General features: G+C 38.1%; 131 protein-coding genes, 1 pseudogene and 2 other annotated features (1 of these 134 running past the window's edge). Of the genes and pseudogenes, 108 read left to right on the top strand and 24 right to left on the bottom strand.

Annotated elements, in window-relative coordinates:
* Window positions 1-52: 52 nt before the first annotated feature.
* The 14 genes from FIU87_RS13185 to FIU87_RS13120 all read left to right on the top strand — a co-directional run bounded on the left by FIU87_RS13185 (window position 53) and on the right by FIU87_RS13120 (window position 13,275).
* Window positions 53-577 carry an RNA polymerase sigma factor gene (locus FIU87_RS13185; RefSeq protein WP_152445017.1) on the top strand — a complete coding sequence of 175 codons (525 nt, stop codon included), beginning with the start codon at window positions 53-55 and terminating at the stop codon, window positions 575-577.
* A complete protein-coding gene (locus FIU87_RS13180; RefSeq protein WP_152445016.1) occupies window positions 555-1,094 on the top strand; it encodes a hypothetical protein in 540 nt (179 codons plus the stop codon). Before FIU87_RS13185 ends, FIU87_RS13180 begins: the two co-directional genes overlap by 23 nt.
* Before the next feature lie 18 nt (window positions 1,095-1,112).
* A complete protein-coding gene (locus tag FIU87_RS13175; protein WP_152445015.1) occupies window positions 1,113-1,805 on the top strand; it encodes an ABC transporter ATP-binding protein in 693 nt (230 codons plus the stop codon).
* Window positions 1,802-5,026, top strand: a complete 3,225-nt coding sequence (locus FIU87_RS13170) for an ABC transporter permease (protein ID WP_152445014.1) — start codon at window positions 1,802-1,804, stop codon at window positions 5,024-5,026. The genes FIU87_RS13175 and FIU87_RS13170 overlap by 4 nt, the downstream gene beginning before the upstream one ends.
* Before the next feature lie 15 nt (window positions 5,027-5,041).
* Window positions 5,042-5,611 carry a GNAT family N-acetyltransferase gene (locus FIU87_RS13165; protein ID WP_152445013.1) on the top strand — a complete coding sequence of 190 codons (570 nt, stop codon included), beginning with the start codon at window positions 5,042-5,044 and terminating at the stop codon, window positions 5,609-5,611.
* Window positions 5,612-6,232 carry a kinase gene (locus tag FIU87_RS13160; protein ID WP_152445012.1) on the top strand — a complete coding sequence of 207 codons (621 nt, stop codon included), beginning with the start codon at window positions 5,612-5,614 and terminating at the stop codon, window positions 6,230-6,232. It abuts the gene before it with no gap.
* A 13-nt stretch (window positions 6,233-6,245) separates the two neighbouring features.
* Entirely contained in the window at window positions 6,246-6,734 is a 489-nt protein-coding gene (locus tag FIU87_RS13155) for a GNAT family N-acetyltransferase (protein WP_253905416.1), read from the top strand.
* Window positions 6,725-7,144, top strand: a complete 420-nt coding sequence (fosB, locus tag FIU87_RS13150; RefSeq protein WP_152445011.1) for a metallothiol transferase FosB — start codon at window positions 6,725-6,727, stop codon at window positions 7,142-7,144. The genes FIU87_RS13155 and fosB overlap by 10 nt, the downstream gene beginning before the upstream one ends.
* A gap of 303 nt (window positions 7,145-7,447) precedes the next feature.
* A complete protein-coding gene (locus tag FIU87_RS13145; RefSeq protein ID WP_152445010.1) occupies window positions 7,448-7,897 on the top strand; it encodes a hypothetical protein in 450 nt (149 codons plus the stop codon).
* A gap of 130 nt (window positions 7,898-8,027) precedes the next feature.
* The gene (locus FIU87_RS13140; RefSeq protein WP_152445009.1) at window positions 8,028-8,354 is read left to right on the top strand and encodes a hypothetical protein; all 327 of its coding nucleotides are present in this window, start codon (window positions 8,028-8,030) and stop codon (window positions 8,352-8,354) included.
* Between the two features lie 552 nt (window positions 8,355-8,906).
* Window positions 8,907-9,839: an L-lactate dehydrogenase gene (locus FIU87_RS13135; protein WP_152445008.1), complete on the top strand. Its 933-nt coding sequence runs from the start codon at window positions 8,907-8,909 to the stop codon at window positions 9,837-9,839.
* Between the two features lie 43 nt (window positions 9,840-9,882).
* Window positions 9,883-11,454, top strand: a complete 1,572-nt coding sequence (locus tag FIU87_RS13130) for an L-lactate permease (RefSeq protein WP_152445007.1) — start codon at window positions 9,883-9,885, stop codon at window positions 11,452-11,454.
* Between the two features lie 686 nt (window positions 11,455-12,140).
* Complete coding sequence (locus tag FIU87_RS13125) at window positions 12,141-12,518, top strand: iron chaperone (RefSeq protein WP_152445006.1); 378 nt, start codon at window positions 12,141-12,143, stop codon at window positions 12,516-12,518.
* Window positions 12,519-12,606: 88 nt separating this feature from the next.
* Complete coding sequence (locus FIU87_RS13120) at window positions 12,607-13,275, top strand: DNA alkylation repair protein (RefSeq protein WP_152445005.1); 669 nt, start codon at window positions 12,607-12,609, stop codon at window positions 13,273-13,275.
* 194 nt (window positions 13,276-13,469) lie between these two features.
* On the opposite strand, the gene FIU87_RS13115 is transcribed toward FIU87_RS13120, so the two are convergent.
* The 4 genes from FIU87_RS13115 to FIU87_RS13100 all read right to left on the bottom strand — a co-directional run bounded on the left by FIU87_RS13115 (window position 13,470) and on the right by FIU87_RS13100 (window position 19,341).
* The gene (locus FIU87_RS13115) at window positions 13,470-15,443 is read right to left on the bottom strand and encodes an alkyl/aryl-sulfatase (protein WP_253905415.1); all 1,974 of its coding nucleotides are present in this window, start codon (window positions 15,441-15,443) and stop codon (window positions 13,470-13,472) included.
* Window positions 15,444-15,638: 195 nt separating this feature from the next.
* Window positions 15,639-16,754: a Ger(x)C family spore germination protein gene (locus FIU87_RS13110; protein ID WP_152445004.1), complete on the bottom strand. Its 1,116-nt coding sequence runs from the start codon at window positions 16,752-16,754 to the stop codon at window positions 15,639-15,641.
* The gene (locus FIU87_RS13105) at window positions 16,755-17,831 is read right to left on the bottom strand and encodes a GerAB/ArcD/ProY family transporter (RefSeq protein ID WP_152445003.1); all 1,077 of its coding nucleotides are present in this window, start codon (window positions 17,829-17,831) and stop codon (window positions 16,755-16,757) included. It abuts the gene before it with no gap.
* A gap of 10 nt (window positions 17,832-17,841) precedes the next feature.
* Window positions 17,842-19,341, bottom strand: a complete 1,500-nt coding sequence (locus tag FIU87_RS13100) for a spore germination protein (protein WP_152445002.1) — start codon at window positions 19,339-19,341, stop codon at window positions 17,842-17,844.
* Window positions 19,342-19,632: 291 nt separating this feature from the next.
* Here FIU87_RS13100 and FIU87_RS13095 point away from each other — a divergent pair, with 291 nt between their 5' ends.
* The 9 genes from FIU87_RS13095 to FIU87_RS13055 all read left to right on the top strand — a co-directional run bounded on the left by FIU87_RS13095 (window position 19,633) and on the right by FIU87_RS13055 (window position 26,472).
* Entirely contained in the window at window positions 19,633-20,244 is a 612-nt protein-coding gene (locus tag FIU87_RS13095) for a hypothetical protein (protein WP_152445001.1), read from the top strand.
* 156 nt (window positions 20,245-20,400) lie between these two features.
* Window positions 20,401-20,760 (top strand): hypothetical protein, encoded by a 360-nt coding sequence (locus FIU87_RS13090; protein WP_253905414.1) that lies wholly within the window; start codon window positions 20,401-20,403, stop codon window positions 20,758-20,760.
* Between the two features lie 90 nt (window positions 20,761-20,850).
* Window positions 20,851-21,315 carry an NUDIX domain-containing protein gene (locus FIU87_RS13085; protein WP_152444999.1) on the top strand — a complete coding sequence of 155 codons (465 nt, stop codon included), beginning with the start codon at window positions 20,851-20,853 and terminating at the stop codon, window positions 21,313-21,315.
* Window positions 21,316-21,559: 244 nt separating this feature from the next.
* Window positions 21,560-21,988 carry a hypothetical protein gene (locus FIU87_RS13080; protein ID WP_152444998.1) on the top strand — a complete coding sequence of 143 codons (429 nt, stop codon included), beginning with the start codon at window positions 21,560-21,562 and terminating at the stop codon, window positions 21,986-21,988.
* A gap of 210 nt (window positions 21,989-22,198) precedes the next feature.
* Window positions 22,199-22,603 carry a hypothetical protein gene (locus FIU87_RS13075; protein WP_253905413.1) on the top strand — a complete coding sequence of 135 codons (405 nt, stop codon included), beginning with the start codon at window positions 22,199-22,201 and terminating at the stop codon, window positions 22,601-22,603.
* A 118-nt stretch (window positions 22,604-22,721) separates the two neighbouring features.
* Window positions 22,722-22,930: a binding site (T-box leader), on the top strand.
* Window positions 22,931-22,993: 63 nt separating this feature from the next.
* Window positions 22,994-24,700 (top strand): arginine--tRNA ligase, encoded by a 1,707-nt coding sequence (gene argS / locus FIU87_RS13070; protein WP_152444997.1) that lies wholly within the window; start codon window positions 22,994-22,996, stop codon window positions 24,698-24,700.
* A gap of 164 nt (window positions 24,701-24,864) precedes the next feature.
* Window positions 24,865-25,311: an NUDIX domain-containing protein gene (locus FIU87_RS13065; protein WP_152444996.1), complete on the top strand. Its 447-nt coding sequence runs from the start codon at window positions 24,865-24,867 to the stop codon at window positions 25,309-25,311.
* 47 nt (window positions 25,312-25,358) lie between these two features.
* Window positions 25,359-25,835, top strand: coding sequence for a hypothetical protein (locus FIU87_RS13060; RefSeq protein WP_152444995.1), 477 nt, complete (start codon window positions 25,359-25,361; stop codon window positions 25,833-25,835).
* 136 nt (window positions 25,836-25,971) lie between these two features.
* Window positions 25,972-26,472 (top strand): GNAT family N-acetyltransferase, encoded by a 501-nt coding sequence (locus tag FIU87_RS13055; RefSeq protein WP_152446560.1) that lies wholly within the window; start codon window positions 25,972-25,974, stop codon window positions 26,470-26,472.
* 205 nt (window positions 26,473-26,677) lie between these two features.
* Here FIU87_RS13055 and FIU87_RS21565 read toward each other — a convergent pair whose 3' ends face one another.
* Entirely contained in the window at window positions 26,678-27,166 is a 489-nt protein-coding gene (locus FIU87_RS21565; protein WP_301538628.1) for a CBO0543 family protein, read from the bottom strand.
* Window positions 27,167-27,408: 242 nt separating this feature from the next.
* Between FIU87_RS21565 and FIU87_RS13045 the strand changes: the two genes are divergently transcribed.
* A complete protein-coding gene (locus FIU87_RS13045) occupies window positions 27,409-28,029 on the top strand; it encodes an NAD(P)-dependent oxidoreductase (RefSeq protein WP_152444993.1) in 621 nt (206 codons plus the stop codon).
* Window positions 28,030-28,225: 196 nt separating this feature from the next.
* On the opposite strand, the gene FIU87_RS13040 is transcribed toward FIU87_RS13045, so the two are convergent.
* A complete protein-coding gene (locus FIU87_RS13040; protein ID WP_172971057.1) occupies window positions 28,226-29,119 on the bottom strand; it encodes a DUF4349 domain-containing protein in 894 nt (297 codons plus the stop codon).
* Between the two features lie 183 nt (window positions 29,120-29,302).
* Window positions 29,303-30,157 carry a glycerophosphodiester phosphodiesterase gene (locus FIU87_RS13035; protein WP_152444991.1) on the bottom strand — a complete coding sequence of 285 codons (855 nt, stop codon included), beginning with the start codon at window positions 30,155-30,157 and terminating at the stop codon, window positions 29,303-29,305.
* A gap of 211 nt (window positions 30,158-30,368) precedes the next feature.
* On the opposite strand from FIU87_RS13035, the gene FIU87_RS13030 reads away from it, so the two are divergent.
* The 3 genes from FIU87_RS13030 to FIU87_RS13020 all read left to right on the top strand — a co-directional run bounded on the left by FIU87_RS13030 (window position 30,369) and on the right by FIU87_RS13020 (window position 31,632).
* Window positions 30,369-30,872, top strand: a complete 504-nt coding sequence (locus FIU87_RS13030; protein WP_152444990.1) for an LURP-one-related/scramblase family protein — start codon at window positions 30,369-30,371, stop codon at window positions 30,870-30,872.
* 86 nt (window positions 30,873-30,958) lie between these two features.
* Window positions 30,959-31,159, top strand: a complete 201-nt coding sequence (locus tag FIU87_RS13025) for an ATPase (protein WP_152444989.1) — start codon at window positions 30,959-30,961, stop codon at window positions 31,157-31,159.
* Window positions 31,160-31,215: 56 nt separating this feature from the next.
* Entirely contained in the window at window positions 31,216-31,632 is a 417-nt protein-coding gene (locus FIU87_RS13020; RefSeq protein ID WP_152444988.1) for a hypothetical protein, read from the top strand.
* 46 nt (window positions 31,633-31,678) lie between these two features.
* On the opposite strand, the gene FIU87_RS13015 is transcribed toward FIU87_RS13020, so the two are convergent.
* A complete protein-coding gene (locus FIU87_RS13015) occupies window positions 31,679-31,993 on the bottom strand; it encodes a hypothetical protein (protein ID WP_152444987.1) in 315 nt (104 codons plus the stop codon).
* 124 nt (window positions 31,994-32,117) lie between these two features.
* Here FIU87_RS13015 and FIU87_RS13010 point away from each other — a divergent pair, with 124 nt between their 5' ends.
* Together FIU87_RS13010 and FIU87_RS13005 are read left to right on the top strand one after the other, a co-directional pair.
* Complete coding sequence (locus FIU87_RS13010; RefSeq protein ID WP_152444986.1) at window positions 32,118-33,059, top strand: hypothetical protein; 942 nt, start codon at window positions 32,118-32,120, stop codon at window positions 33,057-33,059.
* A 390-nt stretch (window positions 33,060-33,449) separates the two neighbouring features.
* Window positions 33,450-33,986: a hypothetical protein gene (locus FIU87_RS13005; RefSeq protein ID WP_152444985.1), complete on the top strand. Its 537-nt coding sequence runs from the start codon at window positions 33,450-33,452 to the stop codon at window positions 33,984-33,986.
* 43 nt (window positions 33,987-34,029) lie between these two features.
* Here the strand turns inward: FIU87_RS13005 and namA are convergent, their stop codons facing one another.
* Window positions 34,030-35,046, bottom strand: coding sequence for an NADPH dehydrogenase NamA (namA, locus tag FIU87_RS13000; RefSeq protein WP_152444984.1), 1,017 nt, complete (start codon window positions 35,044-35,046; stop codon window positions 34,030-34,032).
* 140 nt (window positions 35,047-35,186) lie between these two features.
* Here namA and FIU87_RS12995 point away from each other — a divergent pair, with 140 nt between their 5' ends.
* From FIU87_RS12995 to FIU87_RS12840, 33 genes and pseudogenes are all read left to right on the top strand, one after another.
* The gene (locus FIU87_RS12995) at window positions 35,187-36,788 is read left to right on the top strand and encodes a M20/M25/M40 family metallo-hydrolase (RefSeq protein ID WP_152444983.1); all 1,602 of its coding nucleotides are present in this window, start codon (window positions 35,187-35,189) and stop codon (window positions 36,786-36,788) included.
* Between the two features lie 321 nt (window positions 36,789-37,109).
* Window positions 37,110-37,610 carry a hypothetical protein gene (locus tag FIU87_RS12990; protein WP_152444982.1) on the top strand — a complete coding sequence of 167 codons (501 nt, stop codon included), beginning with the start codon at window positions 37,110-37,112 and terminating at the stop codon, window positions 37,608-37,610.
* A 52-nt stretch (window positions 37,611-37,662) separates the two neighbouring features.
* Complete coding sequence (locus tag FIU87_RS12985) at window positions 37,663-38,577, top strand: MBL fold metallo-hydrolase (RefSeq protein ID WP_152444981.1); 915 nt, start codon at window positions 37,663-37,665, stop codon at window positions 38,575-38,577.
* On the top strand, window positions 38,574-38,936 hold the full coding sequence (locus tag FIU87_RS12980; protein ID WP_172971056.1) for a hypothetical protein: 363 nt from the start codon (window positions 38,574-38,576) through the stop codon (window positions 38,934-38,936). The genes FIU87_RS12985 and FIU87_RS12980 overlap by 4 nt, the downstream gene beginning before the upstream one ends.
* A gap of 132 nt (window positions 38,937-39,068) precedes the next feature.
* Window positions 39,069-39,413 carry a hypothetical protein gene (locus tag FIU87_RS12975; RefSeq protein ID WP_253905412.1) on the top strand — a complete coding sequence of 115 codons (345 nt, stop codon included), beginning with the start codon at window positions 39,069-39,071 and terminating at the stop codon, window positions 39,411-39,413.
* Window positions 39,414-39,427: 14 nt separating this feature from the next.
* Complete coding sequence (locus FIU87_RS12970; RefSeq protein WP_152444979.1) at window positions 39,428-39,919, top strand: NUDIX hydrolase; 492 nt, start codon at window positions 39,428-39,430, stop codon at window positions 39,917-39,919.
* A 1-nt stretch (window position 39,920) separates the two neighbouring features.
* Window positions 39,921-40,382 (top strand): DIP1984 family protein, encoded by a 462-nt coding sequence (locus FIU87_RS12965; protein ID WP_152444978.1) that lies wholly within the window; start codon window positions 39,921-39,923, stop codon window positions 40,380-40,382.
* A 257-nt stretch (window positions 40,383-40,639) separates the two neighbouring features.
* The gene (locus FIU87_RS12960) at window positions 40,640-41,791 is read left to right on the top strand and encodes a substrate-binding domain-containing protein (protein WP_152444977.1); all 1,152 of its coding nucleotides are present in this window, start codon (window positions 40,640-40,642) and stop codon (window positions 41,789-41,791) included.
* Between the two features lie 32 nt (window positions 41,792-41,823).
* Window positions 41,824-42,345, top strand: coding sequence for a DinB family protein (locus tag FIU87_RS12955; RefSeq protein ID WP_152444976.1), 522 nt, complete (start codon window positions 41,824-41,826; stop codon window positions 42,343-42,345).
* 210 nt (window positions 42,346-42,555) lie between these two features.
* On the top strand, window positions 42,556-43,137 hold the full coding sequence (locus tag FIU87_RS12950; protein ID WP_152444975.1) for a glycerol-3-phosphate responsive antiterminator: 582 nt from the start codon (window positions 42,556-42,558) through the stop codon (window positions 43,135-43,137).
* A 194-nt stretch (window positions 43,138-43,331) separates the two neighbouring features.
* The gene (locus FIU87_RS12945; protein WP_152444974.1) at window positions 43,332-44,153 is read left to right on the top strand and encodes an MIP/aquaporin family protein; all 822 of its coding nucleotides are present in this window, start codon (window positions 43,332-43,334) and stop codon (window positions 44,151-44,153) included.
* Window positions 44,154-44,166: 13 nt separating this feature from the next.
* On the top strand, window positions 44,167-45,657 hold the full coding sequence (glpK, locus tag FIU87_RS12940; RefSeq protein ID WP_152444973.1) for a glycerol kinase GlpK: 1,491 nt from the start codon (window positions 44,167-44,169) through the stop codon (window positions 45,655-45,657).
* Window positions 45,658-45,789: 132 nt separating this feature from the next.
* Window positions 45,790-47,472, top strand: a complete 1,683-nt coding sequence (locus FIU87_RS12935) for a glycerol-3-phosphate dehydrogenase/oxidase (protein WP_152444972.1) — start codon at window positions 45,790-45,792, stop codon at window positions 47,470-47,472.
* A gap of 259 nt (window positions 47,473-47,731) precedes the next feature.
* Window positions 47,732-48,418, top strand: a complete 687-nt coding sequence (locus FIU87_RS12930; RefSeq protein ID WP_152444971.1) for a YdcF family protein — start codon at window positions 47,732-47,734, stop codon at window positions 48,416-48,418.
* The gene (locus FIU87_RS21260) at window positions 48,408-48,545 is read left to right on the top strand and encodes a hypothetical protein (RefSeq protein WP_216647472.1); all 138 of its coding nucleotides are present in this window, start codon (window positions 48,408-48,410) and stop codon (window positions 48,543-48,545) included. Before FIU87_RS12930 ends, FIU87_RS21260 begins: the two co-directional genes overlap by 11 nt.
* 101 nt (window positions 48,546-48,646) lie before the next feature.
* Window positions 48,647-48,903 (top strand) — a binding site (T-box leader).
* Between the two features lie 66 nt (window positions 48,904-48,969).
* Complete coding sequence (locus FIU87_RS12925; protein WP_152444970.1) at window positions 48,970-50,223, top strand: MFS transporter; 1,254 nt, start codon at window positions 48,970-48,972, stop codon at window positions 50,221-50,223.
* A gap of 158 nt (window positions 50,224-50,381) precedes the next feature.
* Entirely contained in the window at window positions 50,382-50,894 is a 513-nt protein-coding gene (locus FIU87_RS12920) for a TlpA disulfide reductase family protein (RefSeq protein WP_152444969.1), read from the top strand.
* Between the two features lie 19 nt (window positions 50,895-50,913).
* Window positions 50,914-51,615 carry a cytochrome c biogenesis CcdA family protein gene (locus FIU87_RS12915; RefSeq protein ID WP_152444968.1) on the top strand — a complete coding sequence of 234 codons (702 nt, stop codon included), beginning with the start codon at window positions 50,914-50,916 and terminating at the stop codon, window positions 51,613-51,615.
* A gap of 183 nt (window positions 51,616-51,798) precedes the next feature.
* A pseudogene (locus FIU87_RS12910) lies at window positions 51,799-51,936 on the top strand (class I SAM-dependent methyltransferase); the annotation flags it as partial.
* A gap of 291 nt (window positions 51,937-52,227) precedes the next feature.
* Window positions 52,228-53,082: an STAS domain-containing protein gene (locus FIU87_RS12905; RefSeq protein ID WP_152444967.1), complete on the top strand. Its 855-nt coding sequence runs from the start codon at window positions 52,228-52,230 to the stop codon at window positions 53,080-53,082.
* 206 nt (window positions 53,083-53,288) lie between these two features.
* Entirely contained in the window at window positions 53,289-54,227 is a 939-nt protein-coding gene (locus FIU87_RS12900) for a phosphotransferase enzyme family protein (RefSeq protein WP_152446558.1), read from the top strand.
* A 262-nt stretch (window positions 54,228-54,489) separates the two neighbouring features.
* Window positions 54,490-55,014, top strand: coding sequence for an RNA polymerase sigma factor (locus FIU87_RS12895; RefSeq protein ID WP_152444966.1), 525 nt, complete (start codon window positions 54,490-54,492; stop codon window positions 55,012-55,014).
* Window positions 55,004-55,924: a hypothetical protein gene (locus FIU87_RS12890; RefSeq protein WP_152444965.1), complete on the top strand. Its 921-nt coding sequence runs from the start codon at window positions 55,004-55,006 to the stop codon at window positions 55,922-55,924. Before FIU87_RS12895 ends, FIU87_RS12890 begins: the two co-directional genes overlap by 11 nt.
* A 360-nt stretch (window positions 55,925-56,284) precedes the next feature.
* Window positions 56,285-57,319 (top strand): zinc-binding dehydrogenase, encoded by a 1,035-nt coding sequence (locus FIU87_RS12885; protein WP_152444964.1) that lies wholly within the window; start codon window positions 56,285-56,287, stop codon window positions 57,317-57,319.
* A 70-nt stretch (window positions 57,320-57,389) separates the two neighbouring features.
* Entirely contained in the window at window positions 57,390-58,283 is an 894-nt protein-coding gene (locus tag FIU87_RS12880) for an alpha/beta hydrolase (RefSeq protein ID WP_253905411.1), read from the top strand.
* Between the two features lie 163 nt (window positions 58,284-58,446).
* Window positions 58,447-59,307, top strand: a complete 861-nt coding sequence (locus tag FIU87_RS12875) for a S16 family serine protease (protein ID WP_152444963.1) — start codon at window positions 58,447-58,449, stop codon at window positions 59,305-59,307.
* Between the two features lie 285 nt (window positions 59,308-59,592).
* Window positions 59,593-60,027: a YciI family protein gene (locus FIU87_RS12870; RefSeq protein WP_152444962.1), complete on the top strand. Its 435-nt coding sequence runs from the start codon at window positions 59,593-59,595 to the stop codon at window positions 60,025-60,027.
* Window positions 60,024-61,289 (top strand): RNA polymerase sigma factor, encoded by a 1,266-nt coding sequence (locus tag FIU87_RS12865; RefSeq protein WP_152444961.1) that lies wholly within the window; start codon window positions 60,024-60,026, stop codon window positions 61,287-61,289. Before FIU87_RS12870 ends, FIU87_RS12865 begins: the two co-directional genes overlap by 4 nt.
* Window positions 61,290-61,404: 115 nt before the next feature.
* The gene (locus FIU87_RS12860; protein WP_253905410.1) at window positions 61,405-61,830 is read left to right on the top strand and encodes a YciI family protein; all 426 of its coding nucleotides are present in this window, start codon (window positions 61,405-61,407) and stop codon (window positions 61,828-61,830) included.
* Between the two features lie 91 nt (window positions 61,831-61,921).
* Complete coding sequence (locus FIU87_RS12855; protein WP_152444959.1) at window positions 61,922-62,263, top strand: DUF1801 domain-containing protein; 342 nt, start codon at window positions 61,922-61,924, stop codon at window positions 62,261-62,263.
* Between the two features lie 214 nt (window positions 62,264-62,477).
* Window positions 62,478-63,122 carry a peroxiredoxin-like family protein gene (locus tag FIU87_RS12850; RefSeq protein WP_152444958.1) on the top strand — a complete coding sequence of 215 codons (645 nt, stop codon included), beginning with the start codon at window positions 62,478-62,480 and terminating at the stop codon, window positions 63,120-63,122.
* 530 nt (window positions 63,123-63,652) lie between these two features.
* On the top strand, window positions 63,653-64,636 hold the full coding sequence (locus tag FIU87_RS12845) for a phosphotransferase enzyme family protein (RefSeq protein ID WP_152444957.1): 984 nt from the start codon (window positions 63,653-63,655) through the stop codon (window positions 64,634-64,636).
* A 256-nt stretch (window positions 64,637-64,892) separates the two neighbouring features.
* Window positions 64,893-66,875 (top strand): phospholipase D-like domain-containing protein, encoded by a 1,983-nt coding sequence (locus tag FIU87_RS12840; RefSeq protein ID WP_152444956.1) that lies wholly within the window; start codon window positions 64,893-64,895, stop codon window positions 66,873-66,875.
* 68 nt (window positions 66,876-66,943) lie between these two features.
* Here FIU87_RS12840 and proC read toward each other — a convergent pair whose 3' ends face one another.
* Both proC and FIU87_RS21255 read right to left on the bottom strand, forming a co-directional pair.
* The gene (gene proC, locus FIU87_RS12835; protein WP_152444955.1) at window positions 66,944-67,783 is read right to left on the bottom strand and encodes a pyrroline-5-carboxylate reductase; all 840 of its coding nucleotides are present in this window, start codon (window positions 67,781-67,783) and stop codon (window positions 66,944-66,946) included.
* 141 nt (window positions 67,784-67,924) lie between these two features.
* Window positions 67,925-68,167: a hypothetical protein gene (locus tag FIU87_RS21255; protein ID WP_216647470.1), complete on the bottom strand. Its 243-nt coding sequence runs from the start codon at window positions 68,165-68,167 to the stop codon at window positions 67,925-67,927.
* A 130-nt stretch (window positions 68,168-68,297) separates the two neighbouring features.
* On the opposite strand from FIU87_RS21255, the gene FIU87_RS12830 reads away from it, so the two are divergent.
* The 4 genes from FIU87_RS12830 (at window position 68,298) to FIU87_RS12815 (ending at window position 71,097) form a co-directional block, all read left to right on the top strand.
* A complete protein-coding gene (locus tag FIU87_RS12830; protein ID WP_152444954.1) occupies window positions 68,298-68,486 on the top strand; it encodes a hypothetical protein in 189 nt (62 codons plus the stop codon).
* 187 nt (window positions 68,487-68,673) lie between these two features.
* The gene (locus tag FIU87_RS12825; RefSeq protein WP_152444953.1) at window positions 68,674-69,654 is read left to right on the top strand and encodes an MBL fold metallo-hydrolase; all 981 of its coding nucleotides are present in this window, start codon (window positions 68,674-68,676) and stop codon (window positions 69,652-69,654) included.
* Window positions 69,651-70,442: an SDR family NAD(P)-dependent oxidoreductase gene (locus FIU87_RS12820; RefSeq protein WP_152444952.1), complete on the top strand. Its 792-nt coding sequence runs from the start codon at window positions 69,651-69,653 to the stop codon at window positions 70,440-70,442. Before FIU87_RS12825 ends, FIU87_RS12820 begins: the two co-directional genes overlap by 4 nt.
* A gap of 58 nt (window positions 70,443-70,500) precedes the next feature.
* Entirely contained in the window at window positions 70,501-71,097 is a 597-nt protein-coding gene (locus FIU87_RS12815) for a DUF3221 domain-containing protein (RefSeq protein ID WP_152444951.1), read from the top strand.
* 327 nt (window positions 71,098-71,424) lie between these two features.
* On the opposite strand, the gene FIU87_RS12810 is transcribed toward FIU87_RS12815, so the two are convergent.
* Window positions 71,425-71,922, bottom strand: a complete 498-nt coding sequence (locus tag FIU87_RS12810) for a hypothetical protein (protein WP_152444950.1) — start codon at window positions 71,920-71,922, stop codon at window positions 71,425-71,427.
* A 57-nt stretch (window positions 71,923-71,979) separates the two neighbouring features.
* On the bottom strand, window positions 71,980-72,138 hold the full coding sequence (locus FIU87_RS12805; protein WP_301538627.1) for a YqzH family protein: 159 nt from the start codon (window positions 72,136-72,138) through the stop codon (window positions 71,980-71,982).
* 204 nt (window positions 72,139-72,342) lie between these two features.
* Here FIU87_RS12805 and FIU87_RS12800 point away from each other — a divergent pair, with 204 nt between their 5' ends.
* Window positions 72,343-73,584: a Y-family DNA polymerase gene (locus tag FIU87_RS12800; RefSeq protein ID WP_152446555.1), complete on the top strand. Its 1,242-nt coding sequence runs from the start codon at window positions 72,343-72,345 to the stop codon at window positions 73,582-73,584.
* A 13-nt stretch (window positions 73,585-73,597) separates the two neighbouring features.
* Window positions 73,598-73,921, top strand: a complete 324-nt coding sequence (locus FIU87_RS12795; RefSeq protein ID WP_152444949.1) for a YolD-like family protein — start codon at window positions 73,598-73,600, stop codon at window positions 73,919-73,921.
* A 9-nt stretch (window positions 73,922-73,930) separates the two neighbouring features.
* Here FIU87_RS12795 and FIU87_RS12790 read toward each other — a convergent pair whose 3' ends face one another.
* Window positions 73,931-74,704 carry a serine hydrolase gene (locus FIU87_RS12790; protein ID WP_152446554.1) on the bottom strand — a complete coding sequence of 258 codons (774 nt, stop codon included), beginning with the start codon at window positions 74,702-74,704 and terminating at the stop codon, window positions 73,931-73,933.
* A 93-nt stretch (window positions 74,705-74,797) separates the two neighbouring features.
* Here FIU87_RS12790 and FIU87_RS12785 point away from each other — a divergent pair, with 93 nt between their 5' ends.
* The 14 genes from FIU87_RS12785 to FIU87_RS12720 all read left to right on the top strand — a co-directional run bounded on the left by FIU87_RS12785 (window position 74,798) and on the right by FIU87_RS12720 (window position 82,953).
* Complete coding sequence (locus tag FIU87_RS12785) at window positions 74,798-75,313, top strand: GNAT family N-acetyltransferase (RefSeq protein ID WP_152444948.1); 516 nt, start codon at window positions 74,798-74,800, stop codon at window positions 75,311-75,313.
* A gap of 67 nt (window positions 75,314-75,380) precedes the next feature.
* Entirely contained in the window at window positions 75,381-75,749 is a 369-nt protein-coding gene (locus tag FIU87_RS12780; RefSeq protein WP_152444947.1) for a hypothetical protein, read from the top strand.
* A 3-nt stretch (window positions 75,750-75,752) separates the two neighbouring features.
* Window positions 75,753-76,475, top strand: coding sequence for a hypothetical protein (locus tag FIU87_RS12775; protein WP_152444946.1), 723 nt, complete (start codon window positions 75,753-75,755; stop codon window positions 76,473-76,475).
* 105 nt (window positions 76,476-76,580) lie between these two features.
* Complete coding sequence (locus tag FIU87_RS21250) at window positions 76,581-76,886, top strand: hypothetical protein (RefSeq protein ID WP_216647468.1); 306 nt, start codon at window positions 76,581-76,583, stop codon at window positions 76,884-76,886.
* Between the two features lie 96 nt (window positions 76,887-76,982).
* A complete protein-coding gene (locus FIU87_RS12765) occupies window positions 76,983-77,552 on the top strand; it encodes a Type 1 glutamine amidotransferase-like domain-containing protein (protein ID WP_216647466.1) in 570 nt (189 codons plus the stop codon).
* Between the two features lie 4 nt (window positions 77,553-77,556).
* Window positions 77,557-78,015: an NUDIX hydrolase gene (locus FIU87_RS12760; protein WP_152444944.1), complete on the top strand. Its 459-nt coding sequence runs from the start codon at window positions 77,557-77,559 to the stop codon at window positions 78,013-78,015.
* A 3-nt stretch (window positions 78,016-78,018) separates the two neighbouring features.
* A complete protein-coding gene (locus FIU87_RS12755) occupies window positions 78,019-78,423 on the top strand; it encodes a hypothetical protein (protein ID WP_152444943.1) in 405 nt (134 codons plus the stop codon).
* Window positions 78,424-78,507: 84 nt separating this feature from the next.
* A complete protein-coding gene (locus FIU87_RS12750; RefSeq protein ID WP_367643890.1) occupies window positions 78,508-78,810 on the top strand; it encodes a cupin in 303 nt (100 codons plus the stop codon).
* Between the two features lie 3 nt (window positions 78,811-78,813).
* Entirely contained in the window at window positions 78,814-79,701 is an 888-nt protein-coding gene (locus tag FIU87_RS12745) for a hypothetical protein (protein ID WP_152444941.1), read from the top strand.
* 3 nt (window positions 79,702-79,704) lie between these two features.
* On the top strand, window positions 79,705-80,166 hold the full coding sequence (locus FIU87_RS12740) for a GNAT family N-acetyltransferase (protein WP_152444940.1): 462 nt from the start codon (window positions 79,705-79,707) through the stop codon (window positions 80,164-80,166).
* 22 nt (window positions 80,167-80,188) lie between these two features.
* Entirely contained in the window at window positions 80,189-80,896 is a 708-nt protein-coding gene (locus tag FIU87_RS12735; RefSeq protein ID WP_152444939.1) for a class I SAM-dependent methyltransferase, read from the top strand.
* A gap of 3 nt (window positions 80,897-80,899) precedes the next feature.
* Window positions 80,900-81,361: a GNAT family N-acetyltransferase gene (locus tag FIU87_RS12730; protein ID WP_152444938.1), complete on the top strand. Its 462-nt coding sequence runs from the start codon at window positions 80,900-80,902 to the stop codon at window positions 81,359-81,361.
* Between the two features lie 32 nt (window positions 81,362-81,393).
* Entirely contained in the window at window positions 81,394-82,518 is a 1,125-nt protein-coding gene (locus FIU87_RS12725; RefSeq protein WP_152444937.1) for a DUF4085 family protein, read from the top strand.
* 24 nt (window positions 82,519-82,542) lie between these two features.
* Complete coding sequence (locus FIU87_RS12720; RefSeq protein ID WP_152446553.1) at window positions 82,543-82,953, top strand: DUF4275 family protein; 411 nt, start codon at window positions 82,543-82,545, stop codon at window positions 82,951-82,953.
* Between the two features lie 95 nt (window positions 82,954-83,048).
* Here FIU87_RS12720 and FIU87_RS12715 read toward each other — a convergent pair whose 3' ends face one another.
* On the bottom strand, window positions 83,049-83,606 hold the full coding sequence (locus tag FIU87_RS12715) for a sugar O-acetyltransferase (RefSeq protein ID WP_152444936.1): 558 nt from the start codon (window positions 83,604-83,606) through the stop codon (window positions 83,049-83,051).
* Window positions 83,607-83,754: 148 nt separating this feature from the next.
* Between FIU87_RS12715 and FIU87_RS12710 the strand changes: the two genes are divergently transcribed.
* The 4 genes from FIU87_RS12710 (at window position 83,755) to FIU87_RS12695 (ending at window position 85,658) form a co-directional block, all read left to right on the top strand.
* Window positions 83,755-84,159, top strand: a complete 405-nt coding sequence (locus FIU87_RS12710; protein ID WP_152444935.1) for a DUF4181 domain-containing protein — start codon at window positions 83,755-83,757, stop codon at window positions 84,157-84,159.
* A 9-nt stretch (window positions 84,160-84,168) separates the two neighbouring features.
* A complete protein-coding gene (locus FIU87_RS12705) occupies window positions 84,169-84,627 on the top strand; it encodes an NUDIX hydrolase (RefSeq protein WP_253905409.1) in 459 nt (152 codons plus the stop codon).
* A 129-nt stretch (window positions 84,628-84,756) separates the two neighbouring features.
* The gene (locus FIU87_RS12700) at window positions 84,757-85,227 is read left to right on the top strand and encodes a GyrI-like domain-containing protein (protein ID WP_253905587.1); all 471 of its coding nucleotides are present in this window, start codon (window positions 84,757-84,759) and stop codon (window positions 85,225-85,227) included.
* 20 nt (window positions 85,228-85,247) lie between these two features.
* On the top strand, window positions 85,248-85,658 hold the full coding sequence (locus FIU87_RS12695) for a VOC family protein (protein WP_152444933.1): 411 nt from the start codon (window positions 85,248-85,250) through the stop codon (window positions 85,656-85,658).
* A gap of 71 nt (window positions 85,659-85,729) precedes the next feature.
* Here FIU87_RS12695 and FIU87_RS12690 read toward each other — a convergent pair whose 3' ends face one another.
* Complete coding sequence (locus tag FIU87_RS12690; RefSeq protein WP_152444932.1) at window positions 85,730-85,972, bottom strand: HPr family phosphocarrier protein; 243 nt, start codon at window positions 85,970-85,972, stop codon at window positions 85,730-85,732.
* A gap of 104 nt (window positions 85,973-86,076) precedes the next feature.
* Between FIU87_RS12690 and FIU87_RS12685 the strand changes: the two genes are divergently transcribed.
* The gene (locus FIU87_RS12685; RefSeq protein WP_152444931.1) at window positions 86,077-86,910 is read left to right on the top strand and encodes an SPL family radical SAM protein; all 834 of its coding nucleotides are present in this window, start codon (window positions 86,077-86,079) and stop codon (window positions 86,908-86,910) included.
* Here the strand turns inward: FIU87_RS12685 and FIU87_RS12680 are convergent.
* Both FIU87_RS12680 and FIU87_RS12675 read right to left on the bottom strand, forming a co-directional pair.
* Window positions 86,895-87,437, bottom strand: a complete 543-nt coding sequence (locus tag FIU87_RS12680) for a hypothetical protein (protein ID WP_172971053.1) — start codon at window positions 87,435-87,437, stop codon at window positions 86,895-86,897. The genes FIU87_RS12685 and FIU87_RS12680 overlap by 16 nt on opposite strands.
* Complete coding sequence (locus FIU87_RS12675) at window positions 87,434-87,922, bottom strand: hypothetical protein (protein ID WP_172971052.1); 489 nt, start codon at window positions 87,920-87,922, stop codon at window positions 87,434-87,436. Before FIU87_RS12675 ends, FIU87_RS12680 begins: the two co-directional genes overlap by 4 nt.
* 171 nt (window positions 87,923-88,093) lie before the next feature.
* Here FIU87_RS12675 and FIU87_RS12670 point away from each other — a divergent pair, with 171 nt between their 5' ends.
* From FIU87_RS12670 to FIU87_RS12630, 9 genes are all read left to right on the top strand, one after another.
* Window positions 88,094-88,660, top strand: a complete 567-nt coding sequence (locus tag FIU87_RS12670) for a GNAT family N-acetyltransferase (protein ID WP_152444928.1) — start codon at window positions 88,094-88,096, stop codon at window positions 88,658-88,660.
* A 204-nt stretch (window positions 88,661-88,864) separates the two neighbouring features.
* Window positions 88,865-89,482 (top strand): HAD family hydrolase, encoded by a 618-nt coding sequence (locus FIU87_RS12665; protein ID WP_152444927.1) that lies wholly within the window; start codon window positions 88,865-88,867, stop codon window positions 89,480-89,482.
* Between the two features lie 199 nt (window positions 89,483-89,681).
* On the top strand, window positions 89,682-90,554 hold the full coding sequence (locus FIU87_RS12660) for a DMT family transporter (protein ID WP_152444926.1): 873 nt from the start codon (window positions 89,682-89,684) through the stop codon (window positions 90,552-90,554).
* 27 nt (window positions 90,555-90,581) lie between these two features.
* Window positions 90,582-92,108 carry a nickel ABC transporter substrate-binding protein gene (gene nikA / locus FIU87_RS12655; protein ID WP_152444925.1) on the top strand — a complete coding sequence of 509 codons (1,527 nt, stop codon included), beginning with the start codon at window positions 90,582-90,584 and terminating at the stop codon, window positions 92,106-92,108.
* Window positions 92,109-92,175: 67 nt separating this feature from the next.
* Window positions 92,176-93,129: a nickel ABC transporter permease gene (gene nikB, locus FIU87_RS12650; RefSeq protein WP_253905408.1), complete on the top strand. Its 954-nt coding sequence runs from the start codon at window positions 92,176-92,178 to the stop codon at window positions 93,127-93,129.
* Entirely contained in the window at window positions 93,129-93,983 is an 855-nt protein-coding gene (gene nikC / locus FIU87_RS12645; RefSeq protein ID WP_152444924.1) for a nickel transporter permease, read from the top strand. The genes nikB and nikC overlap by 1 nt, the downstream gene beginning before the upstream one ends.
* Complete coding sequence (locus FIU87_RS12640) at window positions 93,980-94,786, top strand: ATP-binding cassette domain-containing protein (protein ID WP_152444923.1); 807 nt, start codon at window positions 93,980-93,982, stop codon at window positions 94,784-94,786. The genes nikC and FIU87_RS12640 overlap by 4 nt, the downstream gene beginning before the upstream one ends.
* A complete protein-coding gene (locus FIU87_RS12635) occupies window positions 94,783-95,550 on the top strand; it encodes an ABC transporter ATP-binding protein (protein ID WP_152444922.1) in 768 nt (255 codons plus the stop codon). The genes FIU87_RS12640 and FIU87_RS12635 overlap by 4 nt, the downstream gene beginning before the upstream one ends.
* Window positions 95,551-95,574: 24 nt before the next feature.
* Window positions 95,575-96,924, top strand: a complete 1,350-nt coding sequence (locus FIU87_RS12630; protein ID WP_152444921.1) for an MATE family efflux transporter — start codon at window positions 95,575-95,577, stop codon at window positions 96,922-96,924.
* Between the two features lie 72 nt (window positions 96,925-96,996).
* Here FIU87_RS12630 and FIU87_RS12625 read toward each other — a convergent pair whose 3' ends face one another.
* Window positions 96,997-97,209 (bottom strand): CDGSH iron-sulfur domain-containing protein, encoded by a 213-nt coding sequence (locus FIU87_RS12625; RefSeq protein WP_152444920.1) that lies wholly within the window; start codon window positions 97,207-97,209, stop codon window positions 96,997-96,999.
* Between the two features lie 156 nt (window positions 97,210-97,365).
* On the opposite strand from FIU87_RS12625, the gene FIU87_RS12620 reads away from it, so the two are divergent.
* From FIU87_RS12620 to FIU87_RS12610, 3 genes are all read left to right on the top strand, one after another.
* Complete coding sequence (locus FIU87_RS12620; protein ID WP_152444919.1) at window positions 97,366-97,704, top strand: iron-sulfur cluster biosynthesis family protein; 339 nt, start codon at window positions 97,366-97,368, stop codon at window positions 97,702-97,704.
* A complete protein-coding gene (locus FIU87_RS12615) occupies window positions 97,701-97,940 on the top strand; it encodes a DUF2552 family protein (protein WP_152444918.1) in 240 nt (79 codons plus the stop codon). Before FIU87_RS12620 ends, FIU87_RS12615 begins: the two co-directional genes overlap by 4 nt.
* Before the next feature lie 841 nt (window positions 97,941-98,781).
* A complete protein-coding gene (locus FIU87_RS12610; RefSeq protein WP_152444917.1) occupies window positions 98,782-99,183 on the top strand; it encodes a DUF3221 domain-containing protein in 402 nt (133 codons plus the stop codon).
* A gap of 455 nt (window positions 99,184-99,638) precedes the next feature.
* Here FIU87_RS12610 and FIU87_RS12605 read toward each other — a convergent pair whose 3' ends face one another.
* Window positions 99,639-99,941, bottom strand: a complete 303-nt coding sequence (locus FIU87_RS12605) for a YolC/YozM family protein (protein ID WP_152444916.1) — start codon at window positions 99,939-99,941, stop codon at window positions 99,639-99,641.
* 690 nt (window positions 99,942-100,631) lie between these two features.
* Here FIU87_RS12605 and lepB point away from each other — a divergent pair.
* The 4 genes from lepB (at window position 100,632) to FIU87_RS21060 (ending at window position 104,642) form a co-directional block, all read left to right on the top strand.
* A complete protein-coding gene (gene lepB, locus FIU87_RS12600; RefSeq protein WP_152444915.1) occupies window positions 100,632-101,252 on the top strand; it encodes a signal peptidase I in 621 nt (206 codons plus the stop codon).
* 102 nt (window positions 101,253-101,354) lie between these two features.
* A complete protein-coding gene (locus FIU87_RS12595) occupies window positions 101,355-102,017 on the top strand; it encodes a DUF421 domain-containing protein (RefSeq protein WP_152444914.1) in 663 nt (220 codons plus the stop codon).
* A gap of 409 nt (window positions 102,018-102,426) precedes the next feature.
* Window positions 102,427-104,358 carry an endonuclease MutS2 gene (locus FIU87_RS12590; protein WP_152444913.1) on the top strand — a complete coding sequence of 644 codons (1,932 nt, stop codon included), beginning with the start codon at window positions 102,427-102,429 and terminating at the stop codon, window positions 104,356-104,358.
* 140 nt (window positions 104,359-104,498) lie between these two features.
* A complete protein-coding gene (locus FIU87_RS21060) occupies window positions 104,499-104,642 on the top strand; it encodes a hypothetical protein (RefSeq protein ID WP_172971051.1) in 144 nt (47 codons plus the stop codon).
* A gap of 66 nt (window positions 104,643-104,708) precedes the next feature.
* On the opposite strand, the gene FIU87_RS12585 is transcribed toward FIU87_RS21060, so the two are convergent.
* Complete coding sequence (locus FIU87_RS12585) at window positions 104,709-106,634, bottom strand: S8 family serine peptidase (RefSeq protein ID WP_152444912.1); 1,926 nt, start codon at window positions 106,632-106,634, stop codon at window positions 104,709-104,711.
* Between the two features lie 191 nt (window positions 106,635-106,825).
* On the opposite strand from FIU87_RS12585, the gene FIU87_RS12580 reads away from it, so the two are divergent.
* The 4 genes from FIU87_RS12580 (at window position 106,826) to FIU87_RS12565 (ending at window position 111,294) form a co-directional block, all read left to right on the top strand.
* Window positions 106,826-107,524, top strand: coding sequence for a response regulator transcription factor (locus tag FIU87_RS12580; protein WP_152444911.1), 699 nt, complete (start codon window positions 106,826-106,828; stop codon window positions 107,522-107,524).
* Window positions 107,517-108,521 (top strand): sensor histidine kinase, encoded by a 1,005-nt coding sequence (locus FIU87_RS12575; protein ID WP_152444910.1) that lies wholly within the window; start codon window positions 107,517-107,519, stop codon window positions 108,519-108,521. The genes FIU87_RS12580 and FIU87_RS12575 overlap by 8 nt, the downstream gene beginning before the upstream one ends.
* Window positions 108,522-108,602: 81 nt before the next feature.
* Complete coding sequence (locus FIU87_RS12570; RefSeq protein WP_152446550.1) at window positions 108,603-109,373, top strand: ABC transporter ATP-binding protein; 771 nt, start codon at window positions 108,603-108,605, stop codon at window positions 109,371-109,373.
* Window positions 109,363-111,294: an FtsX-like permease family protein gene (locus tag FIU87_RS12565; protein ID WP_172971050.1), complete on the top strand. Its 1,932-nt coding sequence runs from the start codon at window positions 109,363-109,365 to the stop codon at window positions 111,292-111,294. Before FIU87_RS12570 ends, FIU87_RS12565 begins: the two co-directional genes overlap by 11 nt.
* Before the next feature lie 39 nt (window positions 111,295-111,333).
* Here FIU87_RS12565 and FIU87_RS21245 read toward each other — a convergent pair whose 3' ends face one another.
* Both FIU87_RS21245 and FIU87_RS12555 read right to left on the bottom strand, forming a co-directional pair.
* A complete protein-coding gene (locus FIU87_RS21245; RefSeq protein WP_152444908.1) occupies window positions 111,334-111,525 on the bottom strand; it encodes a hypothetical protein in 192 nt (63 codons plus the stop codon).
* A 95-nt stretch (window positions 111,526-111,620) separates the two neighbouring features.
* Entirely contained in the window at window positions 111,621-112,322 is a 702-nt protein-coding gene (locus tag FIU87_RS12555; RefSeq protein ID WP_172971049.1) for a DUF459 domain-containing protein, read from the bottom strand.
* Window positions 112,323-112,436: 114 nt separating this feature from the next.
* Between FIU87_RS12555 and FIU87_RS12550 the strand changes: the two genes are divergently transcribed.
* The gene (locus FIU87_RS12550; protein ID WP_152444906.1) at window positions 112,437-112,898 is read left to right on the top strand and encodes a YjdJ family protein; all 462 of its coding nucleotides are present in this window, start codon (window positions 112,437-112,439) and stop codon (window positions 112,896-112,898) included.
* A gap of 1,060 nt (window positions 112,899-113,958) precedes the next feature.
* Here FIU87_RS12550 and FIU87_RS12545 read toward each other — a convergent pair.
* Window positions 113,959-115,343, bottom strand: partial view of a lipase family alpha/beta hydrolase gene (locus tag FIU87_RS12545; protein WP_152444905.1) — the 3' portion only. 97 nt of this gene lie beyond the right edge of the window; only the last 1,385 of its 1,482 coding nucleotides appear in the window; the start codon falls outside the window, past its right edge; it ends in the stop codon at window positions 113,959-113,961.

Raw genomic sequence — 115,343 nt, 5'->3', positions numbered from 1 at the left:
TTGGAAATCTTAATCGACTATTATGTGAAAATCCCAAGTAGGAGGTGCATGCATGACCTGGGAGAGTCTTTATACGGATTATAGTGATAAAATATATCGATTCATTTTATTAATGGTTGGTAACGAAGAAGTGGCGGAGGATCTAACGCATGATACCTTTATTAGGGTTGAAAATGCACTCCATAACTACAAGGGGAATGCAAGTCATTATACATGGCTTGTCTCGATTGCTAGAAATGTAACGTATGATTATTGGCGTCGAAAAAAGAAAATAAGGTTCTATTCGCTAACAAAAAGCCAGGAGGTACCATCAACTGATGTGCCAGAGGAGTTGTTGCTTAAAGAAGAAGCTGTTCAAGAGTTATATTACGCTATCAACAAACTCAAGCTGAATTATAGAGAAATTATTATTCTACGAAAAATTCAATTCCTTTCCATAGAGGAAACTTCCATTGTATTAGGGTGGTCAGAGAGTAAAGTCAAATCTACACTTCAAAGAGCGATAGAAGCACTGAGGAAAGAGTTAGAGAAACAAAGGAAAGGAGTTGTTGGTGATGAGCAGGAAGAAGCAAAATAATGACCATTTTACTGACGAGTATTTTGCTGAATTAGATAGTTGGACTAGAAATGAAGAAAGAAAAACAGCAACAAAAAAGAGAATAAGCAACTCGATTGGTAAAAAGCGTGCTTCATACCGTCCTTATCTAATTTCTTTTGCGACTGCGATAGTATTTACCATAATAAGTTTATCTGTATTAACAGACTTTTTTGTGGAAAAAGAGGAAACAACCATGAATAGTGAAACCATAGAAATGGATCGCAAAGATTTCTTTAGAACAAGCAAGCAGGATGAAAAGGTCTGGATAGCAACCATAAATAGTATCCCAACAATCATCCATTACGAAGATATGGAAGAAAAACAGTCTGGTGAGGTCACCATTTATTATGAAAAGATGGGTGAGGACTTATTAAGCATGGCTTTTCACCTTGATGGAACAACCTACACAATCATATACAATCTAAGCTACGAAAAGAACATAGAAGATGCACTTCGTTTCGCAGAAGATACAATTAATGAGTATAGAAAGAGATAAAATGGGGGGGAGAAAATTATGATAAAGAAGATAATCTGTAAAGACATTGAAAAGTCATTTAAAGGAGATGGAACAAAGACGTTAGCTTTACAAAGAACAAACTTAATACTTGAGAAGGGAGAATTTACGGCCATAATCGGGCCATCGGGTTCAGGGAAATCTACACTTCTAAGTTTAATAGGCACACTAGATAGACCGACATCAGGCACCATCTCTTACGATAAAGAGAACATCTATGCAAAAAGAAAAAATCACATAGCAGACTTGCGCTTTCAAGAAATCGGTTTTATATTTCAGCAATTTCAACTCCTTCCTACTTTAACCTCCTTAGAAAATGTTCTCACTCCAATGTTTGCAAGAAAAGTCCCATACAATAAAGTTCAACGTGCTAAAGAAGTTTTAGATCAAGTAGGCTTAAAAGACAAACTTCATTCCCTACCTTCACAATTATCAGGCGGACAACAGCAACGTGTAGCAATTGCTCGAGCTATTGTTCATAAACCGAGCTGGTTACTTGCGGATGAACCAACCGGCAATCTAGATTCGGAAACTGGAGAGAATATTTTTAATTTATTAAAAGCATTACATAAGGAGGAAAGCTGCGGTGTGCTATTTGTCACGCACGATCCTATCTTAGCTACAAAAGCAAATCGAATCATAACCATGAAAGATGGTGAAGTTATCTCTGACAAGGTAGGTTTACCTTTATGATTCGCTTTATTTGGCAAAACTGGTGGCGCCGAAAAGAGAGGTTCCTACTATTAATACTTGGGGCTTTTATTATTAGTGCGGGTCTTACGTACCTTATTGGATTATCCGACACGAATAAAGGGACTGTCGTAGAAACGTTGCAACAACGTTGGACTGCTTCCTATGATATTGTCGTGCGGCCTCAAGGGACAGAAAGTTTGACAGAAGAGAAAAAATTGCTGGAACCCAATTACTTAAGTGGACTAAGTGGAGGCATTAGCTTAGAGCAATATGAAACAATCAAGGGCATGGAAGGAATTGAAGTGGCTGCTCCCATTGCGATGATTGGTTATGCAGATTATCAGGTGAATTTCGGAAAAGTAGAACTGAATGAAGATGGTATTTATCGAAGGTCAACTATTACCACCATTGATAATGGATTAGAAAAAGAAACCTCTCTACATAACTACTATTTTCCTGTGAATGTTTGGGATATACATAACAAAGGGCCAGAATATGGCGTAGCGGCACCATATCAGGATTTAACTGTCTATTCCCATACGTTATTAGCTGGTATCGATCCGGAACAAGAAGCGAAATTAGTTGGATTAGATCATGCAATTATTGATTTAGGCAAAAGCAGATACTTTAAAAGTACAGATAAATATGCGTTCCATCAAAGTGGGGAATATCATGAATTTCCTATTATCGTAAATCGCCAAGCCTTTGTCGATAAAATGGAGAAAATAACGTTTGAGCGAATAGATATCGCCATCACAAGAGAAAATGCAGATGAAGTAATGGAAGATGTGAAAACAAATGGAGGGGTTAAATACCTAGATTCATTGACAGGACAAGCAGAACACTCCTTCACAGTTAGTGGTGAAGAAGCTTTTCATGAATTTGTTCGAAATATGACAGGTGTAGATTGGAATACAGGAAAGGTTTTTGAGGAAAGCAATAAAGTAAACACACTCTCTGGCATTGTTTTTAAGCCAACTTCCATAGAGTATCAAGAAATTGCAAGTCCTTCTAGCGACAGATGGCCATATGCTTATCAGGTAACACCAATAAAAAATGGGGAAGAGCAAGTTGGCGTTTATAAAAATCTAGAGACATATCGCAATCCCCAAGTAATGGCGGAAAACTTTCTTGATTTGCCAAAAATCAAGCCAAATTGGATTGGTTTTTACAATGCGAGCAAACTTTCTATTTCCAAGGACCCAACAAACGAGTTACCGATGGAAACGTATCGCCCTGCTACAGCTGAGTTTGTAATGGACTCAGATGGAATGCCAGTAAATCCACCAACACAGCTAAAGCCAAATGATGATCCCTATAGCTTTTTAACGAACCCACCTGGGATGTTGACGACAATAGAGGCGGCGGAAAAGTTACTTGGAGACAAGCCAATCTCTTCCATTCGTGTCAAAGTGGCTGGTGTTAATGATTTAAGTGAAGATAGTCAACAAATTTTAGAACATATAGCGGCGGAAATTGAATTAAAAACAGGTCTTAAAACAGATATAACCATGGGTTCTTCTCCTCAGCTAGCCTTAACCTTCATTCCAGGACTAAATGGAAAAGAAGATATTGGTTGGATTCAACAACCATGGGTGAATATTGGCTCCTCCATTTCAATATTCAGAGAAACCAAGATAGGTTATGTTGGCATTCTTGCTAGTGTTATTGCAGTAGCGGTTGTGTATGTATGGTCATCTGGGATTGTCCACCTTCTTGCGAGAAGAAAAGAATTTGCTGTATTACTTGCCATTGGCTGGAGGCCAAGTCAGTTACGATGGTTACTGCTTTCTGAATCTAGTATTATTGGAGCGTTTGTTGCATTCACTTCCTGGATGATGATGGGCATCATTTATTTGTCGAGCGACTCTGTGATTAACCTTAACAGGTTTGTTTTTACAGGAATATTCGGGCTCCTTGTCTATTTGCTAGGTGCAATCATTCCTATAGTACTTATTCAAGAAATATCGCCCTACGAAGCGATGCGTCAAGGGGAAATATCTATTGTAAGTAAACGCTTAGTCCAAGCAAAGGGAATATACGGAATGGCCTTCAATCATTTTGTAGGAAAGTGGAAGCGGAGTATTTTGTCTGTAATTTCCATTAGTTTACCCACAGCACTCTTAGCATTTTTTCTATATATCACTTTTAGACTAAGAGGAATCATGTACACTTCCATACTTGGTGAATATGTTGCTTTGGAAATTGGACCTATGCATTACACAGCAATCATTATTGCATTAATCATTGCCATTCTAACAACGTCTGAAATTATGTGGCAAAATGTATCGGAAAGACAAGAAGAAATTTCGTTATTACAAGCGCTAGGCTGGCGAAGGTGGAGTATACGAAAACTTATATTAGCGGAGGGTCTATTCAGTGGCATATTTGCGGCATGCTTGGGACTTTCTTTATCAATTGGATTAATCATTATTTTTTACGGAGAGCTTCCGTCCGAAAGCTTCAGCATCATTTTAGCAACAGGAATAATTCCGATAACTATAGGTTTGATGGGAACGATTCTGCCAGCGGAAAAAGCAGTAAACATTGTACCTAATCAAGGGATGCACGGAAGCATTTCGCATCGAAAAATGGTTGAAAAACGTTTGAAATGGACCTTAATTTTAACCTCAACTATCTTCTTTCTCACATTCGTGTTTATTATGATAAGGATCATCCCAAATATGGAGGTTGCTAGTAGTAGCGAAGAAATTAGCACGTCTTATAGTCCAACTTCCGGAACTATTATAAAGAAAGAATCTGTAAAAGATGTTCATGAAAAAACGTATGAAACTGAAGACGCCAATGAAGACCAAATAGAATACTCATTGGATTTTCATTCATCACAATCCTCCTTAGACACTACCATGAAAAAGGTCTTGGATTATTCTGCTTTAGAAGTAGAGAGCCAACGTCCTAATGATGCGGGAATGAAAAATATTGCCATTGAGTTTTCGTTTGAGATTTTAGAAGAACATACCTTATATGCAATGACATTAAAAAGAGACTTTTTGATTATAGCTGAAGGAGAAAAATATTGGCCAGTCGAAGTAACAGTATTAGAAGCAAAAGGTTGGGATGAGAAAGAGCTCTTATGGGGAAATAAAGATGGGAAAATCCGCGCAGTACTAGAATATTCAGTACCAGAGTCTATAGAAAACTTTAATTTTCTATTTAGAAATAATCATACAGGACCTGGTTTTATGATTAGGTTTGACTAACGGAAAGGACACACCATGCTAACATTTAAAGGATCACCTGACATAGAAACAGAACGATTGCTATTGAGAAAGTTTACTCTATCCGATACAGGGGCGGCCTTTCATCACTGGCTATCAGATACCAGGGTAGCAGACAACAGAGTGAGTGCGCCACATAAGAAATGGACAGAAACAGAAAATAGAATAGCAAAGATTGTTAAAAGTTATGAAACTACTTCTTTTTGCTATTGGGCGATCGAGCTAAAAGTAAGTGGAGAGCTTATCGGGGAAATTGACCTCTATGACTTTGAAGAGGATACTGGAAACTGTGAGGTCGGGTACTCGATTGGTCCCAGCTGGTGGAATCAGGGCTATGGGACAGAGGCGTTAAAGGCAGTAATGAAATTTGGGTTTATAGAAATGAATGTTCACAAAATATCCGCTGCACATAATACGGACAATCCTGCATCAGGGAGAATTATGCGAAAAGCAGGAATGGAAAAAGAGGGAACCATTAAACATATGATTCGTAACTATAAGGGTGAGTATAAGGATTGTGATGTTTATGGGTTGTTACAAGAATATTATAGTAGAAGAGGACTTTGAATGGGAGAATTTCAAATAAAAGAGATACTGTCAGAAAGATATTTTGCTAACCAAACTAGCGGAAGCCCATATATTGTGGCAATCGACGGATTAAGTGGGGCTGGAAAAACAACTTTTTCTAAAACACTTATCCAAGCACTTCAAAATAAAGGAATGAACACTTTTGTTTTGCATATCGATGACTATATTGTACCAAGAAGGAACAGGTACCAAACCGGTAAAGAGGAATGGTATGAGTATTACTTTTTGCAGTGGGATGTAGGTCAGCTTACTAAACAATTATTTGAGCCATTATACACTCAAAGCAACACAGTGACCCTCCCGTATTATGAATCTGCTACAGACAGCATTAAACCAATCAAAAGGTCCATCTCTCCCAAAAGTCTGGTAATTATTGAAGGTGTTTTCCTGCAAAGAAAAGAGTGGAGAGAGTTCTATGATTGTACTATTTATTTGGATATTCCAAGACAAGTAAGGTATCAAAGAGTCTTAGAAAGAGATTCTTATATAGGCGATTACCAAGCAAGATTAGATAAATACAATAGACGCTATTGGCCAGGAGAAGAATTTTACCTTCGAACAGAAAAACCGTTGAAACATGCGGATTACATAATCAACTAAAGTGGTGATAAAAGTGAAGCTTATTTTTAAGGAAATGACGAAAGAACACGCTGAAAACATATTGATGTGGAAATATGAAATACCATACGATTTTTATAATAATGATGTGACGGAAGAGAATATTTTTGAGATGATGAACGGGAATTATCGATGTTTTTTAAATGAAGAGGATGAAATAATAGGTTTTTTCTGCATAGGGGAAGCTGCAAGGGTACCGGCTGGGCATCCACTTGGAATCTATAAGGAAGTAGCCACAGATATCGGACTTGGAATGAATCCGAAACTCGTTGGAAAAGGACATGGAGTTTTGTTTTGTCAACATGTATTGGACCAGGTACAGAAAATTGAGCTTGGTTCTCCATTAAGATTAACGGTCGCTTCATTTAATAAAAGAGCTACCCACTTATATGAGGAATTAGGCTTTAAGAAGAAGGATACATTTCATAAAGGTACGGTTGAATTTATCACCATGGTGAAAACGGAGGAGGAACAATGCAAATAAAGGGGATAAACCATTTGTTATTCTCTGTCTCGAATCTTGAAACCTCTATCGCTTTCTATCAAAAGGTGTTCGGTGCAAAGCTTCTTGTGAAAGGAAAAACTACTGCATACTTTGACCTAAATGGAATGTGGCTAGCACTAAATGAAGAAAAAGAGATTCCTAGAAAAGAGATCCATGAATCCTACACTCATATCGCATTTAGTATAGACGAGTCCGATTTCAAAGGGATGTATGAACACTTGCTATCCTGTCGAGTAAATCTTTTAAACGGCCGGCCAAGAGATGAGAGAGACAAGCAGTCTATCTATTTTACCGATCCCGATGGCCATAAATTCGAGTTTCATACTGGGACCCTGCAGGATAGACTGGACTACTACAGGCAGAAAAGGCATATAGAGATTTTTGATTGACATATTAGTTTGTGAAATCTTGTTAAATTGTGAGGAACGTTAATTGATGAGAGTAACAAAAATCAAAAGAAGTCAGAAGTTACTGGGATAGTGTTTGGTTCAGCTTTTGATTTAGCGTTTGGGGCAATTTTTGGAGTATTAACTTACAATTATCAATGGTTATTGTGAAGGAAAAACTGTCCTAAATAGTAGTTATGTTAATAGCTCTCGTTTATGAAGTATTTTTGTGAAAGTAGTTATAATCGAACGTGCAGTATAACTGAATAGCGAGGAAATAATTGTTGTTAAAAAGGAAGTGGTACTTTGTCTGAAATTCAGTTTTTAGCCTCAACAAAGCCCTTTAATATTCCAAAGGAAATTGAAGAAAATAATGGCGGTTTTTTTGAAAATGGATTGAGCTTCTTTGTTCTTGATTTAGATTCATATTGGACTAAAATAGTTCAAGAAATTTTAACGTTGCCATATTTATATGAAGCAAGGGGATTGGGCAACAAGGACTTCTGGACTTATATAGATAAGTATATGGAGGTAGGAGATGTTCTTGAATTATATAGAATCCCTGTACAACAATGGTATCAGGAATCCATTCGAAATGTCTTAGAAAATCCAAAGCACATTAAAATCAATATTGGAAGCCGTACATATCAATATGAGTATGGAATAATGAAACTTAATGAAAAAAATTGGCTGGAAGAATTATCGCATCGGATATTAGTTACTGAGTATGGTGTTACAACAATTGAAAATTATTAGAGTTGAATTTTTATAGGTTTTTTTTAATCAATAATCTGGAGCGATTGTTAGGTAAGTCGTCACTCTTACTTTTATAAAAAATTTGGTAGTTAATCGATCAGCTTGAAAAATTGTAACGAGGTGAGCACTTATGGTAATAAAATTTATAGAATTAGAAGAACGAAAACTTTATGCTGCAATGTATTTTCTTTTTAAAGGAATATCTTTATTAGATGATGTAAATTCAACTGTTTTTGAAAGAATGGATTTTGAAAATGAAATAGAGAAAAAGAAATTATTAGAATTCACTGAAAAGATATTAAAAATCTCAGAAGCGAGGGCACGAATAGATGATGAATATAATTATACAGAAGATGAAAATGAAGCTAAACGTAGAGAAAAAACTGAGGACGAAATTTACGAATGGTTTGAAGAAAATGTCTTTAATGATAAGGTAAAATCATTTTTAAATTCCTAAACTAAACGGGCTTATCTAGAATATTTTACTCCGTGGATGTACCAGAGCGATCTTCAACAATCGGGGGCGTTTATTTAAAAATGCTTCCTTTTCGTTTATTTGGTCAATATTCTGGAGAATATAAAAGCACCGCTAATGCGGTGTAGATAATCGTACTAGAACTACAGAACTTTTAAAAACGTTCTCTGTAAATCTGAAAGTATAATTGACATCTCATTCATTTGACCATTCATTCAACTGCTCCTCAGATATTTCACCTTCAAAATAATTTTCAATTATTCCCTCTGAGTTAATTAAAAAGCTTGCAGGCAAGCGATTTCCAAAAAACTTTCAATTATAATCAAAAATTTTCCTGTAATAGGTTGCCTATTAGAAAAAAGTGGCTTATAATAAGTTTGTGAAACACTTCACAAACAACTTATTTTTTATTTTTTGAGCAATTTGCTTTTATCTTTATTTTTTTATTATTGTATGTGAAATATTTCACATACAAGTGAGTTATCATCGATGTGAAGTTTTTCGCAAATCTGATCAGCAACGGAGGTACGAACCATGAGTGTGACATTAGGAAACAAAATTGTATTGGTTGGAACAGGAGCGGTAGGGTCAAGTTATGCGTATTCTTTGATGAATCAGGGGTTGAGTGATGAATTGGTTCTGGTGGACTTGAATGAAGGGAAAGCGCGTGGGGATGTGATGGACCTCGATCATGGAGTGGTGTATGCACCGAGTTCCATGACGATCCGCTATGGAACGTATCAAGACTGTGAAGATGCAGCGATAGTGGTGATTTGTGCCGGCGCAGCCCAGAAGCCCGGTGAAACCCGTCTTGATCTTGTTAGTAAAAACGTGAAAATCTTTGAAAGCATAGTAGGGGAAATTATGAAATCAGGTTTCAATGGCATTTTCATAGTCGCTACGAATCCAGTTGATATATTGGCTTATGCAACATGGAAATTCTCCGGCCTGCCGAAAGAACGTGTGATAGGAAGCGGAACGGTGCTTGACACCGCAAGATTCCGTCATTTACTCGGGAAGGAGTTTGGGACAGCCCCAACGAGTGTGCACGGATACATCATCGGAGAGCACGGTGATTCCCAGCTTCCTGTTTGGAGTTCCGCCAATATTTCGGGCACACACATTGCTCCAAAGCTTTCTGAGGAAAGAAAACGTGAGATTGCCCAAGAGGTGCGAGATGCGGCTTACCGGATCATCGAAATGAAAGGCGCTACGTATTACGGAATTGCGATGGGATTGGCGAGAATTACCAAAGCGATTCTCAAGAATGAGCATGTAATCCTCCCAGTCGGAGCGATGCTCGATGGAGAGTATGGGATGGAGGATGTGTACATCGGGGTTCCAAGTGTCCTTCACCGTCAAGGAATTGAAAAAGTAATTGAACTGTCCCTGAATGAAGAGGAGAATGAGAGGTTTGCCGCGTCAGTTCAGACCTTGAAAAACATCAAGAATCAAGTTTGGAACTAAGTAAAACATCCATAGATTTTTCACAAAAAAGGAGTCTTTTACCATGCTTGCAGAAAGTTTTAACCCGTTTAATAATCTTGGTATGACAGCCTTAGTGGCGGCGATCCCAATCTTTTTATTCCTCCTGAGCCTTACGTTGTTTAAAATGAAAGGAATTTATGCCGCGCTTTTGAACCTGGGTGTGACGTTGCTTATTGCTCTCTTCATATTTAAGCTTCCTATCGGGGAATCCCTGGGAAGCATCGTACAAGGAGCGGTCCTTGGCGTATGGCCGATCGGCTATATCATTGTGATGGCAGTTTGGCTGTACAAAATTGCGGTGAAATCCGGTAAATTCGACGTACTGAGAGGAAGCATTGCCGGAATTTCACCCGATCAACGCCTGCAGCTCCTTCTCATCGGTTTCTGCTTTAATGCATTCCTAGAAGGTGCTGCCGGCTTCGGTGTACCGATTGCCATTTGTGCGGTCCTTCTTGTATCACTTGGCTTTAAGCCCCTGGAGGCAGCCATGCTCTGTCTGATTGCCAACGGGGCATCCGGTGCGTTCGGGGCAATCGGAATTCCGGTCGGGATCATCGATGCTTTTGAACTTGAGAATGTAACTTCCATGAAGGTATCAACGTTGACAGTTTTCACTCTACCAATCATCAATTTTACGATTCCCTTTTTATTGATCTGGCTGATGGACGGCATTAAGGGGATCAAGGAAATCTTACCTGCTATTCTGGTAACTTCTTCGACGTATACGGTCACACAAGCGCTAATCACGGTCACGATTGGACCGGAATTAGCCGATATCATCCCTTCATTACTCACAATGGGTGTACTAGCCTTATTCTTGAAAAAATGGCAGCCGAAAAACATTTTCCTCTTTGAAGGAAATGAAAGAAAAGTAGAAACATATTCAATCGGTGAAGTGGTGAAAGCCTGGTCTCCATTTTACTTACTTACACTCTTCATCATGATCTGGAGTCTGCCGATATTTAAAGGATTGTTTGCAGAGGAAGCGATCTTCCACTTTTCCCTTTTGAGTGGCGTGATCCCTGGCTCCTCAATCTCGGTGAGCATTGACATAATTGGAGCTACAGGAACAGCCATTTTATTGGCAGCCTTGACGACGATTCTCACGACCAAGACGATTGATGGAAAAGAAGGCTTTCAACTCCTTGGGAAGACCTTGAAGGAATTCAGTATACCGATTTTGATGATCTGTGCAATACTTGGAATTGCCAAGCTTATGACCTATGCTGGAATGACAACTGCTTTAGGGGAGGCGGTGGCGATGACAGGTCAAATTTTTCCATTACTATCACCAATTCTTGGTTGGATTGGGGTATTTATGACAGGTTCCGTGGTGAATAACAACACGCTGTTCGCACCAATCCAAGCAACGGCCGGCAACATTCTTGGAGGCAATTCCTCCCTTTTGGTTGCCGCGAATACAGCGGGCGGCGTCATGGCCAAGCTTGTCTCCCCTCAGTCCATTGCCATTGCGACTGCTGCGGTAGGGCAGACAGGAAATGAATCAGCACTAATGAAAATGACACTTAAATACAGCTTCGGTTTACTGGCCTTTGTATGTGTATGGACATTAGTATTGACATGGATTTTATAGAGATTTTTGTTCCAGTCTTACATCGTTTTTTTTAAAACACATCAAAATTAGAAAACTTTCTTGGATTTCCTGGTGATACTTGTTGCTACTATAATTCTAAATCCTTTTCATACGTAGTTGGTTGTAATATCTTATTCTCGATATAGGAGGTGGCCTTCAACCCCCACTGCCGCAACCGTTACAAGGTAAGCAGGGGGTATAGGTAATGATGGCCTTCCATATGCCGAAAGTTTACAGGTGGGAAGATACAAGATAATCATCTATAAGAGATGCAAACAAGTAAATATCAATGGAAAACGCGCTGTATTTCAAAAAGAAATTCTCAGTGCGTTTTTTGTTGTTATATCGACTGTTAAATGAGTATTCGTTTCTATATCTACTATGACAACACATTCCACTCTATCAGGTAGAAATAATTATTGCAGGGGTTGTTGTAGGAGTTTAAAGAAATCACTAGAAAAATATGTTAAAATATAGATGTTCATTATACTGAGCAGTTATCTCATCTTTATAGAGGAAGGCTTAGTAGGACAAGAGGAACAGATTTATGACTTATAAGTTTTAGATTATAACTCTGAAACAAGCTGAGGATATTGCTAATAAATGGCGTTATGATGGAGAAAATTCACTTAATGATAGGGAATTCAATGAAGAATATACAAATGATAGAAGGAGGGAGATTTAACATGCAATATGATGTTAAGAATGCTGAAGAATATTTAGAGATGCTTGAAGACGATTGGCGAAAAGAGAAACTTCTCGTTATTCGACAAATGATTTTTACATATGCACCAGAAATGGAAGAGGTGATTCGCTATAAGATGTTGAATTATGGTAAAGACGACAACTATGTGTTTGCGTTAAACGCGCAAAAACATTATGTCAGCCTCTATGTAGGTACAATAGATAAGATAGGAAATGCAGAAACGCTATTGAGGGGATATAGCTATGGAAAAGGCTGCATTCGCGTTAAAAAAACGATAAAGATTGAAGATACAGGACTGGAACAATTTATCCATAAAACCGTTGATATGTGGCGTGCAGGTGATGACACTTCTTGTTAAAACTGAATGACGTATAACGAATCTAGTTACTGTTACATCCCGAAAGTGACAAATGTTGAAACATTTCTTTAATAAGGAGTTGTGTTAAATGAATAAAAATAATAGCACAGAAATAAAACGCTCATCAAAAGCAGAAAACATTCTCACTCAGATCAATAGTGAAACTAAGCTAGGCGACTTACGAAAAATCGCGAAGGAAATTAAAAAAGATCACGAATTAGCTATGGAGCTTTGGGCATCCGGAGAGTTTTTGCCCAAACAATTGGCAATTTTAATTATGGACAAAAAACTTCTTTCTCAAGATGTACTAAATAAGCTTGATAGGGATATGCAGACTCACACCTGGGATGAACGAAACAAATTAATGGATTGGTTAATGGCTAATCAGCTCACGAAAGACAAGAAGAACATTGCGTTAATGGAATCATGGGAGAATAGTCCTTCTGCTCTTCAACGGCGGACTTTCTGGTATTTTCAAGGGCGATTAAGATGGACAGGACAGACTCCGCCTGAAAACACCGCAGACTTACTAACTGCAATTGAAGCTAATATCACGCAGGAAGAACCGGAAGTTCAATGGGCTATGAATTTCACCGCAGGCTGGATAGGCGTGCATGATGAAAAGTATCGAGATCGTTGTATTAAACTTGGCGAGAAAACGGGTCTTTACAAAGATGAAATGGTATCAAAAGGATGTACTCCCAATTATTTGCCGGAGTTCATTACGATTGAAGTAAACAAACGAGTTAATAGTTAGTTTCCTAGGAAAACGTAGTGGGAAGTCTAATCATTATAATAAAATCATATAAAAAAGGTTAACCAGAAATATATAGATTACTGGTTAACCTTATCCTACTAAGACATTTTAAAGGTTATTTCTTAAATGAAATAATTGTTTTGAGAGATGAGATGATCTGTATTTAGGCTCATGAAAAAATAAGGATCACGCTACTATTTCTTTTTATGTTTAAAAATCAGTGGTTCTTTTTTACTGAATGGCGTCATAATAGGGAAGTCTGTGTCTATTTGATCAAGAGCCCATAAAAATTGATGCCATTTTTGGATATCTCCTTTCACTATAATGGAAGAAGGAGAGGGTCGATTGTTTGAAGTGGCTAACTCATATAAGGTTTCTTTACTCATGATGACCATAACTTGATCCTCTATTAATTCATCCGATAAATAACGAAAGATTCCTCGTTTGATTTCTGTTAAGGCTCTTTCTTTCCGATCTGGAATAATGAAATTCAATTTGAAGTCATACTCCCCAGCGATCAATCCGTTTATTCGGATACTCAACATGTTCAATACTTGTTCAAGTGTCATGATATCCAAGACTTCTGTTGTGATGGTCGAGCGTTGTATTGGAATTATTCCGTAACGAAGTTCTTGAGCACCCATCAAGTACTCATTACGCCATGGACCGGATTCTGCGATGTAGCCAAGCTGCTCAAGTGCATCCGCACAAAGGTATTTGGCTTTCTTATTGGAAGGATTTGCAAAGATCACGTGTTTGGTGACTTCAGCGACCCATTGGTAATCACCTTCTCTAAAACATTCTTTTGCTTTTTTAATTACTTCATCTTCTCCTCCCATATAATTCACATATTTTTTGGATGACTCTTCCGGGAGAAGCTTGTTTAAGTCAACAGGGTTTCCGTTATACCATCCCATATATTTTTGGTACACCGCTTTAGAATTATGGTTGACAGTCCCATAAAAAGAACCATTAAACCACTCGTCTTTTAAACTGTCAGGAAAGTGTACCATTCTTCCAACTTGATCAATTGTGTACCCTTGATTGATTAACCTTAGTGTCTGATCATTGATATATTGGTACATGTCACGCTGTTTTTCCATATAATCGATGCAGTATTCTCTTCCGTGCCTTGGCCAATTATGCACTTCAAATACAGAGGTTAAATGTTCGCCAAATATCTCAATGGCCTGTTGGATATACTTGGCCCAGGCGACTGGATCCCTCACTTCAGCTCCGCGTAATGTATAGATATTATGAAGTGATGCTGTACAGTTCTCTGCAATACAAAGGCTTTTTTCTTCAGGAATAAACATATTCATTTCAGCCGGAGCTTCTGTATCTGGGGTGATTTGGAATTGCATTCTTACACCATCAATGACCTTCTCGACAAAGGATTCGTCACTGGAAGGTGAAATTTCTTCAGCAGAATTAATTAATGTCACAACACCAGTCGATACATACTTTCCAATACCACTGTCTACTTGCCCTTTTTCATCGCGAGGCAGCACCTCACCATACATGTAAAACCCTCTCCGCGACATGGCTACACCTGCGGTCACATTCTCTTCCAGGGCTGCACTTAAAAATCCGCTTGGTGCATAAATTTTCACATCATCCGTCGTTCCGCTATTAAGTACTCCATCAACACCACCATAATGATCGACATGGGAATGCGAAAAGATGATTGCACTAACGGGGAACTTGCCAAAATAGCTGTCTATTAATTGGAAAGCTGCTTCTGCGGTTTCTCTGCTTGTGAGACAGTCGATCACGATCCAGCCTGTCTTTCCACGGATAATACTCAAGTTAGCAAGATCAAATCCTCTGACCTGGTATATGTTTTCTGTCACTTGAAAAAGACCGGCCTTTAAATTTAGTTTGCCCTGATGCCATAGTTTTGGATTAATGGAAAAAGGTAGTTTGTCATCCAATAGGAATTCATAGCGTTTTAAATCCCAAACAGGAAAAAGCGAGTCATCTGCTTTGATAACGGGGAGAGAGACGCTTTTTAGCACATTATTCGTAGCCCACTCCTGTTCAATCTTAAGTCTTTCCAATGGCAGGTTCTCTTTTATTAATTGGTTTATCATTTGCGTTTTCTTTGTAGCGTCCTTGCGAAAAGGGGTAAATTCCGCCTCCATTCTCTTGTTATGGTTTTGCTCCATGTGATGTCACCTCCATGGAATATAGTATTCAGGTGAACTCTCCATCATACATAGGGGAGCGAACCTAACATGAGTTGGTTGCTTCTAGGTCCTAACAATGAAACCTTGTATGCCTTACGATACAGTCGGTTAATGTAGATGTTTAAAAAGGGGAAGAGTGGCTTTGACCACCTTCCCATCTATATTACAGGAGAATTATTTTGCCTGACCAATATCCATGAAATTCATTTCAATAGAGACATTAACTTCTACGTTTGGATAGACTTCTTCCCAACTCTTCTCTTTCCACTTCTGATAAGACATGGAATTACGTACATGACTGCCAATTCCAATAGGATCGACTTGTAGTTCTTTTGTCAAATTGATTAAATCGTTGGATTGTTTAATCAGTTTTTCATTAATCTTTTTTTCTAGCTCCTTTTGAATTTTGGCTGAGTCCAGCTTCTTCTCACCGGTATATTCCAGCACACTTCCTTCCATTTCAATTTGAATATCAACAGATAGGGGGCCATTTTTTTTGTTGTGCACATCCATTTTCTGTTTGGTTTTTCGGTAATTAAACATTAACTGTTCGGGAAAAACCCCTTGTTTATCTTCGGACTTTAGAATTTCAATACTAAGCGTACCTTTTGGAGTATCATCTCTCAACGCAAATAATATGGCGGACTGATGAGAAGGGAGATGGTGGATATATTTATCATCCTTAAACACCGCGTAGCCATCTATGCTGATATTTTGGTCGCTTATTTTAAAGTAAGGCAGAATAGGATCGATCCCATCATCGTAGAAATCTCTAATAAACTGATAGGTATTATAATTTATCCTATCATTTTGAGCGTTCAATTTTTCTACAAATGTTCGCAAATAGAGGGAGCTATTTGTTCCCTCTTTAGGCTGAAACATCAACAAATCCTTCGCTCTTCCTTCTGATACAGCAAAAAATACACGTGGTCCAAGGCTAGGGTCTCGCATAAACGTATCTAGGATTTCTTTAACCCCTGCCTGAGCCATTTCCTCTCCAAATAATGCTAGACTGATTTGTCCACTAACGAGCTTTAAATTAGACATATGATTAAATTTAATTCGGGAATCCTTACTTGATTTTGCATCGGTAGAAAGAAGCTTGTGTTGAAATTCGCCTTGTTTTGTAACACTTGGAAAATTGACGGTGACTGTAAACGGTTTTTCCCTATCCTCTGACAAATCATATCCAACCGCATCAAACATCCCTAATTTATCAATAATGTGTTTTTCGCAGCCTGTTAAGAGAAGAAAAGTGAAGATACATACGAATAGTTTAGGCTTTAACATTTACACCATTCCTTTTCTGAGTAGCTTGTTAACGGCTAATAGGAAGAGCAGCAAGATGGGCAGGAAAAAAACGACACCTGTTTCAATATAGGTAAACCATAATAACCACTGATCTACCTCGCGAATGACCTTTGGTATATAGGACACTAAGTATCCAAATGTAAGCATAGAAAGGACGATAAAATTAGGTTTTAATCTTGGAAATGAATGTTGTATCAATTCTTTCCCTGCCCACAGATACATGACGACCGTAATCAGAACTTTTAATGCAAAAAGTGAAAAGATTAGGTTTTCCACTCGTTCAATAAAAGGGAATTTTACATATTCAATTAATGTTATGACAGGGTATAAGTCTTTTACAATATATTCAAAGCTAAAGAAGCCAAAGCAAACAAAGCTGACTGACAAATAGATGAAGGTGGTTATACCATTGCCAATTAATAAGGCTTTCGTATATGGCTTTTCAACATAAGGAAAGAGGAAAAGACTCAATTCAAAACCAAGAAAAGCAGAGAAAATATTCAGCCCGCCTTTTAGAAGATCTTTGTCCCCTTGAAAGAAGAAAGAAGTCATACGAACAAAGCTGAACTCTGTTAAATGGGCGGTTAATAAAAGCATGGTCCATATGGTAAAGAAAAACAGAATGACCGTTGCCTTTCCTATTTGATAAATATCGCCTGATAACAGCAGATAGCTCAAAATGAAAAACATGAAAATAAAAACGAGGGAAGGGGTATCCTGGAAAAATAACATTTTCAATAATAATATGTATTTCTTCGTTACCAGGATTGCAAGAATGGTGAAATTACATGCTATCAATAGATACAAGGGGGTGAGTATCCACCTTGGTACAACTCCCTCAAGTATAGTGAAAATGGATTGACCCTTTCCCCATTTAAAAATCAGTCCAATTACTAGAATGATGATGGTTACTATCAAAGAAATAGGAAGTATGCCTAGCCAACCATTTGTTCCGAAGGCCTCGGCCGCAAGCCTTGGGACACTGAATAAAGTTACTCCGGATTGGATCATATAAATGAGTATGGCAATTTGAAAGGGATGCAGCTTTTCCTTCATTTGAAATCTCCTATTTTTTCATCTTATTAACTGTTTTATTGTAGGTTCTCACTTGTGTTGGACGTTCTTTAATGAACATGTATGGCGCTCGAATAATAGTGTCCAGCCAGTCCCTGAAAAAGGTCGGAGAGAACGGGATAAAGTAGGGAGCATTAATAGAGGTGAGCTTGGATAAATGTATCACGAGCAGACCTAAACCAAAAACAAGTCCCATATTCCCCAAAAAACCAGCTAGAAGGATAAAAGCAAAACGTACAATCCGGATGGATGCGCTCATCACATAGCTTGGAATAACAAAGGAGGAGATTGCCGAGACAGCGACCGCAATAATTAAAATGTTACTCGTAATTCCCGCTTCCACAGCAGCCTGTCCAATGACTATTCCTCCAACAATCCCGATTGTCTGCCCAATTTTGGTTGGTAGCCTCGCACCCGCTTCCCTTAACAGCTCAATGACCAACTCCAAAAATATTGCTTCAATAAGTGGAGGGAAAGGCACCCTGCTCCTTGACTCAATTAAGCTTGGTAACAGCTCCTGAGGGATCATTTCATAATGGAACGTAGTAACGGAAACATATACTCCAGTTAAAGCAACCGTAATGATGAGTGCAAAAAATCTTAGCAACCGGACAAAGGTCCCGGTAACCCAGCGCTGACTATAATCATCCACTGACTGAAAAAAATCAAAAAAACTTACAGGCGCACATAAAACATGGGGACTTCCATCAACAAGCCCAACAATTTTTCCAGCGATTAATTTTGATGCCACCACGTCTGGTCTTTCTGTTGTGTAAAATTGCGGAAAAGGGGAGAGAGGCTTGTCATCAATAAATTGCGTCAGCATGTTGGTATCAAGAATTCCACTATATTCGATGTTTTCAATTCTTTCTTTCAGCGTGTCTATTTCTCCACAAGGAGCGATGTCTTCTATGTACATTAACGTAACGTTTGTCTTGGTTATCTCTCCCACGCTTAATGTTTCCGCTTTTAGATGAGAACTTCTCACCCTCTTTCGGATTAAGGCAAGGTTTGTGTTCATGGATTCAATAAATGCTTCATGAGGTCCAAGAATAATGGATTCCGTCTCTGACTCTTCTATGCCTCGGTTATCCCCACCCTCTGCCTTTAACCGATACACTTTATCTTGAAAAGATAGAACAATATTCCCATTCAATACATCGACAACGGCTTCTTTATTGGTCGTGACTTCTTCAAGCTCCGACGAATCAATATGTCGTTGAACTTCATTTATGTCGCATACATTCAACCAATCCAATAATTCCTCTTTTAACGTAAGCTTATCTATTAGCTCCTTGAAATAGATGAATTCAACGTCAAGCTCTTTGAAAACACGGTGATGTAGATCCTCACAATTTTCAAATTGATGATGAATGTGAGCGAAATCCAACTCGTCTTCAACGATAGAAGATTCATGATAATGGGGATATTTAGTTGATTGTGAGGGATCCTCTGTCAATATCATCTGCTTCAGTTTAGTGAGATAGCCCATTTATTGACCTCTTTTACACGGTTTATATCTAGCTTGTACCAGTAAGTAACTTTTATTCTTTGCATGATGACCCTCCTTAAACCTTGGAAAAGGTTTAAGAATACACGGGTGAGCTTATTGATAAAGCAGTCTTTTTAGTTTCGTGCTATTTTTTGCTCTGAAAAAGGGAATGAGCGCTTTACCTAGAATTAGAATGTTATGTCGGTAAAGGCTGCGTTAGAAAGAATTCTGAACGTAGAACTAACGAACACATGGAATTTAAATGAAGTTTTTTGTAAAGGAGAATGATGATTGAACTTAGAAATAGGATTTATGCCTCATAAATGGATTTCTGACATTCCTGATGCCGGGGGTTATTTCCCTTTTGCAGTTGATGGCAAAAAAGAGTATATCGTTGATGTTACATTTAATGATGTTGATCCACTTGAATTTGTTTCTAATTGGATGAATGAAATCAATCAATTTCCTATATATGCCCTTGTTGAAGTATTTGATTTCGGACAAGAAGAATTTGAACAAGAATGCAAAACTAATACTATCGAGTTTGAAAAAACTAAAATCGAAAAAGAATATTATTATAAAGCAATCATTCAAAATTATAAACAGTTTAGAGTTATTTTCCCATACGCATATGGCAATGGAAGTATGAATAATTTGGCTTTATGGTCGTTAAAAAAGGATGTCTTTAGTTTTGGCGAAAGAGATTTTAAAACCCTTTTTCGAATGAAAAAAATAAATACTCCTATAGTTACTCTCCATGAAAATGACGGTGTATTTTGGGTTGGTTTTGATGGAATAAATGTTGTTGTAATAACAAATGATAGTCAATTTTCAACAATAGCGAATATCTCAAAAAAATTACCACCTACAACTGATTTTATTATCTCTGAATTTGAAGATTAGAAAATTTTATTGAACTAGGGCAGTTCTAATGGAAGAAGAAATAAGTCGATAAGGGTGATAACCTTGGAATGGAAAGAACTTAAAAATAGGAATGATATTGAGTATTTATTAGATACATTCGGGAGATTCCATGATAGTTGCTTAAAGGAATTATATATGTCGACTGAGAGCTATGTAGATGAGTATTTATCAATGGACATGTCAACAGATCTTGATACTAATGTCCGAATTCTATTCCAAAGACAGTGTGATAATCCTTCAGCAATTGAACTTCTTTTTGAAGGAGTAACTCAATTTCATATCGTTCCCAGTCCGATAAACGATGATTCAATCATTTATGAAGCGAAACTAATATTACACGAAGGTCTTTTTTATTGGGCTGCTGATGATGATTGGGAGCCAGATAAGTTTTTTCAAAGTGAAAATAGTTGGATTTCTTCAAAGTACCTTAAGTGGCGTGATGTAAGTTCGTGGATGGGTAAAAGAAGCAGATACGGCTTAATAACATCAGAATAATAGTAATTTCATATTCAATAATCGGTAGCGATTAATCAGAGTTTATATCTTATTGATGTATTAATAGTGTGTTTAGAAAGGAATTGAAAAATGTCTTACCACATAAGGGTTAGAGCAGGAGCGATTATAATTGAAAACGGGAGAATTTTATTAACGGAATATAACGATCCACGCAGAGGCGTGGTGTATGATTTTCCAGCTGGAGGGGTTGAACCAAAGGAGACCATTATGGAAACAGTAAAAAGAGAAGCAAAGGAAGAAGCGTGTGTGGATGTTGAAGTTGGGCCATTAGCCTTTGTTTATGAATATGAACCACAATTGAATGGTGAAAAATTTGGACCGACCCATACTTTAGTTATGATGTTTGATTGTACCTTACAAAATGGTACGGTTGCAAGAATGCCAGAAAAACCAGACCATAATCAAACTGCTGTAAAATGGTTACCACTAGAACAACTAAATGATATTCAACTATACGCAAATATCGGAAAGCAAATTCAGGATTATGCAATAAATAAAAGAAATATAGATTTAATAGAAGAATATAAACTTTAAGGCTCTAAACTAGTATTGCTTAATGAATTAGGTAAATATCGTAATTTTTAAAAGCAAAAAGGTTTTAGAACATTTTTGGTTTTGGAAAGACATTTAAAGAGAAATTGGAAGCTTTTTACTTTCTAATCGGACGCATTCCTTTCCCAAGGTATGCGGTTATTTTCATTTACTCGAAACTTTTTCATGAATTTAGCCGTAGAATTAATTAAATGATATTATTTACAACATGGGAATGAGGCGACACATGTATTATTTTATATTAATAATAGGTATCTTATTGTTATTCTTTAGTATTTTTTGGTTTGGTTTCATGTTCAAGGAAAATAAAATCACTATTTCAAATATATGTAAAGTACTATTTTCATTATTATTCGGTGGACTATTGCTAGCAATAACGCTTCCTAGCCTAAAGTATATGCTATTTAAAGAGTATGAAGTTGTAAAAGGGAATTGCACGATCGAAATAGATTCATCTGGGCGATCGAGTAGTGCAGCATTTAAAATGGTTGAAACGGACGATGTATTTTATTTTATAGATATCCCTGACTTGGATTCTTATGGAAGGGCAGTTCCTTACTATTGTGAGGTCACTGTGACAAAAGATCATGAGTTTGAAATAAGTTATAAAATTTATGATGCTAAATCGAAGAAGCTCATTCAAACAAGTGAATAGAGTTTATGTAGTTGATTACCTTGAAAAGGTAGTAATTTTCATCAATTGAAATTCGAAACTTAATTCTTTTCCTGAGTTAAAAGGCGCATTTCATAAATAAGGATTTGCGCCTCCTTTTGGAAAATTCAGAAAAGTACGAAGGGAAATATGATGGTTGGGAACGCTTGTTATTAAAGGGTAGGTTGATTTATTAAAAGAGGTGATATGGATTTGTACAAAAAATTAAGTAATATTGATTTTCGATATTTTATTGGGCAGAGGGTTATAGAAATTAACAAGGAAAAAAACGAACCATTTGGAATGGCTTTAGAAACGGGGGGATTGATTATTGAATGCCCTTGGCGGCTACGAATTGCGAATCAAATTGAGATTGGGTATTCTGACTGCATACATTCTCCAGGCGAATTCTCCCATAAAAATGTTGAAAAAGTACTACTTGATAAGAGAATAAAGAATATCTTTCTTTTTGAAGAAGTGTCAGATTTATTTGTAGAATTTGAAAACGGCATTTATCTTGAACTGTTTCACGACAGTAATTATTTTGAAGGATGGCAGTTAAGAGGTGACGATGGGTTTTACTTATTTTCTTTGCCAGGTGGATCCTATTCATATTAGACGAATGACATTGTAAAAATTAACTATGTAAAAAGATTGCAGTTGTAAAAAATGTGTTGAATATTAATGATTTAATGGTTAAATTTGGTGTATAATGTTTAGTAACAAGTAAATATGGGTGAATTCTAGGAAGAGGAGAGTAGTAATCGTGTCTTCGATGTAGAGAACCAGGGACGGTGGGAGCCTGGTACGAAAACGATTATGAAGCGCATCTCTGAGAAGGCTTATTGAAGTGAAGTAGGTAAGCCCGGTAATAACCGTTACATTTCAAGCTGGCTTATTAAAAGCAAGTAGAGTGGTACCGCGAGTCCAAACCTCGTCTCTAATTTTTAGAGACGAGGTTTTTTGTTTTTCTAATAATTAAAATGAGATATTTAAGGAGGCTTGTTGATGAAATACGAAGAATTAATTGTTTTATCCATTTATCATGCACTGATGAACAAGGGAGTTGACAAGATTACTAAAGAAGAAATTAATAAAAATTTGGAGGTACCACCGAAACAAGAAATGGGAGACTATGCTTTTCCATGCTTTTTGTTAGCAAAAGAATTAAAGAAGTCCCCCTTTCAAATTGCTCAAGAACTCCGTTTAAAGATTCATCATGAATATATTGAACATGTCGAGGCAGTTGGTCCTTACTTAAATTTCTTCTTTTCAAAACAAAAAACAGGGGAAGAAATTGTTTTAGAAGCGCTTCATCTTAAGGAGAAATACGGAAGTCTAGCTATTGGTAATTCTGAAAACATCACAATTGATTTATCATCCCCGAATATTGCAAAGCCTTTTTCAATGGGTCACTTACGGTCTACAGTGATAGGGAACGCTTTAGCAAATATAATGGAAAAATGCGGATTTACTCCTATTAAAATCAATCATATAGGAGACTGGGGTACACAATTTGGTAAGCTAATTACAGCTTATAAGCTGTGGGGAAGTGAAGAAAAGGTTAAAGCGGATCCCATTAAGGAATTGCTTGCTTTGTATGTGCGATTTCATGAAGAAGCTAAATTAACTACTGAACTCGAAGATAAAGGCCGCTTTTGGTTTAAAAGATTAGAGGACGGAGATCAAGAAGCACTTTCATTGTGGAGATGGTTCCGTGACGAGTCATTAAAAGAATTTGAACGAATTTATGAGCTCCTAGGAATGGAGTTTCATTCATATAATGGAGAAGCCTTTTACAATAACAAAATGGATGCAGTCGTAGAACAATTAGAAAAGAAAAAGCTACTGACAGAATCAGAAGGGGCGATGGTTGTTTCTCTAGAAGAATACGAAAGTCCTCCTTGCCTTATAAAAAAATCAGATGGTGCTACCTTGTACGCAACAAGAGATTTAGCTGCAGCATTTTATAGAAAAAGTGAATACGATTTTGCCAAAGCATTATACGTTGTTGGTGGTGAGCAATCTCTTCATTTTAAACAAGTGTTTCAGGTTTTGAAGAAAATGGGGTATGAATGGTCTAAAGATATGCATCACATTCCTTTTGGCATGATGTTAAAAGACGGAAAGAAAATGTCGACTCGGAAAGGAAAAGTTGTCCTTCTAGAAGAGGTGCTGCAAAAGGCAATTAAACTTGCAACGCATAATATCGAAGAAAGAAATCTAAATCTTGCAAAGAAAGATGAAGTAGCAAAGATGGTTGGGGTAGGATCGGTTATTTTTCATGACCTTAAAAATTATCGCTTAAATGACGTCGAGTTCTCTCTTGAGGCCATGCTTACTTTTGAAGGGGAAACAGGACCTTACGTACAATATACTTATGCACGAGGATGTTCCATATTAAGAAAAGGTCCAACAAAAGCCATGCCATCATCCTCTTACAAAGCCTTTGAAGATGATAAGGCCTGGGCAGTGTTATCCTTGTTAATGAAATTCGAAATTGTGATTGGTCAAGCCTACGAGCAGTTTGACCCTTCAAAAATTGCAAAATATATTATTGATCTAGCACAAGCATTTAACAAATACTATGGATCAGTACGAATTTTAGAGCAAGACGAACAACAACCAGCAAGATTACAGTTAGTAGAAGCCGTGACGATAGTCTTAAAAGAAGGATTACGGTTGTTAGGAATTAACGCACCGGAACAAATGTAAGTAGTTTATTGAAACACTACATCACTTCATAAACAAAATTGCGCTATCCTAGAACAAGGATTAGCCCAATTTTTTTATGAAAGGGTCATATTCTAGAATAAGGAAGGAATTAAAGCACTTATCTCGAATTGTAAATTATGCCAAAATGCAGGAGGATTGCAGGTTTGAATATAACTAAAAATCATGGATTAGAATTTCTAGATTTCATCAGTATTTCTGAAGAAGAGATGTATACATACCAACCATTAGCGGGTTCTTTTGCGGTTATTAAATGTAACGGCAAGTACCTTATGTGTTATAACGTGTGGAGAGAACAATGGGAAATCCCGGCTGGACGTAGAGAAGGGGATGAAACACCAAAGGAATGTGCGATCCGAGAGTTGTATGAGGAAACTGGTCAAGTAGTAAGTGATTTAGAGTTTAAGGGATTATTAATGTCAAAAGAAGCAAGTAGTGAGAAAGTGAAATTCAATCCAGTTTATTTTAAAGAGGTGGAAAACCTGCAGCCGTTTTTAGAAAATGAAGAAACCTCAGAAATAAAACTTTGGGACTTGAAAGAAGAATTAGGTTACGTAGACTCGGTGGATATTAGGATCTTTGAGTTTATATAATCATTCTTCTTTTTAGTTAGACAAAGGCAAGGAAGGGGAGCTATTTGATGATTTTATTAGGTGGAATAAGTGATTCAGGAGGAACAGATTCAATAGTAGATGGAGATACTTTTAAAAAGGCTTGTTACACGTCTGTAACTAGTCTTGGGGGAAGAGTGTTGTCATTTCAAGAACCTGTGGTTGCACAAAACTATTACTATGCAAAAGTAAGCTTCCCAAACGAGGAAAACCTTTATATTCTGTTAAACAGCATCTATCCTTTCATAGCCTATGCGACCTCTCACCGGGCTTACTCAATGACTTTTAAGGATCATAAAGAATTGACAACAACTATTCGCCACCTTTACAGTGATATGTACAGAGTACTTCAACAGGTGGAACTAAACGAAACCTTGCGACTAAAGGAAGCCAAGAGTGATATGGTTGTGTTAAACGAAAACACCCTCAACAAATGGGATATGGATAACATTAAATACTGGAAACCTAAAACGGTTGGTGAAGTTGTATTTAATTATTGGGATTGAGCAATGCATGGTTGAGTAAGTTAACTAAACGAAACGGTAGAGTGAGCAGTTATCCTTATTGTTGAAGATCCTGGTAAACGGACTAACTCTGGTAAAATAAATCATTAATAAGAAAGTAGAGTTGAAAACAATGGGAATGAAGGAAACCAAAGTTCCTGTCATACTAGAATATCTAAAAGAACATCAAGATGAAGTAGTGGAAATGATTACACATATTCAAATAAAGGAATACCATGTTGCGATTACAAAAGAGGATCAGCCAGACTTACTAAATGTAAAGAACTTTTATCAAACAGGTAATGGGAACTTTTGGGTTGCAGTGTGTGATGGGAAGGTTATTGGTTCGATTAGTCTGTTAGATATCGGAAATAAGCAATTAGCATTAAGAAAAATGTTTGTTAAGAAGGAGTTTAGAGGTCCTGCATATAAAGTAGGAAATCTTCTATTAAATCATGCTCTGCAGTGGGCTAATGAAAAATCAGTAAAAGCTATTTACCTTGGAACAACACCACAATTTGTAGCTGCACATCGATTTTATGAAAAGAATGGTTTTGTAAAAATAGATGTAGCTCAACTACCAGAGAGCTTTCCGGTATTAGAAGTAGACAAATTGTTTTATGAGTACCCAATTGTTTAAAAAACGTTAAAAGAATACATAAGCACTCCCGGTGATTATTTAGAAAATCCTTTTATATTTTTAAAATAAAAAAGTGATACAATTAACACATATTGGAGTTTCAAGAGGCTACTGTGAGGTAGTTTTTTTTCATTGTTAACAAAATAGTGTTGCTCAATCAATGGATCGTCAAAATTCAGGCGTATCACGCTTATTCTTAATATTGTTATACATAATCGAAGATAAATAAATAAAAAAGAGTACAGAATACTGATAAAATTAGTGCTAATAGTGGTTTAACAAAATGAATCCTTATCATTGGAAACATGACACAATTAAATAATATTGACCATCCCATATGCCAACCGTTATGGTGTGTAATTGTTCCTAACCTAACCCCAATCCATTCAAATAAGGTAAAAATAAGTATCCATTTTACTATATAGGTAATTTGTTTCTTAAAAGGATTAGGATAATTAGATAAAAAAACGAAGGAAATTAGAGTGTTTATGATGAGATTGTGAGCAAAATGAACATTCATTAGGCTAAAATGAGAATCTTCTTGCAGTTCCCATAAATGATAATGACTATGTGAGATAAATTCATACAGGAAAGTGGTTAAAGACATATATAGCATAGTGGGATAGTATCTTTCCCAATTTCTCCAATCAGCCTTTACTATAGAAAATATGATTACTAGGATTAAAAGGATCATATGCATCTTAATTTCATCACCTATTTTAGTTTAATCAAAGGTATACATGAAGCGAATGTAAAAATATGTAATAAACAGGGTTTAAAAGGTATTCAAAACGTACCACAGTGCGTAATATTCTCCCAAAAAAGTACATGTTTCATTCAATAAAAATTAAGTAACATTTTTAGTTGAAAAAAAGCAAAATAATAGCTTTCAAAGAATTTTGCAATATTCCTATTCGTAAAAGGAGGTTCGTTTTTATGAATATTTTAGTATTAGGAGCGACCGGACGTGTTGGAGGTCATCTCGTTACATATGCACTTAAAGACAAACATCATGTTACTGTGTTAGTTCGTACTCCAGAGAAGATTCAAATTAATAATGAACAATTAACGATCATTCAAGGTAATGTTTTAAAAAAGGATGATATTCTAAAAGCAATGCATGGGATGGATATAGTTCTTAGTGCGCTAAATACTGATGGAACCACCACTTTATCAAAAAGTATGCCACTCATTATCGAAGCAATGGAAAAGGAAGGTATCCATCGGCTTATTACTATAGGAACTGCAGGGATCCTCCAGAGTAGAATTACCCCAAATTTACTGCGATATCAATCAAGTGAATCCAAGCGTAAGTTAACACGTGCAGCGGAAGAACATCATAAAGTTTACGATTTGTTAATACAATCTTCACTCGATTGGACTATCGTCTGTCCTACGTATTTACCGGATGGAGAATATATAGGGAAATATCGGGTAGAACGTAGTTTTTTGCCTAAAGATGGAAATAAAATATCTGTGCCAGATACAGCAGAATTTACTTATAGCCAGATAAAAAGTAGGGAATATATAAAATCACGTGTTGGTATCGCCTACTAAAAATATTCTCTTATATAGCATGCTTATTGGATTCACTTTTTTAAATCTCATACCATTATTGGTGAGGGAGTGAGGGAGTGAGGGAGTGAGGGATAATAGTGAAGAACATGTTATTCAGACCTGTATAAAAAATGCATTAACTACTGTAGACATAAAAAAGGCAAGCAATGAGCCTGCCTTTTTATGTTCCACTTTATTACTCTTGGTATGTCTTACTTTTCCTAACCCTTTTGCGCCACACGAAAAATACAAGTATTCCAACTGTCGCAAGTAAGAATAGTATTGGAGAGTATCCAATTAGGAAGATTGCAAGCCATGAGAAGAAGGCCACGATGGAATTTATGGAGGCAGCGAAGGTCTGCTTAATTTTTTCACCTGTTTTAAGTTCTTCTTCGCCTTTCATTTCCGGTACATTGACAGAGACGTCGATAAATTCCATTTTTACCTCTGCATATTCCGTTTTATTATCTAAGTATTTCATGCGACCCATCACCTGTTCGATTTCTTCCTGTACGATGGATAAGTCATTTGATATCTTTAGGAGATCTTCTGTTTTTTCCGCACGGCTTAACAGGTCAAGTAGCCGTTCCTCAACCACTCTCTTAGCTTTCAACCTAGAGGTTAAATCCACATATTCTTCGGTTACATCCTGGCCGACTACTCTTTTTTCTTTCACCTTACCACTGTATTCTTCTACACCCTCCAAGAAGGATGTGAGAGATTCTGTGGGAATTCTAAGGGTAACCGATCCAAAATCTGATTTCTCATTTGATGAAAAGTTGACCTCCACCACGTACCCTTTTTCCTTGGTAACTGTTTTCTCGATCTCTTTGATGGAGCTGTCAATATCATCTACTTCCAAGGTGACAAAAGCGCTGTACATTACCTTCCGCTCATCGGGATTTTGTGTTGCTTTCTCTTCATCTCCTGCATCATCCATGGCAGTATTATTTTCTGTTTCGCCGATTCCTCCATAGGATTCTTCGGTTGCTCCATCATATTTACCTGATTCGCTCTTTTCATTGCCAGCACTGCATCCTGCAAGCAGCAAAATTACCAATGCAAGTCCGAATAATTTTCTCTTTATCATTTCATTCACCCCTTTGTAGCAATAGACGTGAATGATTAGAAAAAGTTCCAGTACATGGGTTTTTTTTGAAAATAGTAGACAAAAGGGAAGGGAAGCTAATGTTATCATTTGCATTAAAAAACCACACCTCCAATTGTTAGATGATTAGACTAACAATTGAGGTGTGGTTATTATTTCACTTCTTTAATCATTTTCCTTCTTCAGTTCATGCAAACGGTCTGGGAAGTTAGTGAAGATTCCAGTTACGCCCCAATCAATTAACTTTTTCATTTCATCCTTCTCATTGACGGTATACGGATGAATTTCAAGGCCGTGCTCCACGGTTTTTTGTACATATTCTTGGTCAATCATCGAGCTGTTCGGACCGATTCCGATAGCATATTTTTTAATAGCCTCTAGCTCTCCATCGGAAATTTCTGCTGGTGATGTATACCACATAAGCTGTACTAATTTTACAGATGGATCAATTTGGTTCATCTTTGTTAAGCTCTCTGGACTGAAAGATTGAACAAGCAACGTTTCTTTGTTAATTCCATATTTGTTTACTAATTCTATTAATTCTTCTTCCATACCTGGATACACTTCAGGTGATTTTGTTTCGATATAATAGTTTGCATTCTTTCCGAACTTTTTAAATACTTCTTCTAAAGTAGGAACCTTTAGTCCCTTATACGCTTTTTTAGCTTTGTCCGGATTTTCCTCATTGAACCAACTTCCTGCATCGAGTTTTTTGATTTCCTCAAGCGTGTGATCTTTTACTTGGCCAGTACCATTTGTTGTTCTGTCCAGTGTTTCGTCGTGCATGGCAATGAGGTGTCCGTCTTTTGTCATCTGAAGATCTATTTCAATATAGTCTCCATGCATTTTTTCACCCATTTTATAAGAAGTTATGGTGTGTTCTGGCGCATGTCCAGAAGCTCCACGGTGGGCAACATTCAAAATTTCCTTGCCTTTTTCAGAAGCATTTGCCACCCCTGCCCCCATAACGGATAAACTTAACGCTAGTGCACCAATTGTCATCTTAAAGCCTTTTTTCATGATGTTTCCACTCTCCTTTTGTTAGTAAACTACTCTCTCACTGTAACAAGGAAGAATGAACTTTCATTTACAGCACCGTAAATGGGGTGTAAATGTTTAATGACAAAAAAGCGATTTATCCATTTTTTTTGGAAATTAATGCACAAGGTTGAAACTAATCCCTTTTTTAATCGTAAATTATATAAAAGTAATGCGGTGAGGAGGCATTAATATGAGACAGCTTTTTATAAAACAGAAGGTATTCAGTCTAAGTGAGAAGTTCACAGTAAAGGATCAACAGGAGAAGGATGTTTATTACGTAAAGGGAAGTTTTATGGAAATTCCAAAGACATTCACTATTATGACTGCAGATAGTAAAGAAGTGGCACATATTACGAAAAAGGTGTTCAGTTGGTTGCCTCAGTTTAAAGTTGAGGTAGATGGTCAAGAGGTATTAACCATAAAAAAGGAGTTTTCCTTCTTAAAAGCACGTTATACCATTGATGCAGCAGGTATTGAAGTAAACGGAAATTGGTGGGATATGAATTTTGAAGTGTTGAAGCATGGTGACACCGTTGGGAAAGTAGGAAAAGAGTGGTTTACTTGGGGTGATAGCTACAAGGTTGAAGTTATCGAAGAAGAAATGGAAACCATCATTATTGCTCTCGTTGTTGCCATTGATTGTGTCAAGGCAGATCAATCGTCGGCTTCTTCTGTTAGCATTGGAGGAGATTAATAAAAATTTAGAGAAGAAACAATCCATTGAGCCAGGAAAATACCAGTTTCATAATGTCAGATTGAATAATGAGGAGAGGGAGCGGAATGAGAAAGTCAAAGCTACCAATCTATGCAGGAATCATCACTATCATTGTATTTTTCTTTATCGGATACATAACAAAAAGTGCTGTCCTTAAATTTAAGGTTTCCGTTTCTCATACAGAAATAGCTTTTTTACCGATTGTTCTTGGGCTCTTAGTCTGGTTTATTAGTGCTAGAGTAATGAAGTGGAATGCAGGAGGTTGAGAAAAGGTTGAAACCCTTCCTAGATAAATGCGTCTATTCTTTTGGAGGGGATTTGCTTGCATGGAAAAAAGATAGTTACTTTTCTGATTGTGCTGATGCTGTTAATGGTTATAGGCGTCACCATTACTTTACATGCCTTTTTGAAAGAAGAGCCAGAAATCCATACTGAACTGGAAGAGCATTTCGGACCGTTAGTGGATGATCAAATGCTTGGATTTATTATCAAGGTTGATCCGGATAAGAACCAACTTATCGTAGATATTTCTGAATGGAAAAAACGCCATGAGGATGGACCTACTGATAGTAAAGGTTATGAGTATGTAGCAAGTATTTCTGAAACTACTACTATTAAAACATCTGCTGGCGTGGATGTGGCTCTTGATCATTTAGAGAAGTTTCAAGTAGTAATCATTAATCCAGCTGCTCTAGATGAATACGAAGGAACACCACGTAAGATTATCGTGCTAAATTAAGTGAAGGGGCTGCTCAATACGCGAGCAGCCCCTTTGCTTGAACTTACTAATAGATAATATAATAGGTGATAAAGTAAATGATTAATGTAAGAAACGACCCTGAAAGGAGAGGCGTTAAGAAAAATGTAGGTTTTTCATGTTTGGGATTATAGCTCCCTAATAGACTATCAAAAACTGCCACCTCAGAATTTTTAGTTAATGCATCTCCAGATGAACTCATTATCATCGCTAAGATAATAAAGATACAAGAGCCTAAAAACATGGTATTCATTAAATCCTTATCAAAATACATAGATATGCCTACAAGTATCCCAATTTGGATAGCTGCTACAATCAAAACAAACAGTAAATACCGCTTCACAAGCATTCCCCCCTCTTTTTTTATTTATACGATTTAGTGGTAAAGGTAGTTTCAGGGAAATGGAAATAAATGAAACTTTTTTTCTGATTATTTCGTATATAGTAGTACAAAGGGGGAGTAGAAATTGTTTAATGACCTTAACCTAGAACTACTAACTGTAAAAGAGAATCTTCGGAAAAAAGCTAAGTACGAGGAACACATAAATCGGCTGCAGACCTATTTGCAAGAGGAAAAAAGAAAGAAAGCCCAACTAGAGTATCAACTACATAAGGAGGAAGAGGATGTTGCAAAGCTAGAAGGCTTTACCCTCGCGAATGTATTTTATACAATTACTGGGAAAAAGCTAGAAAAGCGAGATTCGGAGCAGCAAGAGGTGTTGGCTGCTAAATTGAAATTCACCGAGGCTGCCGAGACCATTGCAGATGTTGAACAAGAGCTTCAGGAATTTCAGGGTTTGTTGGAAGAAGTTGCGGATGCACAAAACAGATATCAAGAAATTCTCCTTGAAAAAGAAAGACTGATACATGATACGAATTCTGTTTGGAGTGACAAGCTTTATGCTCTAGCTGAAAAAGAAGCAGATTTAGAATCAAATAGTAATGAATATAAGGAAGCGATCGGAGCAGGCAGGATGGCGGAAGATTCCCTAAGACGGGCACTGTCCTCCCTAGACTCTGCAAAAAATTGGTCCACCTTTGATATGTTTGGTGGCGGGATGATTTCGACTCATATGAAACATAGCCGTTTGAATGAGGCAAAGTCCTATATCCATGATGCCCAGCGGAAATTGCGACTTTTTAAAGAAGAGCTGTTGGATATCAAGGAGCATTTTGACTCTACGATAGATGTTGGCGAAATGCTAACTTTTGCAGATTACTTCTTTGATGGTCTTATTGTTGATTGGATGGTGCACGGCAAAATCAATACAAGTCATGACCAAACGAGTGCAACGCTGAGTAGGGTGTCTAAGCTTGTTAGCAGGCTGCGGACGCAAAAAGAAAAGCTTGGGGAAGAGTGGCAAGCAGTTAGAGAAGAGCAACAGGCAATTTTGGAAGAGTCGAAGTAAGGAAAGTGAGAATTAAGAAGGTGGCCAAATTGGTGGTCGCCTTTTTTATTTTGCTTTATTGGTGGAGTGGGGAGCAGGTGATGCGCGTGCGGAAATAGTCGTAGTTTGTCGAATTAATTATAAATGAATGGAAAGCGCAAATATAATGAAATCAGCGCAAATAAAACAGAAACAGCGCAAATAAAACAGAAACAGCGCAAATAAAATCAGGAAGGCGCAAATAAAACAGAAACAGCGCAAATAAAATCAAAAAGGCGCAAATAAATTCATAAACGAACCTTTCAAGTTCATGCAAAATGTTGATATCGCTCTTCTAAATGTAATATTTTCAAAAAATACTGAAACTTCCTATTCCTTTTGCACGTAAAAGTGGGTAAGGGGGAGAGTTCTATGCAAATAAATTACGAGAAAAAGCACTTTTTCATCGTTGCAGCCATTGTTATGGCGCTCTTATCGCCGCTTGTCATTTGGTTTCTGCCATATTTGCTTCATAGAAACATATATGCAGACGGCACGGTGTGGGTAATCAAAACGCACGCAATCACGTATCGCTATTATGGTATAGCGGTCGTTTTATTAGTAGTTGCCGCAGTAATTTCGTACTTTTTAAAACCAACATTCCGTCTCATCATCTGCATTGCCTGTGCGGCATTAGCTGCATTCTTTATGTATGCGGGGCTAAAGCCTATCACAACAATTGGAGAAGCTGGAGTGACCTTAGTTACGAGTGAAAAAGTGGAATACAGCTGGAATGATGTGGACGAAATAGTCTTGACGTTGAATGATCAAACAAAAGAACAAACATTGGAAATTATATTTGATGATAATAATACACTACTCATTGATGAGGAAACGGAAAACCTACTCACACGATTCATGCAGTTAATAAAAGAGTATGACTTTCCATTAACCACAGTAATAGAATAAAGAAGAGAGCAATGAACTTCGAAAAGTTCATTGCTCTTTTTGATTACCACGCTCTGTCATATTGCTTCGGAGCTTCAATCTCCACCCCAAGCTCTTTAGCTGCTGTTTTTGGCCAGTAAGGATCTCGTAGCAGTTCGCGTGCCACAAAAATTAAGTCAGCACGGTTGTTGCGCAAAATTTCTTCTGCTTGAAGTCCTGACGTAATTAAGCCAACAGCACCTGTGTCGATGTTAGCGCCTGCTTTGATCGTTTCAGCGAAGGCTACTTGATAGCCAGGGAAAACATCAATGGCAGCTGGCACGACTGCACCAGAGCTAACATCTACTAAATCCACTCCCTGCTCCTTCATCCATTTAGCATAGGTCACATAGTCCTCAGCGGTAAGGCCTTCTGGATGATAATCATTCGCAGAAACACGCACAAATAATGGACCATCCCATACAGCGTTCACACCGTCAATAATCTCACGAAGGAAGCGGTAGCGGTTTTCTGCACTTCCACCATATTGATCCTCACGTCTATTTGTGAGAGGAGATAAGAATTCATTTATTAAGTAGCCGTGTGCGCCGTGCAGCTCGATAATGTCAAATCCAGCAGCCTTGGAGCGCTTAGCACCTTCCACGAATGCTGCCACCGTTTCTTGAATATCTTCTTGAGTCATTTCCACTGGTGTTCTCATTTTTTCGTTAAAAGCAAGTGCAGACGGAGCGTAAATATCCCCATCAACCATTGCTTTGCGGCCAGCATGTGCAAGCTGAATCGCTGTTTTTGCGCCGTGAGCGTTGATTTGTTTGTTTAGTTCATGGAAGCCTGCGACATGTTCATCACTCCAGATACCAAGGTCTTGAGCAGAAATTCGTCCTTGTGGCTGAACAGCCGTTGCTTCGACCATAATCAAGCCAACCTGCCCGACAGCTCGGGAAACATAGTGTGTAAAATGCCAATCCTCTACATGGCCATCCTCATTGTGACTCGAGTACATGCACATTGGTGACATCACAATGCGGTTTTTTAAGGTAACACCTTTTATCGTAAATGGGGAGAATAATGCTGTGTTCATTTTTCATTCCTCCTAAATTATTTCGAGTTCCTAAAATATTATAGCAAATGTTTTTCTTGCCACCAAAAGATGTGTTTTCAATTTTTGTACTTAGTAGTATGATAGGAGAAAAATAGATTGATAGAGAGGGTGGATGGGAGATGCATTGGCAAACAAAGGAGCAGCTGACAAATCTATTAGTATCCCTTGTCCAGCATGGCAGTGTCACCTTATCAGGAGAAGAGAAGCGACTGGCGTCTTTTATTTATTATCAGCTGAATCATCTGGATTATTTTCAGAATAATCCAGCAAATGCTGAACTGCACCGGATGGAGGATGGTCGTTCTTTTGTGACGGCGCTTGTCAAGCAATCAGAAGCGGCAGACACCATTGTGTTAGTCAGTCATTTTGACGTAGTTGGGGTGGAGGACTATGGTGTTTTAAAGGATCTAGCCTTTCAACCTCTAGAGCTGACTCGCGAGCTCGAGAACTACATTGATGTTCTTCCAAAAGAGGCGAAAGAGCATTTAGAGTCTGGAGATTGGCTGTTCGGCCGCGGTGTGATGGACATGAAAGCAGGACTTGCCCTGCAGATGTCTCTTTTAGAAAAGGCTATCGCAGAAGAGTGGGAAGTTAATTTGCTCCTTCTTGCGGTGCCTGATGAGGAGGTCAATTCACAGGGAATGCTACAGGCACTACCCGCACTAACAGAGCTTTCGAGGAAGCATGGTTTGACGTATAAAGCTTGCGTGAACTCAGAACCAATGTTTCAACGATACCCAGGGGACAATAATCTCTATTTATATACGGGAGCAATTGGAAAGCTTCTTCCAGGCTTCTTTTGTTACGGTAAAGAAACCCATGTAGGTGAACCGTTATCAGGGTTAAATGCAAACTTGATGATTTCTGAGATTCAGAGATTGATGGAGTGGAATACCGATTTATGTGAGCAAGTGGGAAAGGAGACGACTCCACCACCCACTAGCCTACTTACCAAGGATTTGAAAGAAGAATATTCCGTGCAAATTCCCCATACGGCAGTAACTCTTTACAATCTGCTATTTATGGAGAAGTCATTGCCTGAATGGGAGACGGAGCTTTTAACTATTGCCAAACAAGCAGCAACTAATATTGATCAGTTTTGCAAATTGAAAGCCCATGAATATAAACAATTCGCCTCGTTTAACGAGGTTCCGGTGAATGTTGCTGTTTATACGTTTGAAGAGTTGAAGAAAAAAGCAGAGGAATTATATGGAAAACATGAGCTTGAACTACGAATCGCGTCTGTGATCTTTGCTTATTCTCATTTGGATGAACGGGAACAGTCTATCAGAGTTGTAGAGGAAATCGCAGCTTTGTGTAAGGATTTAGGGCCAATGATTATCCTTTTCTTTGCTCCACCATACTATCCTGCGGTGGCAACAGAAGACGGAGCCCTTTTGGAGTCCGCTCGTTCCTTTATCAAACGCTGTCAAGAGGGAAGTGGCATTCATTTTTTGGAGCAACGCTATTTCTCAGGACTTTGTGACCTAAGCTTCATTGGAAAAGGCGATTTTTCTGCCAAAGACAGGCTACCATTTAACATTCCTGTCTACGGTGCAACCTACGCGCTACCTTTTGCAGATATGGAAGCTTTGCAAATGCCAGTATTTAACCTTGGTCCAGTAGGAAAAGATCCACACCAATGGACAGAAAGATTGAATGTCGCCTTTTCCTTTGACACCTTCCCACCGTTATTAGCTGATTTTGTAAAAAATTTATAGCAAGTAGAAGAAACTTATCTGAAATAGATAAGTTTCTTTTTGTAAGGCCATTTTCGTAAATTTTGTTGCGACTTCGTTTAGATAAGGCATCCGTAATCAATGTTGCTGTCGTGCTCTTTTCGTGTAAGAAGATTTAAACACGTGGCAGTTATTCTTAGCATGGAGATTAGAAAAAGTCTTAAAGCCGACATTTTTCTGGGTAAAAACAACAATCTTTTAGAAAAGAGCTTTTTGTGAAAAATATATTGAGTAATTGGTTAAAATTTGAAATAATTGGTATGAGCGTTATCTAGCTTTACTATTTAGTAAAGGGGAAGCGGGATGAAATTTAGTTTTTCTGTTTTAGTTTTGTTTCTATTAATACTAACAGCCTGTACCAGTACAAAAGTTGTGACAGAGTGGGAAACGGAAGTAATGAATATGCTGATTACGATCGCGTATGTTGGAGAAAGGCCTAACATAGATAAAGATGGTGTTACATTCGTGCCTTATTTAAAGTCGGAAAATTATGAATCCATCTGGATTAGTGATTCGAAATTTGAAGAGTACAGTTCTAAAGAAGCTCTAGTTAATATGAATGAAAATCTTAATCAAGGCAAGGTCATCGTCTATTTAACAGAAGAAAATGCATATGAAACCATTGCCCCTGCATTTGGAATAACAGGTTATGAAGAGTTAAAAGAAGGAGATTCTATCCAGCATGGTTTTTATCTTTGGAAGCAAAACGGAGAAGTGAGGATTGGCTTCGTTTTAGGGGAAAAAGGGAGTAAGGCTTGGAAGGTGTTTTTGGAGCATACCATTACGAATAGTCGAAATTTATAACGAAATGTCTACATTTATACAAAGAGGTAAATTTGGAATTGGATGTGAAAACATGCTAGAAATTAAAAACAAACACTTCGAACTTCAACAAGTTGCTAGCGGGATATATGCTGCGATTGCAAAGGACGGCGGTGGTGCTGCCAGTAATGCCGGATTCGTAGATTTAGGAGATCAGACATTAATTTTTGATACCTTTAATACGCAACAGGCTTCCAGTGAGTTAAAAAAGTATGCTGAAGAAATTTCTGGCTCCAAAATAAGTTGGGTGATTAATAGTCATTATCATGGTGATCATATTAGGGGTAATCAAGTGTTTCCTTCTTGTAACATTCTTTCTAGTAAAACAACATATACCAAGATGAAAGAAATACAACCCACACGAATATTGAGCCAAAAACAAGATCTTAAGGGTTTGAGAACTTATATATGTGCATTAGAAAAAACACTACATGAAACCCATGATCAAAAAATTGAATGTCAAATTAAATCGTTAATAGAACTTGAAAACTCATTGCCTACCTTAAACCTCACTTTACCCACCATTACCTTTCAAGAGTTTCATACGTTTAAAGGAAGCAATCTTTCTGCCATGTTGTATACGAAAGGAGCTGGCCATTCTCCTTGTGATTCTTTTCTTTACATCCCAGAAGAAAAAGTCATTTTCATGGGTGATTTGTTATTTGTTAACTCTCATCCTTCCTTATTTGAGGATTCAGATGTAGACAATTGGATTGCTACCCTTCAAGAATTATTAACATGGGATTTTAATACGGCAATCCCAGGGCATGGACCAGTTGGAACAAAAAATGACCTTGAACAAATTATTCAATATTTTACCGAATTAAAACATATCAGTTGTCGAGAAGATAATCCAAATCAACTTGAAATACCAGATCCATACAAGAACTGGTCACTTCCTGATCTATTCCTAAGAAACCTTAAGCAGTTGAGACAACTCTCAAAATGAAAAAAAGCAATCTGTTCATCCTAATAATCATGGTGGCTACCATCATGGAATTTGGTGTCATCATATGGATAGATTCCTATTTATATAAAGGGGTTTTTAACATCGGTATGATGCTACCAGTCTTGTCTATTCAACTGGTTGTTGCCTATAACTACTCAAAAGGAAAATTAAGAACCAAATGGCCAAAAGTAGCTGTTGGCTTGTTTTTTTGCGTAGGTATCGTTCTTTTTTTAGTAGGAAAACCATCCTACACGTTTGAGCAGGCAAAGCAATTGGTGTATGAAAAAGAAGAAGTCTCTCAAATTGTTGATTATAAAGAAGAGAGTTATCGAAATACGGTACCAATACATACGGACTAAACACGATTTTTCATTCTTAATCGAGACTATCATTTTGAAGCAGACGAGAGATTCTTTCTTGTAAATCCGCGTACAGGTGAAGTGATTGAAATGGAGCAGCCGTATTGGCACTAAATATAAGGGGGTATCATCATGTTTATTTTTATTTGTATCGTGGCAGTTATTGCTTCTGTCCTTCTCTTTCAGAAGCTATCGGTGAAAAATCCGTTTTCCAAAGGTGTAGGCATGGCGATTGCCCTATCTATTTTAGGCGTTGTTAGCCTTGCCCAAAACTACACACAAAGCCTTATTCCCGAAGCCAACGATGGCATGGGAATTTCTAATACAATGGCATATTGGATTATTGGTGACGTTCGCTGGACTCATGACATGTTTAAGTCAATGTACGAGCAGTCCATCTATCTTTCGTTAATTTTGATTGCCGCCTATCCGATTGTACTAGTCCTAGAGTCTAAGTTTAGAAGAAAAGTTATTTAGAAGGAGAAAGCATCATGACATCAACTGTTGTAAATTGGGGTCTATCTAAAGTGAAATTGACGTGGAAAGCTCAGCAAAGTCCTCCTCCAAGGGATCTCGTCACAAGTGTACATGGTTTTTGCTTTTTTGAAGGAAAGCTTTTACTCGTTAACTTGAATGATAGAGGCTGGGATTTTCCGGGAGGACATATAGAACAAGGAGAGTCGCCAGAAGCATGCTTTCAGCGTGAAGCCATGGAAGAAGCTTACGTTAGTGGAGAGTGTACCTTGCTCGGTTGTATCGAAGTTGATCATACTGAAAATCCGAATTGGAACAATCAAAGTCCTTATCCTATGGTAGGCTATCAAATGTTTTACTGTATGGATATTATTAGCTTCCATCCTTTTGAAGCTAAATTTGAATCCTTTGATAGAACCTTGATAGAACCTATGAAGCTAAAAGATTTTTATACAGGCTGGAATGCTGTTTATGAAGAAATATTAACGGAGGCCTGCAGGAGGTTATAAGATGAAATTAGCAGAAGCATTAATATTACGAGCAGATTATCAAAAAAGAGTCGAGCAACTGAAAAATAGGTTGCTGCAAAATGTCCGGATACAAGAAGGGGACGAGCCAAACGAAGATCCTAAGCTTTTGCTAAAGGAATTAACGGAGCTACTAGAGAAACTAAGACTACTTATTCAGCAAATAAATAAAACCAACCTTAAAACGAAATTTGATAAAACAGAATCTCTTTCTGACGCTTTAGCATCACGAGATTTAATTGGCCAAGAGCGCAAGATATACAGTGAGCTTCTGGAACAAGCAACAATGAAACTTGATCGCTACTCTCGTGCAGAAATTAAATTCATCACCACCATTAGCGTAAAAGAAATGCAAAAGCGCGTGGATGAATTATCTCAGAAATATCGTTTGTATGATGTGAAAATCCAAGAACTTAATTGGAGAACCGACTTGCTTTCTTCATAAGAGAAGCTGGTAACGAAAATGAAAAGGCGAATACCAAACCTTGCAGCAGGTCAAAGTTGCCACTAATGGTACGGGTTTCGGGGTGACCCCAAGAGGTTCAAGTCCTCCTTTAAAAATTTATACCCATTAATGTGACATCAGAACAATTTACATACAAAACTTACAACCTGGTATTGATTTTCGTTTTCGTGAGGGTGGAGTAGGGGAGTTTCTTATGAAATAGAAATAGATAAAATACGAACTACAAAGGGGATATCATGAGAGTTATTGCTTCGTTCATAATGTCTGTTGCCATTTTATTTGTTGGATTTTATGGAACAATCATTTTAATATTTGCCACGGGTAATGACGTATATGGTCTTGTTTCAGCAGCATTTGTAATGACATTGCTCATCTTTGCAAACCTATTAGTGTGGCAGCAGTTTTCTAAAAAAGCCGTAAAATATTCTTTTATGGGTTTACTTAGTATCTTTGTTCTTTTTGCTGCAGTGGAAGGCGGAAAAGCCTGGTACCAAAAATCCTTGAAAATTATGAGTGCCCAGGATGTCGACCTCACCCAATATGAACCTTTTCAAAATAATTCTATGGTTGCCGATTTAGGGGAAGAAGCATCTTTCCAGCTAGAAGAACCGCTACTGAAGTTAGATGGCTCAACGGCCCTATATCCTGTGTTTGCCGCTTTCGCTCAGGCTGTTTATCCAGAAGGAACGTATGAGTCTACTAGGAGTGAAGTACAATCCACTCAAACCTCAGGAGCTTGGGCTGGGCTTCTGAAAGAAGAAAGAGAGCTCATTTTTGTTCCAGAACCCCCAAGTACAATCCAGAGTCAAGCAGAGGCGAAAGATGTAGAGCTGATGCTAACGCCTGTTGGAAAAGAAGCCTTTGTTTTCTTTGTGCATAAAGACAACCCCGTAAACAATCTTACGGTGGAGGATATTCAAAGAATTTATACAGGTGAAATAACTAATTGGGAAGAACTTGGCGGAAACGATGAGCCTATCCTAGCATTCCAACGCCCAGAAGACAGTGGAAGCCAGCAAATGCTTCGTAAAGTAATGGGAGACAAACGCTTAATGGACCCACCAAGCGAGCAGAGAGTAGCTGGTATGGGTGGAATCATTGAAGAAACACTAGACTATGAAAATAGGAAAAACGCCATCGGTTTCTCGTTTCGTTTTTTCTCAGAAACAATGGTGAAAAACAACAAGATTAAGCACTTAAAGGTGAACGGAGTCGCGCCATCCATTGAATCTATTCAAAAAGACACCTATCCGTTTGTCAGCCCTTTCTATGCTGTGCATCTCTCAAATGCCACCAATCCTAATCTTGAATCATTTTTAGATTGGATTAAATCGGAAGAAGGGCAAGTGCTCGTCGAAAAGTCTGGTTATGTTCCTTACCATAGATAATTTGAAAAAAATTAGTGAACGGGGAGCTGTAAATGGAAACTAAAAAAATTCTACAAGTCACAGCACTACCAGGTTTTGAGCCAGAAATCGGCCGTCTTGTCTGGTGTATGGAAGATGTACGTCACATTTTATTGAAAAAGCTTTCTGGGATTAGCCAAGCTGCTCTTAATTATAAAGGCGACCATACTCATTCCATCGGAACACTGTTGTATCACATTGCATATGTGGAAGCCGGGTGGTTATACGGAGAAGTCATAGAAAAAGAATGGGACCCTGAAATTTCCGCATTGTTCCCAATCGCGAGCTGGTCAGAGGGAACGTTAAATCACTTTGAAGGCGAGAGCTTTACTCAGCATGCAGTACGCCTATCAAAGGTCAGGGCAGTTTTCCTTGCACACTTTCGCTCGATGAATTTGGAGGATTGGCGAAGAATGCGATCATTTGAGGACTATGATGTCACACCAGAATGGGTGGTCTACCACCTCATTGAACATGAAGCCAACCACCGTGGACAGATTTTTCAGATGATTAGGGAATTAGAAGTGACTAGTTAAGCAAGTGAAAGAGCAGGTTAATTCTATTTTGAATTAGACCTGCTTTTATTAATTACGTTAGCAATGTGTATAACCAAAAAGGAAAGATTTATGAAATAATGGGTAAATGGAAATGATATTTTTTATAGGACTAAAGAACGTCCTTCGCTCTATTCTTTTCCTTAGAAATGTGTAGTATTATAGGATGAAAACGAAGGAAGGGAATATTCTATGGAATTTCATGAACAACAAATATTGCCAGCAGTTCGGCAAATGAAAGATTTAGAGAAATTATTATTTAGCCCCTTTGAATACCTCATTGTATTAGACATACATTTGGCACAGTTAAAAAGCGTGCTTGCTCTTGCGAAAAATCATTCTAAAAAGGTATTTTTACATATTGATTTAATTCATGGGCTGCAAAGTGATGGGTATGCAGTAGAGTATGTTTGCCAGGAGTTTCGTCCTTACGGCGTGTTGTCGACGAAATCGAGCGTAATTATGAAGGCGAAGCAAAAAGGCATTGTTGCGATTCAGCGTATTTTTTTAATTGACTCAAGTGCAATGGAGAAAAGTTGTGCTTTATTAGAAAAGACGAAACCAGACTATATTGAAGTGCTTCCGGGTGCTTTAACGGAGATTATTACAGAAATGAATACGAGGACAGGTATTCCCATTTTAGCGGGTGGTTTTATCCGTACAGTAGAGGATGTGGAAAAAGCGTTAGAAGCAGGGGCAACTGCAATTACTACTTCAAAGAAAGAACTTTGGAAATATTATGGGAAAAATTATTCTGATATAAAAAATGATTGACACCGCTTTCACGAACGGTTAAGATGTTAGTTAAGTTAATAAACGTGACGGAGAAAAGCAGAGATCCACATTTCATTGTTTCTATTTTTTAAGGAAACGTATGCCGTGTGGATCTTTTTCTTTTAAAGGTGAATAGTCATTCATTTTTACTCCGTCATAATGAAAGCGATGAATCTGATTATGGAGGGATATATATGTCAGCATTTTTAGGAGAATTGATTGGTACCGCAATACTAATAATTCTTGGCGGAGGCGTTTGTGCAGGCGTAAGTTTAAAGAAATCGTTTGCCCAAAACTCAGGCTGGATCGTTATCACAATGGGATGGGGTTTAGCGGTTTCAATTGCAGTTTATGCAGTAAGTTCCATAAGCGGGGCACACTTGAACCCGGCAGTAACAATGGGACTTGCATTTAAGGGAGCATTCCCATGGAGCGATGTACCAGGTTATATTGTAGCACAAATGCTTGGAGCTATGATTGGAGCACTTATCGTATTCTTACATTATTTACCTCATTGGAAAGAGACAGAGGATCCTGGAACGAAGTTAGGTGTATTTGCAACAGGACCAGCAATTCCAAATACTTTCGCAAACCTATTAAGTGAAATGATTGGAACGTTTATTTTAGTACTTGGTATTTTAGCAATTGGTGCAAACAAATTTGCAGACGGTTTAAACCCATTTGTCGTAGGTTTCTTGATTGTAAGTATTGGTTTATCCTTAGGAGGGACAACAGGGTACGCGATTAACCCTGCACGAGACTTAGGACCTCGAATTGCACACTTCTTACTGCCGATCCCAGGAAAAGGGGGATCAAACTGGAAATATGCATGGATTCCGGTAGTTGGACCAATTTTAGGTGGTTCACTAGCAGGTTTATTCCATCAAGTTGTATTCGAAGGCAAAGAAAACGCAGCACTTTTATATGTAGCGATTGCAGCAGTAATTGTTCTAGCAATCCCTTATATGGTAAGCAAGAAAGATAAACAATATACAAATAATAGAAAAGCAGCATAAGGGGGAAGGAAACATGGAAAAATTTATTCTTTCATTAGACCAAGGTACGACCAGTTCACGTGCCATCCTTTTTAATAAGGAAGGAAAAATTGTTCATACTGCGCAAAAAGAGTTTACACAGCATTTTCCGCAGCCGGGTTGGGTGGAGCATAACCCACAAGAAATTTGGGGATCTGTTTTAGCGGTCATTGCAAGTTGTTTAAGCGAGGCGAATGTAAAGCCTGAACAAATCGCAAGCATCGGTATTACGAACCAACGTGAAACAACTGTTGTATGGGAAAAAGAAACAGGAAAACCAGTATATAATGCAATTGTATGGCAATCTCGTCAAACATCAGAAATTTGTGAAGAGCTAAAAGGACAAGGCTATGACGAAATGGTTCGTTCCAAAACAGGTCTATTAATCGATGCGTACTTCTCTGGTACGAAAGTAAAATGGATTTTAGACAACGTGGATGGCGCAAGAGAAAAGGCTGAGAACGACGAATTATTATTCGGAACCATCGATACGTGGCTTGTATGGAAGTTAACAGGCGGTAAAGTACACGTAACAGATTACTCTAACGCATCTCGTACATTAATGTACAACATTTATGAATTAAAGTGGGATGAGGAACTTCTAGAGATGTTAACAGTGCCAATGAGCATGCTTCCAGAAGTACGTCCATCATCTGAAGTATACGGTCATACAGTAGACTATCATTTCTTTGGTCAAAACATTCCAATTGCTGGTGTTGCAGGTGACCAACAAGCCGCGTTATTCGGACAAGCATGCTTTAGCAAAGGTATGGCGAAGAATACGTACGGAACAGGTTGTTTCATGTTAATGAATACAGGTGAAAAAGCTGTTGCCTCTGAGCATGGACTATTAACAACGATTGCCTGGGGCTTAAATGGAAAAGTAGAATACGCATTAGAAGGTAGTATCTTCGTAGCTGGTTCTGCCATTCAGTGGCTTCGGGATGGATTGCGTATGTTTAAAGATGCACATGAGAGTGAAGAATATGCATCTCGCGTTGCGTCAACAGATGGCGTATATGTTGTTCCTGCATTCGTAGGCCTTGGAACACCATACTGGGATAGTGAAGTACGTGGCGCAGTATTTGGTTTAACGCGTGGTACCTCGAAAGAGCATTTCGTACGTGCAACACTTGAATCATTAGCCTATCAAACAAAAGATGTTTTATGCGCAATGGAAGCAGATTCTGGAATTGAACTGAAAACATTACGTGTTGATGGCGGCGCAGTCAAAAATAACTTCTTAATGCAGTTCCAATCAGATATTTTAGGTGTACCAGTAGAGCGTCCTGTTGTAAACGAAACGACAGCTTTAGGTGCAGCGTACTTAGCTGGTTTAGCAGTTGGTTTTTGGAAAGATCAAAGTGAAATCGCGGCGCAGTGGAATATGGATCATAGTTTCTCACCAGCGATGGATGCGAATACAAGCGAAAAGCTATATGCGGGCTGGAAAAAAGCAATTGAGGCAACAAAAGCTTTTAAATAATTTTGTTTAGTGCTAAAATGAACGTAAGTTAATAATTCGGTAGGAGATTTGGAGAGACCACAACGCACTATGGAAGTAATTCCGTAGTGGTGTTTGTGGTCTCTTTTTTTGTACTTAAAAGGAGGAAATAACATGAAATTTTCAATTAGCGAGCGCAAAGATATATTATGTGGAGTGCATAAAAAGGAGTTAGATGTTATCATCATCGGCGGAGGAATTACAGGAGCAGGCATTGCGTTTGACGCTGCAAAACGTGGATTATCTACCATTGTATTTGAAATGCAAGACTTTGCGGCAGGGACATCAAGCCGTTCTACAAAGCTAGTACATGGTGGTTTACGTTATTTAAAGCAATTTGAAGTGAAAATGGTAGCAGAAGTTGGTAAAGAACGTGCGATTGTATACGAAAACGGTCCCCATGTTACAACGCCAGAATGGATGCTGCTTCCATTCCATAAAGGAGGCACATTTGGTTCATTTAGTACATCCATCGGTTTACGTGTATATGATTTCTTAGCAGGTGTTAAGAAAAGCGAGCGCAGAAAGATGTTCAGTTGCCAAGAAACGATGAAGAGAGAACCGCTTTTAAAACAAAAAGGCTTAAAGGGTGGCGGTTACTACGTAGAGTATCGTACAGACGATGCTCGTTTAACAATTGAAGTAATGAAAGAAGCAATTGTACAAGGTGCAAAAGCAGTCAACTACGCAAAGGTAGATAGCTTTTTATATAAAGATGGGAAAGTATGCGGCGTACGTGTAGTTGATTTATTAGAAGGTGATGTTTATGAAGTGTACGGCAAAAAAATTATAAACGCCGCTGGACCTTGGGTAGATACACTTCGTGAAAAAGATAACTCGAAAATAGGAAAAGTTCTTCAGTTATCAAAAGGTGTTCACCTTGTTATCGATCAAGAGCGTTTCCCACTAGGGCAAGCTGTTTACTTTGATACACCAGATGGACGTATGGTGTTTGCGATTCCGCGCGATAATAAAACCTATGTAGGAACAACAGATACGTTCTATGATAAAGATGCAGCGATTCCTAAAATGACGACAGAGGACCGTGCATATATCATCAATGCGATAAACTACATGTTCCCATCTGTGAAGATTACAGAGAAAGATGTAGAGTCAAGCTGGGCTGGTGTTCGTCCGCTTATTTATGAAGAAGGAAAGAATGCATCTGAAATTTCGCGTAAAGACGAAATTTGGACGTCCGATTCAGGTTTAATTACAATTGCGGGTGGTAAGTTAACAGGCTACCGTAAAATGGCAGAAATGGTTGTAAACTACGTCACCGCTTTATTAGAAAAAGAAGGCCACGGCTCTTACCCGCATAGCACAACGAAAAACATGCCAATCTCTGGCGGTCATGTTGGCGGCTCGAAAAAACTTTCAGCGTTTATTATGAAGAAAACAGAAGAAGGAATGGCATATGGTTTAACGAAAGAGGAATCAGAACACTTTGCGAAGTTCTATGGTTCAAACGTTGATATTTTATTCCAATTAGCTAAAGAATACAAAGAAGTAGCAGTGCGCTATAATTTGCCTCTAGATGTCCTTCTGAAACTTGTATACAGTATGGAATACGAAATGGCTGCCAAACCAATTGACTTCTTTATGCGCCGAACAGGAGCTCTCCTATTCAATATTGATTGGGTATACAAATGGAAAGACGCAATAATTGCTTACATGGCAGACACCTTAAGCTGGAGTAAAGAAGAAAAAAAGAAATATGCAGCAGAAGTAGAAGCAGCTTTAACAGATGCAGTTGTTCCTGTTGACCAGAAAGAACACAAAGCCGCATTAGCTTAAAACAGAACCACCTGTAGGAGAGCCTTCAGGTGGTTTTGCTATGTGTTGAAAAGCTATGTAATATGATTCGAAGATGTCATACTCCTCCCCGAGGGCGTAAATATCGGTAGAAACAATTCGTGCGGGCGCAATCTTGTAACAAGGATCAGCGCTCGTTTTTTATTTTGACGTCTAGTTTACCTAAATTAACTTATTGTGGAAATAATGGGAATTTGAGATGATGAAGTAAAATTGTAATTATGTAAAAAGGGGGTACGTTGTGGGAATACCTAAATATCCTGAAGTTCCAAAGCTTACAGATAAACAAATTGACGAGATAACAGAAATAGTGTTTTGGAAAGAGATTGAGCCTAGAAAATGCGATGCAATATTTGTATTTGGAGGTTCACACCCTGGTAATTGGAAGAAACCTTTAGAAGCTTATCAAAAAGGTTTAGGTGACTGTATTATTGCAACTGGTGGAAGTAGTTTATCAAATCTGCGACATCCTGAATGGGATAATATAGGTTTCTCAGAAGCTGAGGTCATTGTTAAGAACTTACTTGAAAATGGTGTTCCTAAAGAAGTAATTACCTATGAAACTTCATCTATGCACTCAATTGCAAATGTAACGGAAGCCAAGAAAATATTTGATTTCACATCAATAAATAGCTTGTTATTTGTTTGTAAAAGTATCGCTACTGGTAGGCAGTACCGTACTTTAGTAAAATATCTCCCGCCGACTATTAAATTTATACCGTATCCTTTTGATACAAGTTTTGATGGCCAAACGACTATAAAGAGAGATAACTGGATGCTAAATGAGAGGAACAAGTCCCTAGTGTTTGGTGAGTATTTAAGAAATATTATTTATGGAATGGAAGGGATGATAAATGCTCCTAGAAAACACGTTGCAGGACTGGAAGACATTGTTTTACATCACTATAAATCATTAGATGAAAGCTGATGAAGAAGATTTAGCTGAATTTTTAGACCCAGAATCAAAAGGTAACTCTATGTTTCCAGTTTTGAAATGGAAAAAATTATTGGTTTCTTCAGTGTTAGCAAAGCAAATGCTAGTATTTATGATATAGGTTTAGGAATGAGACCATATCAGTTTTTGTTTGCAATTGTTTAATTAATTTTAATAAACCATTTACTTAATTGTTTGAATATTGGATAATGTTAAATAATATTAAACGCGATGAAGAGAAGAGTAGGTAATGGTAATCATTCAAAGAGAGCTCCGTTTGGTGAGAAGGAGTAAGGATTTAATTACTGAAGCAAGCCTCTGAGCAGCACATTGGATCCATCTAAGTGATAGTGTGACAGGAGCTCCTGTTATAGAGCGAGGGTATATGTATGGTATTCATACTGTACCTAAAGAGGGTAATATGGAAACATTTTACCAAACTGGGGTGGCACCACGACGCGCAATAACTCGTCCTCAAGACAATCGTCTTGGGGGTGAGTTTTTTTATTGTCCAAGTTTAAATTCTATAAGGAGTGAGAATAAAAATGCGTAAAAAAATGATTTTAAAGTCGTGGAAATACCCTTCTATTTTATTGACTATTATTGGTATTTCTAGTATTGGGGAATGGGTGTATTTTTTAGCACTAAACTTAATTGTTCTTGATAAGATGGGGGTTCTTGCTGTCTCAGGTCTATATATACTAAGAGCTTTATCTACTTTATTTACTAACATTTGGTCTGGTAGTTTGATTGATCGAATGAATAAAAAGCATCTTTTAATGTGGCTTACTATATTCCAAGCAGTGTTTATTTCCCTTTTACCTATATTTTCATCTATTTGGACAATATACGGTCTTGTCTTTTTAATAGGTATAGCTAGTTCCATGGCTGGTCCAACAACTATGACTTACATAACTAAGTTAATTCCTCAAGCTCAAAGGAAACGATTTAACTCTCTCGTAAGCTTAATAGATTCTGGAGCGTTTGTTACCGGACCTGCCATTGCGGGCATCATATTTATGAGTGGTTCCCCTACTAATGCGATATATATTAATGCTATAGCTCTTTTTTTAGCAGCACTAATTACCATGTTCATACCTAATATTGAAAAAAATGATTTTATAGAAACAAAAGGCGAAAAACTAAGCTTAAAGGTATTGGAAAATGATTGGAAATTAGTTATTGATTTTAGTCGTAAACAAGTGTATATAATGGTGATTTATTTACTATTTAGTGCGGTAATGGTTTTAGCAACGGTTGTAGATTCACTGGAGGCAGCATTTGCTATAGAAGTGCTTTCTTTATCAAAGGGAGATTATGGATTCCTTGTAAGCATCGCTGGTGTTGGAATAGTTGCGGGCTCCTTTGTAAACATAATCATAGTTAAAAAAGTAGCTACCTCTTGGTTAATTGGTCTTGGATCCTTGATGGTATCAAGTGGTTATATGATCTATGCTTTGTCGGGTGAATTTTTGATAGCAGCCATTGGTTTTTTCATTCTATCATTTTCCATGGCTTTTATTAACACAGGATTTTACACGTTTTATCAAAACAATGTTCCTGTCGAGGTAATGGGGCGGGTGGGCAGTATTTATAGTTTCATCGGAGCTTTTTTCACCATTATTGGAACCATAATTTTTGGAATTATGGCTGAATTGATATCTATTCAGTTTGTTGTCATATTAGGAACGTTAATTATGTTTGGAGTAACGATTATATTATTTATCTTTAATACTCACCCCTCTAAAGCAGGTTTTTATACTGAAGAAACACAGAATCAAGCTTCTGAAACTGTTTAGGAATTTGGTATGCACTGGATGGAGAATTGCTTATTGAAGGAATTTATAGATTATGAAATAATTGGTATAAAGTGTTAAGTTCCTGTTATTTAGTTGAATAACACATAGTAGGAAAAATAGAAATTGGCTATATCCAGAGGAAGATGGGATAGAAAAAAATGAAAAAAACATTTGGTATTTTGATAATTGTTTCATTGGTTGTAACGGCCTTCTTTCTGCATTTTACCGAACAACAAAGTAATGTAGTTGATCATAGCCCTGGTGAATCTGCAATAGATTTTAAATTACAAACATTAGATAGTACTCCAACAAGACTTTCAAGTTATAAAGGAAAACCGATTATCCTTAATTTTTGGGCTTCTTGGTGTGAGCCTTGTGAAAATGAAATGCCGGAATTGGATAAATTTCATAAAAAATATACTGAAGACGTTGTTGTATTGGGTGTTAATATTACCAGTAAAGAAATTAGCGAGCAAAGTGTTCAGAATTTTGTTAATGAACTTGATGTATCATTTCCGATTTTACTAGATACAGAAGGTGTTTTTAGGCATTATCAAGTTATGAATTTACCTACCACCTACTTTATTGATTCAAATGGAAAGATTGTAGACAGTTATTACGGGGAATTAACGTTCGAGATGTTAGAACAATTTAAAGCGAAACTTAATTAAGTTTCTAAAAGGGGTTAGTATGGAAGAAATTACAATATGGTTAGCTTTCACTGGTGGATTGATCTCCTTTTTTTCGCCGTGTTGTTTACCTCTTTACCCAACATTCATATCTTATATTACTGGTATTTCAGTTTCAGATCTTAAGAAAAATGAACAAAAAATTAGAAGTGTAGCATTAAAGCATTCAGTTGCCTTTGTGTTAGGTTTTTCAATCGTTTTTTATCTAGTAGGGTTTTCAGCTAGTTATTTTGGAAAGGCATTTGTCCAGTACAATGAACTTTTAAGAATGCTAGGAGCTATTTTTATTATTACAATGGGATTATTTATGATAGGAATTTTTTCGCCGGAGTTTTTATTAAAAGAGAAAAGACTGCCCTTTGTAAAAAAGAGTGGAAATCTACTAAATTCATTTCTAGTAGGATTGATTTTTGCTGCAGGGTGGACACCATGCATCGGACCGATTTTTGGAGCAATAATATATGCTAATGTTCTATATCCAAGTGAAACATTTATAAACATAACAGCTTTCTCCTTGGGCTTTGGCATCCCATTTATCATAATGGCATTATTTATTTCTAAAGTGAAACTGCTAACAAAGTATTCTTCAGGTTTCTTGAAACTAGGTGGAATATTAATGATAGCGATTGGGTTAATTCTCTTTTTTAATAAAATGTTCTATTTGACAATTTGGATGAATAGAATAATAGAATTGTTTAAATAAGAAAAATTGGAGTAGTTTGGGTATCTTCCTATCGGGCGCGATCCTGTAACAAGGATCAGCGCTCTTATTATCTTTGGGCCAAATTGTTGAATAAAACTGAGTAAGGTGCAATTTATTTAAAGAAGGTAATAGGTTACTCAATAAAGAATAAATGTAGAAAATAAATATTTTGGGTGATGAATATTGTTTAGACTTGATTTTATCCGTAAAGAAGAAAAGAAGTATCATGATTTTTGTTATGAGAACTATAAATTATTTGAAGAAGGTTCTTGGTTATATAAACCAGTAAAAACAGTAATGGAATTGCTGCCCTTATTTGAAATTTTTGTTACCTATGAAAATGGCACAAGAGTTGAATAATTGCTTTTGTGGTGACGTTTTGATTGAATAAAGACGATATAGCAAGTGATTTTCTAATTTCTTAGAAGAAACAAATAAGCAAAATACTTAAATAAGAATGACTCAACTAACTGGAGCTTTTGAGGAAGACTTTTAAAGCCTTTCACTTAATCAACGATATTAAGTAAAAGGTATAAAGGATGTTCTTTCTGGCAAGAAGCGTTATAATACAGAGTGTTAACGGTAAAAAATAAATAATTTAAGGGGCTTTTTATGGAAAAGAACGTAGCTTTACATGATTTTATTGTAAATAATACGGATGCATTGACCGCTGCATGGTTTCAGTCGAAAAAAGCGAAGGAAGGCAGTATTTATTCTAGTACTATACCTACCATTGGAGAGAAGCTGCGTCAGCAAAATAAGAAATTTATTATAACTATAGCCCAAATTTTTATCAATCCTGATACGGATTCAATCTATGATGCTATTAAACAGTGGGCTTCTGATGTTGCGAAAGATAGAGTTTCCACCAATACGGAATTGAACGAAATTCTTCCCCAGTTTAAAGTATTCCGCCAGATTTACTGGAATAAAATTAATGAATTCGCTTCAGAACCTACCAACTCCATTACTTCTGAGAAGCTTTTAACATGGTCTAACCGTTTCCATTATGCGTTTGATCACGTTATTGAGGTATTTGTAGCAACCTATACCGCTTATCATAAATCAACACTCTTGGCTCATCAAGAAATGATATCAGAGTTAAGCTCCCCTATTATTAAACTGACGAATGACATCGGTGTTCTGCCATTGATAGGAAGCATAGATACACAAAGAGCAGTAGTCATTATGGAATCAAGCCTCAAACAGTGTCAGCAAAAGAATGTCGAGTGTCTAGTGATCGATTTATCCGGTGTACCTATTGTGGATACAATGGTAGCGAATCAGCTGTTCACCGTCGTCACCGCTTTAGAGCTAATTGGGGTGAAAAGTATTATGACAGGCGTTCGTCCTGAAGTGGCTCAGACGGCCATTCATCTTGGTCTTGATTTCTCCCATATCACTATATACTCTACGCTTGAAAAAGCTCTGGAGAAGTGGGAGTTTCGCAAAAGTACATCTGTATAATGAAAAATAACGAATGATAAATCTGACAAGCGCAATCCTAGATTAAGGATTGGCGCTTTTTTTTGGTCAAATATTAGAATTAGTCTTTCAACCAATATTGGATATTTATGTTAGTATTGTACATGAGTGAGTCCGAAAAAATTGCATACACCTTCTTAGTCAAAGGTTATATATAAAGGATTTATACAGACGGGGGAAATAGAATGATGGAACAAAAAATACTAGAATTACTTAACAACATCTATCCAATAGAGTTTACTAATATTGAACCAGTAACAAATGAAATGTATCGGTGTTTGGCAGTTCAAGGTATCTTCTTTGCTAGAATAACGAACTATAAAACATATGAGGAACAGTTAGAAGAAGTTACTTATACTAATTTCTTATATAATGAAGGATTTGGCGTATCACCGACGATATCTTCCTTGAACGGTAAACTAGTAGAAAGTATAAGACTTGACCAGGAATACTTAACTGTATTATACAAAGCTGCTCCTGGTAAACATTTACCAAGAACTCAATGGAATGCCAATGTGTTAAAAGAATTAGGTCGGCAAATTGGTAGATTACATCGTTTATCAAAAAACTATGAAAATGATGCGACGATTAGATATATCAAGGATTGGCATGAAAATGAGGAGTATGATTTTCTTAAATATATCCCTAAAGAAGAAAGCACGATTAGAGAAATTGCGCAGGAGATTTTATCTACTATAAAAAATCTGCCCCAAAGTCAATCAACCTATGGCTTGTTACACGGTGATTTATGGTTAGAAAATGTGTTGGTAGATAGTGACTTTAAATTTACTATGGTTGATTTTCAAGATTGTGAGAAACATTTTTATATATTTGATTTAGCTGTACCAATCTATAGTGCGATGGAGTATTCGTTTGTAGGCAACGGCAACATTGATGACTATGGCCGTTCTATTATTAAAGCAATTGTCGAGGGGTATCAAGAGGAAAATGATATATCTCCAGAGATGCTAGACAAACTTCCGCTATTCATAAAATTAAAGGAAGTATTTGAATACAGCCTCATGCATATGTACTGGAATAAAGAGAAGTTAACGGAGGAACAAATGAGAATAATGAATCATTTTAGATTAAGGATTGAACATAATCACTCTATAATACGTAATTAACAAAACAAATGGTTCTTGCTAGGTTTTCCATTCGAGCGCTAATCTGTAATAAGATCAGCGCTCTTTTTGAGTTTATTAAAGTTGTGACACCTATAGATAGGGTTATCTAAATGGTGATTTTTAAATGAAAAGAAAAAATATCAGTTGAAGATAAAAGTGATTCAAATAAAACACTAATGAAAAATAATAAAGTAAAAGATGTCACAATTTTGCTTTGCGTTCGACTGATTAGTTAGAAAGAGGGAAGTAGGTGAGGTAGAGGTTGGAGAAGGATAGGGAACTTCTCGTAATGGAGTGGTACGAACTGTATTATGATGACATTTATCGTTTTATTTTGTTTATGATTGGTGACAAGCAATGCTGTGAGGATTTGGTTCATGACACTTTTGTCCGTGCGCATATTGCGTATGATCGATTTGATAACCGTTCTAACGTAAAAACGTGGCTGTTCAGTATTGGAAAACATCTGGTGATAGATGAAATTCGTAAAAGAAAGCGCAGAAGATTGTTTTCGGTAATTACGTTTGATAAGGAGATTCCATCGTCCTTCAATATAGAACAGCATATCGTAAACAAAGAAACGGTAGCTCAACTATGGAAAGATATTCAACAATTAAAGCCTAACTATCGATTAATTATTATTTTGAAAAAGGTGGAGGAATGCACAACAAAGGAAATTGCAGAGATTCTTGACTGGTCCGAGGTAAAGGTTCGCAAAACATTATCAAGAGCAATGCAGTCGCTAAAAAAGATTAATAGGTTAAAAGGAGGTGTTCATGTTGAGTGAAAATTATCATGATGATCAGTGGAAACTTCTTAAACAAATAAAGTCAACCAGTTATCAAAAAGAAACAATAAGAACTAGAATATTAGATTCCATCCAAAATTCTACCAGCAATACTTCTAGCAAAAGTTATTTTCTATGGAAAAGCATGTTGGCTACTTGTTTGCTCTTTGTTATTTTCGGAGGCTTCCTATTGTTGACACTGTCAGAAAGCGGTCAACGAAATTCCTCAAAAGAAACGTTAAGTGAAGAGATCCAATTTAGTTGGGATTTAAAAGATGTATACAATAAAGAATCACACAATGGCTTGTCATTATATCGTGAAGATAATCCGATGCAGGTTGGAACTGTTCAGCAAGTTACAAATGAAGAGATGAATAATATTATTAAAAGCATACCAATGTATACAAATGAAAAGCTAGAACATTTTCCTTATCAGATCTCTATGTATATTGAGCATGTAAAAACAATGGATGTTGCCATACGATACCACTTCTTTATTTCACTCTCGGACCAAAATACGATTCATTTTACTTTTGATTATCCTAAGCTTGAGTATGCAGAAATTTTTACCGCCATTTCTACCTTGAAATTCAATGGAAAAGATCCATATAGATATAACCAACAACTCTATGTTACTCATGGTTATGGAAACTTGTTGTTTCCTGTCGGCTTGGAGCCCATTTCTATATCTCCAGGCAAGGAAGTGTATCACTGGGAAGGTGCTACTTTCGAGTCTTTTAATGCATATTTAGGAAAACTTGAAGAGGATCAAGGGAATTGGAAGAAAGAAGCTACTTCAAAAGAATCTGATACCTTTGTCTCAAGAGATGGAAATGAGGTAGTCACCATAACAAGAGACGAAAAAACAATAACTTATGAGTTTTTCTACCCTAATCGAGGAAACCAATAATGTGAGGAACCTATATAAACTAAAAGGGCACTATCCTGCAACATGGATGAGTGCTCATTTTTTTATATGCCATTTAATGGAGTACAAGGCAGGAGGATTTTGAGGGGAAGTCGAAGTTATTTTTAAGGTATGATTTTATCAGAATGTAACAAAAAAAATTTGTTAAGGATATAAGATTATGTCAAAAAACAAATTGGTTCTCAGTCCGTAGAGTATGTTGGATATGGTATAGTGGTGGTTCCTAAATGGGTAACATAATTGTAAAAGTGAAAAGTGATTTTACAACGGAATTTGGTAGTTGTAAAATCACTTTTCTTATAATCTGGTAATAAGATTTCCATTACGAGAGGTGAAGAATGTATGAAAGCTGTAGAAGTAACAGGTTATGGAGATGTAGATAAATTAGAGCTTGTACATAGAGACACTCCAGAACCGAAAGAAAATGAAGTGCTAATTAAAGTAAAGGCTTGCGCGATAAATAATACTGAAATATGGATGAGGGAAGGAGCTTACGGCACGGATTCTAAGTCAGGTTGGCGACCAGAGGGTGTACAATTTCCACGGATTCCAGGTTCTGATATTACGGGTATCGTTGAAAAAGTAGGGAGGGGCGTGGATGCGTCTATGCTTCAAAAGGATGTTGTTCTGTTTCCTTTTAAATCAAGTGGAGAAGAAGGATTCGAACATATTTCCGAGGATATGTCTTTTATTGGGTCAGAATTTGATGGTGGGTATGCGGAATATGTGGTGTGGCCGGCTCACCTATGTTATGAAATGCCACTTAGTGACTATGTAGAAAGTGCTGTTTTTTCTGTAAGTGGATTGACCGCTTGGCACATGGTAGAACAGATTAGAGTAAAAGCTGGGGAAACTATTATGGTAACGGGGGCAAATGGTGGTGTTGGATCACTAAATGTTCAAATTGCTGCTAAGGTCTTTGGAGCCAAGGTCATTGCGATAGTTGGTGACTTAGAGTTGGAAGAGAAATTAAAGGAATTAGGAGCAGCACATGTATTGTCTTATAAATCCAGTAATCTTGCTGCAGAAATAATAGAAGTGAATGGTGGTCCTGTTGACTCTGTTCTAGATGTTGTAGGGGACGCATTGTTCTCAACCTCCTTAGAAGTGCTAAAAAAGGGAGGGAAATTCTGTATATCCGGATCAGCTGGTGGACAGAAGACAGAACTCGATTTTAGAACCTTGTACTTAAAACATATTACCTTCTATGGCTCTGTTTTAGGCACAAGGGAAGAATTTAAACGGATGCTTCAAGCCATTTCTGAAGGGAAAATCAAGCCAGTAATCGATTGCACTTTTCCACTAGAAGAAGCGAGAGAAGCTCAAACGTATTTTAAAAAAGCAGGGAAATTAGGCAAGGTAGTTTTAATCCCTTAAAGTAAAGGGGATTAACTTAACTAGTCTCTTTTTTCCTCTACTCCAATCTTTAAAAAGTGAGGTGAAATTTATGGTGCGATTCAAGACCATGATTGCTAAATTACTGCGTCTCTTGCCTAATAAAGCAAAAAAAACACCCATGATACCTCTGCAGCAAGTAAAAATGAAAAAAGATATGATAGTGGAAACTACCATTCAACGAACAAAAATATCATTATATTATCCTTTGGAGGCAAAAACGAAAAAGTTCCCTGTCTACATCAATTTCCATGGTGGAGCATTTATTATGAACGAAAAGGAGATGGATGATCCTTATTGCCGCTTCCTTGCCAATCAAGCAGAATGTGTGGTTGTAAATGTCGATTATGGAAAAGCACCGGAGTATCCTTTTCCAAAACCAATTGAACAGGGCTATGAAGTTCTTCAATGGTTAAAAAATAGAGCGGATGAATTGAGTATTGATAAGGAGAAAATCATGGTCGGCGGGCAAAGTTCAGGTGCCAATATTGCAGCGGCCTTATGTCTTTACCTTGAAGAAAAAGGGGAAAACCAACCACTACTCCAAGTGCTATCCTGCCCTATGCTAGATTTTGTGACCTCGCATGCAGATAAGCCAGAGCCGGATAAATGGCGTGCACGTTATCCGCAAGTCGCAAATTTTATTAACATGTGTTATGTACCTGAAAAAGAACAGGCCGAGCATCCATTAGCATCGCCTGTTCATGCTGAGATATTTGGCCATTTAGCTCCTGCTCTCATTCTCATCGCGGAGTATGACGCTTTTAAACCAGAAGCAGAACGATATGCAGAAAAATTAAATGCAGCAGGGGTAAATGTTCAAGTTAAGTTATTCCAAGACTGTTATCATGCGTTTACACATCTCGGTCCAAAGGAAAGTGCGAATGAGGCATGGGGGTTAATAGCTAGAGAAATAAGAGCAGTTGTTGAATCCAATGAAAATTGAAACAAGAATAGTGCTTCACTAACCATAAAGCGCAATCCTCGAATAAGGATTAGCGCTTATTTTGCGATTGTTAAAATTAAACAATAATTTATTGTAGAAATTTATATATTATGAAATAATTGGAATTAAGGGTCTGGTTGAAATGTAGTGGGGAGATGGGGAAATGGAAGATGGGAAAAACCTTTTTTTAGTGCCTTTCCTAGGTACATGTTATTTATTTCTTAGCTTTTTATATTTGTATCTGTTTGATTTTCTAAGTGGCATCACATATGTACTACTTCTTATCATTCTATTATTTTTAAATGTTATTTTCATGGGTTTGGCAACGATTGTTCGACCTGTTTTTCGAGTATTCATGATTTCTAGTGTTTTTATGTTTTTATTATTTTTGTATGAATCCCCCCTATTTTTTTTGGATAGAACGAAGACAGTAAACTTTTTGTACGTTCCGACAGAAGAAGCTGTTAAGAATTCAGGTATCTATGTTATTAGTGTTCTAGAGGTGCAGTTAAATGAAAATGGGAAAATCTTTATGAAAAATGAATCAGACTTATTCCAGGTCCTTACCATTGATAACTTTAATCGTTACATCACTAAAAACAATTCCATCTTTGAGTTTCTTCATATCGTGAAAAATCAAAATGTGAAGATGGGGGAAAATTTAAAGATTTTAATAAAAGGATCTAATTCAGAAATCAATGATTATTTAGCTAGAGATGACATTAGGGGAGCAAGTTCTGGATTAGCATTAGTCCTTTCTTCTTTGGCAAAAGATCACGGATGGGATAATTCCCACCCTATTGCAGTAACAGGTGCAATTGATAAAAAAGGAAATGTTTTAAGGGTTGGGCTAGTACGAGAAAAGGTAATTACCGCAGCCAAAGACGGTCATTCCCATGTCATTGTCCCTGAAGTTAATTTAGAGGAGGCTCTTAAAGCAAAAAAGGAATATAACCTTCCTATCGTAATAGCAGGGGTAACAAGTGTAGAGGATGCTGTTAGAGTGATAGAAAAATGGAAATGAAAAAATAAATATTATTACAAACCTAAAATGCGCAAACCTAGAACAAGGATTAGCGCTTTTTTTATTGTGGCCAATAAGGATGAATTTTAGTAGTCTATTGACCTACTATTCGCGTGACACACCACTTACGACCTAAAGGAATTTTCATGACTGCCGCCGAAAGTTAATAGGGAGAAAAATGATGTTGCTGTCGATTTAGTCTTGTTTCATTCGTTGTATGTATAGAAGCGGACTTACACTCTGTCTTCAGGTTTAAAATTCTCTAAAATATAGGAGGTATGCAATATGAGATTTATGATGATTGTCAAAGCTACAACTGATTCAGAGGCAGGGGTATTACCAAGTCAAGAGCAATTTGATGCTATGCAGAAGTATAATGAGGAATTGGTAAAGGCAGGGGTATTGCTAGCAGCTGATGGACTAATGTCTAGCTCAAATGGAATCAGGATTTCTTATCCAGAACCTGGTGGAAAGCCTAAGATATTGGATGGTCCTTTTACAGAAGCAAAAGAATTGATTGCTGGATATACATTGATAGAAGTCAAATCAAGAGAAGAAGCCATGGAATGGGCACTTCGTATGCCAGACCCTCATGGTTTTGGCCAGGGCGAAATTGAGTTGAGACAGGTTTTTGAGATGGAAGAATTAACGAATAATGACGAATTGTTGGCGAAAGAGACAGCTCTTCGCAAACAAGTTAAGGAGCAGAAGCAAGGGTGAGTATGTCAAATACACATCGAACCATCAATGCAATATGGCGAATAGAGTCTGCAAAGCTTATCGCTGGGTTAACTAGAATAGTACGGGATGTTGGTGTCGCAGAGGATATTGCCCACGATGCTTTCGTCATTGCCCTTGAAAAATGGCCACAAATCGGAATTCCTGACAATCCAGGGGCTTGGCTTATGACTACGGCGAAGCGACGTGCCATTGATCTTATTCGCAGGACTAAGCTGCGTGATCAGAAGTATTCAGAAGTAGCTTGCAATACAGATTTATATACAGAGGATAACTTAGAGCTTTCTTTAGACGAGGAGATTGGTGATGATCTCCTTCGTCTGATTTTTATGACCTGCCATCCGGTGTTAACTCAGGAAGCGAGAGTAGCTCTTACGCTTCGTTTATTATGTGGGCTTACAACCGATGAAATTGCCCGTTCCTTTCTTACTGCTGAAACAACAATTGCCCAGCGAATAGTCCGCGCCAAGAGAACCCTTAGGGAAAAAGAGGTACCTTTTGAAGTTCCGACAGGAGAAGAACTCAAAGCTCGCCTTTTTGCTGTACTAGAGGTGATCTACCTTATGTTCAACGAAGGATATTCGGCAACCTCTGGGTATCAATGGGTCCGGCCGTTACTTTGTCAGGAAGCGTTAAGACTCGGGCGTGTACTCGCCGAGATTGCCCCTTATGAGCCTGAGGTGCACGGACTAGTCGCCCTTATGGAGATTCAATCTTCGCGTTTTAAATCTCGGGTTAACTCAAAGGGAGAACCGGTTCTTCTGATGGATCAGAACCGAGCCAAATGGGATTATTTGTTAATTCGTCGTGGATTAACGGCACTCGAGAGAAGCAAGAAGCTTGGGCGACCTCTCGGGCCTTACTCCCTGCAAGCTGCTATTTCTGCCTGCCATGCCCAGGCGCCTTCCGCTAAAGAGACCGATTGGATCCGTATTGCAGCCCTATATGAAGCGCTAGCGAGAGTTACTCCATCCCCAATTGTCGAATTAAATCGGGCAGTTGCTGTATCCATGGCTTTTGGTCCGTCCATTGGGCTTGAGATTATAGACGAGCTCTGTGCTGAATCTTCCTTAAAGGGATATCATCTTTTACCAAGTGTTCGTGGGGATCTTCTTATGAAGCTGGGAAGAATGGAAGAAGCACGTATAGAATTTGAACGTGCTGCGTCTATGACTCGGAATGAGCGTGAACGGGAACTTTTACTAAATAGGGTGGCTGAATGTGAATCTAGCACATCGGAATAATTTTTTTACCCAATTGTCGATAACATGGTTGCTCAATCGTTGTTATGGTGAGAGGAAAAATTAGTAGCTACAATTGCCCTCTATTGATAAAGGAGGTAAAAAAATAGTGCGATGTATGTTTATTGTCAAGGCAACAGAGTATTCGGAATCAGGAGTAAGCAACAGCAGGGAACACCTCGATGCCATGTTTGCCTACAAGAAAGCTTTGGCCAGCGAAGGAGTTCTCATTTCTGCAGAGGAGCTCCTTCCAAGCTCAACGGGGATAAGGATAATGTATTCATCAGATAGTGAAAAGCCGGAAATACTGGTCGGTCCCTTTCCATTTGTACATGAGATGGTAGCGGAATTTATCCTGGTAGATGTCCACTCATTAGATGAAGCGTTCCATTTGGCTCTACGAATGCCGGTTCCAAAGGGCCGAGTCGATTGTAAAATCGAGATTCGAATGCTCTCAGAAGATGATGGTTTTCTACATGACTCGAAAACTCTGGTCATGGAGGCCGATTTAGTGGACCATCTCCACATGTTAAAAAATATCTAAAAAAATTTCTACTCTGTCAATTTTATCAATGTCTATTCGTCGTAATGATACACTTAAAAAATGAAGATATACTAAAAGGAGAGTATGTAAAATGAATCAGGAAGTAACTGATTTTATTGAAGCCTTAAAAGAGCCATGGCAGGAAGAGCTTTCTTCCACCTTACGTGAGGTCGTTCACCAAGCTATACCAGATGTCCAAGAACGAATTCAGTATAAAAAACCTCATTTTTTGAAAAACGGAAAATACGCAGCTGTTATTTCCACATCGAAAAATGCAGTTAGTTTTACGATCTTTAATGCCACCGAGCTGAATCTTCCTGAGGGTAAGTTTGATGGTCCGCCTGAGAGAAAAACACTAAAGCTGTATGCAGGAGATAAAGTTGATTCCCAGCACCTAGTGTCCTTGGTCAGCCAAGCTTCAGGCTCACTTTAATGTTTATTTCAAAGCTAGGTTTATAGATGTTAATAAAAAATCATCAACACCAAGGCGCTTTCCTAATACGGATAAGCGTCATTTTTTTATTTTGAATCCCAAAAATTGCAGTAGCCAGGGGTCTTTAATTGTGATGGAGGGATAAAAGCAAAATAGAAGCATATTGAGAAATTTTTTGTTAAGGTATACTTTATAAAGAATTAGGAGGTATTGGATGTCAACATTACTTGAAGAAATTAAAACCTATAAGGATGTATTTAAACAAAAGGCTCCCGAGGAAAAGCAGAAGTTGATGGCGCAAGCAACAAAGGAATTAGAGGAATCAGGACTTGCCCAGGGACTAAAAGAGGGAGACAAGGTACCAGAGTTTAATCTTCCTGACGCATCAGGAAAAATGGTGTCCATTACTGAAGAGCTTTCAAAAGGACCGGTAATTCTGACATTTTACCGAGGTGGCTGGTGCCCTTACTGTAACCTTGAGTTAAAAGCCTATCAAAAAGAATTAGATTCCATCAAAAACGCTGGTGGGGAATTGATTGCCATCAGCCCTCAAACACCTGATGCCAGCTTATCTACCAAGGAAAAAAATGAGTTGGAATTCACTGTTCTTAGTGATGAAAGCAATAATGTTGCTGAACAATTTAATTTGGTATTTAAAATGCCCGATTATTTAATTGAAACATATAAGGAGTTTGGTTTAAGCGTTCCTGGACATAATGGAAACGATGATTGGGAACTACCTAAGCCGGCTACATTTGTCATTGATCAGACAGGTAAAATCATCTTTGCAGAGGTTGACTCTGACTACACAAAACGTGTGGAGCCGAGAAGAGTAGTGGATGTTTTAAAAAACATCTAACTCATCCATACAATTGATATTAGATATTTTCAGCTTGTAGACTACGTCTAGTTACTAGGCAGGTCTACAAGCTTTTTTCAAATAGGCATGTTAAAAAGTAAATTAATAGATTGAATGTTTGGATTTTTATTGGTATAATTTTCTTATTATTACGGAAGGGAGTGAGATTACGCAATGACAAATTTCATGAAGATAACCTTGGGAATTAATTTTATTGCCTCTCACTCATGCGGATTAAATTAATCAATATTAGTTGATTTGACATTTGTAGAGTTTCGGCAATGAAAAGCACAGGCTTTTTGTTAAAAATGAAACAATTGGAGCCACAGGGTTTTAGTATAACCCTGTGGTTTTTTGTTTGGTTTTTTTCAATAATTTCTTTTCAGTTGTTATTTTCCAATTCTAGGGGAGGTAAACAGAAGAATTTACTTTAGTAGATTAATTGGTTTAGGGGAACATGCAACAACGAGTGTTGACCTTTGGTGCAACACCCAAAATTTCTGTAATTGTATAGAAGGAGTGGTCTGTGTTTGTTGAAATTGAAACATCTATTTGATAATGCAGCGTTGGCTGAAATGTTAATGGAGAACTGGGAGTATGATCAAGAATCTTTTGAGTTATTTAAGTACTATAGAATATCTTCTAATGCCATTTACCCTTTTAAAGCGCAGGGTAAAGTACAAATATTAAGGTTCTCTCCTAAATCAGAAAAGACGAAAGAGAATATTTTAGCAGAGCTTGAGTTTATATCTTACCTTAATTCTCATCGGTATGGAGTACTAGAAACGGTTGTCTCACAAAATGGAGAGGAACTTGTTGAAGCACAGACTCCGTGGGGCGAATACTATGCTTCAGCCTTTAAGCGTGTAGCAGGTGTGCAACTAAACCAAACAGATTTATCGGATAACATCATCTTTATATATGGGAAAGCATTAGGGAAACTTCACCAGCTATCTAGTGAGTATGAACCTGTGACATACAAGCGTTGGTCGTACCAGGATGTGTTAAGTTGGATTCAACATGTTTTAAGTGATTTCCCAAATGAAACAGAGGCGTTAAAGGAAACAAAATTACTTCAACGTTATTTTGCCTCTATTCCTATCACAAAAAGGAATTTTGGTTTGATCCATTATGACTTTGAATTTGACAATGTGTTCTATGATGAACATTCTCAATCTTGTAACGTCATTGATCTTGACGATGCTATGTATCATTGGTATGTAATGGATATCGAGCAAGCACTAGATAGTTTGCAAGATTGTATTCCAGCTGAAGTGTTTCAGAAGAAAAAACAATGCTTTATGGACGGATATCGTACGGAATATGAAATTTCAGATGATATGCTCTCTTTATTACCAGCTTGTAGACGTTTTGCCAACTTATATGGGTATATTCGTATTTTAAGGTCTGTAGCAGAAAAGTGGGAAAATGAACCGGAATGGTTAGTAACTTTAAGAGAGAAATTAACAAACGCGATGAAAAATGAATCTTCTCTTTTTGGAACGGAAATATAATTTTTTGAGTATTTTCTTCCATATGGAAAAGGCAGTCTGACATACAGGCTGCCTTTTCTCTGTATTAATTTTCAAGTATATCCAGAAGTTGATAGGTGGTTTTTATTTTGCCTCCATACTACTCGTCAATATTCAACTGAATTTAGCGATTTTATTAAATTTACAGATAAATAATAATAAGTTAACAAAAAAATCTTTTAAACTCCGATATACTAGTATAGTAATTTTGATTAAATTCTAGTCAGGAGATGGAAGAATGAAAAAGTATGTAAATCTATCATTGGTGTTTGCTCTTGTACTCTCTATTTTTGTTCCTGTTAATGAAACGGAAGAGAAAGTGCATGCGACCACCAACAATAGTGTGGTAATTAACGAAGTTGCTTGGATGGGAACGTCATACAGTTACACAGATGAATGGATAGAGCTACATAACAACACAACAAAAAGCATGGACATAACAGGATGGTCATTAAACGCTCAAGATGGTTCACCCTCTATTGTATTAAACGGGCAAATTCCTGCTAATGGATTCTTTCTATTAGAAAAGACAGATGATCATTCTGTAGCAGGGGTAGCTGCTGATATTATTTACAGCGGTTCACTTGGAAATGAAGGTGAAAGTCTGGAGTTGCGGGATGCTAATGGTGTTTTAGTTGATTCAGTTGATGCTTGGTATGGTGGTGATAATACTTCCAAGGCTACGATGGAAAGAGTAGACGCGAATGGTTCAGGAACAGTTGCTGGAAGTTGGAAAACAGCTACTGACACTTATGACGGTGGATATGGTACGCCTGCAAATAGCTATACTAGTGGTGGTTCTAATGGTGGGACAACCGGCGGTAACATTTGTGGGGATACTACTGAACATTTAAACAATGTATCAAGTGAATTATTTGCTATCAATGTTTATTTTAATAAATGTGCTTTGACTGATTATGCGACAACGGGAAATCAGGCTAACTATAACGTTAATCTTGAAGACCGTTTAATTGAAAGATTAAATCAAGCCACTACAAGTATTGACTTTGCTACTTATGAAATTAACTTACCTCGAGTGGTTGATACTTTAATCAATAAAGCAGCAGAGGGAATTGATGTGCGTGTGATTGCGGATGCGAAGGATGCTACAGACCCTCATTATGCAGAGCGCTTTACCACCATGAGATTATATATAGAGGAAATGGTGCGAGGAAAAGATAGTATTGTTGGTACGAATGACGATATTCACGTTTTTTCTGATTCCCCCATGTTAGCTGTGGAGGATACGACATTAAGAGCAGAGCACGGATTGCCTTCTACTCCAGATGATTTTAAATATGGAACTTACACAATCGGAAGCACAGACTATACCGGATATTTGTTTGTTGATGGCGAACAAAAGACTGATGGGAATTATTACTCTCCTGGTGTACAAATGCACAATAAGTTTGCGGTAGTAGATGATAAGTGGGTATTCACTGGTAGTTGGAATTTCACCATCACTGGTCTTTATGGATCAGAAGAAAACATGGCAAATGGTGTGTTAGGTGGAAATCAGCAGCATGTAGTAGAACTTCATGCACCTGAAGTTGCAACTGCATATGAAACAGAGTTCAATGAAATGTGGGGAAGTAACACATTGATACCGGATCCTATCGTCTCGAATTTTGGAACAGGAAAGACAGACAACACACAACACTTATTTAATGTTGGTGGAAAAACAGTAGAAGTTTATTTTTCTACTGGAGACGATGCATTAGGCCGGATGAGAGCGTTAGTGAAAAATGAAGCGGACATGAACGCCTTCTTCACCATCTTTGCTTGGAGTGACCAAGGACTTGTGGATGAGTTAAAAAACAAATATGAAGGCTCTTACAATGACTTAGAAGGAACGCTTACCGGATTTGATGTGAAAGGATTGTTTGACCCTGGCTTCTGGAATCAATGGTGGAGTGCTAGTATAGATATGACAGGAAGAACAGCTAGTCAGACAAGTACAGATAATCCTAACACGCGTTGGGCAAACCCAGCACCAGTGTATCAAGGTAATGAGGACCGAAAGCTTCACAGCAAAACCATGATTATTGACGCAGATACAACAAGCGATCCAACTGTAGTAGTAGGGTCAACCAACTGGAGTAACAATGGAAATGACGTGAACGATGAAAACATGTTAATCATTCACGATGCAGCAATAACCAATCAATTTGTTCAAGAATTTAATGCTCGCTACCTGAATGCTGGTGGGAGTTTAAATTAATTCACAACAGCACTTGGTCATAGGTTCATGTTCCAAGTGCTGTTTTATTTTGGCTGATGTTTGACACGTTATTTAGAAGTCTTTTCCTTTAACCTCTCCGCCATTTCTTCGCCCATTTCGCGGGAGCGTTCCGTTGCGCCGGCGATGCAGGTTTCAAACGCTTCAGAAACGTGAAGCTCTTTTAGGACGCCAATCCCACGATGCGTGGTGCCACCAGGGCTAGTAACCTCTTTTCGCAAAACGTCAGCGTTTTTGTTGGATTCCTGCAGCATATGAGCCGCTCCAATCAGCGTTTGACTTACCAGCTGCTTAGCAACCTCTCGATCAAGTCCTTGAGCAAGCGCTGCTCTCTCCATTGCTTCTGCCACGAAATATACATAAGCAGGACCGCTTCCAGATACTCCGGTTACTGCATGAAGCTGGTTCTCTTCCACAATCGTGCAAAGTCCAATCGCAGAAAAAAGGGATTGCACGAGGGTGAGATCCTCCTCGTTTGCATAGCGTCCTTTAGCTATCGCGGTTGCAGAAAGCCCGATGGCTGCTGATGTGTTTGGCATCGAGCGGATCACTCGCAAGTTTTTTTCAAACAAATCCTCAATCACACTGCTTGAAATGCCTGCGAGCACCGAAACAATCAATTGATCCTCTTGTACATATTCTTTGATCGCCTGGATTCCGTCCTTAGCATCTTTTGGTTTCATTGCGAGAAAAATGACATCTGCCTTTTTTGTCGTTTCTTGTTTATTTTCGGTTGTTTGAATTCCATATTTCTCTTTTAATTGCTTGAGGCGTGCCTGGTCTTGTTTATTGGTTACAACGATGCTACCTGGTGTACAAATTTCTTTCTTTAATAATCCGCTCATAATTGCCTCTGCCATCGATCCTGCGCCAATAAATGCTATTTTCATTTTTGTGCACGCTCCTTTTTTAAAATAATAAGCTGTTTTTGAAAACTTTGGTGCTACTGCGTATAGTTAAGCCGCACGTAATTTACGTTGCTGTCATGCTTTTTTTCTTAGAGGGAGTTTTATACATGTGGCAACTTTTCTTCATAATGATTGGAAAAATAACAATCTTTTAGAAAAGAGCCAAATAAAAAGACCTATCTGTCCTATATGTAAGGACGGATAGGTCTTAATCCGCGGTACCACCTTGGTTGGTTGAAAATTCAACCCAGCTCTCAATCCCGTATCGTGGGAGAGACGATCAGGTTTTCCTGATTGTTCCTGGGTAGGTTCAAAAGTGCAGGGGATGAGGAAGCCTTCCAGCCGGTGAGCTTCCATCTCTTTCATTCTAACGCTTTTTACTGGTCCCATTCGTCACGTTCTCATTTTTAATTTTTATCATTATGCAACGGAAAGGATGAGAAAGTCAAGGGGAAAAATGTCATAGTGTAAAAATGGGCGGATTAATGGAAATTAGATGGTAGAGATGGAAGATGATGAATGGAGGTATCTAGTTGGTGATGGTAGCATGGTGGAGACTCTCGCGGGAATAAAGCGACAAGGTGGAGACCCAACAAGTGAAGCCGAGGAGGCTCCACATCGCCCCTCAGGACGCATAGCCATTGGAGAAAATCAACAGCGGTGTTGGACAAAGCCATTAACATAAAAGCTTTTTTGATAAGACGTTATTTCACTAAAATACAACTGGATAAATTTTATAGTTATTGAGGAATAAGGGTTTCTTTTTTTCTTTAATTAGTGCATTCTAATAGTAGATGGAGTTACATATAATTTTAATATCTATTATTTCGTTATAATTTTATTGCACATTTCTTACATAAAAGGGGATTACGATGAACGAGGTTTCTTGTAAGCAAGAGATAAAGCAAATTACTATCCCGACGCCATTTGCGGTTGGGGACGTACATACGTATATCATTATTACCGACAAAATAACACTGGTGGATGCTGGTGTGAAAACACATCATGCATGGGAAGTGTTCCAACAGGAGCTGCAAAAGCACGGGTTGAAGGTCTTGGATATTGATCAAGTTGTTATTACGCATCATCACCCAGATCATGTTGGGCTTTTGGACTACTTACCAGTCAACATTCCTGTTTATGGACATAAACGTGCACACCTTTGGATGACGCAAGATCAGCGATATTTTTCCGCACACGAGTCGTATTACAAAAAGCTCTTTAAAGAAATCGGTGTGGAGGAGCGTTTCTATCCTCTATTGAATTCCATAGATAAACCACTACGCTTTGCCTGTCACCGTGGATTAACTGCGTTTATTGGGGAGGGAGACCGAATAGAGGGTCTTCCGAATTGGCGTATTATTGAAACCCCTGGTCACGCCAGCAGCCATATCGTGCTTTTTGATGAAAAAAGCGGCATACTGATCGGCGGAGATTTAATTCTTGCCGATATCTCGCCAAATCCGCTCGTAGAACCACCTTATCCTGGTGAGGCAGAACGAAAGAAGGCGATGCTTGAGTACGTCCAATCCATTGAAAAAATGATGGAGTTACCGATTACTCGAGTGCTTCCAGGGCACGGAGAAATCGTGGGGGATGTCCCAGCACTTCTTTCAACACGCATGCTCCAGCAAGAAAAGAGAGCACGTAAAGTGGTGGAGTTTGTGTCAAAACAGCCAAGCACTGCCTATGAAATTTGTCAGTTCCTTTTCAAGTCCGTCTATGAAAAGCAACTCCTTTTAACACTGTCTGAAACCATCGGACAGCTAGACTACCTTTTAGACAAAGGCTTAATTACAGAGGATAATGACACTACACCTTTTGTCTATCAAGCAGGGGTGAGAGAAGAATGACTAAGTTAAATGGTAAACATATTGTGATTACAGGCGCGTCTGGCGGTATTGGAAAAGCGCTTGCTTTTGAGGTGGCCAAACGCGGCGCAATACCAATACTTTTAGCTCGCTCTTTAGATAAATTAGCACAGGTTGCCTCTGATATTGAAAAAGAATACGGAATAAAGGTGCGGTTTTATCAGCTGGACGTCCGCAATAATGCTGACATTGAACGGACCTTCCAATTGCTGTTGAAGGAAATTCCAACTGTCGATGTGCTCGTGAATAACGCCGGCTATGGAAAATTTGATGATGTTATTGATTTATCATTAGATGACATGAGTGGCATGTTTGAGGTAAATGTGTACGGCCTAATCTCGTGCACGAAAATGGTACTACCTGCGATGCTAAAGCAAAACAGCGGTCATATCATCAATGTCGCGTCTCAGGCTGGAAAAATTGCCACACCAAAATCCAGTGTGTATGCCGCCACCAAGCATGCCGTTCTAGGCTTTACAAACAGTATGCGCATGGAGCTTCATGATTCGAATATCCAGGTAACCTCCATAAACCCTGGACCAATCCGGACAGAGTTTTTCCAAATTGCAGACTCCACTGGTAGCTATCAGAAAAAGGTAGATAAATGGATGCTGGAGCCGGAATTCGTTGCTTCCAAAATTGCCGATGCCATGTTTACGAAAAAACGTGAGATTAACCTGCCCGGCTGGATGAACATGGCGAGCACGCTGTATCAGCTGTTTCCTGGTGTTATCGAAAAGGTTGGCGGAAAAGCTTTTCGACAAAAATAAGGCTAGGTGTGTAACCTTTTTTAGGACTTCTCGTCAAATCTGACAAGAGGTGAGAAAAATGAAAAAAATTAAGCTTGTTAGTGTGTTAGCCTGCTTCCTTCTTTTGTTCGGCTGCGGAACAGCTGGCGGAAATAACAACAATGGAAGCACAGGATCGAACGGACCGAACAACGAGCAGCCTGATGATGAGCCAGTAAATGACGACGTAGAAGCAGTAGAGGATTTAACAGGTTACATTGTATCTATAGCAAACGAAGGTAATGTTCGCATTCTTGTGACAGGACAACTCCCTAACAACGGAGGCTCCGGCCAGTCCGCAACCATGTACACATTAGAAGAAAGCACCACGGTAGAAAATTCTAATGGTGACGCGATGGAGGCTGGTGACCTAACAGTTGGGATGAAAGTGACAGTCTGGAATTCCGGAGTCGTCGCAGAATCCTTCCCAGCACAATCCGGTGCCATCAAGGTCGTGGTGGACGCAAAACAAGACGAGCATGAACAACAAGCTGTCGCCAAAGCCCTAGAGGAAGTAGAAAGCGGCATGCCGTGGCATGTAGAGGATGTATCTGCAGAACAAGACCACAAATACAAGGTAACCCTTAAGAATCTGCTGGATGATAGTGAACCAGTAGAGATAGAAGTGCAACTATAAAAGTACCGTATGTCCCCACAACTATCTTGTGGGGATTTTTGTGTTTTTGGGGATGCTTAAGATAGTCTTTGGAGGGAACAGAAAAACCTTAGATGCATTTTTGAAAAGCTTTTGAGCAAATTGGGGGAGGTTGCGAGGTTATTGTGATACCTTTCGAGCTAAATGCGGAACCTTTGGAGATATTGGACCTTTGGATGGCTCTATTCATCAAAAAAACCTCTCAAGATCCAAAAGTGATGAATAGAGAGGGTTCATACATCAACTAACCCAGCCCAAGAGCTGCATTGTAACCCGCGCCGAGGCTGCTCTGACTCGTTCGTCAGCAAATTATATCTCGTACTCCCCAGCCGTATCCTCTAGACCGCGACGGTTCTTAACCTTTTCCCAGCCCCACTGAAACACATACATCAAAATAGATTTTGCCATGAAAGTCATATAAAACTGATAGCGTTTCATTTTTTTCATCGCAGCTATGCCCATATACTCTATGAAGGACACTAAAGGATAAACAAAGATAGCATCAATAACAGCATTCAATAAAATGTATTGATGGAACTTCCCATAGGTAAGACGCAAAATCCATAGGGAACCTGCGAAAAAAGGACCGATAATAAAAGCGAAATTGCTAATAAAGTAAGGAGGGATTTTTTTGTAAACCGCCCACCAATTATATTTTTTCGCAAACAATCCTTCAATGGCAATAAAAATAGAAATGAATAAGGTTGAAGGTAAAAAGCGTTTTATTTGCTTCCAGCCCAAGAATGGAAGCGTTAGAATGGACATGAACACCATGATCCATAAAAGTAATTCAGAATGTTTTTTCATAGGAATTCCCCCACGCAGTTTGCTTTTTATGTTTAGGTTGCGTAGTGAGGTCCTTTTTTATAAGGAGTATTTTAAATGCACATCTGTTGCGTCTTCCTCTGCCATCACACGCTCCACATCCTCAACCAGTTTGTCATACTCTTCCTCACTCAAGGGAATAGATTCCAAGTCGTGCTGGTACTGTATAAAGCAATTACGAATCATTTTTTTTACCAAGCTTTTTTTCCACTTTGCTCACCTCATTCTGCCTCTCATTATAAAGCTTTTTCACACACAAAAAAGAAGATTGTCGAAAAATGTAGTGAAAATTACCATTGAAACCGAACGTATATTCGCTTATCATTAGGTATATACTACTAATGCGAACATATATTCTGTTTTAGAGAGGTGTAATGGTTCGTGGATATAGACTACAGCAAGATGCCTAACAACAAGATTTTATGTGTAGATATGAAAAGCTTTTACGCCAGCTGCTCGGCTGTCATGATGGGGCTGGACCCGCTTACCTGTTACCTTGCGGTGGTGGGGAACACGGAGCGGCAGGGGAGTGTCGTGCTTGCAGCGTCTCCGATGCTAAAGAAGGACTTTGGCATTAAAACAGGATCGCGCTGCTTTGAAATCCCAAAGGACGAACGCATTCATATTGTGAACCCTAAGATGGCAACATATCTACGCATTTCCACTGAAATTACCCGACTTTTTAATCGTTATGTACCGAAGAGTGCCATCCATACCTACAGTGTAGACGAGAGCTTTTTACAAGTGGACGGGGTGGAGACGCTTTGGGGAGATGCCACTACGATTGCTTACAAAATTAAAGAGGACATGGAGCGTGAATTTCAGCTTCCATGTGCGATTGGAATTGGCCCGAACATGCTGATGTCAAAGCTTTGTCTTGATTTAGAGGCAAAAAAGAAGGGCGTGGCGGAGTGGACCTATGAAGATGTGAAAAGAAAGCTTTGGCCGCTTTCCCCGTTAAGTGAAATGTGGGGAATTGGCTCCAGAGTAGAAAAAACCTTAAATAGAATGGGAATTTTTAATGTCGGCCAGCTCGCGAGCTACCCATTGGAGCTTTTAGAAAAAAAATTCGGCATAATGGGCAATCAGCTCTATCACCATGCTTGGGGAGTTGATTTATCGGAGCTTGGTGCACCCATCATCCAAGGGCAAATCAGCTTTGGAAAAAGCCAGATTTTATTGCGTGACTACCCAGATCCAAAAGAGGTGAAGCACGTTATTTTAGAAATTTGCGAGGAGGTTGCCAGAAGAACTCGTCATCATCGTAAGGCCGGACGCACCGTCAGCCTAGGTATTGGCTATAGCCGTGACGAGCTTGGCGGCGGCTTTTATCGCTCCCGAACAATGGAGCGGGCTACTAATATCACGATGGATTTGTACCGCACATGTCTCGAGCTTTTTGAAGAAAACTATCAGGGAAAAACAGTTCGGAAAATTGCTATTTCTCTCTCCAACATTGTGGAGGACGATGAAATGCAACTCAATCTCTTTGAGTTAGAGCAACCGAAAAAGCGTGACCTTGGCTATGTGATGGACACCATCCGCGGAAAATACGGCTCCAATGCGCTATTGCGTGCCGTCTCCTACACAAATGCCGGCACAGCTGTCTACAGAAGCAGGCTAGTCGGTGGACATAAAGCATAAAGGAGTGTCAAAAATGATACGAGACCGAGGAACCATTAAATGGACGTCCATGATGCTGCCAGAGCACGTCAAGCTCTTGCGCGACTGGACGAAAGAAGATACGTATGAAACCAAACCAGAGCTTGATGAGCAGCGCCTAGAAGAATTAAACGACCTATTTTGTGATGCGATGGAAACAGGACGGGAAGTCACCATCACCTATTTTGAAAAACGAAGATACCACCTCTTTGTAGGGGCAGTGCACCACCTTGATCCCCTCAACGAGCGCCTGCACGTTGTCGACAAATTCGGCGATGCCGGGTGGCTACGAGTAAAGGACATTTTGGATATTTCCTAGCATAGGCTATTACGGACGGGAGGTGCACCCGTCCAAACTTTCAAGATACAGCAGCTTCATTGCCTCGCAAATTTTATGATCAGCCTCTTGATTGTGAGTGCGGTTTGGCAAATCAATCGCTCCTAATGCATAAACAAAGGGATTCTCATGAAACTCTCCAATAATCCCAATATTTACTATCACATTCTCCAATCCACCTGTCATATGATTCAAATGAAAAGCCACAATACCCTCCACACTGCCTTGCTGGCGAACAAGTCCATTCATCAGAGGCAACCATAAAAACGGCCGATTTTGATAGGCTTTGAAGAGAGAAACCATTAATTCAAGTAATTCATTCAACTGTCCTTGATTTCGTTCATCTCTGGGATTAACAGTAACGAAAATACTAGGAAAAAATGATTGAATGGTGTGATTGACCTTATCCCAACCACCACAAAAATCGACTAACCTGCTAGCAACGAGACTGTCATGACAAGCAATCATCACTTCTACCGCATCGCGTAAAGCTAGAGTACTTCGATGCTGAAAATGGGGGTAAAGCTCCTTGCTATCTTCATTAGGATTGAAACTTATATTTTCCACCGCATCATCCCAAGAAAAAAGCTTTTCCTCTACCCACTTTGTAATACAAAATCCGATTGCCACCTTTGCTGATGACGCTAAAGGAACGACCATTTCCCGATTTAACGACAGAATCTTAGTTTGAGCTTGGTTTGAAAAGACTTCCATACCTACTTTGCCCTCTTTAATTTCCTGCAGTTTTTCTAATACATTATTCATCATGCTCACCTACATTTTTTTATAGAACAAGAAAATTTATGCTAAAATAGTAGAATATTGTAAAAATTTTAACATATACAAGAGGAGATAGATATGGAAATTTCCTTAAAACTTGCATCCTATGAAGACAAACCAATCCTTCAAAACCTCCTGCAACTCTACCGCTATGACAGCAGTGAATTTGACGGGCATGTGCTAAATCGTCATGGCCTGTATAACTACAAATACTTAGATCATCAATGGACAGAGGACTACCGCCGTCCGTACATAGTCAAAGTTAATGGAGAGATTGCTGGATTTGCTTTACTAATCTTAGGTGTGCCAAAAGAATTCACAAAACTTAGCACCTACGAGAATACAAATGTCATCAGTGATTTTTTTATCATGAAAAAATACCGTCATAAAGGTGTGGGCAAGACAGTGGCAGTTTCTCTTTTTGAACAGTTTCCAGGAGTATGGGAGATCAAACAAACATGTGAAAATAAGGCTGCCTATCAGTTCTGGAAGAAGGTAATATCGGACTATACAGAAGATGCAATCATACATGACGAGCTTTTGGAAAATAAGAAGTGGAATGGGCCAGTGATTGTTTTTAGAAGTGGGGAATAGCTTATTCCTATATTATTGGTAATAATGTTTTTGTTTTATATCGACGGCAATAGGTTTACAGCGAAAAGTGCTTTATAAAAGTAGTATCGCGACTTATTATCCATTTAATTCAGATGATCTTCAACTGATAGGTGGTTTGAGTTTTAAATCTGATAATAATGCAGGGACCACCGTCTTTAGTGTGGTTTCCAATACAGAAAAAGTAGGATACATAGAACTTAGTTTAGATGAAAAGTTTCAAAGAAAAGAGATAAACAAGGGGGAGAGAGTTACGTTCATATTCCCCTATAGTGAGCAAATTGACTTTCTAAATCCAACGGCATTTGATGAGGAAGGAAATGCGCTTTATTATTTTGGATATCCAAAGGGAGAAACTGTATTAAAACATGAAGATTTTAGGTGGCACAAAATTGAAGATGATAACTCAGGAGGATAAAACATGCCACAAACCGCACTAATTACCGTTACACACGACCCGTATGGTAGAAACATAAAGCTATTTCAAGAACTTCAAAGAACACTAGAGGATCTGTACTCGGAACTTTTCATCACCATAAGTGACCAATCCTCACAAGAACTAACGACCGCTTTGGAAGACAGTAAGTTTCAAACAAAACAGATTCCTAAATCAGGAGCTGCGAACGCACGGAGAGAAGCAGTGAAATTTGGACTAACCGGCCACAGTCCGCACTTTCATTATTGTGATTTTGATAGATTGCTAACATGGATAAAGCATCATAAGGAAGAATTAAAAAATTTGCTACATACAGAATCCCCCTATCACTATGTAATCTTAGGAAGAACAGCTAGGGCATTCGCAGCTCATCCCATTGAATGGATTGAGACAGAAAGAATCACCAATAAAATTTGTTCTTTAGAGCTAGGAAAAGAAGTGGATATTACCGCTGGTTCTGCGCTGTTTTCAAAAGAAGCGGCACAATTGATTAATACATATTCCTCTGAAAAAATGACAGATGCAGAGTGGGCAATGATTGTACATAGAATAGCGAAGAAGGAAATAGGATATCAGGCTGTAGAGGGATTGGAATACCAAGAAGAGCTAAACAGTCCGAATAGAAAAATGAGTGATTCTGAAGCATGGTTAACGCGATTGAAGTTGAGTGTGCTTATTAGTGAAACGGCGATCAGGACGGGTAAATAAAGAGCAGGAGCTTTTTCCTTTTGAGAACTTGAAACTTTTGTAAAGTAAAACCGTAAATAAAATAACCCAATTCATTATTTTGGCTTGTAGCAAGGAGGTAGTCCAATGGCGGAAACAATTCTGTACTTCATACTAATGATTCCAGTATATGGGATTCTAATATGGACCTATTTTTGTCCAGAAGATAGCATGTCATGGGGACAGAGATGGATGTATCGTGAAGAACCGGAGTTTTCTGAAACGGCCATTGGCTACACAAAACTATTGTCGGTTATAGGCATTTTCTTTATTACATTTATTCTCGTAAGCCCATACCTTCACCACACCATTCGTTTAGTTTTGATTTTGGGGATGCTGGGCTATATCATATTCAGATTATTAAAATATCGAAAAAAAGTATTAGATGAATAACACAGGGGGATTTCAAGTGGGAAGATTATTTTTTTATTCAGATCAAATAATGGAGTCTCCAGGGAATAAAGGCTAGATGAAATTTTGTTTTCTAGTGTGACCACAGAAACATTGAAAATCGGCTACATCCCGTCAACAGAGGATAAAGACAAAAGTTATTTTCAAACGAAAGTCCAATATTATCGGAAATATGGGGTTAAAGACATAATTTTCTTTGACCTGTATCAGGAATTTCATAGTGAAAAAATAGAAGAGTTGTTGAGCTGTGATATTATTCACCTTTCTGCTGGAAATCCCATTGCATTTAGACAGGCATTAAGGGCGCGGCAAATGGAGCCAGTGCTAAAAAAATATTTCGAGCAAGGCGGAACCATTGTTGGAGTAAGTGGTGGTGCTGTCCAGCTTGGAAAATCAGCGCATTTATTTCAACTATTTTCAGAAGGTTCGGTGAAAGTGGAACTCAATACGCTTGGTCTCGTAGACTTCGAGTTTCTTCCTCACTATAATCGTTGGGATGATCAGTTTAAAGAGGCAGTGAAGACATTTTCAAAAACAACCAACACAAAGATTTATGCTGGTAACGATGGGGATGGACTGATAGTGGAGGATGGAAAAGTAACATTCATAGGTGATATTCGGGTTGTAAATAGTTCTCCAAGGGGATGAAAAAGTGAGTTATGTGATGGAATTAAGAAAAATGGTCGGTACAAGACCACTGCTTTTATCGGGAGCAGTTGTATTAATTTTAAACAGTAAGAATCAAGTGCTATTACAGCAAAGAGGAAATGGGAGTTGGACATTACCCGGCGGATTATTGGAAGTCGGTGAGAGTTTAGAAGAAACAGCAAGAAGAGAAATAAAAGAAGAAACTGGATTGGAAATAGAGAAATTGGAGCTATTAGACATATGCTCTGGACCGGATTATTATATGAAACTTAATAACGGGGATGAGTTTTATTCCGTCACCGCCGTTTATTTAGCTTATCAAGCAACAGGTTCGTTAGAAATCGACTATAGTGAATCAAAGGACATGAGATACTTTCATTTGAACGAATTACCAGCGGAGATGAATGAAGCGAACCGTCGATATCTAGATACATATTTCAGAAAACTAGAGAGAGGGAGATGAAAAATGAAGCGATTTCTATTTTATTTCTTATCTACTATAGTGATAGGGTTCATCTTTTTTCTAGGATATGAATACCTAGGTACAGTAAGTGAGGAAGCAAAAAGAACCTACAATATGACGCCATTAGTCATTCTATCTACTATTTTTCCAATTCTTATGGGGATGCTGCTTCGCTTACCAAAGCTAATCATGGAGATCAAAGAAAATAAGCAATGGACATTTGATTGGATAAAGCTTACCGCCATTGGAATTCCAGCGCTTTACATTGCAGTCATTCCTCTCGTGTATATAACGTTTGAAATAAATATGTGGCTGGCATCAGAAATTATGTTCACAAGTAATACCACATTGATAACCATGGCTGGAGTTGTATTTGGATACTTGCTATTGGATAGTTTAAAAAAATAGGAAGGTAAGGGAAACGACTTGCAAATATACAATTTTAATAAAGAATCAGTAAAAAATATAACGAAATTCAACTCTGACTTTGTAATGTCACATCTTGCGAATACCATGAAGAAAACACAAATTGGGTGTATGCATCTAGGCCAAAATGGAATAGTTGGCTATCATCAAGCAACTGTTCCACAATTACTCATTGTTGTTCAAGGGGAAGGCTGGGTAAGAGGAGAAGAGGATAAATACCGAAGGGTGACACAAGGAAACGCAGTATTATGGGCAAAGGATGAATGGCACGAAACCAAAACCGAACAAGGACTTACTGCAATTGTAATAGAAAGCGAGGAGCTTAATATCTCATCATTATTGTCACTTCGGGATAACTTAAATGAATAAAAAATGATAGAACCAACAATCATCCATTTAGAAAAGTGGATGCATACATATGTACCTGAAAAGGATTTGTTTTTCTTGAAGGATGAGGATTTAATTATTCTGAAAAAGCACTTAGAAACGGTGTTAATTGTGCCTAAAGAAGAATTTTTTGCACACGCTTCCTACAAACAAATTCAGCTTGTCAATAGTTATGAATACTGGAGAATTGCAAAAGAGGTGCAACAAGTGGTCGTTGCCCATCCAAGCTGGTATCCATCACTGCCAAAGCCAATAAAAAACAGTCTAAATTGTAGCCAGTTAGAAGTTAATAGAGGATTAATCCTCCCCCTATCCCTCATTATAAATAAGGAATACATACCAAAAGAAAATATTTTAGAAAGAAATAAAAAACCATTCATAGTCCTTCAAAGACAAATGTGGGAAGAACTTTCATATTCCATGAAAATTAACATAGTAGAAAAGCTTGCAGCCGAAAAGGATAGCTGGGAATGTTACGAGCTTCCAGCAGGAGCACCAGCACATCTCCGAAAGTATGCAAATACATTCCCTTTAGAGTCAGGTAGTAATTGCTTATCTGCGACACTGTTTGCGATCTCAGCTCAAGAATGGTTGATTCATGAATGGGTGCATCCGCAAACGTTTTTAGAAGGCTTAAAAAATGCTAACTATGTGATGCAAAATGACGTTGAAGAAGTATATGTAGGAGATGTTGTGGTTTGGAAGGATAGTAGCGAAAATATTCAGCATGCCTCCTACCATATAGGAGACCAGATGTACTTTAATAAAGATGGGCAAACATTCTTTAATCCATGGAAGATAGTGTCGTCTAGAGAAGTTAATGAAGAATGGAAAGATTTTAATAGAAGTATTTATAGAAAGATGGGTACTTAATATATGCAAATAAGACTAGCAAAAACTAAGGACATCTCACAGCTAATCAAAATGAGATGGGACTTTACGATTGAACATGATGAAAGCAAAAGAAGTGCGAGTTTTGCAGATTTTGAAAAGGAATGCCAAGCTTTTTTAGAGAAAGCAATCATTGGGAAGCAATGGTTTATCTGGGTGGTGGAGGCTGATGAGAAGATTGTTTCACACATTTATATCGAGCTCATTCAAAAAGTACCTCGACCAGGCAGGATAACATACCCGTTTGCTTATATGACGAACGTATACACCATTCCGGACTATAGAAACAAAGGTTTAGGAAGTCAGTTGCTTGAACGGATCCATCAATGGGTTAAAGAGAACAACTATGAGTTTGTTATTGTCTGGCCAAGTGAGGAATCTATAAATTACTATGTGAAAAACGGCTATATTCGTTGTTCTGAGCCGATGGAATATTATCCGTCCTAAACACATGTGAACAAAGGGGATTATGATGAAGACAATTTCGACTAATGAAGACCTGTTAGAATTGCTAGATGAACTTTTAAAGGAGAACACTAGTTTTGACTGGGATAGTTTTTATATAGATAGGGAGAAGAAGGTTCCCTTTTTTGCCAATCATCCTGATGAAAATGTAGTGGCATATTTTGAACAGGGTTATTTTCTAGAAAGACAAAAAGTTCTGGAGTTAGGCTGTGGTCCAGGAAGAAATGCCATCTACTTTGCTGAAAAAGGCTGTGAGGTTGATGCGGTAGATGCATCCGCTGAAGCGTTAAAATGGGCAATGGAACGGGCAGATGAAAACAATGTGAACGTAAATTTTATTATGGAAAATCTGTTCAAGCTATCAATTGCTGAAGGAAGCTATGATGTTGTGTACGATTCAGGCTGCTTTCATCATATCGCGCCACATAGAAGGGGAAATTACATTAACCTAATAAAGCGAGCATTAAAGCCAAACGGATACTTTGCACTAAATTGCTTTGCAGTGGGCGGGAAATATGGAGGAGCAGATTTAACAGATTTAGAGGTATATAGGCAGCGAAGCCTTCATGGTGGATTGGGCTTTACTGAGGAAAAATTAAGAACAATTTTCCATCAGTTTCAAGAGCTCGAAATCAGGAAAATGAGACTAACCGAAAACAAGGATATTTTTGCGTTAGATGGATTGTTGACAGCATTGTTCAAGAAGAGGTGAAAAATGAGTCTCCTAGTGAATGAGTTTACGATTGAAAAATTATCCATCATTTATGAAGAACAAGCGAAAGCTTTGATTCTAAATGGGTTTCTAGACTACTTTAACGAGATTGATCATTCGTTAAATCCTGATGTGTACAGGTTGATGGATACATACTCTAAGCCGAAGCATGTGTTTTTAGTAGGTATGGTTAATGGCAGTGTTGTTAGTACAGGTGGCTTGCTAAAAGAAGGTCATAACTGTGGCCGTATTGTAAGAATGTCAGTTGCTCGTCATGTTCGACGCGCTGGATATGCATCAAAAATGCTGACAGCCCTTGAATTAGAAGCAAAGCGTTTTGAGATGAACATGCTATTGATTGAAACAAATGCGGAATGGGTAGGGCCAATCCGTCTCTATGAAAGATTTGGCTATGCCATTAAAGGATATGAAAATGGGCTAGTGCACTTTATAAAGCATTTATAAAATTGAATGAAATTTAACATGCAGGTGATCTTATGTGGAATATAACAAAAGAAGCAAAAGAAAGATTTGAAAAATGCACTCTACTCCCAATTCGAGAGTCTGCCGAAGAATGGGAACGCGCCTTGGAGGATGCAAAAGAAGAAGGGGAAGACCTATTAGCTGACTTAAAAGAAGAACTAGAAGAAGCAAGGGAGGAATTGTTGCAAAATCTCCCGTCGCAGTTTATATCATATGTAGAAGATGGTACTTTAAATCAACCAACACTGCCAAAGCAAGTCAGAGAAAATTATTTGCATTGGGTAGGAGAAGAAACAAAAAAATTTGAGCGGGTATTAGATGCTGCTGCAGAGCAAACCCAACACGCACTTACCAATCTAGAAACTTCTGTGCAAGAAGTTTTTGAAGAAAGCCTGCACGATGCAACGATTCAATGCTTGAAGCGAAAGGATAATTCGCTTCAAATTGATATCAATACAGATGGTGGTTTCTCCTCAAAAGCACTCATTCAGTTTACTTTTGAGGATATCATAAAGGAAGAGTTTGATGAGCCACTGCAAGTCGATCAATGGTTTATTTATTATGAGTTGCAAAAGGTAAGAGAGGGTTTTGCATTTCGTGTATTATTTGAATGTCCGAAAGCAGAATGGACCATTGTAGCAAAGAATATAAAAGCGGAGTATTTTTATCGTCCTGCCACCTACCAAAAGTTAAAAGATGAAAACAAGTTAGAAGAGACAACTCTTGAAGAATATCTGAAAACATTAAATCCAGACTTTGACTATTGGCTGATAACGCCTGATGTGAAATTGCCAATCCAATTAAATGATATTAAACAACTTAATAGAGAGAGCAATCCTTTTCATTTTATCTACACAAATGTATATGAAGACCCTTATGCCTATTTAGCAGAACCAATTGCTAAGGAAGATTTGGAGGCGACAGCTCTTAGTAGCGAGTTAGAGTTGCAGGTTAGGGCATGGAATACCATGTATGAAAATCCGATAGAACATGCTGACATTATTAACAGAGTTTTATCTAAAATAGTAAAAACAGAACAAAATGAGATGCTGTTATACGTGTATGTTAACCATTTTTATAAAGAAGGAATATTAATTGAAGCGGTAATTGAAAAATATCAAGATGATCTCAATTGCTAAAGGGTAAGAAGTGAAATGAAAATTATGAGAAACAGACAAATAAAGAAAATTGAAATACCTAAATGGGGAAATTATTTACGTGCTAGATGGCGTGAATGTTTTGCAAGCCATCTTTCAATTGAAGAGCAAAAAGCGATTTGGATGGATAATTTTCTGTGGCACTTATGTAGTTGGAAAAAGGTAAAATGCCTTGAGAAAGAAGAAGCAGTAAAAGCATTTCTAAATCAACCCAAGCATAAATGCACAATTTTTTATCAATTCATTGACGATGCGTACCTTCTTGAAAATGCTGATACTCTTTCAATCGAGGAACTACCATTTATCGAAAGCCACATGCACTTTAGTGATATGTATGTAATGGATTGGAATAATAAATGGACATTTATTATGACGCATGAAAAAGAATGTGGCCCATATTTTATTCGGAGGGATTAATTTTTTTAAACAAACACTCGCTTTCCAAAGAGGATAGGCGAGTGTTTGTTTAAACCAATATAACAACAACCATAGCGTAGTTCATACAGGATTTTTTACTCTATTACTTTAATTATTCTTGCTGGATTTCCACCAACAACCACGTTTTCAGGAACATCTTTAGTGACAACTGCACCTGAGGCAATAACCGCATTGTCCCCAATCGTTACACCGGGATTAATAATGGCACCGCCACCAATCCAAACATTATTGCCAATCGTAACTGGAATCGCATATTCTCTGCCTGAATTTCGCTCATTTGGATTCAATGGGTGGGTGGCAGTATAGATATGAACACCTGGTGCAAGCATACAGTTGTCCCCAAACCGGACCTCACAAACGTCTAAAATCGTACAATCGAAGTTAGCGAAAAAATTCTCACCAACATGGGTGTTATAGCCATAATCAAAGCGGATGTTAGGCTCCATTTTCACGATGTCACCTGTAGAACCTAATAATTCCTTTAAAAGCTGCAACCGTTTTTCTCCTTCTTCATCAGCGGTTTGATTAAAAGTTCTTACTAGGTTTCGAGCATGCTGCCTATCTCTCACTAACTCCAAATCTTCCGGACTATACATTTCCCCAGCGAGCATTTTTTCTTTTTCACTTTTCATATCAACTACACCTCAACACTTGTGATTGTTTGTCTAATGCTAACTCTATCCTAAAACAAATAAAAAATAAAATTTTCAAAATATTGAAACATTCATTAGGATGTTCCGTATACCTATAGAGGTGATATTTTCAAGGGGGTGCCCGTAGATGCTATTAAAGTTTGGCCTGTTTGTAATGACGGTTATGGTAATAATTTATCTTTCAAGATTCATCTTAAGTAAAACACTAAACATAAGGAAAGAGAAAAAAGGCCCTATCTTCTCCTATAATCACATAAACAAACTTCATGGCAAAATTGACTGGGGTATGAGGATTGCTTTTATCATTATTTATCCCTTCCTTTCTTACCATTTTATTTACGATAATCTGTCCTTAGGAAGATTCATCTTAGTATTGGTAATCTATATTGTACTGGACTATTCGGTACGCGCGTTTTTTGAATGGAAGTACTCTGAAAATCCAAAGCAATCTATCATCACAGTCGTAGAAATGCTAATTATCGTATTTTCTACCGCTATTGTGTTTCAATTTTACATAGTAAATATTTCTTAATAGAAGGTCGTGAACAGCTTGATTCGAAAGGCAGTAGGAGCCATTGTTACTTATAGAGACAAATTTCTAGTGGTCCATAAGAAGAAGATAAATGCCGGCGCTAAAAAAGAATCAATCAAGAGTGAATGTGATTTTGTCAAAGGGGGAGTCGAACCAACAGATTCTAGTCTGGAACAGGCAATGTTAAGAGAATTAGCGGAGGAAACAGGATCGTCTAATTTTCGACTTATCAAGAGATTCAACGAGAAAATCTGTTTTGATTTCCCCGTACATATCCAACAAAAAATCGGTTTTACCAATCAAGAAACCACGATGTTTCACTTTGCATACATTGGGGAGATCGCCACCCTAAAACCAATGGATGAAGAAATTAGCGACATTACGTTTTTAAATGAAGAAGAATTGCTGAAAACTCTCACCCATGAAGATACACGAGAGTTCTTTATCAATAATTTTGACTTTTGTTAGATTTTCAGTTCCAGATGCATCTCTATAAATGGAGGTGCTGAAAGGAGTACATATCTATGTCAGGTTCTTCAGTTAATCTAAGAGAAAATCCTTTACTAATAGGTGAGGTTGGAGGGAATCAAGTTGACAGTGAAATTGATACAAGACGAGAACGTTATAAATCTTGAAGAGCTTAAGTTAGTAGGCTTCAGAGTGTTATGTGCAGAAGATCAATACGCAAAAGAAATTCCTAAAACATCGATGATATTAACGAACCGTCAGAATGAAATTAAAAACGTGATCAATAAAGAAATCCAATATGGTGCATTTATAGTAGATACCCACGCAGAAAGCGAAGATGGATACTGGGTAGCTGTTGCAGTGGATAAGTTTGAGAATATTCCAGATGGAATGGTAACACTCAGGATTCCTCCACAGAGATACGCAACTGCAACGTACCACGGCTCTAATAAAGGTATTTTTGAGGCTTATGAACAACTACATAAATGGACTTTCGAGCAAGGTTTTAATAGATTAAGAGATAAATGGCATCTTGAGATGTACAAATCTTGGCAGGACCAGGCTAACCTTGAAGTAGAATTATTGGATACGATTGAATAAGAAAGTGGGGAAACAGTCTAATGGAGGAAAAATTATGGAGAGTAGGTACAACTTATATACCCGTCAACAATGTAGAAAAGTCAACAGAGTGGTATGTAAAGAAACTGGGTGCTGAGTTGAGTTTTCAAAATAAGGATAAAGCAATAGTAAATATAGCAGATCAAAGTATTTTTCTCGTAAGGGCTGCTGAAAACCAAAGCTCTAACTTTATAGACATTCATGGGTATGAGCACTTTGCTCTAACTTTTGAAGTGAATGGATTAAATGCCTTAGAAAAAATCCATGATGAGTTTATACAGAAGGGTATTAGAGTCGGTGAGATTGAAGACAGAGGTCATACTGGAAGTAACTTCGTATTTGAAGATCTTGACGGAAATAAATTTGATGTGTGGAGTGAGCTGAGTCCAGCTTTTAAGGAGAAACACTTCTAAAAATTTTCACACTAATTTGCTGAAGTTAAAATGAAAAATCCTGAAGAATTCTTCAGGACTTTTCGTTATGGCTATTCTTTTTTCTCAAAATATCCAAGTGCAAGAATCGCCTCAAATACTTCCTCTCCATCATCAGATGTCACTTCCACTACCTGTCCAGGCTGTAGAGCTAGGGCTAATACGCCTAGTAAACTTTTCGCATCCACTACCCAGTGTTCTTTTTTGAACAAAACTGTACCAGAATATGAACTAATAGTGTTCACAAGATTGCTCGCTGATTCAGCAAAGATAGGCTTTAAAACCGTAAGTACCATATGTACCATCTCCCTTGATAAATGTGATACTTTAAGTATAGAGAAAAAGGGGAAATCAACAAGGGGAAAATATTGATATCAATTGGAGAGAGGAGGCAAGCAAGTTGGATATTAACGAAAAAACACCACAAAGGCTGCTAACAAAAGCAAGTGGTTTTCTTGAAGGCTATACCCACACACTAAATCCATACATTGGCTGTGCCTTTGGCTGCTCCTATTGTTATGTCAGACAAAGTCCAGTTGGCTTGTTTCGGAAGCAGGAATGGGGAACCTGGGTGGATATTAAAAGAAACGCGCAGGACAAACTTGCAAAAGAATTGAAGCTTCTAAGAAAAAAAGGTCAGCAAATTAAAATCTTCATGTCCTCCAGTACCGACCCATATCAACCAGTTGAACACAAGGAAGAAATTACGAGAGCTTTATTGGAGGTAATGGTAGAGGAGCAACCAGATTTTCTAATGGTGCAGACGAGAAGTCCCCTAGTGACAAGGGATATGGATCTTTTGAAAAAGTTGGGGAAAAACGTCCTCGTAAGTATGACAATTGAAACGGATGTAGAAGATGTCCGCAAGCGATTTTCTCCTGCTGCCCCACCCATACCGGCAAGAATAGCGGCAGTAAAATCCTTGTATGAGAATGGTGTGCCAACACAAGTAGCCATCGCACCAGCCCTGCCTTTTTCTGATCGTTTTGCACAAAAGCTTAAAGGAATCGTGGACAGGGTCTGTGTGGATGACTTTACTGGAGATGGCAGTGGTGGCAAAAGGTCGGAGCGGTTGAATGTTCATGAAAAATATGAAGAAGGTGAAAAAACTTTATGGCTGAAGAAAAATGTCCAGCAATTGGTCTATGAAAAAATGTGCGAGGTCTTTCCTAAAGAAAAGGTGGTAAAAAGTCCTGAGGGATTTTTTCCTCCGCAGCCTCATTCACACCTATAGGTTTGTCTTAAACAATGAAGGTAGTGGTGAACTTTATGAAAGTAGACAGTATTAAATATCATGATGCATGTATAAAAGATAAAAGAGTGAAAAAGTTTCCATTCTTTATATTGAAATAAGTTAAACCATTCAACTGAAACCCACTCTAGTGTAGTTAAAAGAGAAGCAAAAGCAATGATAAAAACTACTGAATTAGGTTTAAGAAGCGCATAAAGTTGTAATCCAATAATGATAGTTGTAGGATAAACACCTGCCTGTAAAATAATATCGAATAACTCACCATGAGCTTTATCTACAGTATCATAAAAATCAAAAGGTGGCTCAGCAAAAAGAGAGTCACCTGCCACTGATAAAAGGAAATTAAAGAGATAAAATGCAATATATTCGGTTTTAAGTAGAGGATTTTTTCTTTTGTGTATAATATACAAACAAAATAAAACGATCAGAGTAATACTGAGGGTATAGATTTCATTTTTATCAAAGGAACTTGGGAGTATAGGTTTCATTATTTCTATAAAAACATTCATGATAGTATCTTTTCCTTCCTTAATATATTCTTCAACTCTTCAAGAAAGAAAATACTAATTGAAATGATCACCATGCCGAAAAACATATCAATGGAAGGATACCAACTATTACTTTTTGATTGAAAAACACCTAATAAAAGATATATTTTTTCTGCAACCACAACAAATGTAATCCACGTAAAGATGGATATAAGTTTTTTTAATTCTGTAGTTTTTGAAACATAAACATACAAAATCCAAATTAAAAGGATAGGGAGAATTAATCCATAGTGAAGTTTTATGGATAGAACAGCCCACCAGCCTTTACTTGCACTTAAGCGGTCATAAGGGGAAAAAAGCTTAAAATATGTAAATTGACATATTGAGGATGTGAAGAGAAACAGAAGAAAGAGCTCAAAACGATGAAAGTGATTTAAACACCATTTTAATGTGAAAACAAGCATAATAGAAAGGAAGAGAACCGTAAAAAAAGTTGGTATTAGCATAATCAACACTCTCAAGTAAGTATTTAGAGCTAGCCTATAAATTTATTTTGTTCCTTGTATAGATTTTGATACAAGTATTAACAAATTTTATCTAAGTTGTTAGTAATAGCCTTGCATTTTATCTTCTACATCCTTGGAATTAGTAATATAGAAAGAAAAAAGGTGATTCTCATGTTTAAAACAATACTCAACAGTACGACCTATCTCCAATTATTAGAAAGAAAACATGCAGATGAATTGTTTTATTTAATAGATGGCAGCAAAGAAAGCATAGGAAAATGGCTATCCTTTCCAACCAGAACAGAAGGGGTGGAGGACTGCACTACATTTATTGAGAAATCACTACAACGTTATGCTAAGAATAATGGCTACTGGGCAGGCATCTGGCACGAAGGAAGATTAGTGGGCTCCATCGGTTATCTGTACATAGATTCTGATGCAAAAAAGACGGAAATAGGGTATTGGTTAGGAAAAGAATACGAAGGTAAAGGTTTAGCTACTATTGCGGTAAGGGCGATGATCACGAATGCATTTAGGAATCTTCATCTGGAAAAAGTGGAGATAAACGTGGCTAGCCAAAACTGGAAGAGTCAAAGGATTCCGAAACAACTTGGCTTTAAAGAAGAAGGTGTCATTCGTAATTATGAATACTTAAACGGAGAATACCTTGACAGGGTAGTGTATGGGTTGCTAAGGCATGAATGGAAAATACGGGAGATGTCTTCAGAATCAAGTTAAGGACAAAAATGAGTGTCCAAATGAAAAGCTAGGTTTCGGACAATAATGAGCGCCCGAGTTTAAAAGAGGTCTTGAGAAGAGAGATTTCGGACAAAAATTGTCTTCCATATTGGAAAGAGGTCTTGAAAGCAAATTATTCGTAAAAAAAGAAGACTATGCACAAATATCACGAATTCCAAAAAAAATGACCAGGAGGATACACAGATGGACAGCATTATTTTCGATTTAGACGGAACGTTATGGGACTCTCGCGAAACGGTATTAGTCGCTTGGAACAAAATTTTAAAAAATCACAAGCAAGTGGATAGAGAATTAACCAGTGAGGATTTTAAAGCAACAATGGGGTTACAGATGCCTGAAATAGGGAAACGCTTTTTCCCGGATCTAGATGAGTCCACTCGCAACCAGCTTTTGAACGAATGTGGAAGTGCTGAGCAAGTGCTTTTAGAAGCAAAAGGCGGCCAGCTATACGACGGCGTGGAAGAGGTATTAAAGAGTTTATCAGAAAAGTACAAGCTTTTCATCGTAAGCAACTGTCAGGAAGGCTATATTGAAGCCTTTTACAAATATCATCAGCTTGACAAGCATTTTATTGATTTTGAAAATCCGGGAAGAACTGGGCTGTCAAAGGGGGAAAATATCAAGCTTGTTATAGAGAGAAATCAATTAAAAAGTCCAGTTTATGTAGGAGATACGCTCGGAGATCAAGAGGCTGCAAAGGCGGCTGGAATTCCTTTTGTATATGCCTGCTATGGCTTTGGAGAAGCTTCAGAATATGACTATAAAATAAAAAAACTGGAAGATTTATTAATAATCTTTTGATTTTAATGCACTAGCCCTACTTAGAAGGGCTAGTGCATTTTTTATATTGACGGGTCAAACAGAAAAGAGTATAGTAAAACCTGCAAATAGTAAAGGTTACGATTTGATTGGTGATTCTAGGGAGAGGACACCTTGTCACGCGCTATAAATCGTAATCACTACGATTATTAACAAAGCCGCTGTCAAAGAAGGAGGTAGCATGAATAAAGGAATTTTGTTAGCGATTGTATCTTCTCTAACGTTTAGTATCATGAATGTGTTTGTAAAGGCGGCAAGTGAAACGATACCAGTTTCAGAAATTGTTTTTTTTAGAAGCTTTATTGGCGTTTGCCTTATTTTTCTGTTAATGAGGAAGGCCAAAGTAGCTTTTTCAAAAAAAGGGATTCCAATGTTAATTCTCCGTGGTGCATTGGGTGCTTTATATTTACTCGCATACTTCTTCACCATTGCACATATTTCCTTGGGTGATGCCAGCATCTTGGCACACTTGTCCCCTTTCTTTGCGATTTTTCTTTCAGGATATTTTTTAAAAGAGAAGATGAATTTGCGAATGTTTAAGCTATTTCCGTTGTTCATTTTAGGGGCGGTATTGATTGTGAATCCGTTTAGTTTTCATTCCTATTCGGTGTTTGCATTAGTCGGGATTCTAAGTGCCTTTTTAGCGGCTTGTGCTTCGACCTCCATTCGCTATTTAAGTAAAAGTCATCATCAATATGAAATTGTTTTTTATTTTCTTGCAGCTGGAGCACTTGTGTCATTACCCCTAATGTGGAATGAATATGTGATTCCTACACCTATTGGGTGGTTTTATTTAGTTTGTATTGGGGTCGTATCCTTATTGGGGCAGCTTGTTCTGACAAGTGCCTTTACCCATGAAAACATCATGGTGGTAGAAATTGTACGATACATAGGCATCTTTTTTAATGTGATGTGGGGATTTGTTATTTGGGGAGAGACCTTAAGCCTGCTTACTTTGCTAGGTGGTGCACTGATTATCGGTGCGTCAATTGCGCTCTCTAGAGATAGAATGCCAAAAGCAACGATAGTCCCATTCGTTGTAAAAACAAAATAATAGATTGATAAGGAGAGAAAGTAAAATATGAAAAAATATCTTATTGGATTAGTAATGATCGTACTCGCGCTTCTTGTTGGGTGCAATAGCAATGAACAATCACAATCTCAAGAGCAGTCGGAGAAAAAATCTCTTACCATGTTATTTAGCTTTCCGTCTAAAACGATGGATCCACATCAGGATTGGATGGGAGTGAGAGCTGGGGTAGCGGAGACGTTGGTAAAAATAGATGAAAATCTTGAAATTCAACCATGGCTTGCTGAATCCTGGGAGCAAAAGGATGAAAGAAGCTGGTCCTTCAAAATTCGAGAGGACATCACATTTCATGACGGAACTAAGGTTGACGCTGAAGCGGTGAAGGCTTCCTTTGAGAGAGTGCTTGAAACGAACGAAGCGATTGCAGCCAGTCTGAAGATTGAATCGATGAAGGCAAATGGACAAGAGATTACGTTTATGACGAAGGAAGCTTATCCAGCGTTTCTTTCAGAACTTGTTCATACAAATGCCTCCATTATTAAAGCAGATGCAGAAAATATTGGAGAAAAGCCGATAGCAACAGGTCCTTTTAAGGTGAAAAGCTTTACCTCAGAAGCAGAGGTGAAATTAGAAAAGTATGAAGCGTATTGGGATGGAGCAGCTAAGCTTGATGAAGTAACTATCACATTTAACTCAGACGGAAATGTTCGGGCGATGGCCCTTCAATCTGGAGATGCGGATATTGCTTATCACCTGCCTCCAGAAACGTTGAAGCCGATTGAGAGTGCCGAAAATTTACGAGTGGAATCTGTCCCAAGTCTAAGGGTTCATTTTCTCCTCTATAACCAAGCGAAGCCAGCATTGCAGGATGAAAATGTTCGTAAGGCATTGGATCATCTCGTAAATCGCCCAGTCGCTGTAGAGGAAATCATGAGCGGTCATGCAACGGAGGCATTCGGACCGTTTAACCCTGATTTTCCTTTCGCAGGGGAAGGGACGGTCTCCTCCTATGATCCAAAACAAGCAGAAGCATTATTAAAAGAGGCAGGCTATGAAAAAAATAAGAATGGTCAGTTAGAGAAAGACGGGGAAGTGCTATCGCTTAAACTAGCTACCTATCAAGGCAGACCAGAGCTTCCGCTTATTGCACAATATCTTCAAGGGGAAGCGAAAAAAATCGGTGTCGAAATTGAGATTGTAACAATTGAAAACATAGACAGCTACCTTTGGGAGAAGCAAAAGGAGTGGGATATTGTTACCTATTCCAATTTAACTGCTCCACGTGGAGATGGCGGTTATTTCTTCAATGTGGCTTATTTACCAGAAGGGGCTTTGAACCCAGGGCAAATTGATATTCCTGAACTGAATAAAGTTACGGCAGAATTGAATCAAACTGCTGACAAGGGTAAACGAATGGAGCTTCAAAAAAATGCAGTTTCGATTTTGCAGGAGAAATTGCCACACTCCTTTATCATGCACCCTCACATTGTTGTTGGTGTGAATAATCGAGTGAAAGATTGGGCTCCAGGTTCAGAAGAATACTATTTAATTACTAATAAAATGGATGTGAAGAAATAAAAGAACAAGTGAAAGCATCTAATCGTGCTTTCACTTTTCTTCATGTAAAAAAAGGGAGGCAGGTGAGATGATGCGTTCGTCTCTTTCTATCATTGGTTCAAGGCTGTTGCAATTAATCGTCATGATACTACTTCTGTCGTTTATAACGTTTGTGTTGATGAAACTTACACCAGGTGATCCGATTGGTGCAGTATTACAAGTAGATGATGTGGTGTCTACCAAAGAAGATAAACAAAAAGTGATGGAGGAGTATGGCTTTGATCAGCCGATTCTAAAACAGTATGGGAACTGGTTACTTGACTTAGCACAACTTGATTTAGGGAATTCCATCATCTCCAAAAAACCGGTTATTGAAATAATAGTGGAAAAGTTGCCCGCAACATTTCTTTTGGCAGCAGGTGGTTTGACGGCACTATTGATCATTGCTGTGCCATTGGGAGTTCTAGGTGCCATTTATGAAGGGCGCTGGCCAGATTACTTGAGCAGAGTGATTGCCATGCTTGGAGCATCTATTCCAAGCTTTTGGCTAGGTTTGCTTTTTATCTATTTTTTCTCATTGAAATGGAACCTCTTACCTGTCATGGGAAAGGGAAGCCTCGCTCATTTTATTTTGCCATCCCTGACATTAGGGATAGCCATGGCTCCAATGTATATCAAACTGCTTCGAGAGAGACTCATTAGTACACTGCAAAGTAATTATATTGAAGCAGCGTATGCTAGAGGACTAAATAAACATCGTGTGCTTGTCTTTCACGCACTCAGAGGAAGTCTAATTTCAATTGTAACCATGTTTGGCTTAAGTATTGGCAGTCTTTTAGGCGGGATCACGGTCATTGAAATTTTATTCTCTTGGCCAGGGATGGGAGATCTGATTGTAAAAGCCGTCATGCAGAGAGACTATCCATTAATACAAGGCTATATTATTGTGGTGGGAGTTATCGTAGTGATGACAAATCTAATGGTAGATTTCATATACAACCTAATTAATCCGCAAATCAAGCTTGGGAAGGGGTGGGGATAATGGAGAATGCAGTAATAAAAATGAAGCAAGTTCGCTTCCTTCCTAAACGTCCACTGTTAATAGGGTTATTATTTACTCTGACTTTAATGACTCTTACAGTGTTTGGAAGCTATTTTCTTCCCCATGACCCTTTTTTGATTGATATGGGGAATCGGTTACAACCCGCATCTTCTAGCCATTGGTTAGGAACAGATCAGCTAGGCAGAGATGTCTTGTCAAGACTTCTATTGGGGGCAAAATTAACCGTTGGACTTGGTGTGCTTGCCATTATTTTTTCTATTTTGATTGGCGTTCCCATTGGCTTGTTTTCTGGCTATATTGGAGGGAAATTGGATGCGGTTTTTATGAGAATAATAGATGCCATCTTAGCTTTTCCTGACTTTATTCTAGCAATCGCCATTGCCGGGATACTTGGCCCGAGTCTTACCAACATCATTATTGCTATCATTTTAGTTCGTTGGATAGTTTATGCAAGGGTGGTGAGGGGGCTTGTGCTAGCTGAAAAGGAAAAAGAGTACGTAAAGGTGTCAAAAATAGTTCACTCCAGCCATACGAAAACCATCCGTTTACACTTGCTACCACAAATAATGCCAGAGGTGATAGCGATGGCAGCGGTGGATATTGGGAAAATAATCTTAATGATTTCTGCGTTATCCTACATAGGTCTTGGTGCTCAACCCCCTATTCCGGAATGGGGAGCGATGTTAAATGATGGCCGTGCTTATTTTCAAGTAGTGCCCGCCCTAATGATTTACCCAGGTGTCGCCATCATGCTAACGGTCTTAACCTTTAACCTGCTGGGTGACGGACTAAAAAGTAATTTTGACACGAGAAAAGGAAGTGATGGGAAATGAGCGAAGCATTATTAACCATAAAAGATTTACATGTAAAAAGTCATAGAGAAGGTCGTGAACTTTTGCAGGGAGTAAACATGGAAATCGCACAAGGTGAAATGGTGGGGCTAATTGGAGAAAGCGGATCAGGAAAAAGCTTAATCTCAAAAACTATCATGGGCTTACTTCCGAAGAAAATGACTGGTAGCGGAAAACTAACCTATAAACAAAGCAGCCTGAATAGTCCCTCTTCCTCAAAAAAAAGGAACATCCTTGGAAAGGAAATCGGCATCATTTTTCAAGATTACCGGGGAAGCTTTACTCCCTATATTCAAATCGGAAGTCAAATGGTTGAAACCATTCGCACTCATTTTCCTCTCTCAAAAAAAGAAGCAAAACGTCTTGCTTTAGATGCTTTGCACGAGATGGGCTTGGATGCCGAAAGGGTGTTTAAGAGCTATCCCTTTGAGTTGAGTGGAGGTCAAGTACAGCGGGCGGCTATTGCGACTGCCATTGTTTTAAAGCCATCGCTACTGATTTGCGATGAAATTACAACCGCGTTAGATGTATTGAATGGAGAAAAAGTGTTGAATTATCTTACCAAAATGAAAGAGGAGACAGGGTGTGCAGTTCTTCTTATTACTCATGACCTTACACAAGCCTACAAACGAACAGACAGAATTTATGTCATGGAAAAAGGCCAAATAGTGGAGGAAGGATTATCCGAAGCGATTCGGTGTAACCATCAGCATCCTTATACAAAAAAATTATGCGGCTGTCTGCTTTCTCTTCCGCATGAAAAAGAACTGGTAATGGTACCATGAAGCAGCTTCAAGTAAAAAATCTATCAAGCTATTATTCTCGAGATGTTCATGCACTTAAAAATATTTCCTTTCAACTGAATGAAGGACAAGCCTTAGGAATTGTTGGAGAAAGTGGAAGTGGTAAAAGTACTTTAGCCAAGGTGCTACTCGGTCTCCATTCCATCCATCACGGGGAGATTATCTTCGACGGTAAGTCTAGTCCACCAAAAGGCAAACACCTGCGACTTTATCGTAAAAATGTACAAATGATCTTTCAAGATGCCAACAGTACATTAAACCCGAAGCTACCTATTTGGAAAAGTCTGTTGGAGCCTCTTGATAATTTTAAAGAATTCACTCCTTCATTTTTAAAGGGAACAGAATTCACGAAAAAAGAAAAAGCAGAGAAACTACTAGAACTAGTAGGTCTAGAAAGTTCCATGGTCCATCGATATCCAAGCGAATTAAGCGGCGGACAAAAGCAACGAGTGAGTATTGCCCGTGCCATAAGCCTTGAGCCTTCCTTCCTTATCTGTGACGAACCAACTGCAAGTCTTGATGTCACCGTGCAAAAGCATATTTTACAGCTGCTTAAGGACCTCCAAACCAAAACCAATATGGCAATCCTTTTTATTTCTCACGACATAAGGGCCGTGTCTTTTTTGTGCGAAAACATCCTTGTCATGAAAAATGGAGAAGCAGTAGATCAATTTTCAATAAAAGATCTATACAACAAAGAAAGGCACCATTATACTCAGGCATTGATTCAAGCGGCCTCTTTGTAGCTTTTAACGAAAGGAATTAGGAAAATGGGAAATCATGCGTTGGCATTAAAGAAACACGAGACAACTAAAATATATGGTAGCCGGCAATATTGGGGTCTCGCATTTCCATTGATTATAGCCGGAATCTCTACTCCCATCATTGGTGCAGTTGATACGGCAGTGGTAGGCAGATTGCCAGAGCCTTCTGCTATTGGCGGAGTTGCTATTGGAGCGGTTATTTTTAACACGATGTATTGGTTGTTCGGTTTCTTGAGGGTTAGTACGAGCGGATTTACAGCCCAAGCGCAAGGAGCAAGGAATGATAAAGAAGAAATATTATGTTTAGTAAGACCGATATTAATAGCAGTTCTGCTCGGGGTGTTATTTATTATTTTTCAACGCCAACTTTTAACAATTGCGCTTCATATATTTGGTGGAAGTGCAGCCGTTTCCACCCTTGCAGCCTCTTACTTTTCCATCCGTATCTGGGGTGCGCCATTTATCTTGATAAGCTATTGCTTAGTTGGCTGGTTAATAGGGATGGGAAAGGTACGGTTATCGCTTGCAACCCAATTGATCATGAATCTCTTAAACATCTTATTAAGTATTCTCTTTGTACTAGGTCTAAATTTAGGTGTGGAAGGAGTGGCTTATGCAACGTTAATTGCTGAGATCTCGGCAGTGCTATTCGGTGGAATCGTCGTATTCTTCTTAAACAAAAGCAAATTATCTTTATTAACGGTCCAGGAAACAATACGATGGAAGGCAATAAAAAATATGCTAAGCGTCAATCGGGATTTATTTTTACGAACTATATGCCTTCTAATTATGACAGGGATCTTTACCTCGAAAGGAGCAGCACTTGGAGACGTTACACTTGCAGCCAATGCCATATTATTACAAATCCATTATATCATGGCGTATTTAGTAGGAGGCTTTGCGAACGCATCCAGCATCCTTTCTGGTAGAGCAATCGGGGGAGGAGATTCTCTCTTGTTTAAACGTATGCTCACTCTGTCAGTAATTTGGGGAGCCATAACAGCGGTTAGTTTAGCACTAAGTATGATTATTTTTGGAGAGACTTTAATTAGTATCTTTACGAACATGGATGATGTAAAACAATTAGCACTACAGCATATGTGGTGGATGGTAATTTTCCCAATCGTAGGTTTTTGGGGGCTGATGTTGGAAGGAGTCTTTTCAGGTGCAACAGATGCTACTTCTATTCGAAACTCCATTTTCTTCGCGTTAGTTCTTTTTTTAGTTGCGATATGGATGGCGGTTCCAACATTTCAAAATCAAGGACTTTGGCTCGCATTTGTTTTATTTAGTCTATCACGGTCTTTGTTTTTGTGGATGTACATACCTGGGCTGGTTAGAAGAATATCACTATAAAAACGGAGGTAAAAATAAAATGGAGCTGCGGAATAGGTGCAGCTCCATTTCATCATTTAGCGCTGCTCCAAATTAGTCATTTAATACTTGGACAGCGCGCACACAGGACTCAAAGTTTCCTTTATGGGACGCATCGCAATAAGGAAGCTTTTTCGAAAGACCACATCGGCATAAAGTGAATGCAGGCTTGTCCTCAAACTTATTTCCTTCTGCATCAATTAGTTCGACATCGCCAGTTACACGAAACCCACCGTTATCCAATACTTTGATCGTTACTTTTGACATTGGAAATCTCCTCCTTTATATAAAGATATTAGTATCGTACCTACAATTAACCATTTTGACAACAACAACATTCTATCCAAAAGGCTTCTAAGTTATAAACCCTGTACAAAATATGGTACAATCAGGCTAAGAATGAAACAGTTGGAGGCATGAAACGTGAAAGTAACGTTTACAGAAAAAGCAATAAATAAAATAAAAACAAAGCTTGATGCTAATGAGGGAAAAAGCTTAAAGCTTAAATATGATACAGATGGATGCGGATGTGTAGTTAGTGGGGTGTCTGCATTATGGATTACCGCTGAGCATGATGAGGACGATGTGGCTCTGGATACAAACCTTGGGCCATTGCTAATGGAAAAGTCCAAGCTTGTCTTTTTTGACGAAGACATGACGGTGGATTTTGTGGAAAGCGCTAATAGCTTCATGCTAAAATGCCCAAGCCAAATCCTGAATCCACGGATGAGTTTGTTAGTAGTGGAGGGCGGCGCTAAATGAGCAAACTAAATGCCTTGAAAAATGTAGCACAGTCCAAAACATGGGCGTCCTTTTTAAATCATAATCATCCATATAGCTTGTTGCATTGGTCCATTGGTGGCCTCAACTCAGAAGACAAGGACGTTTGGTTACTCCAGGATGAAGTAACGTTTGAGGTGCGGGAGTTTACTGATTTAGATGCAGCTGTGGTGTGGATTTCTGAAAATATGGATGGAATAACAGATGTGTTAGGGTGAAGGTTGAAGTCGGAGAGAATGGTTCTCCGGCTTTTTTTTTGTGGGAAGTAATTGTAATCTTTTTATTAAAAACGTATTCGCAAAAGGGATGTGTATCTCCTGAGTTCCAACTGGGACGACAAGTCGAAGAGACGTGGATCGCCGGTTCCGGCCATCAAACTGCATGCCAAACAGATTCGAAACAACAACGAGCGGAAAATACAATTCTCGAATGCCCTTCATATAAGTGCAAAGAAGTGTGTTCCATTGCATCAAATCATTGAGACTCCTTATGCCTTCCTATGTTTCTATTATCCTATATACTTTTAAAAAAGGAAAAAATTCCTAAAATAATCACCATTTCTCTCAGAATTCATGTTACTGTTGTATAGATGTTTAATATAGAAAGGAGATATCAAAAACTTGATAGTTTCATTCCCTCGTTCACTAGCCCTCCACTAAGACATCATGTGTTAGCAAGTAAAGTTGTAGTAAATGAAGAACAAAACCCCACTAATTTAAATGAAGAATGAAATATATCCAATTAAATTTAGAAACACAAAATAAATCCATAATCTCAATAGGGGATACTACTAATCTATGTGGGGAATGGTCGGTCGATCAGACTTTTACCTAGACCCAGATTTGTTATTCTATAGTATGGATACTTTCGGTGGGCAATCAGGTTCACCTGTACTTTATTCAGTAGATGTAATGATTGCAGTCCATAATGCTGGTTTTCTTTAACTGGGGGACGATCAATTAATGGTGACCCTAAAATTAAAAGAGACTTTACCACTTTATTTAATCAAATGAACTGGTTTCTAACTATAAGCGATTAACCTTCCAAGGAGGTTTTACTTTGATTAAGAAGACTCCTCATAAGAAAATACTATTGCTGTCTATGCTGATATTAGTGTTTTTTGTATTATTAAACGGAGTAAACCCTCAAAAAAATTCGTCTGTTGACTTAACCAAATTACCAGATGATTATTTCACGATTGATGGTTACATTGCTTCCAAGAGGCTTGATTCAATTTGGGTTTCAGAACAACCCGTCAGTTATAAACTAAGGGTTTTGGGTTACGTTACTTCTGACTACGGCGAAGGGACCATTGTTGTATCTCAACATCCAGACTCTGAGGAACAAGATATTTTTAGTACACTCAAGACTAATCAAAAAGTACGTATTTATGGTGATTATTTAAGAGAATCTTCACCACCTAAAATAGCAGCTTACTATATAGAGATAATTGATAATTAAAGAACCTCATTATTCCATTGCAAAACTACATGGTTGAGCAGAGTTGTAAATTTCTCACCTAATGTTACTAAAAGAAGCTCGGGGTTACCCCAGAGCTTCAGACTGTAGACACCTATCCCAGGTTCTCGAAGGTCTGGAGTGTATACTGTAAAGACCGAATTGTTTCCAAACTTGTGAATTTTTTATCTTCTAAAAATTGTCTAATAGTTTCGTCCATATTTTTCCTCTTCGTAGAATTAGCGATTTAGATTCCACGCCGTTTCTTGTTAAAAGGCTAAACGTCCTGATTTCGGCGCTTATTTTCAACTATTAGGCATTTTGTGAGGAATCTCTAGGAATGGTTCTCTTGATTATTTTTAAACCACGACTTGGTGGTGAATACAAGAAGAGGGAAAGGGGATTTGAATCTATCATATGGTGGTCATTCTTTTACGCCTTTATGAAGAACGGTGCTTTTAAGAAGGTGGATCATTTCTTTTTTCAATAACAATGGAGTATTCCTCTAAGTCGGCTTTCTTAATACTTTTCTGTAGCATATTTTTAAGTTTATCCTCATCTTCAGTTTCCTCTATTCTTAAATACACCTCAGAGCTATCCGTATTAACCATAGTGGCAAGAACATCATATTGGTTCCAAGCCTTATCCATGATTTCAGACATACGATCTGCTGCTTTTGGTTGCGTAGGCTCATATGTCGCATAGACTAAAAGTGCAGCAAAGCCAATGGATAAAATTAGCATCCCTAATTTTTTGTTCAAATTTACGCATCCTCCTCTCTGTATTTATAATATCCTAAATAAATTATCTTTTTGATTTATTTGAAAAAAATGTATTTAATTTGTCATATATTGTTTATTTTCCAATAATAGAATTATATTTTAACAATAGAAAATTATAGGAAGTTGTTAGAATATGAGATTTATTTTGAGATTAAAAGGGTACATTTAGGTACAAGTCGTAGATTTATGGCAGAAGCGGTTAGCAATAATAGAGTCCGAATAACCCCCAACGAAGGAAACCCACGGTACGCTTAGTATTCATCCCCTCTAAAATCCCCAAATAATCATCTTCTACAAACCAATTATTTACACTTAACCCAATCTTAACTATAATTATAGGTAGAATTTTCATAGAAAAGAGGAACCGGTATTGAAGCTCTTAGGGTGGATTATATTTTCAATAACTATTTGTTTTATAGCAGTTTCACTTCAATTGGAAGTGGGGGCATTTCTTATTCTTGCGGTCTTCCTAGGAGTGTTAATACGAATTTATACTTTGCTCTTAGAGATTAGAGAGAGATTATCGCAAATCACGAAGGATCCTGATAGAGTCAGAGAGGCGTATGAACAATACATGAATGATAGAAACTCAGGGATTAAAAGCGATTAGTCCACATGCATTAAGAAACTTACATACCATTAGAAATGAAATATTATTGGGGGTAACTGATGAACATAAAGAATCTGCCTAAAGAAATGGCCAGCTGGCTAAAACTATGCGTGCTTGGCCTGATGGTTGCAGTCATTGTAAGTGCTCTCATACTACAGCCCTTTACGGTAAAAGGAAGCTCAATGGAGCCTACTTTACAGGGAGAGGATCTGTATACAGATGAGAAAACTGGAGATCAAGTATTAATTTTCAAAAGTGGGTACATGGTTGGACTAGAGCCAGAATACAACGATATTGTAGTAATCGACAGTAGAATCGATCGAGAGCGGAAAATGATGGACAATTTTAGAGAAAGTCCTCTCATTAGCACTATCTTAAATGAAAAGCACGGGAAAAATTATTGGATTAAAAGGGTGATAGGAAAAGAAGGAGACACGCTTGAGTACAAACGGGGAGTCGTGTTTAGAAACGGAGAAGAGCTCAAAGAAGAATACATTTTAGAGGACATGCTGTTTCCATTTGAAGAAGTGACTGTTCCAGATGGGCATGTGTTTGTGATGGGAGATAATCGAAATGGCAGTAGAGATAGTCGAGAAATTGGCTCTGTTCCCGTGAGTAATGTCATGGGAAAAGTAGTGCTTCGTTATTTTCCATTTCAGAGAATTGATAATTTAAACTAAGTGGTCTTTTTTGTTCAAAATAACCTTACGAAACAACAGTCAAAAGAATACAAAATTTCCCAAGGGGCACGCTATTCCTAAACATATTTTGGAGTGGAGTACATGGCCTTGCTTTTGAAAATTTTCGTCATCTATATCGTAACTATCGCTATCATGCGCTTAATGGGGAAATCCACGATTATTCAAATGACCCCATATGACCTAGTAGCAATTATTATTGTGGGAACCGTAGCATCAGAGCCGCTTATTAGTACAGAATTTCTGCCAACGCTTGGAGCACTTACGGTGTTGGTTATATTCCATATTCTATTTTCAAAGCTCACACTGTGGCAGCTAGGAAATCGCTTTTTTCTAGGAGAGCCGACGATTTTAATTAAGCATGGCCAAATCATTGAAGATAATATGGAAAAAACACGGGTGTCCATCGCACAGCTATTATCCATCTTAAGAAGCAAAGGGTATCCGAAGATTTCGGATGTTGATTATGCGATTCTCGAGCCTATCGGGGAGGTTAGCATTATCCCAAAGCCAGAAAATACACCGGTGACTATTCAGCACTTAGAAATTTCTATTCATGATGAGGGACTGCCAATCTCGGTAATTATTGATGGAAGAATTCAAGAAAAGAACCTGAAATTATTGGATAAATCGAAAGAATGGCTATTGGATCATTTGGCTATCCAAAACATAGATGTAAAAGAAATTCTTTATGCTTATGTGAATGAAAAAACGAAAAAGCTAGTTATCAATAAACGAACAGGATAGAAATAGGCGTGACAATCACCAGGTGATGCTATATAATGAGAGTATCTTTTAACCAAAAGGAGTATGTTTTATGGAAGGTGTCGTTCTTAACTAACGTAAATTAATACGTGCGTGATGAGTGAAAAAGCTAGGCTGTGCCTAAGCTCTATTTGAGTATGCTTTTTACTCTGAAACGAAATGTTAAGAACACAGGTTTTGCGCCTACCATAAAAATAGCGATGTCAGCTTAAAATAGCTGCAAGTTAAATTTACCTATTTTTTATAACCAAAACGCAAAGAACAGTGTGTTGTTCTCTGCGTTTTTTTATATGTATTTTTTGATAGGCTTAAAAGTGATTTTTCATTTCTCCGCACGTATTAGTAGCTTTCTATTTAACCTGCTTACTAAACCCATTAGGAGGAAATACCGTTGAATATTGAAACCATTCAAGCACTACAGTTTACAGATTTAAAAAAAGAAGTAGCTTCTTACGCACTTTCAGAGCCAGGGAAGCATGCGATAGGGAATCTGGAGCCATCTTTTACGAAAAAGCAAATTGAAGCATGGCTAAATGAGGTAACGGAAGGGAAGAAAATTCTCGAAATTAGCTCAAGTGTTCCCGTTCATGGACTTCAGGGAATGGAATACATTCTAAAAAATATTCATAAAGGCGTTGCTTTTAGACCAGATCAATTCATGGCGCTGTATGATTTTCTTGAGACCATCGAAAAGCTAAAACGGTTTCTGAAGGATAAGGAATATGTTGCACCTGTTATAACCACTTATGTTTACTCTATTAGTGAATTGTCCCATATAGCAGCTGAGATTATCAGGTGCATCAAAAATGGAAGAGTGGATGATTATGCTAGTAAGGATCTTTTGAAAATAAGGAAACAACTCTCCACTATGGAGGAGCGAATCAAAACAAAAGTAGAACAGCTTATAAAATCATCTAAATATAGTAAATACCTGCAAGAAAGCATTGTAAGTTCACGAAACGGGAGATATGTCATCCCTGTCAAAAGCGCATACAAAAATCAAATAAAGGGGACGGTTCTAGACGTTTCTGCCTCAGGTTCCACCGTGTATATCGAGCCAGAAGAAATCACCATTCTGCAAGATTCTATAAGTATGTTGAAATATCAGGAAGAGGCAGAAGAGGAACAAATCTTATTCGCATTAACAGGATTAGTACAGGAGCATGAACAAGAAATAAAGCTTGCACTGGATTTGATGATAACCTACGATGTGATTTTTGCAAAAGCGAAATACAGCAGCATGATAAATGGGAATGCACCGCAAATTAATCAGCATCATGTTGTCCGATTAGTTTCTGCGAGGCACCCGTTACTTGGTGAAAATGCTGTACCGCTTAACCTTGTGTTAGGGGAGGAGTATGATGCTCTTGTCATCACAGGACCCAACACAGGTGGAAAAACAGTGACAATTAAAACAGTAGGATTATTAACGCTCATGGCTCAATGTGGCATGCACATACCAGCTGATGCATCGAGCGAAATTGCTATCTTTCAAAAAATCCTAGTAGATATTGGGGATGGGCAAAGCATAGAACAGTCGTTAAGCACGTTTTCTTCTAGGATAAAAAACATCATTACCATCTTAGAGGAAGCAAATCCACAAAGCCTGGTGCTGTTAGATGAGCTAGGATCAGGTACAGATCCTGCAGAAGGAATGGGAATTGCAACTTCTATTTTAGAAGAGCTTTATAAAAAAGGAACGACCATGCTTGCAACCACACATTACAGCGAAATAAAAGAGTTTGCCAATGAACGTGAAGGTTTCATGAATGGTTCCATGGAGTTTGATGTGGAAACATTGAAACCCACGTATCGATTGATTGTTGGCAAGGGAGGAGAAAGTCAGGCATTCGCCATTGCCCTGAAGCTTGGCATGCACCCTAAACTAATTGAACGTGCCCACCAAATCACGTATAAAGAAACGAAAGCGTACGAGGCACATGTGGAAAAACCAAGATTCGAGCTTGAAAAGCAATTGGCCATGAATAGTAAATATATCCACAAGATGAAGCATCCGGATAAGGAAAAAACCAAGCAGGAGATTGTTTTTAAAAAAGGAGACAATGTAAAAATTCCATCCATAAATGAGTTTGGTATTGTGCACAAGCCTGCAGATTCCCTTGGAAATGTAGAGGTGTTAGTCAAAGGGATGATGCAAACATTTAATCATAAGCGCTTATCTCTTTATATCAAAGCAGAGGATATGTACACAGAGGATTATGATATGGACATTGTGTTTGAGTCAAAGGAAAACCGGAAACTACGCAATCGAATGAAAAAGCGCCATATTGATGAAGTTATACTGGAAGAGTCAGAGGACTAACGTTTAGGCAGTGTTAACGGGAAGTAAACATTGTTATTTTGACGTATAGAAATGGTTACATTCACCAAAAATGAATGAATTTTTTGTATGATAAGCAAGTAATCCAATAAAACAAGCATTGCTCAAGGAGGAAGTTTATCATGAAAAAATGGTTACTAGCAATTGGATCTTCCGTATTAGTTTTAGCTTTTGCAACAGGATGTGCAGGCGAGAATAACAACATGAACAATGATACGAACACGGAACAAAACGAATCTAACACTGGTGAAACGAACGAAGAATAAAACAATAAAAACACCTTGGCAGGAGGCTGGCTGAAGCCAATCTTGCCAAGGTGTTTTTTAATCTATTTAGTTCACAATCGCTAAGGAGAACGCCTGAGGTCCTACTGGCACGTTATATGCCTGAACCTCAATGGTGTAAGTTCCACTTTGTGGAGCGTTGATGAACACATTTTCTACGTTGTTACGGCCGTCCCAGTTGTTATCATAAGGAGCGGTGAAGTCGTTACCAACGTATTTTGTACCATTCGGAGCAGTAATGACTAGATCCAAGTCATTTACTAGTGTAATGGAAGCACTTGTACTTGCAGGTGCATCAGACCAAACAAGTGAGATTTTCAATGGTTTCCCTGCAGTTGCAGAGAAAGTATAAGTTGCTTTTTGGCTTGTGGACAGTGAACTTGTTTCGTTTACATAGGCTGTATTAAGGGATTTATCAAGTGTTACACGACCCCAGCCTTGGTTAGAGTTAGGATAGCCAAGTCCAATATCTGTAGCTCCAGCAATTAAGGCTGCCTTTAGTAAGGAAGGTTTTGGTGTGATGCCTTTGTTTTTCACAAAATGCTCACGTAATTGCGCAACGTTACCAGCAACGATAGGTGTAGCCATTGACGTACCACCCATATAAGCATATTTGCTGTCATGATTTGCCCAGAAAGAAGAGTCTGGTGCAAGGGAAGAACGTGCAGACAAAATATAGGTTCCAGGGGCCATCACATCTGGCTTGATACGGCCATCTTTAGTTGGACCGCGCGAAGAAAATTGCGCAACATGGTTAATGTTATCTGCATAAGAACCAAAGCTTGGACGAAGATTTTCCGTTGCTCCTACAGTGATAGCATTTTTCGCTGTACCAGGAGCACTGATTGTTCCGCCATTTGGCCCTTCATTCCCAGCAGCAAACAGGACGGTCATATCGTTTTTCCGTACATAATCGTCTACGTTACGAGAATCTGTGGTATAAGCACCGTTAACTGGAGCACCCCAGGAGTTAGTATGAATTCTTGCACCAGCACTATACGCTTGGCTAAATAATGTGCTGAGGTTGGAAGGAAGTCCACCAAGACCACCACTGCTATCCATAATTGATTGGAACACAAGGTTCGCTTGAGGAGCCATTCCTTTGTTTGTTGCACCATTTCCTAGCACAGATCCAGCAACATGGGTTCCGTGTCCATGAGTGTCATTCGCGTTATTTGTGCGTCCGAGTGCATAAAGAGCTGTTATTTTTCCTCGGAAGGCTTCGTGCATGGTGCTGTCATTTTTCCCTGTATCTAACCCGGTATCTGCAACAGCAACCACTTGTCCTTGACCGTACAAGCCATAGCTATTTTGCGCAACATCTGCTTTGACAATTCCTCTAGCCACATCGTTCATCATTTTATACTCAGGCCTTGGAGAAATGTAAAGGACTTCGTTATTTGTCGCGTGCTTAATAATATCTTCAATTCCATTAAAATTCATATCTTTGTTTTTCCGCTTTGCATCAAGTGCAATAGCCTTAATCAACTTTGCATTACCTTTTTCAAATAGCTGGGGATCAATCTTATATAAAGGCAAGTAAGGCTCAACAGATTCCATATGGGCAATCCCACGTGCGGCCTTTTTCATATTCCCTTTGTATTGCACCACGTAGGCATAATCTGGTATGTAATCCAGAATCGTTGCACCAGTGCTTTCAAGCTCTTTACGAGTTTCTTCTAAAATAGGACCATCAAACTGGACAATATATAAATCGTTATTCTTTGGTACTGTCTTTAACTTCTTCTGCAATCCTGGAGGTATTTTTACATTTTCAGTGTTAACTAGAAAAGAAGCTTCCCCAAGTTTGCCGTTTTTTGAAACAGTGACATTCTGAGAAATCTTGTTGACCCCTTTAAAATCAAGCTCAAAGCTGCTGCTTGCTCCTCCTGTTGTAGGACTGCTTAGTGCGACACTTGAAAGAATTGCCGCAGCAGATAAAACGGATAAAAACACTTTCTTTTTCTTCTTCATCCAACGATCCACTCCTTTGCAAAAATTAATACACTCTTAATTTAGCATGGTAGAGGATGTTTTTATATTGGGAAAATTCAGATTAAAATACCGTATAATTCAAGAAATTGAGCGTTTATTTCCCAATAAAAATATTTATCTACAAATATGGTAATATATACATACAACATAATGAACTAAGGTGAGTAACCATGAAAATCTTTCTTGTAGAAGACGACAATCAATTGAGTAAGTTAGTTAGTGAGCATTTACAAAAATACGGGTACGAGGTACAGGTCCCTGCAGATTTTCAAAATATAGTGGAGAATTTTTCAGATTTTGAACCGGATCTTGTTTTATTAGATATTAATCTTCCTTACTATGACGGATTTTTTTTATGTCGAAGCATAAGACAAGTTTCTAATGTCCCTATCATTATCATCTCAGCAAGAAATTCAAATATGGATCAGGTGCTAGGCATGGAACTAGGTGCAGATGATTATATTACGAAGCCATTTACTTTCGATATCTTACTCTCGAAAATCAAAGCTACCTTCAGAAGAGTGTACGGTGAGTATGCAGAAAAAGAGGAACGTTGCCTAGTTGTTGGTCAGCTGAAACTAGACAAACAAGCACTTACCATAAATGTGAAAGACAACACAATCGAATTAAGTAAAAATGAATTTTTATTAGTGAAAAAGCTAATGGAACAGCATAAAACGTTTGTCACTCGCGAAGAAATGATGGAGATCGTATGGGATTCTATTCATTTTGTAGACGATAACACGTTAACGGTGAATATGACGAGAATCAAGAGAAAGCTAGCAAGCCTTGGACTAGAAAATGTTATCACTAGTAAAAGAGGAGTGGGCTACAAGCTGATTGTGCCTGTTGGTATCACACATGGATAGAGAAATAGTAAAGCGCTATCTAAAAGATAGGTTCTTTGCGATAATCATGTTTTTGGTTAGTAACCTCTCCATCATTATGTTCTTTCACTTATCAGAGCCCTCCAATAAAGAGGTAGTTTATCCCTTTATTCTAGGAATCTTTTTTTTGACATTCTTTCTTTTAGTGGATGGATTTCGGTACTATCAAAGTAACAAGGCTGTAAGTCAGCTTCTTCTCGGACAGTTTTCAGAGCTTCAAGCAATAACAGAAGAGCAGAAATTATTTATTGAACTTCTTCATAAGAATTCAGAGGCCTATTCAAAAGAGAAGAATGAACTAGTAGAAACAAATAAAGAACGCTTGTATTTTCTTTCTCACTGGATGCATCATTTGAAAACACCAGTTTCTGTCATAGATTTGCATATTCAAAATGAATCAAATGACCCTGAAAAATGGACGGGCATTCAAAAGGAAAACAAACGACTTCTAAAAACAATAGAGCAAGGACTAACAATGATTCGTATGGATAGTTTTGAAAATGATCTAGCGATTGAGAAAGTAGACATAGTCAAAAGCATTCGTGCGATGATCAATCAACATAAAAGTGAATGTATTCACCATTCTGTCTTTCCGGTAGTACTCAGCAAGCAGCCAACCGTTCATGTTCTTACAGATGCCAAATGGAATAATGTTATGTTAGACCAATTAATTTCCAATGCCATCAAATACTCTATCTCAAAAAAAGGTAACAAAAAAATGACGATTGAGATAGAGAGTACACCAGATGATGTATTGCTCTCGATTCATGACGAGGGTATGGGAATTCCAAGTTATGACTTAGAAAGAGTGTTTTCCCCATTCTTTACTGGTGAGAATGGAAGAAAAGTGCCAAACTCCTCAGGCATTGGCCTATACTTATGTAAAAAAATCGCAGAAAAATTAAATCATACGATTCATATACAGTCTGAACTAACCAATGGAACGACAGTCTCGATTAAATACCTTACAAAACTGTAAGGTATTTTTCCTATTGGTCGATGGTTGCAAACGAGATAAAAGACTACGATAGAAGCATCAATAGAGTGGAGGCAAAAAATGATGTCAGAATATATTTTACAAGCCAATAACATTGTCAAAATATTTGGCCAAGCAAGCGGAGAAGGGACAACAACTGCAGTCGATGGGATAGATTTAGCGATGAAGCAAGGGGAGTTTGTCGCCATCATGGGGCCTTCTGGGAGTGGGAAAACAACCTTGCTACACCTGCTTGGTGGAATCGATAAATTAACCTCTGGAGAAGTGCTCATAGAAAGGAGAAATCTTCAAGAGATGAAAGGAGATGAGCTTGCGGTTTTTCGCCGTCAAAAACTAGGCTTTGTGTTCCAGGATTTTAACCTGCTTGATAGCTTAACTATTCGCGAAAACATCCTCGTACCTATGGTGTTAGAAAACAAATCAATAGAGGATATGAACACAAAGGTATCCCAACTAGCTAACTTGTTTGGTATTGAGGATATATTGGAAAGGTATCCTTTTCATGTTTCTGGTGGGCAAATGCAGCGGGGGGCTGTAAGCAGAGCACTCGTGAACGAGCCGAGTATCTTACTTGCGGATGAGCCTACAGGTAATTTAGACTCGAAATCTTCCGCCGTTATTATGGAATGCTTTGAAAAAGTGGTGAATGAAATAGGGACGACAGTACTTGTAGTAACGCATGATGTTTTTGCAGCAAGCTATTGCAGAAAGATCATTTTTATAAAGGATGGCGCCGTTCATTCCACCCTCATTCGTAAAGGTGACAGAAAGCAGTTTCTTCATCAGATTATGGATAGTCTTGCGGTTCTTGGAGGAAGAAAGCATGACTTTTAAACAATTAGTATGGAAGATGGCAAAAAGCAATAAACAAAAATATATCTTTTACTACTTTTGCAACAGCTTTGCCGTCATGTTCTTCTTTCTATTTGCCACGATATACTTCAATGAAGCAATTCTGGCAACAAAAGAATTAGAAAGTATAGAAGATGTATTAATCATTCCTGGAGTGGCGTTAATTTTTTATACGATATTTTTTATACATTATGCTCATCGCATATTTATTAAAAGAAGAAAGAAAGAATTCAGTCTGTTTATGACCCTTGGTATGTCAAATAGAGACGTTCTCAAGCTCTTGTTAATGGAAAATAGCATGATAGCCTGTACAGCCTTAGTTACAGGAATCTTAGCAGGAACTGTACTTTCTCGATTAGTATTTTTAATACTAATCAACAGCGTTGGCCTGGATAGAGTTCCCTTTCACTTATCTTTTCCTATGTTTTCATACACCGCACTGACATATTTGTTGGTTTTTATTATTTCAATAGCAATGACTAGCTACACTCTCCTTTCAAGCTCTTTAACGGTAAACTTGAAAAGTGATCGGTATGTTGAAAATTTCAAGAATAGAAGCCCTCTTTTAGGCGCGTTTGGCATCTGTCTTGTAATTGGCTCCTCCATCTCATTGTATATAACGTTTTTAAATCCTGAGAATCAAAATGATAGTGATGGATTATTTTTGTTAATTTGGACTATCGCTATTATCGGTGGTCTCTACATCGCACTATCTCAGTGTATGAGTTTTATGGTTGATGTGGCGAAAAAATTTCCCTCCTATTATTTTAAGCGAGTGTTGTTTTTTAGTAGTCTGGAAAACAAATTTGGGAATATGACTGCTATCATGTTACTTGTTTCGGTCATGAGTATGGTGACTATTTTTTACACGTCGATGGTTTTGTTCTTTGTGGGATATGAAAAAGAACAGGTTCTAAATCGTAATCCCTATGATGTTGTCTACATTCAATCAGGATTAGATAACAACCTTTCAGATGAAGAGATACATCAGATAGTAGATAAAAAGAACAATCCACTAACCAAATACGATAAGATAAGAGGATTTTTCTACGAGGAAAAGGATTTGTATTATGAGGACGTCTACTACACTTTCTTTTTTCTGCCGTTCTCTGATTTTACACGGATCACAAATTATCAAGGCACTTTGGATGATAACGAATACATTTACTATATCAATGAAAATCCAGACTATGCCTACATGGATGAAAGCTACAGCAATGGAATTGAGATAACCAGTAACGAAAGGGAATTTCATTACTCATTAAAGGATTCACATATAAAAACAGCTCTAAATCTCTACCACACCAATTATTTAGTCGTAACAGATAGCGAATTTGAAAGCCTCCGTGCTACTCTCTCTGGAATGAACATGACCTTTCATCTCCTAAATATAAAGGATTGGCAAAAAAGTGAAAGAATGGTGGAGGAGCTTCGTGGAGCATTGAAGTTACAAGAGGACAGCAAATTTGGCGATTATGTATATTCAAAAATAGAAGATTATAACCGAACCATCTATTCCAATTCCATCATGTTTTTTGTTACGGTCTTTGTTGGAGTCTTGTTCTTCTTGGGATCTTTCTTTCTCTTATATTTAAATGTCTTTTCTAATATCGAACAAGAGAAGGAGCGGTTCCAAAAATTACACAAAATTGGAATCACTAAAAAAGAAATAAAACAGCTCGTCAACAAAGAACTAAGGATGCTGTTTTTCTTTGCGCCCATTCTTGGAAGCTGCTTAGCATTTGTATATATTCTTACCTTTGCGAAAGATGGTGGGGGATTAATGGAGAACCTTAACATGCTTTGGTCATTCCTTATCATGTCAGGCTCATATCTGTTTATTCAAGTCCTTTATTATTTTTATGCCAGTAAAAAAATGATGGAGAAGCTAAAGTTTCATTGAAAGGAAAAAGACGGGGGATGGAGGTCCTCCGTCTGAGGATTAAAAAGGTGCTTCAAGTCCTTTATTATTTTTATGCAAGTAAAAAAATGATGGAGAAGCTAAAGTTTCATTAAAAGGAAAAAGACGGGGGATGGATTTCCCCCGTCTGAAAATTAAAAAGGTGCTATCAACAACAAGGAAAAAGTCGGTTTTAAGATTTTTTTCAATTTTTAAGCGAAGAAAAATTGCCATGAATTTAATACTTTTCTATGGAAAGAGCACGACAGCAACTATTATTTGTGTTTCATAACTATACGCAGTAGCCTCAAAGTTTGCGAAAACAGCCTTTAAAAATCAAATTCCTTCACAATCCGCTCGGTTATTTTTTGATACCCTTTTTCATTCGGATGCAAGGCATCACTAAAATACTCCGTCGATTTTTCCTTTAAAATATGATTAGTTGAGATAAATTTTACTTTGTCATATTTTTTTACTACCTCTAGACTGTTACGATTCCAGCGTTCTATAATACGTTCAATCTGTGTAGAGTCTGGATAAGGATTATAGAGTCCAAGAAATAGAATAGGAGAGGAGGGGTTTTCCTTTCGTATCCTTGTTAAAATCTGCTCGATGTTTTCTTCATAATTTTTCGCTCCAGCTGCAATTTTCTTTTCATCTATTCCACTGAGATCTCCACCATTGCTTTGCAGCAGATCATTGGTACCAATAAAAAGAATAATATAATCTGCCTTTTGAAGATCCTGCGACACATTGGTGAGGTTCACCTGCTTCACCACGCCATCACTTTCCTGGCCACGAATCGCATAATTTTTCACTCTCACCACTATATTTTTTTCTTCTTCTAGAAGTCCTTCCAAGTTGTCAATATATCCTTGGCCACCATCATCTCCCACACCATGAGTAAGGGAGTCACCAAGGGCCACCATGCTCTCTTCTTTCCCAGTTGGGTTTTCCTTTTTATGAAACATTGCTGAAGAAATAAGTACAATTACTAAAAGTACTGTTACTAAGATGAAAGATCTTTTCATAGCTGTCCTCCTCATAGGAATTGGTGTTCCCTTTTTGGTTTTAAAATAAACAAATGGGTAGTGAAACTTTTTCATGTTGTTTATCGTTAAAGACGTAGAGGGGAGAGCGTAGGGATGACTAGAGTAATCTTATTTGGTATTAGCGTTATGTTTTTTGGTGCTTCAACAGTTGCTGCATGGTATCAAGGAAGCAATTTAGTGGATAGCCAATCAGAATGGAAGTATACAGCGGTGTTCTCAAAATGGCTGAATGGTACGGATTTGACGGCTGAGAATATCTCACAGCTAGATTTTTTTGTCTATTCCGTAAAATATCAGCCTGTGTTTCCGGTAATCATGTTGATTAGTTTTGTTTATATCCTGATTGCGTTAGGTGAGCGACTGTTAAAGAGGGGAGCATCTCTGTTCATTGGTGCGGTGGCGTTGTGCTTGTTTGTTGGAGCGGTGGTGGTGTCGAGATCTCCGACAGATGGTGCTAAGTTATTTATGGTAGCCCTGATTGGTGTTGGGGTTTGTTTGATTGGGTATTTGGTTTGGTTGTGGAAGTCCAAGAAAGTCGATGAGTTGTTAACATAGCAGCTGAATGAGGACAACAAGGGCCAATAAGGTTCTGGGGAAGTCTTCATAGAGGATGAATGAGGACAACAAAGCTCAAGAAAGCCGTGTGGATGTCTTCATAGAGGCTGAATGAGGACAACAAAGCCTAAGAAAGCATGTGGGAAGTCTTCGTAGAGGCTGAATGAGGACAACAAGGGCCAATAAAGTTCTGGGGAAGTCTTCATAGGGGCTGAATGAGGACAACAAAGCTCAAAAAAGGGGTAGAGTTGTCTTCATAGCGTTTGAATGAGGACAACAAAGCTCAAAAAAGGTGTAGAGTTGTCTTCATAGAGGCTGAATGAGGACAACAAGGCCCAATAAAGGCGGAGAGTTGTCTTCATAGAGGCTGAATGAGGACAACAAAGCCCAATAAAGGCGGAGAGTTGTCTTCATAGAGGCTGAATGAGGACAACAAAGCTCAAAAAAGGTGTAGAGTTGTCTTCATAGAGGCTGAATGAGGACAACCAAGCTCAAAAAAGGTGTAGAGTTGTCTTCATAGAGGCTGAATGAGGACAACCAAGCTCAAAAAAGGTGTAGAGTTGTCTTCATAGAGGCTGAATGAGGACAACAAAGCCCAATAAAGGTGTAGAGTTGTCTTCATAGAGGCTGAATGAGGACAACAAAGCTCAAAAAAGGTGTAGAGTTGTCTTCATAGAGGCTGAATGAGGACAACAAAGCCGAATAAAGGTGTAGAGTTGTCTTCATAGAGGCTGAATGAGGACAACGAGGCCCAAGAAAGGTGTAGAGTTGTCTTCATAGAGGTTGAATGAGGACAACAGAGCTCAAAAAAGGTGTAGAGTTGTCTTCATAGAGGCTGAATGAGGACAACAAAGCTCAAAAAAGGTGTAGAGTTGTCTTCATAGGGGCTGAATGAGGACAACAAGGCCCAAGAAAGCAGGAGAGAAGTCTTCATAGAGGCTGAATGACCACATCAACATTAAAAATCCAATTTTGGTGTTAAATATCTGCAAATTGCCGCTGCCTCTAAACCATAAATAGGGCAGCAGCAGAAAAATTACCTAAAATAAAAATTGATCAATTAATACACTTTCCCGTCCTTATTCACATAAACAGATTTAACAATTGTCCGTTCAAACGGGTTGCCATTCTTTGTGGTTCCCCTCACATCAAGCGTCATAGTATACACTCCTGTGCCTTTAAAATTCGGGGTTACTTTCCCATGTCCAGCAACCTTCATACCAAACGCAGTGTGAGGCTTTCCGTCCTTATTTATTTTTACATCTACTTTCATATCCTTGACTTTTTGCCCTTTATTTTTCAGCTCAAAAGTATTTTCCTCAAGTACAACATCCTCATTCAATTCTGTATGATATCCCACTGTCATTAGATAAGCGGCTTTGTTTTTGCTTACCTTCACCGTCCATTCCCCCTGTTCAGGAGTAGGAATTTGGAAGGTGTGGTGATGACCACCTTTAAAAATGCCTTGGTCCTCAGCATGAACAAAGTTCGTATATACTTTCCCAGATGGGCTAATGACTTTGATTTTCTGCGTTCGCTTGTCACTTAGCCAATCTAGATCTATTTTTTGAACGTTTTCCTCTACCAAAAAGGTTTCTTTTGCGCTGTTAGTGAATGTGCCACCTCGATTGAAGGCACTAATGTTTACCGGTTCTTCTTCAAAATAATCAACAGAAGCTGCAACCTCTGCAGATGCAATTCCTGCTGCTTTAGTGGTTGTCAGGTATGGTCGGAAATATTGAAAGGTTCCACCCTCTCGTACAGTGGTGTGATTCCAATTACTCACCCGTATTTCTGTGCTATAAGGAAGACGTGAGCTTGCAACAGTTACAGCTCCATCATTAGATCCATAAGCACTTAAGTATAGGCCACCCCAATAAAGGGAGGAACCGAAGCTGCCCCAGCTCGTTCCTGCCAAAGTATAGATACGGTTGCGAGAACGATTTGCGTGTTGATCTATCTGCGGACGATAGCTATTCATATAACCTGTTTGCAAGGAGTACGTTGCTGCATTTTTACTGCCTAAAATACTTGAAAGCCAGCTTGCCCAGCCGCTATAAGCAAGGTCAGCGAGCTGAGAGCCGAAATGCGGGGAAGACAAGGTGATGAGGTTAGAAACATAAGGGTATGCGCCGTAATGAACAAGGGCATTTTGGGCATCAATGCCGCCTTTACTATGTGCAATGATGACGATTTTCTTTTGACCAAAATGATTATAGATATCACGAACACGATTGTTAATGATTGCTCCGTTATCCCACATATTTTTATCAGGATGAATATCAATAAAAGCTGTTTGATAACCGTTACTTAATGCTGTTTGATACATATTGTTATTTTCCCACCACGTGCGGGAGGAACTATTGATGCCATGCACAAATACAAGCACAGGTTTGTTGGGGTCAACAAATCCAGGTGTATCTCCAACATACCATTGACCTGGAA

This window comes from Bacillus sp. THAF10, assembly GCF_009363695.1.
GTDB lineage: Bacteria > Bacillota > Bacilli > Bacillales > Bacillaceae_I > Sutcliffiella_A.
Note: the sequence above shows the minus strand (reverse complement) of the source record. Positions and strands in the feature narration are given on the sequence as shown.

Coding starts and splice junctions, on each gene's coding strand:
- FIU87_RS13185 (WP_152445017.1), top strand. CDS start 53: ATGACCTGGGAGAGTCTTTATACGGATTATAGTGATAAAATATATCGA.
- FIU87_RS13180 (WP_152445016.1), top strand. CDS start 555: ATGAGCAGGAAGAAGCAAAATAATGACCATTTTACTGACGAGTATTTT.
- FIU87_RS13175 (WP_152445015.1), top strand. CDS start 1,113: ATGATAAAGAAGATAATCTGTAAAGACATTGAAAAGTCATTTAAAGGA.
- FIU87_RS13170 (WP_152445014.1), top strand. CDS start 1,802: ATGATTCGCTTTATTTGGCAAAACTGGTGGCGCCGAAAAGAGAGGTTC.
- FIU87_RS13165 (WP_152445013.1), top strand. CDS start 5,042: ATGCTAACATTTAAAGGATCACCTGACATAGAAACAGAACGATTGCTA.
- FIU87_RS13160 (WP_152445012.1), top strand. CDS start 5,612: ATGGGAGAATTTCAAATAAAAGAGATACTGTCAGAAAGATATTTTGCT.
- fosB (WP_152445011.1), top strand. CDS start 6,725: ATGCAAATAAAGGGGATAAACCATTTGTTATTCTCTGTCTCGAATCTT.
- FIU87_RS13140 (WP_152445009.1), top strand. CDS start 8,028: ATGGTAATAAAATTTATAGAATTAGAAGAACGAAAACTTTATGCTGCA.
- FIU87_RS13135 (WP_152445008.1), top strand. CDS start 8,907: ATGAGTGTGACATTAGGAAACAAAATTGTATTGGTTGGAACAGGAGCG.
- FIU87_RS13130 (WP_152445007.1), top strand. CDS start 9,883: ATGCTTGCAGAAAGTTTTAACCCGTTTAATAATCTTGGTATGACAGCC.
- FIU87_RS13125 (WP_152445006.1), top strand. CDS start 12,141: ATGCAATATGATGTTAAGAATGCTGAAGAATATTTAGAGATGCTTGAA.
- FIU87_RS13120 (WP_152445005.1), top strand. CDS start 12,607: ATGAATAAAAATAATAGCACAGAAATAAAACGCTCATCAAAAGCAGAA.
- FIU87_RS13115 (WP_253905415.1), bottom strand. CDS start 15,443: ATGGAGCAAAACCATAACAAGAGAATGGAGGCGGAATTTACCCCTTTT.
- FIU87_RS13110 (WP_152445004.1), bottom strand. CDS start 16,754: ATGTTAAAGCCTAAACTATTCGTATGTATCTTCACTTTTCTTCTCTTA.
- FIU87_RS13105 (WP_152445003.1), bottom strand. CDS start 17,831: ATGAAGGAAAAGCTGCATCCCTTTCAAATTGCCATACTCATTTATATG.
- FIU87_RS13100 (WP_152445002.1), bottom strand. CDS start 19,341: ATGGGCTATCTCACTAAACTGAAGCAGATGATATTGACAGAGGATCCC.
- FIU87_RS13090 (WP_253905414.1), top strand. CDS start 20,401: ATGTCGACTGAGAGCTATGTAGATGAGTATTTATCAATGGACATGTCA.
- FIU87_RS13085 (WP_152444999.1), top strand. CDS start 20,851: ATGTCTTACCACATAAGGGTTAGAGCAGGAGCGATTATAATTGAAAAC.
- FIU87_RS13080 (WP_152444998.1), top strand. CDS start 21,560: ATGTATTATTTTATATTAATAATAGGTATCTTATTGTTATTCTTTAGT.
- argS (WP_152444997.1), top strand. CDS start 22,994: ATGAAATACGAAGAATTAATTGTTTTATCCATTTATCATGCACTGATG.
- FIU87_RS13060 (WP_152444995.1), top strand. CDS start 25,359: ATGATTTTATTAGGTGGAATAAGTGATTCAGGAGGAACAGATTCAATA.
- FIU87_RS13055 (WP_152446560.1), top strand. CDS start 25,972: ATGAAGGAAACCAAAGTTCCTGTCATACTAGAATATCTAAAAGAACAT.
- FIU87_RS21565 (WP_301538628.1), bottom strand. CDS start 27,166: ATGATCCTTTTAATCCTAGTAATCATATTTTCTATAGTAAAGGCTGAT.
- FIU87_RS13045 (WP_152444993.1), top strand. CDS start 27,409: ATGAATATTTTAGTATTAGGAGCGACCGGACGTGTTGGAGGTCATCTC.
- FIU87_RS13040 (WP_172971057.1), bottom strand. CDS start 29,119: ATGATAAAGAGAAAATTATTCGGACTTGCATTGGTAATTTTGCTGCTT.
- FIU87_RS13035 (WP_152444991.1), bottom strand. CDS start 30,157: ATGAAAAAAGGCTTTAAGATGACAATTGGTGCACTAGCGTTAAGTTTA.
- FIU87_RS13030 (WP_152444990.1), top strand. CDS start 30,369: ATGAGACAGCTTTTTATAAAACAGAAGGTATTCAGTCTAAGTGAGAAG.
- FIU87_RS13025 (WP_152444989.1), top strand. CDS start 30,959: ATGAGAAAGTCAAAGCTACCAATCTATGCAGGAATCATCACTATCATT.
- FIU87_RS13005 (WP_152444985.1), top strand. CDS start 33,450: ATGCAAATAAATTACGAGAAAAAGCACTTTTTCATCGTTGCAGCCATT.
- namA (WP_152444984.1), bottom strand. CDS start 35,046: ATGAACACAGCATTATTCTCCCCATTTACGATAAAAGGTGTTACCTTA.
- FIU87_RS12995 (WP_152444983.1), top strand. CDS start 35,187: ATGCATTGGCAAACAAAGGAGCAGCTGACAAATCTATTAGTATCCCTT.
- FIU87_RS12990 (WP_152444982.1), top strand. CDS start 37,110: ATGAAATTTAGTTTTTCTGTTTTAGTTTTGTTTCTATTAATACTAACA.
- FIU87_RS12985 (WP_152444981.1), top strand. CDS start 37,663: ATGCTAGAAATTAAAAACAAACACTTCGAACTTCAACAAGTTGCTAGC.
- FIU87_RS12980 (WP_172971056.1), top strand. CDS start 38,574: ATGAAAAAAAGCAATCTGTTCATCCTAATAATCATGGTGGCTACCATC.
- FIU87_RS12975 (WP_253905412.1), top strand. CDS start 39,069: ATGTTTATTTTTATTTGTATCGTGGCAGTTATTGCTTCTGTCCTTCTC.
- FIU87_RS12970 (WP_152444979.1), top strand. CDS start 39,428: ATGACATCAACTGTTGTAAATTGGGGTCTATCTAAAGTGAAATTGACG.
- FIU87_RS12965 (WP_152444978.1), top strand. CDS start 39,921: ATGAAATTAGCAGAAGCATTAATATTACGAGCAGATTATCAAAAAAGA.
- FIU87_RS12960 (WP_152444977.1), top strand. CDS start 40,640: ATGAGAGTTATTGCTTCGTTCATAATGTCTGTTGCCATTTTATTTGTT.
- FIU87_RS12955 (WP_152444976.1), top strand. CDS start 41,824: ATGGAAACTAAAAAAATTCTACAAGTCACAGCACTACCAGGTTTTGAG.
- FIU87_RS12950 (WP_152444975.1), top strand. CDS start 42,556: ATGGAATTTCATGAACAACAAATATTGCCAGCAGTTCGGCAAATGAAA.
- FIU87_RS12945 (WP_152444974.1), top strand. CDS start 43,332: ATGTCAGCATTTTTAGGAGAATTGATTGGTACCGCAATACTAATAATT.
- glpK (WP_152444973.1), top strand. CDS start 44,167: ATGGAAAAATTTATTCTTTCATTAGACCAAGGTACGACCAGTTCACGT.
- FIU87_RS12935 (WP_152444972.1), top strand. CDS start 45,790: ATGAAATTTTCAATTAGCGAGCGCAAAGATATATTATGTGGAGTGCAT.
- FIU87_RS21260 (WP_216647472.1), top strand. CDS start 48,408: ATGAAAGCTGATGAAGAAGATTTAGCTGAATTTTTAGACCCAGAATCA.
- FIU87_RS12925 (WP_152444970.1), top strand. CDS start 48,970: ATGCGTAAAAAAATGATTTTAAAGTCGTGGAAATACCCTTCTATTTTA.
- FIU87_RS12920 (WP_152444969.1), top strand. CDS start 50,382: ATGAAAAAAACATTTGGTATTTTGATAATTGTTTCATTGGTTGTAACG.
- FIU87_RS12915 (WP_152444968.1), top strand. CDS start 50,914: ATGGAAGAAATTACAATATGGTTAGCTTTCACTGGTGGATTGATCTCC.
- FIU87_RS12905 (WP_152444967.1), top strand. CDS start 52,228: ATGGAAAAGAACGTAGCTTTACATGATTTTATTGTAAATAATACGGAT.
- FIU87_RS12900 (WP_152446558.1), top strand. CDS start 53,289: ATGGAACAAAAAATACTAGAATTACTTAACAACATCTATCCAATAGAG.
- FIU87_RS12890 (WP_152444965.1), top strand. CDS start 55,004: ATGTTGAGTGAAAATTATCATGATGATCAGTGGAAACTTCTTAAACAA.
- FIU87_RS12885 (WP_152444964.1), top strand. CDS start 56,285: ATGAAAGCTGTAGAAGTAACAGGTTATGGAGATGTAGATAAATTAGAG.
- FIU87_RS12880 (WP_253905411.1), top strand. CDS start 57,390: ATGGTGCGATTCAAGACCATGATTGCTAAATTACTGCGTCTCTTGCCT.
- FIU87_RS12875 (WP_152444963.1), top strand. CDS start 58,447: ATGGAAGATGGGAAAAACCTTTTTTTAGTGCCTTTCCTAGGTACATGT.
- FIU87_RS12870 (WP_152444962.1), top strand. CDS start 59,593: ATGAGATTTATGATGATTGTCAAAGCTACAACTGATTCAGAGGCAGGG.
- FIU87_RS12860 (WP_253905410.1), top strand. CDS start 61,405: ATGTTTATTGTCAAGGCAACAGAGTATTCGGAATCAGGAGTAAGCAAC.
- FIU87_RS12855 (WP_152444959.1), top strand. CDS start 61,922: ATGAATCAGGAAGTAACTGATTTTATTGAAGCCTTAAAAGAGCCATGG.
- FIU87_RS12850 (WP_152444958.1), top strand. CDS start 62,478: ATGTCAACATTACTTGAAGAAATTAAAACCTATAAGGATGTATTTAAA.
- FIU87_RS12840 (WP_152444956.1), top strand. CDS start 64,893: ATGAAAAAGTATGTAAATCTATCATTGGTGTTTGCTCTTGTACTCTCT.
- proC (WP_152444955.1), bottom strand. CDS start 67,783: ATGAAAATAGCATTTATTGGCGCAGGATCGATGGCAGAGGCAATTATG.
- FIU87_RS21255 (WP_216647470.1), bottom strand. CDS start 68,167: ATGAAAGAGATGGAAGCTCACCGGCTGGAAGGCTTCCTCATCCCCTGC.
- FIU87_RS12830 (WP_152444954.1), top strand. CDS start 68,298: ATGGTAGAGATGGAAGATGATGAATGGAGGTATCTAGTTGGTGATGGT.
- FIU87_RS12825 (WP_152444953.1), top strand. CDS start 68,674: ATGAACGAGGTTTCTTGTAAGCAAGAGATAAAGCAAATTACTATCCCG.
- FIU87_RS12820 (WP_152444952.1), top strand. CDS start 69,651: ATGACTAAGTTAAATGGTAAACATATTGTGATTACAGGCGCGTCTGGC.
- FIU87_RS12815 (WP_152444951.1), top strand. CDS start 70,501: ATGAAAAAAATTAAGCTTGTTAGTGTGTTAGCCTGCTTCCTTCTTTTG.
- FIU87_RS12810 (WP_152444950.1), bottom strand. CDS start 71,922: ATGAAAAAACATTCTGAATTACTTTTATGGATCATGGTGTTCATGTCC.
- FIU87_RS12800 (WP_152446555.1), top strand. CDS start 72,343: ATGCCTAACAACAAGATTTTATGTGTAGATATGAAAAGCTTTTACGCC.
- FIU87_RS12795 (WP_152444949.1), top strand. CDS start 73,598: ATGATACGAGACCGAGGAACCATTAAATGGACGTCCATGATGCTGCCA.
- FIU87_RS12790 (WP_152446554.1), bottom strand. CDS start 74,704: ATGAATAATGTATTAGAAAAACTGCAGGAAATTAAAGAGGGCAAAGTA.
- FIU87_RS12785 (WP_152444948.1), top strand. CDS start 74,798: ATGGAAATTTCCTTAAAACTTGCATCCTATGAAGACAAACCAATCCTT.
- FIU87_RS12775 (WP_152444946.1), top strand. CDS start 75,753: ATGCCACAAACCGCACTAATTACCGTTACACACGACCCGTATGGTAGA.
- FIU87_RS21250 (WP_216647468.1), top strand. CDS start 76,581: ATGGCGGAAACAATTCTGTACTTCATACTAATGATTCCAGTATATGGG.
- FIU87_RS12755 (WP_152444943.1), top strand. CDS start 78,019: ATGAAGCGATTTCTATTTTATTTCTTATCTACTATAGTGATAGGGTTC.
- FIU87_RS12750 (WP_367643890.1), top strand. CDS start 78,508: ATGTCACATCTTGCGAATACCATGAAGAAAACACAAATTGGGTGTATG.
- FIU87_RS12745 (WP_152444941.1), top strand. CDS start 78,814: ATGATAGAACCAACAATCATCCATTTAGAAAAGTGGATGCATACATAT.
- FIU87_RS12740 (WP_152444940.1), top strand. CDS start 79,705: ATGCAAATAAGACTAGCAAAAACTAAGGACATCTCACAGCTAATCAAA.
- FIU87_RS12735 (WP_152444939.1), top strand. CDS start 80,189: ATGATGAAGACAATTTCGACTAATGAAGACCTGTTAGAATTGCTAGAT.
- FIU87_RS12730 (WP_152444938.1), top strand. CDS start 80,900: ATGAGTCTCCTAGTGAATGAGTTTACGATTGAAAAATTATCCATCATT.
- FIU87_RS12725 (WP_152444937.1), top strand. CDS start 81,394: ATGTGGAATATAACAAAAGAAGCAAAAGAAAGATTTGAAAAATGCACT.
- FIU87_RS12720 (WP_152446553.1), top strand. CDS start 82,543: ATGAGAAACAGACAAATAAAGAAAATTGAAATACCTAAATGGGGAAAT.
- FIU87_RS12715 (WP_152444936.1), bottom strand. CDS start 83,606: ATGAAAAGTGAAAAAGAAAAAATGCTCGCTGGGGAAATGTATAGTCCG.
- FIU87_RS12710 (WP_152444935.1), top strand. CDS start 83,755: ATGCTATTAAAGTTTGGCCTGTTTGTAATGACGGTTATGGTAATAATT.
- FIU87_RS12695 (WP_152444933.1), top strand. CDS start 85,248: ATGGAGGAAAAATTATGGAGAGTAGGTACAACTTATATACCCGTCAAC.
- FIU87_RS12690 (WP_152444932.1), bottom strand. CDS start 85,972: ATGGTACTTACGGTTTTAAAGCCTATCTTTGCTGAATCAGCGAGCAAT.
- FIU87_RS12680 (WP_172971053.1), bottom strand. CDS start 87,437: ATGAATGTTTTTATAGAAATAATGAAACCTATACTCCCAAGTTCCTTT.
- FIU87_RS12675 (WP_172971052.1), bottom strand. CDS start 87,922: ATGCTAATACCAACTTTTTTTACGGTTCTCTTCCTTTCTATTATGCTT.
- FIU87_RS12670 (WP_152444928.1), top strand. CDS start 88,094: ATGTTTAAAACAATACTCAACAGTACGACCTATCTCCAATTATTAGAA.
- FIU87_RS12665 (WP_152444927.1), top strand. CDS start 88,865: ATGGACAGCATTATTTTCGATTTAGACGGAACGTTATGGGACTCTCGC.
- FIU87_RS12660 (WP_152444926.1), top strand. CDS start 89,682: ATGAATAAAGGAATTTTGTTAGCGATTGTATCTTCTCTAACGTTTAGT.
- nikA (WP_152444925.1), top strand. CDS start 90,582: ATGAAAAAATATCTTATTGGATTAGTAATGATCGTACTCGCGCTTCTT.
- nikB (WP_253905408.1), top strand. CDS start 92,176: ATGATGCGTTCGTCTCTTTCTATCATTGGTTCAAGGCTGTTGCAATTA.
- nikC (WP_152444924.1), top strand. CDS start 93,129: ATGGAGAATGCAGTAATAAAAATGAAGCAAGTTCGCTTCCTTCCTAAA.
- FIU87_RS12640 (WP_152444923.1), top strand. CDS start 93,980: ATGAGCGAAGCATTATTAACCATAAAAGATTTACATGTAAAAAGTCAT.
- FIU87_RS12635 (WP_152444922.1), top strand. CDS start 94,783: ATGAAGCAGCTTCAAGTAAAAAATCTATCAAGCTATTATTCTCGAGAT.
- FIU87_RS12630 (WP_152444921.1), top strand. CDS start 95,575: ATGGGAAATCATGCGTTGGCATTAAAGAAACACGAGACAACTAAAATA.
- FIU87_RS12625 (WP_152444920.1), bottom strand. CDS start 97,209: ATGTCAAAAGTAACGATCAAAGTATTGGATAACGGTGGGTTTCGTGTA.
- FIU87_RS12615 (WP_152444918.1), top strand. CDS start 97,701: ATGAGCAAACTAAATGCCTTGAAAAATGTAGCACAGTCCAAAACATGG.
- lepB (WP_152444915.1), top strand. CDS start 100,632: ATGAACATAAAGAATCTGCCTAAAGAAATGGCCAGCTGGCTAAAACTA.
- FIU87_RS12595 (WP_152444914.1), top strand. CDS start 101,355: ATGGCCTTGCTTTTGAAAATTTTCGTCATCTATATCGTAACTATCGCT.
- FIU87_RS21060 (WP_172971051.1), top strand. CDS start 104,499: ATGAAAAAATGGTTACTAGCAATTGGATCTTCCGTATTAGTTTTAGCT.
- FIU87_RS12585 (WP_152444912.1), bottom strand. CDS start 106,634: ATGAAGAAGAAAAAGAAAGTGTTTTTATCCGTTTTATCTGCTGCGGCA.
- FIU87_RS12580 (WP_152444911.1), top strand. CDS start 106,826: ATGAAAATCTTTCTTGTAGAAGACGACAATCAATTGAGTAAGTTAGTT.
- FIU87_RS12575 (WP_152444910.1), top strand. CDS start 107,517: ATGGATAGAGAAATAGTAAAGCGCTATCTAAAAGATAGGTTCTTTGCG.
- FIU87_RS12570 (WP_152446550.1), top strand. CDS start 108,603: ATGTCAGAATATATTTTACAAGCCAATAACATTGTCAAAATATTTGGC.
- FIU87_RS12565 (WP_172971050.1), top strand. CDS start 109,363: ATGACTTTTAAACAATTAGTATGGAAGATGGCAAAAAGCAATAAACAA.
- FIU87_RS21245 (WP_152444908.1), bottom strand. CDS start 111,525: ATGGCAATTTTTCTTCGCTTAAAAATTGAAAAAAATCTTAAAACCGAC.
- FIU87_RS12555 (WP_172971049.1), bottom strand. CDS start 112,322: ATGAAAAGATCTTTCATCTTAGTAACAGTACTTTTAGTAATTGTACTT.
- FIU87_RS12550 (WP_152444906.1), top strand. CDS start 112,437: ATGACTAGAGTAATCTTATTTGGTATTAGCGTTATGTTTTTTGGTGCT.